Below are 114,652 nucleotides of genomic sequence, written 5' to 3' on the forward strand. Positions count from 1 at the left end.
CAGCTTGAGATGACCGCGGGCTATACCATCAGCTTTTTTTCGTTTTCACCACGTTTCAAAGGTGCGGTGTCGCTTGCGGCCGAGGCGGGTGTCACGCAGGAGCAGGTTGATGCGATTTGGGAGGAGGTTGGTGACGATATTGAACTGATCAATAATATCGTCCACTTGAAGATTCTCACCCTGCCCTATGTGCCGCCGCACCGATCGCTCACCAATCGTCAGCGCGAGGCATTGCAATGGGTTGGCGATGGCAAAACCACCCAGGATATTGCTACGATCATGGGGCTTACCACCGCTACGATTGAAAAGCATTTGCGACTCGCCCGTGAGGCGTTGGCGGTCGACACATCCGCGCAGGCCGTCCTAAAAGCCGCGCTGCACAATCAAATCTACCAAATTGAAGGCTAAAGCCGCCTCGTAATGTATTGAAAAATATGACAAATAACCCATGATTAACTATCTGGCAAGTTTTTGCTAAAGGTATGGAAAACACTACTACAGAGTGCCGTGATATAGTAACATACTATACATGTTCCGTGAGTGGTGGCTTTAGCCAAGGAGCGTCAGGCAACACCCCTGTTATTTCTGGGCCCTGTTGCTTGTCTGGTTGTGGGTGCTTATTGGTCTGTGTTCATGCCAGAACTTATGAGGGGCCCCATCCATCCCCATCAATGGGGTCCCTCTTTTTATGTCCCAATACATCATCGCAAATCACCAACTGATATCTGTGGCGATCTATTTGAACAGCATCGCCATAGCGGTGATATAACGCCCGTATCGTGGGCAATAAAGAACCGGAGTGCTTGGGGGCACCCCGGCTCTTAATTGCTTTGTGAAGCAGCGCTTAGCCGCCCTGAGCTGCTTTTGCAACTTCTGCAGCAAAGTCTTCTTTTTCGACTTCGATGCCTTCACCAACTTCGAGGCGAACAAAACCAGTGATGGTTGCGCCTGCTTCTTTGGCAGCTGCTTCTACGGTCAGATCAGGGTTCACAACAAAAGACTGGTTCAGCAGAGTGGCTTCTGCAACGAACTTCTTCATGCGACCTACGATCATCTTCTCGATGACCTGCTCAGGCTTGCCGGACTCGCGTGCGATGTCCATCTGAACCTGCTTCTCTTTTTCTACAACCGATGCGTCCAGATCTGCTTCAGACAGAGCAGCAGGGTTAACAGCGGCGATATGCATTGCGATCTGCTTGCCGATGGTTTCGTCACCACCGTTCATTGCAACCAGAACACCAATTTTGCCCATACCAGCGGTTGCCGCATTGTGGACGTATGCCACAACGGTTTCACCTTCGACCGACGCCATGCGACGCAGGTTCATGTTTTCGCCGATGGTGGCAATCTTGTCGGTGATCAGCTCGGAAACAGGCTTGCCTGCAACTTCAGCTGCGTTCAGGCCGTCAACATCCGCAACGCCCAGAGCGGCGGTTGCAATGCCAGAAACCATTTCCTGGAACTCAGCGTTTTTCGCAACAAAGTCGGTTTCGGCGTTCACTTCAACCGCAACACCTTTGCCACCTTCAACAACCACGGCGACCAGACCTTCAGCGGCGGTACGACCGGATTTCTTTGCAGCTTTGGCCAGACCTTTGGTGCGCAGCCAATCGATTGCCGCTTCCATGTCACCATTGGTTTCGGTCAGCGCTTTTTTGGCGTCCATCATGCCGGCGCCGGTGTTGTCGCGCAGTTCTTTCACGAGTGCTGCTGTGATTGCCATCTTTTGGCTCTCCTCAATATCAAAGGGATTTGGGGCAGGTCATACCCTGCCCCGCATGTCAATCATGTGACACGGGTGAAGATCAGGCTTGAACTTCTTCCGCAACAACTTCTTCAACTGGTGCTTCTTCGAATTCGCCCAGGTCAACGCCTGCTGCGCCCAGCTGTGCGGTCATGCCGTCCAGCGCTGCGCGCGCGGCCAGATCGCAATACAACGAGATCGCACGGGATGCGTCGTCGTTGCCTGGGATTACATAGTCAACGCCATCGGGGGAGCAGTTGGTGTCAACAATAGCAACAACAGGGATACCCAGTTTGTTTGCTTCTGCGATCGCCAGTGCTTCTTTTTTCACGTCGATGACGAAAAGAAGATCAGGAACACCGCCCATTTCGCGGATACCACCAAGAGATGCGTTCAGCTTCTCTTGATCACGCTCCATGCCCAGACGCTCTTTCTTGGTCAGGCCTTCGGCGCCGGTCGCCATGCGCTCGTCGATTTCTTTCAGGCGGTTGATCGACTGGGAAACGGTTTTCCAGTTGGTCAAGGTGCCGCCGAGCCAGCGGTGGTTCATGTAATACTGAGCTGATTTTTCAGCTGCTTCAGCAATCGGGCCTGCTGCCTGACGCTTGGTACCAACGAACAGAACGCGGCCGCCTTTGGCAACGGTGTCACGAACAGCCTGCAGAGCCTGGTCCAGCAGAGGAACAGTCTGGGTGAGGTCCATGATGTGGATGCCATTGCGCGAACCGTAGATATACGGACCCATGCGCGGGTTCCAGCGTTGTGTCTGGTGACCAAAGTGTACGCCAGCTTCGAGCAGCTGACGCATGGAGAACTCAGGAAGAGCCATGCTTTTTATTCCTTTTCCGGTTTCAGTCCTCGGCGGGGGTCTCAGAGCGGATGCTCCAACCGGCGGTACGTCAGGGATGTCTCCCCTGATCACACCAAACCCCGCCTGCGGGTTCGAATGTCGCGCGTTTAGTCCAGATTATAGGGTTTGACAAGGGCTTTGGACATGAAACGCGCAAGAAAGTGCAATTGCTAGGCCCTCACGCCGCGCCAAGCGTTTTTTGCGCCTCAAATCCATCGCGCACGGCCTTTTCACACGCTGCGGTCAGCGCCTTGCGATCGGCAAAATCTGCGGCCAAAAGCGGCGGATGAAGCAGCACTTCAATTGTGCCTTGCTTCGGCTGTGACAGGATCTTCAGCATGTTTTCGCCAAAATCCATATCACCCCACCAGCCATAAAACCGATCCGGCTCGCCTTTGGGCGCATGATAGATCACCGACATCGGTTGAATATAAAGATGGTCGCGCAGTTCATCGCGCATAAAGGGCGCAAACAGGCTTGATTTGAACTTCAGCACCCGGCAGCCATCGGTTGAGGTGCCTTCGGGGAAAAACATCAATTTATGGCCGGAAATCAGGTGCTTTTCAAAAAGCACTGCCTGATCACGCGCCTGAGCCCGTTCGCGTTCAATAAAGATGGTGCCCGAGGCTTTGGCCAGCGCGCCAATGCCCGCCCATCCGGCCACTTCGGCCTTGGAGACAAAGAACACCCGCTTGGCAGCATTGACCACAAAAATATCGAGCCAGGAGGAGTGATTGGCCACCACCGCTCCGGGGTTGCGCATTGCCACGCCGCTGACTTTGTACTGGAAGCCCATGAGCCGCAGCACCACACGGCTTGCAAATTGGGGAACCCGAGAACTGAGGGGGCGTCTGGTGCCGCTAAAGATGCTCTCAACTGGTCGGATCGCAACCATCAAAAGGAAGGTGAACACCAATACCGGTATAACGGCACCGCCGCGCAACCCGATCAATACCCAACCTTTAAGGGACACGTGCACCGGGTCCGGTGCACTCTCGCTTTGCCAGCTCATCGACATGGGTTATCTTTCACTTGTGTAAATTTTGCGCTGGCGCTCATTCATGCGGGCGGTGTCAAGGATCAGGCACACATCGGTGGTATTAAAGGCGTGGTCAACATAGGCACCATCACCAATAAAGCCTCCAAGTCGCAGATAGGCCTTGATCAAGGCAGGAATTTTCAGCATTGCCGCGCGTCTGTCCAGCTGATCTGGGGCAATCAAATCCATGTTTTGATAGGATTTTGCCCGCACGCGCAGATCTTCGGGGGCAAGGTGGTTGTGGTACAGCATCGACAGTGGCGCTGCCAGCGCCTCAAGGTCGGTGCCGTGAAAGCTCGCGGTGCCAAACAGCACTTCAATTTCGCGCGACAGCACATATTGCGACAGACCATTCCACAGGTGATACATCGCCATGCCACCACGGTAGTCTTTGTGCAGGCATGACCGCCCCAGCTCAAGCACCTTGCGGTCTGCGGTCTGCAGAACGCTCAGATCATATTCATCATCGGAGTAAAACTGTCCGATCTCAGCCGCTTTTTCCCCGGTCAGCAGACGGTAAACGCCGATTACAGCACCGGTCTGGCAGTCCTTGGCGATCATATGGTCAAAATAGGGATCAAACCGGTCGCGCTCGAGCCCCGCGTCATGATCGACCATGTCGCCATCACCGCCAAGCTCACGTACAAACACCTCATAGCGCAGCGCTTGCGCCGCCCGCAGTTCGTCTTCGGTCTCGGCGAGTTTTACTTCAAAGTCTTGTTTTGGCGCAGCCATAGGTCTTCCGGATTGTTCACTCTTGCGCGCAGATAGCGCATAAGGCACAGATTGAGCAAGTTTAAGTCAAATCGAACGGGTGTAGTTAACGGTTCGTAAACCGTTTTCACAGATCAAAAACAGGGATCAAACCAATACGGGCGCCATCAAACACCAGTTTTCCCTGATCCGGGAAATTTACGGTGATTTTGCCCGCTGCATTGGATTGAACCTGCCCGATCCCCCATTCTGGGTGGTCTGGATGTTTGACAAACATGCCCGGGGCAAGAATTGCATTGAGGTCATTCATAAAAGTGGCCCAAGTCGGAGGAAGAATATGGCTGTTGATAACGTTAATCTGGCCACTTTGATAGGGTCTCGTATCTGTCATGACCTGATCAGCCCGGTTGGGGCGATCAACAACGGGCTAGAGTTGTTGGGCATGGCGGGTGCGGTAGATGGGCCCGAGCTTGAGCTGATCTCTGACAGTGTGGGCAATGCTAATGCGCGGATCCGGTTTTTCCGCATCGCCTTTGGGGCTGCTGGTGAGCAGAGCCTTGGCAAGGCCGAAGTGGTTTCTGTGCTTGATGATCTGAGCAAAGGCGGGCGATTGAAATACCACTGGCAGGTTGAAGACGCGGTGAGCCGCGTTGAGGTGCGTTTGGTGTTTCTGGCCGCGCTCTGCCTGGAAAGCGCCCTGCCCTATGGCGGCGAAGTGACCATGCAGAAATCTGGTGACAGCTGGCGTGTGTCCGGCACCGGGCGTAAGATCAATGTGGATGCGGATCTGTGGACCTGGCTGTCTGCGGATGAGGCTGTGGCAAAAATCACGCCAGCCTTTGTGCAGTTTGCGCTTTTGCCAGAGCTTGCCAAAGAAACTGGTCGAAGCGTTGCGTTTTCTCAAAGCGAAACAGATGTTTCCATCACGCTTTGAGCGGACCTAAGGCTCAGATTAAACGGAAAAAAGCGCCGGTTTCCCGGCGCTTTTGTTTTAAGTACAGTATTTTTAGGATCGTGTGGTGCCGTTGCCGCGTACCAGATATTTGAAACTGGTGAGCTGCGCCGCACCAACCGGGCCACGCGCATGCATCTTACCGGTGGCAATGCCAATCTCTGCACCCATGCCAAATTCACCACCATCGGCAAATTGGGTTGAGGCATTGTGCATCAGGATGGCGCTGTCGAGCTCGCTGAAAAACTGCTGAACCGCGGCATCATCTTCGGTGATGATACAGTCGGTATGCTGGGAATGGTGATCACGGATAAAGGCAATCGCCTCATCGATGCTATCAACCGCCCGCGCGGCAATGATTGCATCGAGATATTCTTTACCCCAATCCTCATCCGTTGCGGCGGTCATGCCCTCGGGCCCTGTCAGATCCTCGGCTGCGTGGATTTCAACACCTGCGGCCGCCAGTGCCGTTAGGATCTCAGCGCCCAGCCCCGCCACAACATCGCGGTGGATCAACAGGCATTCCGCTGCGCCACAGATGCCGGTGCGGCGGGTTTTGGCGTTCAGTACCACATCCAGCGCCTTTTGCGGATCGGCTGCTTTGTCGACATAGATGTGCACAATGCCTTCTAGGTGGGCAAAAACCGGCACGCGGGCCTCGCGCTGCACCAGCCCCACAAGGCCCTTACCACCGCGTGGCACAATCACATCAACATAATCTGTCATGGTCAGCAGCTGCTGCACCGCTGCGCGGTCGCGCGTGGGCACCAGCTGCACCGCATCTTCGGGCAGATCCGCAGCTTTGAGCCCTTCGGCAAGGCATGCATGAATGGCCTGCGAGGAATGAAAACTTTCCGAGCCGCCACGCAGGATCACCGCATTGCCGGATTTCAGACACAGCGCGCCTGCATCGGCAGTCACATTGGGGCGGCTTTCATAGATCACCCCAATCACGCCAAGCGGTGTGCGCACGCGTTGAATGTTCAGGCCGGAAGGCTGATCCCACTCGGTCAGCACTTCGCCAACCGGGTCAGTTTGGCCGGCAATGGCGCGCAACCCATCGACGATGCCTTGAATGCGGCTCTCATTCAGCAACAGGCGATCCATCATTGCGTCGCTCAAACCTTTGGAGCGGCCAAATTCCAGGTCTTTGGCATTGGCGGCAATTATGTCAGCGCGTTTGGACCAGACGATATCAGCGGCTGCGTTCAGGGCCTGTGCTTTGCGTTCTGCAGGGGCTGTTGCCAGTTTTGCAGCAGCTGCCTTTGCACGTTTGCCCAGGTCTTGCATCAGGGCGGGAATATTTTCCAAATCTTTCATATCTCAGATGCCTTTATATGTGGCAGGCCGAAGGATGCCTCCGGCGGGAGTATTTTTGAAAAGATGAAGGCTAAAGCGCCATATCATCGCGGTGGATCAAAGCAGCGCGGGCAGGATAGCCCAGAATGTCTTCGATCTCAGCAGATTTGTGGCCCTGGATGGCTTTGGCCTCATGCGAGGTATAGCGCGCCAGCCCCTGGCCCAATTTGTGGCCTTCTGGGCTGCGGATGGTCAGCGGCTCACCGCGACCAAAGTCACCCTCCACATGACGGACGCCTGCGGGCAGCAGGCTTTTTCCAGAGCTGAGCGCGCGCGCGGCGCCTTCGTCCACGGTGATCTCACCGCGGGGTTTCATCGTGGCAATCCAGCGTTTGCGTGCAGTATGCGGATCGCCCTGGGCCGTAAACCAGGTTGAGTTGGCACCGTTTTCCAGCGCTTTCAGCGGGTTCAGAGCAGAGCCTTCGGTGATCGCCATAGCGCAGCCCTCGGCGGTGGCCATTTTGGCGGCCAGCAGTTTGGTGATCATACCACCCTTTGAAAGGCCAGAGATGCCATCCCCTGCCATCGCTTCGATTTCGGGCGTGATGCGATCAATGCGTTCAAACCGTTTGGCGCTGGGATCGAGGCCGGGATTTGCGCTGTAAAACCCATCCACATCCGAGAGCAGCACCAAGCAATCGGCACCGGTGGTGACGGCAATCTGCGCCGCCAGGCGATCGTTGTCGCCATAGCGGATTTCATCTGTTGCGATGGTGTCGTTTTCATTGACGATCGGCACGGTGCCCAGGGTCAAAAGCGTGCGCAGCGTGGAACGTGAATTCAGATAGCGTCGCCGGTTGGCACTGTCTTCCAGCGTCACCAGCACCTGCGCAGTGGTGATCTCATGCGGTGCAAGCGCCTCTTCATAAGCGCGCGCGAGCTGGATCTGGCCCACGGCAGCAGCTGCCTGTGAGTGTTCCAGCGCGAGATCTTGCGCCGCAGGCAGGCCCAGAACGCCACGCCCCAGCGCAATAGAGCCCGATGACACCAGGATCACATCCTTACCCTGGCCTTTGAGCCAGGCCACATCCGCGGCCAGAGTCGCCAGCCAGTCTGATTTCAAACGCCCATTGTCCCGGTCCACCAAAAGGGCCGAGCCGATTTTGACAACAATGCGTTTGGCGTCAGTTAAGGCTGCCAAGGCTCAGATTCCTCTGCGGGTTTTTGACGAATACGATCATCGTTGATTTCTTGGCGCACTGCACGCAGCACTTCATTCAACCCTTCACCGCTGACACCAGACATCAGCATAACCGGCCCACCAACTTCGGCTTCCAGGGCGGCGCGGGCCTCTTCGCGTTCTTCGTCGTCAAGCGCGTCGATTTTGTTGAGCGCGGTGATGCGCGGCTTTTCAGCCAGCTCGCCACCATAGGCTTCAAGCTCGTTGATAATGGTGCGGTAGTCTTGGGCCACGGTTTCAGAGGTGCCGTCGATCAGATGCAACAGCACTGCGCAGCGTTCCACATGCCCAAGGAACAGATCGCCAAGACCACGCCCTTCGTGCGCGCCTTCGATCAGGCCGGGGATATCGGCCATTACAAATTCCGCATTATCAATGCCAACAACACCCAGGTTTGGGTGTAAGGTGGTAAAGGGGTAATCTGCAATCTTGGGGCGCGCGTTTGATGTGGCCGCAAGGAAGGTGGATTTGCCGGCATTCGGCAGCCCCAACAGACCCGCGTCCGCAATCAGTTTCAGCCGGAGCCAAATGGTGCGATCAATGCCCTCCTGGCCGGGGTTTGCGCGCCGGGGTGCCTGATTGGTAGAAGATTTAAAGTGCAGGTTGCCAAAGCCACCGTTGCCGCCTTTTGCAAGCAGCACGCGTTCGCCCACTTCGGTCAGGTCGCAGAGCACGGTTTCTTCGTCCTCATCGAGGATCTCGGTTCCAACCGGCACCCGAAGGATGATGTCATCGCCGTCGCGCCCGGTGCGCTGGCGGCCCATGCCGGATTGACCGTTCTGCGCAAAGAAATGCTGCTGATAGCGGAAGTCGATCAGCGTATTCAGCCCCTCAACCGCTTCGGCATAGACCGAGCCACCCTTGCCGCCGTCACCGCCGTCGGGTCCGCCATATTCGATGTATTTTTCACGGCGAAAGCTGACGCAGCCGTTTCCGCCGCCGCCAGATCGAATATAAACCTTTGTCAGGTCGAGGAATTTCATTTCGACTCCTTGTTGTGGCCCGCCTTTGGGGCGCACAAACGTCACAATGGGCAGGTGGCTGAACCCCTGCCCTGTTGATGTGTTTTGCCTGCTTTAACGTAAACGCGCCCGAGGGCCAATCACAGTTTTCGGCTGTAGGTCCAGGTTGGTACATTGGCATCGCGCGCCACCGAGAAGGTTTCCGCGTCACCAAGGTATTCAAACCCGCATTGGGTCAGCACCCGTGCTGAGGCCGGATTGTCCTGAAACACGCTGGCAAAGATCGCGCTGTCACCAAAAGGATTGGCCTCAATCAATGCGCGCACCGATGCCGAGGCAATACCTGTGTTCCAAAATACCGGCGCAATCCAGAATCCGATTTCCGACTGGCTGCGATCCATGCGTTTGAGCGACACCACACCTTTGAGTTCAGGTCCGCCATCTGCGGTGCCATCGACGGCCCAGACATATTCATTGCCTTCATTGGCCATAGAGCGGGTTACAAAGGCTTCGGTTGCGCCGGGGGGCAGCGGATGTGGAATGGTGCTGGTCATGCCGGCCACGCGCAGATCGCTGGCGTAATGTTCGATCAGCCCCGCGTCAGATTTGCGAAGGGGGCGCAGGGTGAAATGCTCTGTGTTGATCGTTGGCTGCATGACTGCCTGGTCCAAACTCATATATTCGATCCTCCTTCGAACGCGCGTGCCGCGCTAGGCCTATTGACGCTGTATCGCCCGTGCCTGCTGTTGAGATAGGAAGCGGCGTACCGCTGCGCAATAGACCCCCAATGCATCCACCGCATCAAATAGGATGTGATGCATTTCTCTCCCTTTGGGGGAAAATCATTTCCAATTTGTAACCCAAGCATGTGCATAACGTCAAAAATGAAAGAGGACCGGCCTTGGGGCCGATCCTCCTGAACTTTTACAAACCTTTCAGGTTTCGGCTTACTCAGCGGCCTCCGCCACCGGGAGAACCGAAATAAAGGTGCGGCCTTTCAGGCCCTTCTGGAAGTTTACAGCGCCGTCAACAGTCGCAAAGATTGTGTGATCTTTGCCGATGCCAACGCCTTCGCCGGGCCAGAATTTGGTGCCGCGCTGACGCACGATGATGTTGCCTGCGATTGCAGCCTGACCACCATAGAGTTTTACGCCAAGACGACGACCGGCAGAGTCGCGACCGTTACGGGATGAGCCGCCAGCTTTCTTATGTGCCATAAGTGTCTCTCCTTAGCCTCAGGCCAGTTCTTTGGCCTGTTCCACCCATTCGGGCTTCACTTTGATGATGTCGATAGCAGCAATTGCGTCTTCGGACAAGGCTGCGATCTGAGCGAATGTGGACAGGCCAGCTTCTACCAGTTTCTTGGCAGCAGCAGGACCAACACCATTCAGTTGGGTCAGATCATCACCTTCTGCAGCAGCGGCTTTAGGAGCAGCTTTTGCAGCAGGAGCAGCGGAAGTTTCGCCTTTGCCGGTTGCAACTTTTACACCGGATTTGTCTGCGCCAGACGCCAGGATCTCAGTGATCTTGACCAGGGTCAGCTTTTGACGGTGACCTTTGGTGCGCTTGGAGCTGTGCTTACGACGACGTTTGACAAAGTTGATTACCTTGTCGCCTTTGATCTGGTCGATCACTTCCGCCTGAACGGCTGCGCCGTCAACCAGAGGTGCACCAACAACCGGTGCGTCACCGCCCAGCATCAGGATGTCGTTGAATTGAACAGTTTCGCCAGCGTCAGCAGCCAGTTTTTCGACACGCAGGATATCACCTGCCTGTACTTTATACTGCTTACCGCCGGTCTTGAGGACCGCGAACATTGCGTTTTCCTTTTGTTACCCGCGTCCTACGGCCCCCATAAGGGCGTTCAGGAAGGCTTACACCTCCGCCTCGAACAGCGCGTCCGATTTCGGACGTATGAATAGAAACATCCCGGCGCAGAACAGAATCCAAGCCGGGATGGCGCCTTTTGCCGACAGATGGGCCAAAAGTCAAATGTTTTATCGCTGGATCTGAGCCCTAGATATCCTGCCCTGCCCCGATACGGCCCAACCGATAGGCCATTTCCTCATAGCGTGAGGCGGTGATCTCATATTGGATCGCATTGAGCAGGCTATACACTTCCTGCATTTCCGGGGTCTCCAGCGCCGTGATGTAGTTTTCAAGCTCGGCATTGTCAAAGCCCTGATAGGTATAGGCAGACGCCGCAAGGCCGCTTGTTTGCATCGACAGGCGCATTTCATCAGATTGTTCAGCCAAAAGCGCCTTCAGCGCCTCAGTATCGAGCTGCAGCTCGATCAGCCCAGACGCATCTGCCGCGATCAGCAGGCGCAGCTGCACCTCCTGCACCGCATGCACCGCGCTGTCATCCGCATCCACCGCGCGCCCCATCCGTTTGAGGATTTCAATTCGCTCATCACCCTGTTTTAGCAGGTCGGAAATGATCCGCTCTCCTGCGATGCGTTTGATATCATCATCTTCGATCATATGAGAGGCGTTTTCCGCCTTTACCAGCCGCTGTCCAAGTGCGCTGTCATAAAAATCCTGCGCATGCTGCAGCGCCTTGTCGCTCAACGTTTCTTCGAGGTAGTCCACCGCCTGACCGCGCATGTCTTTGTGGTCAAACACATCTTTTGAAATACGCTCAAATTCGGTGCCAAACACGTCTGGTTCAAGCCCAATCATTGCAGGCACGCTTTCAGCTGAGAGCGCAATACTGTCGAGCGCCACATCAAAGCCCGTAACATTGAGGAAGGTTTCCACATGGTTGCGATCAGCTGCGCGCGCCAGTTGCGCAAAGGTCAGTGCACAAACCATCACGGCAAAAGCGGGCAGCAGGCGGAGGGGGGAATATCTCTGGGTCATGCAGTGAACAGTAAGACAAACTGAAAGGCGAACAAGGAAAATCACTGTGATGTTGAAAAAGTTGGAATTTTCTCTTGCACCCCTAGCCTGTGCACATTAAACGCCCCCTCACACTCCCCGCGGAGAGGTGCCGGAGTGGTCGAACGGGGCGGTCTCGAAAACCGTTGTCCCTTCACGGGGACCCAGGGTTCGAATCCCTGTCTCTCCGCCATTTATTCTCGCGATCGTGACATTCCAGTGTGACACTACAGAATGAGCGATGCGTAGCTGTGTCGGCGTCTCACATTCGGGTGTTCCATTCATTGATCAACAGATGGTCTGTTTCCAGATGAATCAAAATAGTTTTAGCGTTTTCTTCAAATAGAATTGCATATGCCTACTCACGCCTTCCCAAAGCTACCGTTCGCCCCATAAACGGAGGGAAGAATTGTGACATGGTGACCTTGGATTAAATGTTAGCTTGCCGAAATGAGCTTAAAACAACCAAATTCGATAGATCCCAGAACCCGATTGCGCAGTTGGGTTGGGTGGCTTGTGGCTGTGGCCTTAGGAGTTATTGCCTTGGCTGTTGTTCAGGTGAACTTACAATTCAAGGAGCTGGAGAACGAAAGCGGGGAGCTTCATCGGCTGGCGTCGTTGCGTGCTGGCCAACATGATGCCCATTTGACGGCACTGTCCGCCATTGCTGTTGCCGGTGCAGGTCAGCGCTCTGATCTGTTTCTTGATGTTGCTGCAACCATATCGAGATTTTATCCGAGAATAGACGAGGTACAATTGGTGCCGCTTGATCCTGCGGGCGAAACCGTCGGGTCCAAGCCGATATCCTCGGGCGTCGAGGCAATGATCCGTTCTGCAGCCAAACGATCTACCGGGTTGCCAGAGCTTTTGCCCCACCCCCTGGGACAAGAACACTACTTTCTGGTGAAGCGCAGCCCCAATTCTGACAATGCGATTTACGCCTTAGCCCTCGGAATTGATGCAGCGCAGCTGGTGGGTAGTGATGCAGATTTCTGGTCAAAGAACACCGTGCAAATAGGTCTTTCGCTGCCCGGCGGGGGCAATCTTCTCCTTCGGTCCCCTGCCCCCAATCCTCGTTTTGCGCGGCCCCTGGAAAGCGGCTCCCAACCCTTGTTGCTGGAAACATCAAGAAGCACCAAACTCGCACATTTGCTGCCACCTCTCCAAGTTGCCATCGTCCTTGCGCTGGTCAGCCTGATCTATTTTTCCGCCCTAGCGTTCGTTCATCAGCGCATACGGGTGCGGGCGGCCGAACGAGACGCGGAAATGCGGCGGATGGAAGCGCAGTTGACACATGCCTCGCGTGTGAATGCGATGGGAGAAATGGCCAGCGGAATGGCCCATGAGCTAACCCAGCCCCTGACCGCTATCCTGGCTCAGGCGCAAGCCGGGCGGCGGCTGTTGGCGCGCGGCAAAGCAGAAGCGGTTGATCCAGCGCTGTCCGACATCGCGTCGCAAGCTAAGCGCGCTTCGGCAATTCTGGAACAGTTGCGAAACTGGTCTCGCCCTCACCGGGGGCCGATTCAATCCATTGATTTGCGAAGAGTGTTGACCAATATTGAGGCCCTTCTTCGGCCCGAAGCAGACAAGCGTGGGGTGGATTTGGGATTCAATATGCCCAGCGACCCTACAATAGTTCGGGCAGATCAAGTCGAGATGGAACAGGTATTACACAACCTTATCCGAAATGCATTTGAGGCACTGGAGCCTCAAACAGGAGGCGAGATCCGCGTTCACTTGGGGATCTCTGAAGACAACATTTTCCTTGATGTGATCGACAATGGCCCAGGGGTAGATAACGATCTGAAATCACGCCTGTTCACGCCTTTTGTGACGACACGCGAGAACGGCACTGGCCTTGGGTTGGCGCTTTGCCAAAGGCTGGTCGAACGTGCAGGTGGTGAGATCACCCACCGGCCTGCCGATGTTGGTGCCAGTTTTCACATCAGTTTACCCATCAGCGCACAACGAGAGGAGGCAGCACTATGAACCATCCTGTCTATCTTGTTGATGATGACGAAGCCGTTCGCCGGGCGTTGCAGTTGCTTCTTTCGACGGTTGATATTGACGTCACCACCTTTGCAGATCCCCAATCATTTCTGGCGCGGCTTGATAGGCTGCACCCCGGCTGTCTGATCCTCGATATCCGAATGCCGCTAATTTCAGGCCTGAAGCTTCAAGAAAGACTTGCTGAAAAAGGAGTGGACTGGCCGACAGTGGTTATTTCCGGTCATGGTGACATCGAGGCCTGCCGCCGCGCGTTTCGCAATGGCGCTGTCGATTTCTTGTCGAAACCGGTAGACGAACAGGATTTGATCGAAGCGATTCAGAAAGGCAATGATACTCTGGAGGCGCGGTTGCAGACGGATCAGGAGCTGGCTGAGTTGCGCACGCTTTTGTCCTCTCTGACCCCACGCGAGAGTGAAGTGCTTCAACAGATTGCTCAGGGGTTCACAACCAAGCAGATTGCCGAAGGGCTTGGCCTGTCACCCCGCACCGTGGAGAGCCACCGGGCCGCAATTGGGGCCAAGCTGGGAACCACCTCACAAGCAGAAATGACGCGTGCCTGGATCGAGGGCGGAGTATCTCCGTAGGACTACGGAGATGACCGGGAAGTCTACGAATTTCCCGGACGACTCATTGTTCATAAAACCTCTTCATTGCATATGAGGAGACATAACATGATCCGCAAACTGGCCCTTGCCGCCTTTCTGGCTCCGGTATCTGTAGCCGCCCAAGACCTGCCCACCGCCCCCTACTTGCCGTTGGAACTTGCCGCCAAAGCTGCCCAAACAGCTCTCGAAGCCTGTGCCGCTGATGGATACAATGTCAGCGTTGCCATCGTCGCTCGTGATGGTGCCACAAAGGTGCATCTCAAGGCCGACGGTTCTGGTCCGCACACTGTGGGCAGCGCCCAGGGCAAGGCCTTTACCTCGGCCTCGATGGGGCGTGATACCGCTGGTCTGGCGAATTTCATTGGAGAGAACCCACAACATGACGGTCTGCGTTACATGGATGGCCGCATGGTTATTCAGGGTGGTGGATTGCCGATCAAGATCGGAGGCGCACTGGTGGGCGGCATTGGTGTTGGCGGCGCACCTGGCGGTCATCTTGATGAAGCCTGCGCGCGTGTTGGACTGGATGCTATCAGCGCTCAATGATCGGATCGCAGCCCGCCCCTACAAGGCGGGCTGCATTTTAGATGACGGAGGTTGATATGAAAAAGCTTCTTCTGGTGGCGCTTATGAGCGCCTTCGCCAACTTTGCTCAGGCACAGACAGCCCCGTCGAAAGGTGAAGTCGCCAGCTATCAGGGGCTGCATCGCGCCGCTCATACCGGGGATCTCGAAGGCATTGCACGTCTTGTCTCTGCTGGCGTCGAGCTCAACAGCCGAGACGCGCGCGGGCGCACCCCTGCTCATGTCGCTGCATATGCTTCACAGGATGGGGCACTGCGCGTTCTCGCACAGGCCGGGGCCGATATGAATGCACTGGAAAATCAGGCCTATGATGTGGTGACCATTGCCGCAGTCGCGAATGACCCAGATCTGATGTCGCTCGCTATCAAGTTGGGCAATGATCCCAGTTTGATCACCAGCCCCTATGACGGAACCGCGCTGATCGCCGCTGCCCATCTGGGGCACGTCGAGGTGGTTCGCCGACTGATTGAAGCAGGCGCACCACTTGATCACGTCAACAATCTGGACTGGACTGCCCTGATCGAGGCTGTGGTTCTGGGTGACGGAGGACCGGATCATCAGGAGGTCGTCCGACTACTTGTGCAGGCCGGCGCTGATCAGACCATAGGCGACCGTGACGGCATCACACCGCTGGAACATGCCAGAGCGCGGGGTTTTGAGCAGATCACCTCGACGTTGTTGCGCTTCGACTGATATTGTGGCTCCTCATCACCTGTTCATTTAGCCAAGGCGAGGCCGGGCAAAAAAGGGTCTTGCGGCAACATTGAACGCTCATTGGCACTCAAAGTAGGCCGAGAGTCGGGTCCAATATCACACCATGATCGGATATTATCTGCGCCGAAGATCTGGAGTTCGTTTCTTGTCTTGCGCCGTGCTTCTTTTGTTTTTGACACCAAAGCAGCACAGCCCACATGCACGCATGACACTTTTCTATGACACCCCTGACCGCCTTCTGTGCCGATTTTGCGTTGTTCACCGTTAGAATGTCCGAATTTTTTTCGGTGCATCCCTTTGGAAATAGACTCAAAAACGGTCACGGAAATCGTTGTCCCTTCACGCCGAGCCCCAGGATTCGAAACTCTGTCTCTTCGCCATTACTCCCCTTCGCTTTTAGCAAGATGTGCCTTGTATCAAGGCCTGCTGCTTTTGGGGCCTTGGGTAGAAAGACTGTTGTTAGCTGATGGTTGGGAACACCGATGTCTTTTTGACGGTCCCATAAACAAAGCTTGTATCAATTGAAGCAATGCCGCCGATCCGGTGGATGCGGTTGCGGATAAATTCTTCGTATGCGTCAAGATCAGAGACTACGACCCGCAGTTGATAATCCGACGCGCCCGTCAGCACGTGGCATTCGAGCACCTCATCGATCGACATGATCTGGTTTTCAAAGCGTTTCACATCTTCTTCGTTGTGGCGTTCCAGCCGAATACGAACAAAGACCGTGATCGGAAGCCCATAGGCTTTGGCGTCAACTTCGGCGCTGTAGCCCTGGATGGCACCGCTCTCTTCAAGCAGGCGCAGACGGCGCAGGCAGGGGGATGGTGACAGGTTGACCTGCTCGGCAAGGTCCTGATTTGTCATGCGCCCATTGGCCTGAAGGGTGCGAATGATTTGGCGGTCTTTACTATCCATTTGGCCCTCATTGGCAGATGTTGCCAATATAGTGGTCAATCCAAGCATAATTCGCAACTAAATGCCTTTGTTTCGAGCTCAAACTGTTCTTAACGCTGAACAGAGAGGTTGCCATGAACTCGAAATCCGGTTTTGCCACACGTGCTATTCACCATGCTTATGATCCGTTGCAAAACGAGGGCGCGTTGAACCCGCCGTTGCATCTGACCTCGACCTTTGTGTTTGAAAACGCCGAGGCAGGCGGCGAGATGTTTGCCGGAGAACGCGAAGGCCATATCTACAGCCGTATTTCCAACCCCACCTGCGATCTGTTGGAGCAGCGCATTGCAACGCTCGAAGGGGCCGAGGCCGCGCTTGCGCTGTCGTCTGGTATGGGGGCGATTACTGCCGCGCTCTGGACCCTCCTCAGCCCTGGTGATGAGCTGATCGTGGATGAAACGCTCTATGGCTGCACCTTTGCCTATATGCGCCACGGGCTTGATAAATGGGGCGTGACCATCACCCATGTGGATATGACAGACCCGGAAAACCTGCGCGCAGCCATCAGTGATAAAACCCGGGTGGTCTATTTCGAAACCCCTGCAAACCCCAATATGCGTCTGGTTGATATTGCCGCGGTTTCACAGATAGCCCATGCGGTTGGGGCAACAGTGATCGTCGATAATACCTATGCCACCCCCTATCTGACCCGCCCGATTGAACTGGGTGCGGATCTGGTGGTGCATTCGGCCACCAAATACCTTGGAGGTCACGGCGATGTGGTGGCTGGTCTTGCAGCGGGCAGTGCCGACATGATCCGCGATATTCGTTTGATTGGCATGAAGGATATGACCGGTGCGGTGATGGCGCCGTTCAATGCCATGATGATCCTGCGCGGGCTGAAAACCCTTGCGCTGCGGCTCGATCGTCATTGTGCGTCGGCTCAAACCGTCGCGGAATGGCTTGAGGCGCATCCGGCCGTCGAAACCGTACATTTCCCTGGGCTTCCCTCGTTCCCACAGCATGAACTGGCGCGCCGTCAGATGGAGCAGCCCGGCGCAATGATTGCCTTTGAGCTCAAAGGCGGCATGGCAGCTGGTATCGCGCTGATGAACCGTTTGAATATGATCCAGCGCGCGGTGTCTTTGGGCGATGCGGAGAGCCTCATTCAGCACCCGGCTTCAATGACCCATTCACCCTATACGCCGGAAGAACGCACCGCACATGGTATTTGTGATGGGTTGGTGCGCCTGTCTGTTGGGCTCGAAGAAGTCGAAGACATTCTGGCCGATCTTGATCAGGCCCTGCCCGCTGCGGACCGTTCGGCTGTAGGTCAGGCTGCAGAATAACTCAGGCTGCAGAATAAATCAGGCCACACAGATCAGGGAGCCCAAGGTCATGACAGCCGATATTCAACATCTAAAAACCATTGAACAGCGGCTGTTGTGGCTGTCTCATTGGATGATCCACCACGCCAATCACATCCGCCCCAAGGTGGATGGGATCAAAACCGGCGGCCATCAGGCCTCATCGGCATCGATGGTATCGATCATGACCGCGCTCTATTTTTCTGCGCTGAAGCCCGAAGATCGGGTTGCGGTTAAACCCCATGCATCGCCGGTTTTTCATGCGATGCAATATCTGATGGGCAATCAAAGCCGCGAAAAAATGGAGAACTTTCGCGGCTTTGGCGGGGTGCAAAGCTACCCCAGCCGCACCAAGGACGTAGATGATGTGGATTTCTCAACCGGATCGGTTGGTCTGGGTGTGGCGATCACCTCATTTGCTGCGCTCATTCAGGATTATATCCGCGCCAAAAGCTGGGGGGCTGATGCTCCAATGGGCCGGATGGTGGCGCTGGTTGGCGATGCCGAACTTGACGAGGGCAATGTCTATGAGGCGCTGCAGGAGGGGTGGAAAAACGATCTGCGCAACACATGGTGGATCATTGATTACAACCGTCAGTCGCTGGATGGGATTGTGCGCGAGGGTCTGTTTGAACGCGTCGAAAAGATCTTTGATGCCTTTGGCTGGGATGTGGTGCGGATCAAACATGGGGTGTTGCAGCGCAAAGCTTTTGACGAGCCAGGTGGTGACAGGCTGCGCGATTGGATCGACAGCTGCCCCAATCAGGATTATTCGGCCCTGACATTCATGGGCGGCGCGATCTGGCGCAAACGCCTGATGGAGGATCTAGGCGATCAGGGTAATGTCAGCGCGCTGATTGATCGGCGCAGTGATGAAGAACTTGCGGCACTGATGGAAAACCTTGGTGGAAACTGCGTCGAAACCATGGCTGAGACTTTTGACGCCATTGATCACGACCGCCCCACCTGTTTCCTGGCCTACACCATCAAGGGCTGGGGCACGCCGATTGCCGGGCACAAAGACAACCACGGTGGGTTGATGAACAACAGCCAGTTTGAGGACTGGCAGCGCCATATGGGGGTCGCCAAGGGCGAGGAGTGGGAGCCGCTGGCGACCGTGGCAGACACAGGGGCGCTGGGCGATTTCTTGTCAAAGGTTCCGTTTTTTGCCAAAGGTCCGCGGCGCTACGTCGATCAAAAACTCCCAGTGCCAACAATTGCAAGTGAGAGCTCGCGCGAAATCTCGACCCAGATGGCTTTTGGCAAAATCCTTGATGACCTCTCCAAAGGCGACAGTGATCTGGCGGCGCGTATTGTCACCACGTCTCCTGATGTTACCGGGACCACAAATCTTGGCCCCTGGGTCAATCGCCGCAAACTGTTTGCGCGTACCGCGCAGGCCGATGCCTTTATCGAAAACCGCATCCCTTCTACCGCCAAATGGGAGTTCACGCCGGAAGGCCAGCATATTGAACTTGGCATTGCCGAGATGAACCTGATGCTGCTTTTGGCGGCGGCGGGATTGTCGCATTCCTTGTTTGGCAAGCGGCTGATCCCAATTGGCACGGTCTATGATCCGTTTGTGGCACGCGGGCTCGATGCGTTGAACTACGCCTGTTATCAGGACGCGCGGTTTATACTGGTTGGCACGCCGTCTGGGGTAACGCTTGCCCCAGAAGGTGGCGCGCATCAGTCGGTTGGCTCTCCGTTGATTGGAATGAGCCAGGACGGGCTGGCCAGTTTTGAACCCGCCTTTGCCGATGAGCTTTCGGTGATCATGGGCTGGGCGTTTGATTATGTGCAGCGCGACGGCGAAGGTGATCCCTGTGAACGCACCTGGCTGCGCGACGAAACCGGTGGCTCGGTCTATCTGCGCCTGACCACCAACCCGATAGAACAGCCCGGCAAACGTAATGATGATGCCTTCCGTCAGGGGGCGATTGATGGTGCTTATTGGTTGCGCCAGCCCGGCCCCAATTGCGAGGTGGTGATTGCCTATCAGGGTGCAGTCGCCCCCGAAGCGATTAAAGCCGCGGGGATGATTGGCGAAACTCGGCGTGAAGTTGGGGTGCTGGCGGTCACGTCGGCAGACCGTCTGAATGCGGGCTGGACGGCAGCGCAACGGGCGCGTTCCCGCGGAAACCCGGCAGCAATCTCACATATCGAAACCCTGATGGCGGAACTGCCGCCCCATTGTAAAATCATCACAGTTATAGATGGGCATCCGGCAACACTGTCGTGGCTTGGCAGTGTACAGGGCCATCAGACCATCCCGCTAGGTGTTGAGCATTTTGGCCAGACCGGAACCATCGCCGATCTGTATCGCCACCACGGCATTGATGCTGCGGCAATTGTCGAAAAGGTGAACGGGCTAACAGATGGGCGGGCTATGCGGCGGCGTCTTTCAGCGCATCAAATGTAGCCTTTAGGGGCGATCTTGCAGCTGATCTGCGCCCTAGTTGCGTGGGTCAGACTGCTGCGTGATCCTTTGGCATTTAATCCGTCGTCACGTCACCTGAGCTGGATCGCCGCATGTGCCGGTGGACAGAGATCTGGTGATATGTGAGGGTGCCCTAGATGGTGTTCGGCTTTATCGGCCGACTGAAAAGGGAATGTGGTGCGGGTTTCTGCCCTATGCCACAACTGCCCCCGCAACTGTAAGCGGTGAGTGACCCCGAAAAACCACTGGTGTGCTAGCAAGACACGCCGGGAAGGACGGGAAAGCGATGATCCGCAAGTCAGGAGACCTGCCATCTCCGGCGCATCTGTGCCGCAGTCACCTTAACTTGGGCGGGGCGCCCTTGGCAGGAGCGACAAGAGATGGACGGCACAGACCGAAACAACAGATCAATCCCCCACAAACACATGCGCGGGGCGATCACCTTGGAACTGACGATTTCACAACTTGATACTGGCTACATGCCGCCTGAACGCGCGCAAGAGGTTGGGCAGCTCGGCTATATGCAATGGCTGGGTGTGCAGCCCGGCGCGGCAAACTATCTGACCCTAGCACAACAAGCGCTGGATAAGGCGCGGCCCTTTGCGGAAAATTCACCGGCTGTTGCGGTATTTTGTGATCTGCTGAAAGCCTCGCTGAAAAGGCCGCTCAAACCGCTGGTTCTGGCCTTGCCGGTTAAGCAGCGGCGCGGTGGTGCCCGCGCCCGTCGCGCGGCCCTGTGATCTGATATTTTCCAAGCGCACGCAGTGTCTGCCTGACCGATGCTGCGGTTTAAGCGCTGCACCGGCTGGCAGACGAGCGATCGTATTGTTGCCGCTGGTTTGGTTGCGTTCAGCCAAATCGCGGATCATTGGGGTGTTTTATATTACCCACATTCATAATCTTTTCTCATAACTATCATTTCACCTCATAATTCGGGAGCGTTATACAGTCGGCCTAAACAGCCGATTGGATCATACGCTTATGCTTGACTTCTCCCTGCCCGATTCACCCGCCACAGTGGCGCTCCGCGAAATAGCGGCGCAGCGCATCCTGATATTGGATGGGGCTATGGGGACAATGATCCAGACGCTGAATATGACCGAAGAGGATTTCTCGGCCAAAGGTCATATCCACGGCCCCGGCTGTCGTCATCATTATCATCCTGAGCATCCGCAGCAGGGCAACAATGACCTGCTGGTGCTGACCCAGCCCAAAGCCGTTGAAGACATCCAGTTCGATTTTGCGATGGCGGGTGCGGATATCCTTGAAACCAATACGTTTTCTTCCACCACCATCGCGCAGGCTGACTATGGGCTTGAGGCTGCGGTGCATGATCTCAATGTGGCTGGTGCCCAGGTTGCACGCCGCGCCGCAGATCGCGCCCAGGCAGCAGATGGCAAGCCACGCTTTGTTGCGGGCGCTGTTGGGCCCACCAACCGCACCGCATCAATCAGCCCGGATGTGAACGATCCCGGATACCGCGCCGTGACCTTTGATGATCTGCGCAAAGCCTATGGTGAACAGATCGACGGGTTGATCGAAGGCGGCTCTGACCTGATTCTGATTGAGACGATCTTTGACACGCTGAATGCAAAAGCTGCGATTTTTGCAGCCTTTGAAAGCTTTGCCAAAGTGGGCCGCCGCCTGCCCCTGATGATTTCGGGCACCATTACCGACGCGTCAGGACGCACGCTGTCGGGGCAGACTCCCACCGCATTCTGGCATTCGGTGGCGCATGCGCGACCGTTTACTGTTGGGCTTAACTGTGCGCTGGGCGCGGAATCCATGCGTCCGCATATGGCTGAAATCTCTGGTGTCGCCAAAGCGCTGACCTGCGCCTATCCCAATGCGGGCCTGCCCAATGAGTTTGGCCAATATGATGAAACGCCCGATCAAACAGCGGCTCAGGTCGAAGAATTTGTACGCGATGGTATCTTGAACGTGGTTGGCGGCTGCTGCGGCACCACTCCCGATCACATCCGCGCAATTGCAGAAACAGCAGCGGGTTATAGCCCGCGAAAGGTGCCAGCATGACCCGCTATCTTCGTCTTTCCGGTCTGGAACCTTTTGTTCTGACGCCTGATATTCCCTTTGTGAATGTGGGGGAACGCACCAATGTCACAGGCTCGGCCCGTTTTCGCAAACTAATCGTCAACCGCGACTTCGCTACGGCGCTGGATGTGGCGCGGGATCAGGTTGAAAACGGCGCGCAGATCATCGACATCAATATGGATGAAGGCCTGATCGACAGTAAGCAGGCAATGGTTGAATACCTCAATCTGATTGCCTCAGAGCCTGATATCGCCCGCGTGCCGATCATGATCGACAGCTCCAAATGGGAGGTGATCGAGGCCGGTCTACAATGTGTGCAGGGCAAACCGGTGGTGAACTCAATCAGCCTGAAGGAAGGCGAAGACGCGTTTCGCCATCACGCCGGGCTGTGTCTGGCCTATGGTGCAGCTGTTGTCGTTATGGCCTTTGATGAGACCGGTCAGGCGGATACTTTTGAGCGCAAGACAGAGATCTGCGCCCGCGCCTATCGCATTCTGGTGGATGAGATGGGCTTCCCGCCGGAAGATATCATCTTTGACCCAAACGTCTTTGCCGTTGCCACCGGTATTGAAGAACACGACAACTACGGCGTGGATTTCATTGAGGCCACGCGCTGGATCCGTAAAAACTTGCCCCATGCGCATATCTCTGGTGGGGTGTCGAACCTTTCATTCAGTTTCCGTGGCAATGAACCCGTGCGCGAAGCGATGCACGCGGTGTTTCTGTATCATGCCATTCAGGCGGGTATGGATATGGGGATCGTCAATGCGGGGCAGCTGGCGGTCTATGATCAGATCGATCCCGACCTGCGCGAGGCCTGCGAAGATGTGGTGCTGAACCGCACACCAAAATCCGGCGGCACCGCAACGGAAAACCTGCTGGACGTTGCCGAACGCTTCCGTGGTGGCAAACGCGAAGAAAAAGTGCGCGATCTGGCCTGGCGCGAGTGGTCGGTTGAAAAACGTCTCGAACATGCGCTGGTCAATGGTATCACCGAGTTTATCGAAGAAGATACCGAAGCGGCCCGGCTTGCGGCAGAGCGCCCCCTGCATGTGATTGAGGGGCCGCTGATGGCCGGTATGAACGTTGTGGGTGATCTCTTTGGCGCGGGCAAAATGTTCCTGCCACAGGTGGTGAAATCTGCGCGGGTGATGAAACAGGCTGTCGCGGTTCTGTTGCCCTATATGGAAGAAGAAAAGCGCCAAAATGGTGGCGAAGGCCGCCAGTCCGCGGGCAAGGTCCTGATGGCCACTGTCAAAGGCGACGTACACGATATTGGCAAAAACATCGTGGGTGTAGTGCTGGCCTGTAACAACTATGAGATTGTTGATCTTGGCGTGATGGTGCCACCGCAAAAGATCCTTGAGGTCGCGCGTGAGGAAAAGGTCGACATTATTGGCCTTTCCGGTCTGATCACACCCTCGTTGGATGAGATGGTGCATCTGGCTTCGGAAATGGAGCGTGAAAACTTTGACATCCCGCTACTGATTGGCGGGGCAACGACATCCCGGGTACATACGGCGGTGAAGATCGCGCCGCGTTACAATCGCGGTCAGGCAGTATATGTGACCGACGCCAGCCGTGCAGTGGGTGTGGTGGGTGCACTTTTGAGCCCCACGCAAAAGCCCGACTATGTTGCAGGCATTCAGGCCGAATACGCCGATGTTGCCGAAAATCATGAACGCAGCGAACGGGCCAAGAACCGCCTGCCGCTTGCCAAGGCGCGCTCTAACGCGTTGCAGCTGGATTGGGGCGCCTATTCACCGGTTGCGCCCGCATTCACCGGCACCCGCGTGATTGAAGACTGGGATCTGGCGGAAATCGCCCGCTATATCGATTGGACGCCGTTTTTCCACACATGGGAGATGCGTGGCACCTATCCCAAGATCCTTGAGGATGAGAAAAAAGGCGAAGCCGCCCGCGCGCTGTTTGCGGATGCGCAGGAGATGCTTGAAAAGATCATCTCCGAGCGTTGGTTCAACCCACGCGCGGTTGTGGGGTTTTGGCCCGCCAATGCCACTGGTGATGATATCACGCTTTATACTGGCGAAGATCGTTCAACCGAGCTTGCGATGCTGCATACATTGCGCCAGCAGACCTCAAAACGCGGTGATCGCCGTAATGTAGCGCTGTCTGATTTTGTGGCCCCCGAAGGTAAAGGCGCGGATCATGTCGGTGGTTTTGTGGTCACCGCAGGCCCCGAAGAGATCGAAATCGCAGAGCGTATGGATAAGGCCAATGACAACTACGGCGCAATCCTGGTAAAAGCGCTGGCGGATCGCTTTGCCGAAGCCATGGCAGAGATGCTGCATGAACGCACCCGGCGTGAGTTCTGGGGATACGCAAAGGATGAAACCTTTGATCCCCAAGAACTGATCAGCGAGCCTTATGCGGGCATCCGTCCTGCCCCCGGTTATCCGGCGCAGCCCGATCACACTGAAAAGCGAACGCTGTTCGAACTGCTGGATGCCGAAGCTGCGGCTGGGGTGCAGTTGACCGAAAGCATGGCGATGTGGCCCGGCTCTTCTGTGTCTGGGCTCTATATTGCCCACCCAGAGAGCTATTACTTTGGCGTGGGCCGCGTAGAGGAAGATCAGGTTGCAGATTATGCCGCGCGCAAGGGTATGGATGTAGAAGAAGCCGAGCGCTGGCTGGCCCCTGTTTTGAACTACATTCCAAGTGCAAACAAAAAGAAACAAGCTGCGGCGTGAGCCCGGCTTTCTAAATCATATCCTCCGGAAACGCAGTCTTTTTCGCAGCACTGTTTCCGGGGGATATGGCATCTAAGATCGCTACAGCATTATGCGCGGTTCTTTTTAAGACCTAGCGTTTGTCGGCCTTATGGGCCACGCGCAGCAATTTACGAAACTTTGGACATTCAAGTTGGTGCTCAGCCGGGCAGTCGGCGACATGGCGCATCATCTTGGTCAACGCCTGCAGGCGCAGGATCTCTGCATCCAGCGCATCTGCACGGGCGTGGACCTTGTGGCGGGGGATGTCGAATTTGCCATTCAGGCCAAAGATCTCGGAAATCTCATCCAGCGAAAACCCGGCGGCCTTGCCCAATGAAATCACCGCAAGCCGTTCCAGCACCCCATGATCATACTGGCGGCGCAGCCCATTGCGGGCGCAGGATTCAATCAGCCCCAGTTTCTCATAGTAACGCAGCGCGGATGCTGTGATGCCTGCGCGTTCCGTGACCTCGCCGATATCAAGCATTTGCCCTATCCTTTGGTCTTGACCTAAAGCTGGCTTCAAGTCGTAGCCTGCCCTCTCTTTCAGGTCAATCCACAGGAAAACGCCATGTCTACGTCATCTCATGCACTCAGGCTTTTGGGGCCCTGTTTGTCTATTGTTCTGGGCTCCATGGGGATCAGCATCGCAGCAGTGGCACTGCCCACGCTGGAACAACATTTTCAGAATGCGGCCTGGGACAGCAGCTTGGTTGTTTCGGCCTATATATTGACCATCACCGCAGCGATCGTGCCAGTGGGCCGTGCCGGAGATGTCTATGGCAAACGCCTGGTTTTGCTATTGGGGGTGTTGATCTTTGCCACTGGGGCCTTGTTTGCAGGCTCAGCAAGCACCCTGCCCGGTGTGATCCTTGCACGTGCGGGCCAAGGGCTTGGCGCGGCGGCGATGCTTTCGATGCCAGTGGCACAGGTACGCGATGTAATCGGCGATGAAGGGGTTGGCCGTTGGATGGGTACAATGGGATCCATGTCGGCCATTGGCACCGCGCTGGGCCCCACATTGGGGGGCGCGCTGCTTGCACAATTTGGCTGGCAGATGGTGTTTTTGCTACAATTGCCGCTGGCTGCACTTACGGCAGTGTTGATTGCGCTCTGGACGCCCAAATCCGCGGGTCACACAAACAAAAGCGGTTTTGACATACAAGGCGCATTGGTCTTGGCGCTGCTGATGGTCAGTCTGGTCCTGCTAGTGAGCGATGTTGGTGAAACTTTGGCAGAGCTTAAGCTTGCGCTGCTTGGGCTGCCATTGCTGTTGTGCGCTGTATTTGTGCATATTGAACGGCGCAGTGTCGATCCGGTGATTGATCTCATCTGGTTCAAATCGCGGCGTGTTTCCGCCAGTCTGATGATGAACGCGCTGGTGTCGATGATCATGATTGGCATGTTGGTGGTTGGGCCGTTTTTTCTGACGCTTGGATATGGTCTCAGCACGGCTGAAATGGGCGCGGTCATGGCGGTTGGGCCAGTGTCTTCTGCTGTGTATGGCCGTGTTGCAGGCCAATTGACCGACTATCTCTCGCCAGAACGCTCGCTTCTGTTGGGGTGTTTTGGCATGGTTTTGGGGGCTGCGCTGATGGCGGCCTTGCCGATCATTTTGGGGGTCTGGGGCTTTGTGATCGCTTTTCTGGTGCTTGCGCCGGGCTATCAACAGTTTCTGGCCGGGGTGAATACCGCCGTTATGCAGCTGGTCCCGGCGCAAGATCGCGGCCGCGCCTCGGGGCTTTTGAACCTTGCGCGCAATCTGGGCTTTATGCTGGGTGGTGCTTTAATGGGGGCAGCCTTTCGCGCGTCGCTGGGCCAGCGCGATCTGGCAGCGGCTTCGCCTGCTATTGTACAGCAGGGCTATATGCTGACCTTTGTGTTGGCTGCGGTGCTGGCAATCCTTGCCCTGATCCTTGGGCGCTGGGCTTTTCACAGGCCAGAGCCAAGAACTTCAGGTATATGATTTTACAAAATCTCCACCCGCGCTGTGGCGGGTGGAAGCAAAATCAATAAACGTCACGCCGATAGTGGCGGTTGTTGCGTTGATTGCTGAGATAGGATGCCGCCTCTGCTTTGTCAGCAAGGGTTTTAACGCCTCTATCAGCGCCACCTGCATTTCCTTGGCTGCTTTACACTCGTCCAAGCGGTGCCGGATCTGGTGTTTTTAGAGGTGAATTTGTGTTTAAGGCTTGGGTAATCCGACAATACTGCAAATCAAACCCGCAGTTCTGCTCTGTTGGTTTGCGGGTAAACCCTATGGCGTTAACCATGTTTTCCAATCAGATTGCCTGTAATCGTCGCGCGCGTTAAGCTCAGGTTAAGGAAGTGATCTGGTTTTGCGCGCTAAGCATGCGTTTTGCACATGTGCAGGTATGCGCTTGGCTTATCGCCTTTGCAGCTGCATTTATGTCGAAGCGCGCCAGGTTTCGCCGCGAAAAGTAAGATTTGAGCTTAATCTTGTTGCTCTGCACGACAGATCAAGCCCTGCGCTAGCGCAAAGTGATTTGAATTTTTGGCGTGACATTCTGCCGAAAACGCAAAACGACGCGCGTTTTGCACAAATGCAGCGATCAATTTGCAAAAATGTTGGAGTGGAGCCGCTGTTAACCCGCAGCCGAGTGTTGAGGCGATGCTGAAACCGGAGCGGGCCTTAACGAATGCAAAAGCGCAAAGGGTGTTTTGCGCTTTTGCTTTGCATAAATGCTTAGAAGAACGCCTGCAGGCCAGTTTGGGCCCGGCCCAAAATCAAAGCATGCACGTCATGGGTGCCTTCATAGGTGTTCACGGTCTCAAGGTTGACCATGTGGCGGATGACGCCAAACTCAAGGCTGATGCCGTTGCCGCCGTGCATATCGCGGGCCAGACGGGCAATTTCGAGCGCTTTGCCGCAGTTGTTGCGCTTCACGATCGAAACCATCTCAGGTGCCGCTTTGGCTTCATCCATCAGACGGCCCACGCGCAAGGAAGCCTGCAGCCCCAGTGCGATTTCGGTCTGCATGTTTGCAAGCTTCAGCTGGAACAGCTGGGTATTGGCCAGCGGACGACCAAACTGGATGCGATCAAGACCATACTGACGCGCGGAATGCCAGCAGGCTTCGGCCGCGCCCATGGTGCCCCAGCTGATGCCGTAACGCGCACGGTTCAGACAGCCAAACGGACCTTTCAGACCTTCGACATTTGGCAGCAGCGCATCTTCGCCCACTTCCACATTGTCGAGCACGATTTCACCAGTGATCGAGGCGCGCAGCGAGGCTTTATTGGCAATCTTCGGCGCGCTCAGCCCTTTGGTGCCTTTGTCCAGCACAAAGCCCCGGATCTTGCCACCGTGGGCTTCGGATTTTGCCCAGACTACAAACACATCTGCGATCGGCGCGTTGGAGATCCACATCTTGGAGCCGGTCAGACGGTAGCCGCCATCGATTTTTTCGGCGCGGGTCTTCATGGAAGAAGGGTCAGAGCCTGCGTCTGGCTCGGTCAGACCAAAGCAGCCGATCCATTCGCCGCTTGCCAGTTTGGGCAGGTACTTTTGGCGCTGCTCTTCGCTGCCATAGGCGTAGATCGGGTAGATCACCAGCGAGCTTTGTACTGACATCATGGAGCGATAGCCGCTGTCAACGCGTTCAATCTCACGCGCAACCAGACCATAGGTCACGTAACCTGCACCCAGGCCACCGTATTCTTCGGGCAATGTGGTACCAAGCAGACCCATTTCGCCCATCTCAGCAAAAATCGCCGGGTCGGTGGTTTCGTTTTCATAAGCCTCAAGCACGCGCGGGGCCAGTTTGTCTTGGGCGTAGGCACGCGCGGATTCCGCAACCATACGCTCATCTTCTTCCAGCTGGTCGTTCATCAGGAAGGGGTCTTCCCAGGTGAAACGGCCCAGATCCGGGGCATCTTTGGCGCGCAGCGTGGGCAGTTGTCCATCAGGCATTGTGGCTCTCCTTCGAGGAAATTGCATTTGGGGGCAAGTTAATCGGAGATGAATGCAAATAAAAACAAGACTTTTGCAAGTTTGTATGAGTAAAAGGAATACATGGTAGCCCCAAGACGATATTTCCCCTCCATTGCGGCATTGCGCGCATTGGAAGCGCTTGACCGGCTTGGCAGCGCATCCGAGGCCGCGGCTGACCTTGATCTCACCCAAAGCGCCGTGAGCAGGCAGCTGCAGGCCCTTGAGCAACAGCTGGGGGTGACCCTCGTGGAACGCAGCCATAAACAGCTTGCCCTGACCGAGGCTGCGCAAGAATATGCGGCTGAAATTCGGCGCGCGCTGACACGGATTGCCCAGGCCACGCATAGGGTGCAGGAAATGCCAGTGGGTGGCACGCTTAATCTGGCAATCCTTCCCGCGTTTGGTATGCGGTGGCTGATGCCAAAACTGCCTGATTTTGCGCGACTTAATCCCGATATAACCATCAATATGACCACACGTTTGCAACGGGTGGATTTTTCGCGCGACACCGTGGATGCCGCCCTTCAATACGGGCGCAAAGAGGACTGGCCTGAGACTGAGCAGCTCATGTTAAAGCATGAGCAGCTGTTGCCAGTCTGTGCGCCGGGATTTTTGGAGGGGCGCCAGATTGAGACCCCTAAGGATCTGCTGTCCTGCTCGCTCTTGCATATTCAAACCCGTCCGCAGGCCTGGCGGGATTGGTTTCGCGCGAATGGAGTGGATGCACAGACGGCCAGCAGTGGCGCGCAGTATGATCAATTCGCAACCATCACCCAGGCGGCCCAGCATGGGTTGGGGGTGGCATTGATGCCGGATTATCTGGTGGAGCAGGATCTGGCGCAGGGGCGTCTGGTTGCCCTGTTTGATCAACCGATGCAGACAGACAGCGCCTATTATCTGGTCTGGCCCGAAGCACGCGCAAAGGACAAAGATCTGAAGCTGTTTCGGGAATGGCTTGCCCCGCAGGCACAAGCAGAAGATCCCCTGCCCCGTTAAGGGACAGAGGTAAAAGACTTAACCCAATGCATATCCTGCACCGCGCACTGTGCGCACGGGATCTTCGCCACCATGTTGCGTTAGCGCTTTGCGCAGGCGGCCGATGTGGACGTCAACGGTGCGGGTATCAACATAGATGTCGCGGCCCCAGACCCGATCGAGCAGCTGCTCACGGCTCCAGACCCGGCCGGGTTTTTCCATAAAGGTCGACAGCAGACGGAATTCGGTCGGGCCCAGTTTCAGCGGCTGTTCACTGCGGCTGACCTTGTGGGTTTCTGAATCCAAAATGATGTCTTCGAACTCAAGCCGCATGCCAACAGTGGCCGGGCGGACCCGGCGCAGCTGCGTGCGCACGCGCGCCATCAGCTCGATCACGGAATAGGGTTTCACCACATAGTCATCTGCGCCGGTTTCAAGGCCACGGACCTTGTCGACCTCTTCGGAGCGCGCAGACAGCATGATGATCGGAATGGACCGTGTATCGGGCCGCGATTTCAGGCGGCGGCAGACTTCGATCCCGCTGAGATTGGGCATCATCCAATCCAGCACAATGATGTCGGGGGTGTCTTCGTCCACGAGCAGCAAGGCTTCTTCGCCGTGCTCGGCTTTGATCACCCGGAAGCCATCAGCTTCCAGGTTGTAGGCAAGCACTTCTCGCTGGGCGAGCTCATCCTCAACGATCAGAACGGTGGGCTGATCGGCAGACATGGTTTATCCCTCCTGCGGTGCGGTCGAAGTGGTGTCACCCTTTTCCCGCTCTTCTGATGGGGTTGCACCTGCGACCACATAGACCACCTGTTCAGCAATCGCTGTAACATGGTCGCCCATGCGTTCGATGTTCTTGGCGATGAAATGCAGATGCATGCAGGGTGTGATATTGTGCGCGTTTTCCATCATATAGGTGAGGAATTCGCGGAACATCGCATTGTACATCTGATCCACATCGAGATCGCGTGCGATCACGTCTTGGGCCAGTTCTGCATCGCGCTGCACATGGGCGTCCAGCGCGTCTTTCAGCATCAGCTCAACTTCGCGCGCCATACGGCGCAGCGCCGGGCCACTATCAAGGATATGGCCAGTCTGCGCCAGAACACCGGTGCGTTTGGCGATGTTTTTGGCATAATCCCCAATGCGTTCCAAGTTGCCTGCAATTTTCATCACAGACAGGATCAAGCGCAGATCCACCGCAGTCGGGGACCGCAGCGCAATCACGCGCGCGGCTTCTGCATCGATGATCTCTTCGAGACCATCGATCGCAATGTCGTTTTCCAGCACATGCTGTGCCAGCTCTTCGTCACGCGCTTCAAGCGCATGTGCCGCGTCCGAGATTGCGGCCTCAACCAGGCCGCCCATCTTCATGATCTGCGCCTGCATCGCCTCAAGGTCGCGATCAAATGCAGATGCGATATGTTGTTCATCCATAACGGAACCTCTTACTCGAATTAACCGATGCGGCCGGTGATATAGCTTTCGGTACGCGGATCTTCCGGGTTGGTGAAAATCTGGCCGGTGGGGCCAAATTCAACCAATGTACCAAGGTGGAAGAAGGCGGTCTTTTGGCTGACACGCGCGGCCTGCTGCATGGAGTGGGTCACGATCACAACCGAATAGCGTGCGCGCAGCTCGTCGATCAGTTCTTCGACCTGTGCGGTTGCAATTGGGTCAAGCGCAGAACAGGGCTCATCCATCAGCAGCACTTCGGGCTCGGTAGCAACCGCGCGCGCAATACATAGACGCTGTTGCTGACCACCGGAAAGCCCGGTGCCGGGTTTGTCCAGACGGTCTTTGACCTCATCCCAGATTGCGCCGCGACGCAGGGCTTTTTCTACGATTTCGTCCAGCTCGGCCTTATTCTTGGCCAGGCCGTGGATGCGCGGGCCATAGGCCACATTGTCGTAGATCGACTTGGGAAACGGGTTTGGCTTTTGGAACACCATGCCCACTTTGGCGCGCAGCTGCACCGGGTCGACGCGTTTGTCGTAGATGTCTTCGCCATCAAGCAAAATGTCACCGGTGACTTTGCAAACGTCGATGGTGTCATTCATGCGGTTGAGACACCGCAGGAAGGTGGATTTGCCGCAACCTGAGGGGCCAATAAAGGCGGTGACGGTCTTGTCCTCGATCTCGACGTTGACATCCTTGATAGCGTGCGCATCGCCGTAATGGACGTTGACACCCTGGGCTGCGATCTTGGTTTCTTTTTGGTCCACGGTTCTGTCCGTAAATTGCATATCGTTCATGGCTGTGTCCTCCAGTTACCAGCGGCGCTCAAAGCGACGACGCAGGATGACGGCGAGAGTGTTCATTGTGACAAGGAACACGAGCAGGATGATAATGCCACCCCAGGCGCGTTCATAAAACGCAGGGTCGGCGCGTTTGGCCCACTCGTAGATTTGCGCAGGCATTGCGGAGTTCGGGGCCAGGAGGCCATCGACAAGCGTTTCCGGCGGGTTGGAAGCGATAAAGCCAACCATACCAATCAGCAACAGCGGAGCGGTTTCACCAAGCGCCTGTGCCAGACCAATGATGGTGCCGGTCAGGATGCCGGGCGCGGCCAGTGGCAGCACGTGGTGGAACACCGCCTGCATCTTGGATGCCCCGACCCCCAGTGCCGCATCCCGGATCGACGGTGGAACCGCCTTTAGGGCTGCGCGAGTAGAGATGATGATTGTTGGCAAGGTCATCAGCGTCAGAACCAGACCACCAACCAATGGTGCGGATGTGGGCAGGTGCAGATAGTTGATGAAAACCGCAAGGCCCAGAATACCAAACACAATTGATGGAACCGCGGCGAGGTTGGAAATGTTGACCTCAATAATGTCGGTCAGACGGTTCTTTGGCGCGAACTCTTCGAGGTAGATCGATGCAGCCACACCGATGGGCAGCGCCAGCGCCAGAACCACAAGCATCATGAACAGGGAACCGAGCATTGCGACACCGATACCGGCCGCCTCGGGACGTTGGTCAGAGGCATCTGCACCAAGGATGAAATCCATGTTGAAGGTTTTTTCGACTACGCCTGCTGCAACCAGCGCATCCACCAGATCAAGCTGCGCGGGGCTGATTGCCTTGTCGTTGGCGATGCTTTCGCGTGTGACGCGGCCTTTCAGATAACCATCTACGCGGCTTTGTGCGAGGAAGCGGAATTCAACCGTTTTCCCAATTTGATCCGGGTTGTTGATCACATATTCGCGCAGCTGACCAACGGCCCCTTTTGAGAGGATGCCCGCCAGATCTTTGGCTTTGAGCGAAGTTTCAATGCCCAGCTCTTCAACTTTGGCTTGCACGGCACCGCGAATGAGCGGGTTGTAGCCAAAGGTTGTGACCTTTTTGATGTCTTCCAGATTGCGGTTGCCCTTTTTGTCGAGCTTGCTTTCAAGAAGTTCCACATCAACGGTGACAAAGGTCTGTTGGAACGCGCCTGTACCGCGGCCGATGATATTGGTGACAAGGATCACCAGCATCAAAAGACCAATTGCAATTGCGGCAATGCCAAAGGCCTGGAAGCGTCTTTCGGCAGCATTGCGCTTTTTTGTGCGTGGCGACAGCGCCAGCAGGGAGGTTTTTGATGTATCGGACATTATTCGTACTGCTCCCGGTATTTGCGCACGATGTATAGCGCCAGAACGTTCAGGCCAAGCGTGAGGACAAAGAGTGTCAGCCCCAGTGCAAAGGCCACCAGCGTTTCAGGTGAGGCAAAATCAGTGTCGCCGGTCAGCTGGCTGACGATACGGGTGGTGATGGTGGTCATGCTTTCGAGCGGGTTGGCGGAGAACTTGGCAATCGCCCCTGCCCCCATCACCACGATCATGGTTTCCCCAATCGCGCGAGAAGCAGCAAGAAGCACCGCGCCAACGATACCCGGAAGCGCCGCAGGCATAACCACCTGGCGGATGGTTTCAGATTTTGTCGCACCAAGACCAAGCGAGCCATCGCGCATGGCCTGTGGTACCGCGTTGATGATGTCATCAGACAGCGAAGACACAAAAGGGATCAGCATAATGCCCATCACCACACCCGCGGTCAGAACCGAGGTGGCACCCGCCATCCATTCAACACCCATTGTGCCGCCTTTGCCGAAGAAGTTCACCAGCATTGGGCCAACGGTCAACAGCGCAAACAGGCCGTAAACGATTGTTGGGATACCTGCGAGAATTTCCAGCAAAGGTTTGGCAAAGGAACGCACGGCTTTGTTAGCGTATTCAGACAGGTAGATTGCTGCAAACAGGCCAATCGGCACCGCCACCAACAGCGCGATGACTGAGATGTAAAGCGTGCCCCACAACAGCGGCAGGATCGACAGTTCCGAGTCTCCGCGGAAGTTCGGCGCCCAGGTGGAGCCAAAGAAGAAATCACGCGCTTCATGCAGTTTGAAAAAATTGATGGTCTCAAAGAACATCGACAGCACAATGCCAATGGTGGTGAGGATCGCCAGCGATGCCGCCAGGATCAGCAGGGTCATGACACCCTTTTCAACCACATTGCGGGCGCGGAAATCCTTATGCGATTTCATGTAGGATGTGGCAAAACCAAACAGCGCAATCAACGCAACCACAATGGTCATGGCGCGTCTGCCTGTTGTGGTCATAACCCGAAATTTTTGCGCGGCAGCCAGAACCTCTGGTCGCACTTCAGATCCAAGGGCCACGCCCACTTCACCAAGACGTGCGCGCACATCGGTGGTTTCGGCATCAAGTGCAACAGATTGTTCGGCGCTCATCGCGCCACGCTCAACGGCGATATCCAGCCCTTCTGCCACCCGACGCACATCGCTCATCACCAGACCAAGCGTTTGATCATCTGCTGCGATGGTATCGGGGATCAGGTTGGAAACCCGGGATTCAATAAAAACCGGCTGCGCTAGCAGCCAGATTGCCAAAGCACCCAATGCAGGTACAAGCGTCGTGAAGGCAACGTTATGGCCGTAATATGATGGAAGCGAATGCAATTCTTTTGCATTTCCTCCTGCGGTGGCGATTGCACGTTGGCGTCCAATGACAAAACCAACGAGGGCGAGCGCAAGGAGGGTCGCAACAAGCCAGAAAGTGGGCATCTTTTGCTCCGGTTCGGGTGCGCAACTATGAGCGAGGGTTTCGGTATGAAAGTGGCCGGGGCAGGTTATCCCCACCCCGGCCACCTATTTAAGTGTGCGGGGGGCGATTAAGAATTGCCGCCCATTACTGCTTCAGCAGCAACTGCTTCCTGAGTTTTTACCAGCTCAGGGTCAGCAACCAGACCGTACTCGGACAGAGGACCGTCGGAACCTGCTACTTCGTCAGATACGAAGAACTCAGCATATTCTTTCAGGCCAGGGATCACACCGATGTGTGCTTTCTTCACGTAGAAGAACAGCGGGCGAGATACAGGGTATTCGCCGGTTGCGATGGATTCGGTCGAAGGAACGATGCCGGACATGGTTGCAACTTGCAGCTTGTCGGTGTTGTTCTCGTAGAACGCCAGACCAAAGACGCCGATGCCGTCTTTGTTGCTCTCAATACGTGCCAGGGTCTCGGTGTAGTCGCCGTCGATGTCAACGGAAACGCCATCGGTACGCAGAGCGATACAGGCTTTTTCAGCTGCTTTTTTCTTGGCTTTGTCGCTGTCACCGTCAACGGTGTGCAGGATTGCTTCGAATGCGCCGGTGGCTTCACAGCCTGCCAGGATCACTTTGTCTTCAAACACTTCACGGGTGCCGTGCTTGGTGCCTGGGATGAAGGCCTGGATGTCTTGCGCAGGGAACGCTGCGTTTACGTCGGCCCAGGTTTTGTTCGGGTTTGCAACCAGCTTGCCGTCAACCAGAACTTTGTCTGACAGAGCCAGGAACCAATCGGTTGGGGTGAAGGCAAAATCGTTGCCTTTGATGTCGGATGCGAACACGATGCCATCATAACCGATGCGTACTTCGATGATGTCTTTAACACCAGCTTCGGCACAGGCTTTGATTTCTTTGTCTTTGATTTTGCGCGATGCGTTTGCAACGTCGATGGTGTTTTCGCCAACGCCTTCGCAGAAGCGCTTCAGGCCAGCAGAAGAACCACCGGACTCAACAACAGGTGTTGGGAAGTCGAAGTTTTCGCCAAATGCTTCAGCAACGATAGACGCGTAAGGCAGAACGGTGGACGAACCAGCAACCTGAACTTGGTCACGTGCCGAAGCAGCTGTTGCGGATACGGCTGCGATGGCCAGGGCGGATGCGGTCAGTTTCACAAAGGACATATCTGTCTCCATGAGTAAGAAGTTTATTCGATCACCCCCACGATGATCTGACGCAGGTGGTAAGCACGTCGCATGAGCCTTTTGTGACAGGTATGTAACAGCAGTATGACAATGGGCCATTAACGAATAAAAAAAGTAACCTTCGCCACTGTTTGTCTTTTTATTCTGGTGTCATGCGGTGCTTTAATCTGGGTAAAACACTCAGGAACAAGGCAAAATAACGGTAAACACCGAACCTTTGCCCACATCGCTTTCGACCCGCATGCGGCCGCGGTGCCGGTTAACGATGTGTTTTACAATTGCCAGTCCAAGCCCGGTGCCGCCCATTTCGCGGGATCTGTGACTGTCAGCACGGTAAAACCGCTCTGTCAGCCGTGGCAAATGCACCGGATCTATGCCCTGACCATTATCAATGACCTGAATGCGCGCAGCAGGACCGCGCACGGCCCGGTCACGTTCGCTGGCATGCAGGCGCAGCTCAACCCGGTCGCCGCCGTATTTGATCGCGTTTTCAACCAGATTGGTGAACACCTGCTGCAACTGGTCCGGATCGCCAAGCACTTCAATCGGCTCTTCGGGCACATAGAGTTCCAATGTGGTGTCCTGTGCCCGCGCCAGTGGCTCAAGCGTTTTGATGGTCGAGGCCAGATGCCCGTTGAGATCCATCACTTCCTTGGGGCGAACACGTTCCTCGCTTTCAACGCGGTTGAGCGACAAGAGATCGCCAACAAGACGGTTCATCCTGCTGGCCTCACCTTCCATGATGTCAAGAAAACGCGTCCGCGCTTCGGGATCATCACGGGCCGGGCCGCGCAGGGTTTCGATAAACCCCATCAACGCCGTCAAAGGCGTGCGCAGCTCATGGCTGACATTGGCGACAAAATCGCGCCGCATCTGGCTGGCCTGTTCACGTTCGGTAATGTCCATAAATGACAAAAGCGCCGCCCCGCCAGAAACCGCGCCAATACCGGGCACATAGCGCAGGGTGACTTCGAAACAGGTGTCTTGCGCCCCATCGTTGGACAGGTGGCGCGCGGTTTTGGGCGCGCGTTCATGCAGGCAGGTTTCGATTGCAGAAATCACCTGTGGCTGGCGCAGGATGGTGGCGAAGTGACGTCCAACAATGGTATTGCCCAACAGCGCAACCGCCGCCGAGTTTGCCCCAATCAAGCGTTCGCTTTGATCAACAAGAAGTGCAGGCTGAGGAATAGCATCCAAAAAGCCGCGAATGAGGTCCTGATTTTCCTGGGGCATTCGTTATTGTCCTAAATTTGGTGCAGCTTGCTACCCCACCATTGTAAACTGCACATGGCACAAGCTGAAAAACACCACAAAAGCGCCTGCTACCTTATATGGCGCGGCCCGGCGTTGCAGCCCTGAGAGGTTACAACGCGCGCAGGTTCTCGCGGAAATGGCGCATATTGCGCTGATAGCCCAAGGCGCTCTGGTGTAGTTTTTCCTCGGCTGCAGCATCCAGCGTGCGGATGATTTTGCCGGGAGCCCCCATGACCAGAGAATTGTCTGGGATTTCCTTACCTTCGGTGATCAGCGCCCCTGCCCCAATCAGGCAGTTGCGGCCGATCTTTGCGCCATTCAGCACAGTTGCCCCCATGCCAATCAGGGAGTTTTCGCCAATGGTGCAGCCATGCAGCATCGCCTTATGGCCAATGGTGCAGTTTTTACCGATGGTCAGCGGAAAACCCGCATCCACATGCATCACCACGTTTTCCTGCACATTGGATCCGGCACCGACGCGGATTTCCTCATGGTCGGCACGAATGGTGGAGCAAAACCAGACCGAAGCGCCCTCTTCGATCACCACCTGCCCGATCAGGTTGGCATCGGGTGCAATCCAGCTGTCCTGTGCAATTGTAGGCTCAAACTCACCAAGCGCGTAGATCGTCATGACATTTCCTCAAACTCGCTTTGCAGCGCGCGCACATGATCGAGCAGCTGTGGCTGTTGAATGCGGCGCAGGCGGGTGGCCGTAATGATGGTTTTCAGCGCGGCCTCGGTGGCATCGAGATCATCGTTGACCAGAACATGGTCGTAAGATCCCCAATGGCTGATTTCATCCCAGCTTTTCTGCATCCGGCGTTTGATGGTTTCCGCATCATCTTGACCACGGCTTTCCAGACGGCGGCGCAGCTCAGTGATTGAGGGCGGCAACAGGAAGATCGATAGCGTGTGCTGACCAAGGTCAGAATTGCGGATCTGCTGCGCACCCTGCCAGTCGATATCAAACAAGACGTCCTGTCCGGTATCAATTGCGTTTTTCACCGGGCCCTTGGGAGAGCCGTAGAAATTACCAAAGACAAACGCGTGCTCCAGCATATCGCCATTGGCAACAGCGCTTTTGAAATTATCAACGGTGGAGAAATGATAATCCTGACCATCCTCTTCGCCGGGGCGCGGCTGGCGGGTGGTGGCAGACACCGAAAACCGAATGCTGTCATCCCAGGCCCGCAGCCGTTTGGCCAGGGTCGATTTACCCGCACCCGAAGGTGAGCTTAGAATGATCAAAAGGCCGCGACGATCGTCCATGGCAGCTGCTCCTTATCTTTAGTGTTATTCGATGTTCTGGACCTGCTCGCGCATTTGGTCAATCACCGCTTTCATTTCTAGCCCCACCGCGGTCAGTTCACTGTGCTGCGCCTTGGAGCAGAGCGTGTTTGCCTCGCGGTTAAATTCCTGCATCAGGAAATCAAGTCTGCGCCCTACGGCACCACCACCAGCAATCAAATCACGAGCGGCCGTAATATGGGCATGCAGCCGGTCGATTTCTTCGGTGACATCCGCCTTAACTGACAAAAGCGCCAACTCCTGCGCCACGCGGTCTTGATCAAGCCCGTCAACATTTTCCACCACGCGGGCGAGATTGGCGCGCAAGGTCTCTTTGGCGGCGGCTTTGCGATCATCGGCGCAGGCAATGGCGCGGGCGCGCAGATCCGACATCTGTTTGAGTTGGCCCAGTAGAATTTCTTCAAGCGCGCTGCCCTCTTGGTCACGCATTTGAACGAATTCTGCCAAAAGGGTTTCGAAATCCTTTTTAAGCGCGGCCACGATCGGGGCTGGATCCGTTTCGCTTTGATCCTGTTCCAGAATGCCACGGATCGACAACAGATCCGCCACGCTGGATTGCGAAAGTGTCACCCCGGCGGCCTCTGCTGCGCTTTGGGCTTGGCCCATTGCCGAAAGGATAGATCCCAGCGCCTGCGGGTTCAGGCGGTAGCTTTGACCATCCTCATCTTCGCGGCTGATCCGCAACGAGAAGGAGATATTCCCACGGGCCAAGGACTTACTCAAGGTAGAACGCAGGTGTTGTTCCAGCCCTTCGAGCCAGTCGGGTATACGCAAGCGTAGGTCTAATCCTTTTGCGTTCACAGAGCGGATTTCCCAGCTCCAGGCGTGGGATTGGGCGCTGCCCTGTGAGGAAGCGAACCCGGTCATGGAGCGAATGGTCATAAGAGAACTCCGTCATAAAACAAAGGAATAGCCCAGTCTTACCTGCTGCTAAGGGCGTAGGACAAGAGCACAAGAATATGCGACTATACGAAAGCGTTAACCATTGCTTAAAGAAGTCGTCCAAAATTGATTCATATTATGGCATGTTAACTTCAAGGTAACCAAAAGAGGACTAAGCCAGAGTACACGATGGGGTGTCATCTTGGCGGATAGTCCAAAGCGGATGCATAAGGATAACGACAATGTTTTTTGGCGGTCGCAAAGGATCTAAACAAGGGTCGGAGCAGGACAAAGTGGTATCCATTGGGCGTTTTCGCAACAAGGTATCAGTGTCTCCTATGCGTCAGGCCGAAGCTTATTGGCAGGCGCTGCGTCAGGGCGATGATGTGCCGAACCGGTCGCAGGTTGATCCGCGCGGGCTGGAAAACATCCTGAGCCAGACCTTTATTGTTGAACGGATTGCACCGGGTATTGCGCGGTTCCGTCTGGCCGGTCAAAAGGTCAATGAGATGGCCGGAATGGAAGTGCGTGGCATGCCGCTGAGCGCGTTTTTCACACCGGATGCGCGCAAACAGCTTGGCGCCGCGATGGAGCATATGTTTGAAACGCCCGCCATCGTAGAGCTGAGCCTGCTGACCGAAAGCACCCGCAGCCATGGCCCGCGTGAAGCACATATTCTGCTGCTGCCACTGCGCAGCGATCTTGGCGATATCAGCCGCGCCTTGGGTGTATTTGTCTCAGAAGGTAACCCAAACGGCCTGTCGCAGCGGTTCTCGATCGAAGATATCGATATGCGTACCATTGCAGCGGCTCCGCTGGCTTCGGCAACCTCAGATGCGGCGAAAGACACCAAAGACGTCGAAAAAGCGGCTGAGAAAAATACCGTGAACCCCGGTTTTGCCGAAACTCAGACGCGGTTCAAAGCTGAGCCCAGCATTATGGACGAAGCCCGTGAGCTGCTGAAACGCCGTAAACTGAATGAGGCTGCGCGTCAGGACACTGAAAGTAAACAGGGTGAAACCAGCCAAGACGAGGCTAATCCGGTTCAGCCCAAAGCGGCCCGTGGGACGCATCTGCGTCTGGTGTCCAGCCGGGATTAACCTCCCCGATAGTGAAAATTTATCCTGCTTTTAGAATGAATTGGTCGTCATCCTGAAAGCAACAGCGCCTCGTGACAGAATGTCCGGGGCGTTTCCCATTTTGGCAGGTGTAACCCTGCCTCGTTGCGACCCATAAAAAAAGGCGCGCTTGCGCACGCCTTTTTCAAAGTGTTTTGAGGGCAGTTTAAACTGCTACATCCTGAGCTGTGTCAGCGCGCTGTTTGACCAGCTCTTCTGCCACGAGGAAGGCCAGTTCCAATGATTGGCTGGCATTGAGGCGCGGGTCACAGGCTGTGTGATAGCGTGCTGACAGATCTTCTTCGGTCACCGCGTGAACACCGCCGGTGCATTCGGTGACATCCTGACCGGTCATTTCAAAATGAACGCCGCCTGGAATGGTGCCTTCGGCCTTGTGCACGCCGAAGAAGTCACGCACTTCGCCCAGAACCCGTTCAAACGGGCGGGTTTTATAACCGGTTGCCGATTTGATGGTGTTGCCATGCATCGGATCACAGACCCAGGTGACATTTGCACCCTCTTCCTGAACCGCTTTGATCAGGCGCGGCAGGTGATCACCTACATTGCCTGCGCCAAAGCGCGCGATCAATGTCAGGCGGCCTTCTTCGTTTTCGGGGTTTAGCTTCTGCATCAGCACTTTCAGATCTTCAGCGCTGGTGGATGGGCCACATTTCAGGCCAATCGGGTTCAACACCCCACGGCAGAATTCAACATGGGCGCCATCAGGCTGGCGGGTGCGATCGCCGATCCAGATCATATGGCCAGACCCTGCAAGCCATTTGCCCGAGGTCGAATCAAGACGGGTTAACGCCTCTTCGTATTCCAGCAGCAGGCTTTCGTGGCTGGTGTAGAATTCTACAGATTGCAGCTGGTGCGAAACATCATTGTTGATGCCTGCGGCCTTCATGAAATCAAGCGTATCGGTCAGGCGGCTGGCCATTGCGCGGTAGGTTTCGGCTTTTTCGGTCTCGGTAAAGCCAAGCGTCCAGGCGTGAACCTGGTTGAGATCCGCGTAACCACCGGTGGAAAAGGCGCGCAGCAGGTTCAGCGTTGCCGCCGCCTGGGTGTAGGCCTGCAGCATCTTTTGCGGGTTGGGGATGCGCGAGTCAGAGGTAAAAGCCAGCTCGTTGATGATGTCGCCGCGGTAGCTGGGCAGTTCCACGCCATCTACGGTTTCGGTTGGTGCCGAGCGCGGTTTGGCGAATTGGCCTGCCATACGGCCCACTTTGACCACGGGTACTTTGGCGGCATAGGTCAAAACCAGCGCCATTTGTAGCATGACCTTAAATGTGTCGCGAATGGCATCGGCGCTGAATTGATCAAAGCTCTCGGCGCAGTCGCCGCCTTGCAGCAAAAACGCCTCACCCCGGCCAGCGGCACCTAGGTGTTGTTTCAGACGGCGCGCTTCGCCTGCAAACACCAGCGGAGGGTATTTGCCGAGCTGCGTTTCCACCGCATTCAGAGCGTTTTGGTCTGTATAGTCCGGCATCTGTACCCGGGGCTTATTGCGCCAGGTGGTTTTTTGCCACTCACTCATCGGTTGGTCTCCGGGATCACGATCCATTATAATTGCTGGCTAGCTATACAAAAACCTACGGCTTGTGGCCAGTTCCGATTTACGAAGGCTTGACCAAATAGGCATCCTATGGGCAGGGTTAGTATCCAAGAAGTGAAATGGGCCTCACTCGCCCTTCGTACCCACATTGTCTGCAGGTGTATAACATGAACGCTCAGCCAGCGGCGCCGCCTAAGCGGTTTGTTTTTGTGTTGTTGGAAAACTTTACCTTGCTGCCGTTTGCGTCAGCTTTGGATAGTTTACGTTTAGCCAACAAAATGAGTGGTGAAACTCTGTTTGAGTGGATCATGCTGGGCGAGAACGGCCAGGAAGTGCGCTGTTCTGCCGGTCCTTCGTTCCTGCTGGACGATGGGTTTATCGAGCTGCGCCGCGACGACGTGGTGCTGGTTTGTGGTGGCGTGCATGTGGCCGAATCTACCACCGCCAAACTGCTGGGGTGGTTGCGGCGCGAGACCCGTAAAGGTGTATCCATCGGCGGTATTTGCACCGGGTCATATGCGTTGGCCAAAGCCGGGCTGTTGGACGGCAAACGCGCAACCATCCACTGGGAAAATATTGACGGTTTCACAGAAGAGTTCCTGGATGTGGATCTGACCAAATCGGTCTATGTGGTGGATGGTAAGCGAATCTCTGCCGCTGGTGGCACCGCATCCATTGATCTGATGCTCAATCTGATTGCTGGCAGCCACGGTGAAGATTTGGCCAACGCGGTGGCGGATCAGATGATCTATTCCAGTATTCGCACAGAAAGCGACAGCCAACGTTTGTCAGTGCCAACCCGCATTGGCGTGCGCCATCCAAAGCTCTCGCAGGTGATCCAGAAGATGGAAATCAACATTGAAGAGCCGATCAGCCCTTCGATACTGGCGCAAGAGGTTGGCATGTCGACGCGCCAGCTGGAGCGTCTGTTCCGGCGCTACCTCAATCGTTCGCCCAAACGCTACTACATGGAGCTCAGGCTGCAAAAAGCGCGCAATCTTTTGATGCAGACCGACCTCAGCGTGATCAATGTGGCGCTTGCCTGTGGTTTTGCATCGCCGTCGCATTTCTCCAAATGCTATCGATCACATTATAACACCACGCCGTACCGGGAGCGCGGTACGCGCGGTGCCGGAGAAGAGAACACAGCCTAATTCGCCGGGCTTATCCGAAACAGCGCCCCTTCGGATTGAGAGGCAAACCAGATGCTGCCATCGGGCGCTTCGCGAATGTCGCGGATGCGCCCGGTGCGGTCATGGCGAATTTGTTCGCGTTCTTGCATTGGGGCGCCATCAAGCCGGGCGATATAGTCAAATTTCAAAGACCCAACAAAGAAATCACCCTTCCATTCAGGCCAGAGCGTGCCGGAATAGATCATCAAGCCCGAGGGCGCGATTGAGGGATCCCAATAAAACGCTGGCTGCTCCATCCCATCTTTGGCCTGACCTTCGCCGATTTGTGCCCCCGAATAGTGTCGCCCATAGGCGATCACCGGCCAGCCATAGTTTGCACCTTTGTGGATGCGGTTGATTTCATCACCACCACGCGCGCCATGTTCCACTGCCCAGAGCCTGCCCTGTGCATCCAGTGCAAGGCCCTGCGGATTGCGATGACCAAACGACCAGATTTCATCACGTGCGTCTGGCATATTTGCAAAAGGCGCTGATCTATGCGGGCTGCCGTCGCGATGGATCCGCAAAATGGTGCCTTGCAGGTTACGATTGTTCTGTGCGCTCGGGCGATCGCCGCGTTCGCCTGAGGTCACAAAAAGCGATCCATCCTTGGCCTCAACAATGCGGGAGCCAAAATGGCGACCGCCTTTTGCGCCCCGCACCTGCAACAGCAGCTGGGCGCTTTCAATTGTGCTGAAATCTGCGCTCAGCTTTGCGGCAACCACTGCAGTACCTGCGCCGCCTTTTGTAGCGCGCGAAAGCGTCAGCAGGATTTCGCGCTGCGTGGCAAAATCGCGGGGCACCAAGATATCCAGCAGCCCGCCCTGCCCGACCTCGGCCACTTTGGGCACGCCCTTGATTTTGGAAAGCTTCTGATCCTTCAGGTGATACAGGCGACCGCCCCGGTCAGTGATCAGCACGCTTTGATCTGGCAGAAAGTCAAACCCCCAGGGCACATCCAACCCTTCAGCCATTTTTGTCAGCTCGACCGGCCCGGCACTGGTTTGCAGCGTTTCGGCACCGGCCAAGGTCGCAAATCCTGCCAAAGCAGCAGCAAATATGGATCCGTAAACTCTGCGAAACATGGCGTGCCTCCGTTGGTTTGGCATCACTATAGCCCGCCGAGAGCGCCCGGCGAGCCCGGCAAAAGATCACATATCTGTCAGCGCCCTTTGAACAAGCCGCCCAGAATGCCGCGCACAATGCGACGACCGGTGGTGCCTTTGAGCTCTTTGATCACCGCATCTGACATTGCTGAGGCAAAGGTATCTTTCTTGCGATAGCTGCGCGCGCTGGACCGACCAACCCGGCTGCCTGAAAACCTGCGCGCGGCGCTGAACTCGCGCTCCATCGGTGGGGCCTCTTCGGCGACCTTTTCCGCTTTTGCGGCTTCTGCCGCGGCCGTATCCGCGCGTGCCTTGAGGATTTCATAGGCGGATTTACGATCCACCGCCTGATTGTATTTCAACCCCAAGGCCGAAGATGACAGGATCGCCTCACGGTCGGCATCAGCAAGCGGGCCAAGTTGTGAACTTGGCGGGCGGATCAAGGTGCGCTCTACAACGCCAGGCACACCTTTTTTCTGCAAAAACGAGGTCACGGCCTCACCCACGCCAACCTCGCGAATGGCGTCCTCGGTCGAAAACGCGGGGTTGTCGCGATAGGTTTCTGCCGCCAGTTTTAGGTTGCGACGATCCCGCGCGGTAAAGGCGCGCAGCGCGTGCTGGATACGATTGCCAAGCTGGCCAAGGATATCTTCGGGCACGTCAGCGGGCGATTGGGTGATGAAATAGACACCAACCCCTTTTGAACGGATCAGGCGTGCAACCTGTTCAACCTTATCGATCAAAACCTTAGGCGCGTCATCAAACAGCAGATGCGCCTCATCGAAAAAGAACACAAGGCGCGGTTTTTCGGGGTCGCCCACCTCAGGCAGTTCTTCGAACAGCTCGCTCAACAGCCACAAAAGAAAGGTTGAGTAGAGCCGCGGTGACGACATCAGCTGATCGGCGGCCAAAATATTGACCATGCCGCGCCCATCGGTGGATTGGCGCATGAGATCCGAGAGCTCCAGCGCAGGTTCGCCAAAGAACGCATTGCCGCCCTGGTTTTCCAGCACCAGCAAACGGCGCTGAATGGCTCCGATTGAAGCGGTGGAAACATTGCCATAGCGCAGAGAGAGTTCCTTGCGATTTTCGCCCACCCAGACCAGCAGCGCCTGCAGGTCTTTTAGATCCAACAGTGGCAGACCGTCTTCGTCGGCCAGACGGAACGCAATGTTCAGGATCCCTTCTTGGGTTTCGCTGAGTTCAAGCAGCCGTGACAACAGCAAAGGCCCCATTTCGGCCACGGTTGTGCGCACGGGATGGCCCTGTTTTCCAAAGAGATCCCAAAATGTGACGGGTACATTTTGATAGCCATACCCTTCAAATCCGATCTGGCGCGCGCGCGATTGAAACGCTTCGTGCAGCTTATGTTCCGCGCTGCCCGCTTTGGCGAGGCCAGAGAGGTCGCCTTTGATGTCGGTCAGAATCACAGGCACCCCACGCGCCGAGAAACTTTCAGCCAAGATTTGCAACGTTACAGTTTTACCTGTTCCTGTTGCACCTGCGATCAGTCCGTGACGGTTAGCATACTTACAGTCAAGGAATTGTTTTACCTGATAGTTTTCACCACCGCCGCCGATAAAAACAGGATTTGTCATGGGGTCTCCATAAGTGGAATTGCATTCAATTTGGCAACCGATGGTTAACGAATACAGCGTATGGTAGAAACTGACCAACGGAACATATGCGGATGTATCGGTGGTCATTTCCTCCCTGTCAGACTGGCCGTGCTTCGCGCACGGCCTTTTTTTGCGCATCCTCATCAGTCGTTTTGGTCATGTAACGGTGCAAAAGCGACATTGTCAGCAGGAATACGCGAATTTACCCATGTTTGAGGGCCATTTAGGGAAAAGTGTCATTTTTTCGTCATTGGCTGTTGACCGATGTGCCCCCCTTACGTAACCTTCCTCTCAAATAACTAAGTCGGCCAGTCCGATGGGGAGAAATATCGAAAAGGAAACCTTCGGGTTTCCTTTTTGACTCTGTATGTTTCGGCAGTTTTCCGTGATCGTTTTACATCACCACGTCACCGGTAAAAGACCGCTGCTTTTGTCGATATTTCGCTGACACCTCGCACTTGCCGTGTTAGAGAACGTGTTGCAAAGACCTTCATAAATCCAAGAGGCATTCATGTTTAAGTCGCTGACGCCAATCACTTTTGCTGTCGCTATGGCACTGACCACTTCTGTCGCAGCCCAGGATGCGGAAACGCAAACACCTGATGCAACCGCAGGAGAGGCACCGGCCGCTCAACCCGAACAGCAAGGTCAATCCGAGCAGGGCGCAGGCTCCAACGGTCCTGCACTTGATCTGGGCCAAGAAGTCCAAAACGGCCCGCGCCTTGGTGAGCGCTATTCCAAGGAAAAGCACGGCGATTGGGATCTGGCCTGTGTAAAAACCGAAGCCGAACAGGACCCCTGCTCGCTGTTGCAGATTGTGCTCGACAGCAATGGCAACCCGTTGGCGGAAATTTCCATGTTCCGCATCGAAAGCGCAAACAGCCCGGCCGTTGCTGGTGCTACGGTGATTGTGCCGCTTGAAACCCTGTTGACCGCAGGTCTGACCATTGCAATCGATGGTGCTCCGGCTAAACGCTATGGGTTCTCTTTCTGTAACTCACTTGGCTGCGTTGCCCAAATCGGCCTGACCCAAGAAGATATTGACGCCTATAAGCGTGGCAATGCTGCGGTTATGTCGCTGCGTCCGGCGCAGGCCCCTGATCAGGTGATCGATATGAATGTATCGCTGAGCGGCTTTACCGCAGGCTACAAAGTTGTGGACCTGGTAAAGCAGTAAGCGCTTCTTTCTGAATAATAAAAAGGCCGCACGAACATAGGTTCACGCGGCCTTTTTGTTGTGATTTCCGATGTTAAACGGCGCGCAGTGCCAGCACTGCGTTCAGGCCACCAAAGGCAAAAGCGTTGCTCAGCACCACATTGACCTTGGCATCGCGCGCTTCATTGGGCACCACGTCCAAAGCACATTCGGGATCGTGCTCTTCATATCCAATTGTGGGGGCAATAACGCCGTCGCGCAGCGCCATGATACAGGCCAAAAGCTCAACCCCGCCGGTGCCGCCAATCAAATGACCGTGCATCGACTTTGTTGATGAAATCATCAGATTGTCGGCATGCGGACCAAAGACATCGGCAACGGCAGCGCATTCGGTTTTGTCGTTTGCAGCGGTTCCGGTGCCATGGGCGTTGATATAGCCCACGTCAGATGGGTCAACGCGGGCATCTTTCAGCGCCCCGGAAATTGCACGTGCAGCACCTTGTTTGCTTGGCATCACGATATCGGCAGCATCCGATGACATTGCACTGCCGATAACCTCGCAGAGGATTTCAGCTCCGCGTGCCTTGGCGTGTTCATATTCTTCAAACACAAACACCCCAGCGCCTTCGCCCTGTACCATGCCATTGCGGTTGGCGCTAAAGGGGCGGCAGGCGTCTTTTGACATCACCCGCAGACCTTCCCAGGCCTTTACCCCACCAAAGCAGAGCATGGATTCGGATCCACCCGTGACCATTGCGGGTGCCATGCCGGAACGGACCATCTGAAACGCCTGTGACATGGCGTGGTTTGACGACGCGCAGGCAGTGGAAACCGTAAAGCTCGGTCCTTTGAGGTTATACTCAATCGAGACATGGCTTGCGGCGGCATTGTTCATCAGCTTGGGCACAACAAACGGGTGCACGCGGTTTTTACCGTCCTCATAGACTGATCGGTAATTGGCATCCCAGGTGGATACGCCTCCGCCCGCGGTTCCCAGAACCACACCGGAACGTGCAGCAAGATCGCCGGTAAATTCCAGCCCGGATTGGGTGATGGCTTCTTTGGTGGCGATCAAAGTGAACTGGGTAAAGCGATCATAAAGCGCCATTTGCTGGCGGTTGAAGCGGCCTTCGGCCTCAAAGCCGCGTACCTGGCCGCCAATTTTGATCGACAGGCGATCCACATCCTGAAAGTCCAGCTGACCAATGCCACACCGGCCTTCGCGCATGGCGTCCAGCGTGTCGGGCACCGAATGGCCCAGTGCATTGATTGTTCCGGCCCCGGTAATAACTACGCGTTTCATACTATTGATCTAAATAACTTATTTTTCAGCGATGAGTTTTTCAATGCCCGCGACAATAGCGGCAACATTGGAGATATCAAAATCGCTTTGTTCTGGTTCATTCGCATTGAACGGCACAGAGATGTCAAAAGCTTCCTCAATCGCGAAGATGCTTTCAACCAACCCAAGGCTGTCGATGCCCAGATCTTCGAGTGTGCTGTCAAGCTTCACATCGGACGGCTCAAGTACTGCCTGTTCGGCAATGATTTCGATGACCTTATCTTGAGTGCTCATTGCGCCTCTCCAATCCTTGGTGCTTGAGGTGATGTAGCGGCAGATTGCCTATTTGAAAACAGCCTTTTTCAGCGCATCGATATCGCGCATCAGCCGTGGCAGTCGCCGTTGTGCCTTATACATCTCCGTATGTGTCTCCATTTTGACAGCCGGGTAGCCTAGGATCACCCGACCAGCCGGAACATTGGACAAAATGATCGAGCTGCCACCAGCAATCACCCCGTCGCCGATAAAGATATTGTCACTGACGCCAACTTTACCACCCAGCACCACGTTATTTCCGATCTCAACTGAACCGGAAACGCCAGCCTGACCACACAGCAGGCAGTCACGCCCGACGCGGGTGTTGTGGCCGATATGAACCTGATTATCGAGCTTGGAACCGTCGCCAACCACAGTGTCGCGGATGGTGCCATTGTCGATGGTAACATTTGAGCCAAGCTCCACATTGTCACCAATGGTGACAGCCCCGAGCGAATGGATGCGTTCCCAGGCCTGTGCTTTGACGTCGCCCTGATCACCAAGGGTTTCACGCGCCTTTTCAACACCGGATACTTCGGGGGTCACATAAGAAAAGCCGTCGCCGCCAACCCGCGCTCCGGGCTGGGCGCGGAAGTTTACGCCAATGGTGGTGCGTGCGCCGATGGTTACCGCTTCGCGCAGCGCTGCGCCCGCGCCCATGGTGACGTCTGCGCCAATAAAACACTGCGGCCCAATACAAGAGCCTGCGCCGATCTTTGCGCGTGGTCCAACCACCGCCAGCGGGCCAACATTTACATCATCCGCAAGCTCGGCAGAGGGATCGATCACCGCACTTGGGTGGATGCCTTCGCCAAAATGCTGACCGGGATCGAGCTGGGCGGTGACGCCCGCCATAGCCATGCGTGGACGGGTGGCAAAGATCGCAGCCTTCAGGCCAAAGCTTTCCCAATCCGCGCCGTCCCACAGGATGGCTGCTTCGGCCGCGCCCGCCTCAAGTTTGTCGGCGTATTTAGGATCCATTGCCATGGCAAGCTGGCCTGCCCCCGCATCCTGAGGTTCGGCCGCGCCGGTGATGGTCAGGTCAAGATCTCCGGCAGCTTGCGCTCCCAGGGCCTCAGCAATCTCGCGAACAGTGAACATCGGGGCCTCTTCCTCAGCAGTTGGATAGGCCCCGATCTTTACCCTTGAACGCTGGGCAGCGCCACCCCTGCCCGTTCCAATGCGGCCCAAACTTTTGCATCACGCCCGTAAACATCACGGCGGAATTCTGCGGGGCCTTTGTTGGGCACAAATGCGGTGCGATAGATGATGTGTACCGGCACATGTTCTTTCAGGTTGACCTTTGTCTCCTGGCCCGATTTCAGAATGCGCTGGAAGAACGCTTCTGGATCTTCGGTCTGCTTGGCCAGCAATGCATACGCAAATTCAAAGGGTTGCGCCAGACGGATGCAGCCGTGGGAATAGGCCCGCACTTCGCGCGAGAACAGGTGTTTTTGCGGCGTGTCGTGCAGGTAGATATTGTATTTGTTCGGGAACATGAACTTTACCAAACCCAGCGCATTGCTCGTGCTGGGGGGCTGTTTCATCGCATAAGGGAAGGTTCTTGCCGTGTATTTAGAGAAATCGACTGAGCCGCGTTTCACCACCCGGCCGCGATTGTCTGTGACCTGCAGATGCGAAACCGCGTTGGGATTTGCACGCAATTTGGGCAGATATTCCTTGGTGATGATCGAGCGCGGCACATACCAGCTCGGATTGATCACCATATGCTCCATAACATCGGAAAATTCAGGCGAACGGCGATCGCTGGTGTTTTTGCCAATAACCGAGCGGGTCTGGAAAGTGATTTCGCCGTTGTCGACAATTGTCGCGCTGAAATCGGTTTGATTGACCAGAACGTGACGGTTGCCGCGTTCCGGGGCAAGCCAGCGCTCACGCTCCATCGCAACAATGATGGATTTCAGACGATCCCGCGCTGCCACATTGATTTCATTGATGGTGCCTTCACCGGCAACGCCATCCTGCTCAAGCCCATGTGCGCCCTGAAATTCAAGAATTGCATTGGCGAGCGCTGCATCAAATTCCGCCGATGCGCTGCGATCAAGGTAGCCCATGGCGATCAAACGGTTGCGCAGCGCAACAACACCCGCGCCGGTATCTCCGGGTTCGTATTTGCCTTTTGGAGCTGGTTTCCCCCAGCCACCCTTGGCCACAACCCGCTCCAGCCGGATCTTCTCCCGCATCAGGGCGCGGTACTGTGCAGAGGTCGGAACCAACTGGCGCATAAAGGCAGCAGGCTGGCTTTGGGACAGTCCTTCCAGCAGCGCGCCGCCATCCAATTTTGTCTTTTTGCGCACCATGCCTTCGTCAATGCGCGACGGCACCAGAAGGCCGGTTTTCATATCTTGGGCATAGTCGATGAACGCTTTGCTCATCGCGGCCTCAACCCGGCCCAGATCCCGTGTGGTTTGCACCCCTTTGAGCTGCGCAGTCAGGTTGGCAATAGTGACGGACTGATCCGGAAGCCCATGTGCATTTGCATCTTCAAGCGCGCGAAACAGCGCCTGGCGGCGCAGGCGTGAAGCATCGTCAGATCCGGTCCACAGGCCGTTGAAATCGTTTTTCCGGTAAAATGACGCAACCGAGGAATTGTCGGACGCGGCTTCAGCCACCGCTTGTTTGAATGCTGTGACCTGTGCCTGCGCAGATGGGCTTGTGAGCATCAAACCTCCAAGCGCCAGGGCAAAAAGCCCTGCTCTTAGCCAGGGTGCGCGGGACGACTGATCAACGTTCGGCATTCTCTAGATCCTTGACAAAAAAGGTATGAATCGCGGCAATTCGAAATGGTTAACGACGGTTTTTCGGCAAAAACCATCTGAGGTCCATTCACATTTTGTAATTTAGGGCGATTAAGTTAGCAGGTGGTGCACCAACACCGCAAGTCCGCATAAACAGTGACTTCTTTAGGGGGAAATCCTGAGTAACACTCCCCTCCTGCGCAAATTTTCGCCTAAAAATCGGCAGAATGTCCATTCTTGGTAAACAAATCTTGGCAGATTATTCCTACTGTGTAATAGATTTCACATCGCTAGGTACTCACAAACGGTCCGTAACATCGGGCCAGAGGCAGGACAATAACTCGCGTACGGGACGGCGCAGTAAACTATGGCAGAAACCAAACAGGACCGGTTTAGCCGGCGAGCAATCTTGGGTGCATTTGCGGCAACAGCGGTTGCAGCGGCTCCAACTTTTTCTAACGCAGCGGGTTTTCTGCGCGGTGCCGGTGATATCCGACGCATCCGCATGTACTCAGGCCGCACCGGCGAGCGCCTCGATATGATCTATTGGATCGAAGGCGAATACATCAAAGACGCCCTGAAAGAAGTGAATCACTTCATGCGTGACTGGCGCACCGATCAGGTTATATCGGTGGATCTGCGCACGATCGATATCATGACAGCCTCCCACAACCTTTTGGATGTGAGCGAACCCTACTTGCTATTGTCGGGCTATCGCAGCCCTCAGACCAACGCAATGTTGCGCCGCCGGTCCCGCGGTGTGGCGAAGAACTCTTTGCACATGCAGGGTAAAGCTGCGGATCTGCGTCTGGCGACACGTTCGGTTTCCCAAATGGCGGCAGCTGCACAATCTTGCCGTGCCGGTGGCGTTGGCAGATACCATGGCTCCAACTTTGTGCATATGGATTGTGGTGTGGTGCGTAGCTGGCGCGGTTGATCCAGACAGAAATTTGCCAAGACCCCGTGATCCGGTCCCGGGGTTTATTTTTGCGCATGAGCCCAGTTGTATCAAGCGTAGCACTCTTTGCAGAAACACGCATTTTCCCGTTGCAGTGACAGGCAGGCAAAGCTATACCGCGCAGACAGGCACCCGTAGCTCAGCTGGATAGAGCGCTGCCCTCCGAAGGCAGAGGCCAGAGGTTCGAATCCTCTCGGGTGCGCCATAAAATCAATCACTTATGAAAACGCCGACCCGCATGTATATGGTACATGTAACAGGTGCTGTTTGTGGTGAATAGATATAACGCCAGCTTGAACGATAAAAGCCAGGCTAAGGGGGCCTTGTCGGCCGCCGCCTGGCTTGATTTCATCGCGTTTATAGAGGTTTAGGAATTGGCTTCATGATAAGCGCGTACAAGGCGCGGGAAATACAGCAGCTCTGAGATTTCTTGTGCTTTGTCTTCACCGGACACTTTTTCCAGCAGTTTGAACGCGGCTGCACAGCTCACCATAGGGCCATTGCTGGTGATCACGTTCTTGTCGACCACAACCGTTTCATTAATGTCGATGTTGATCGATGGGTGGTTCAGTTTCAGCCAGATTTCACCGCCGGGATAAGTGGTCGCGCGCACGCCTTTCAGAAACCCCGCGTCATCCGCCAGCACGCTGTCCATATCGTAGCTGCTGCCCACCAGAATGGCTTCAAGCTCAGGCGCGTTGTCGACACTATATTCGGCTGCAATCATCAGGCCTTCGTGGGTTTTAATCAGGCCTGCTTTGGTCGCGATGGTGACGATTTCCACATCTTCAATCACCTCATTGGTGATTGCTGCGCCAAAAACCTCAAGCGGAGCGGTCACGTCACTGGTGAGGTTGCTGTCAAACAGCATGACGCCAATGCGGAAGGTGTCATCTTCGTCGGCCTGGGCTGATGTGCCCATCAGCGTCGTCAAACCCGCCATCACAAAAGCCATGGTTTTTGCAAGCGACAGCAGCGAACCTGCACCAAATACATTACGGGAGGTTTGGTCTGGAATGTTCATAATATGCTCCAAAGTTTTTTGCCTTCTTGGGGAGCATTCCCCGAAGGTATCACAATGGATGAGACCAAAAACCGTATATGTATAGGTCGCTGGAAGTCACGAGAGAGTGACGAATTTCGGGCCGGAAAATTCGATTTTGGCAAAAGTAACCAAAGGTTTTTTTCGCAAGCTCACCGTTTCAAGGGGTTGCCAGCTGTAACGGTAACCGTGAAAGCGTCGTTTGTTGGCGGATCTTTACAAATTCACAGCTCAAATCGCGGTGCGCAGTTTCTGTGTTTGCACGCGCAACTGGATATCAGAGTGGCATCACGATCTTCCGTGATGGTTTGGACCTTTTGATGGCACTCTCAAAGGTTGGATTTGAATGGAAAATAAAAGAGATGCCGACTGCGAAAGAGATTCGGCGCTGCGCAGGCCCCTGCCCGCGCAGCATTTAAGCTCAGCTGAGCAGCTCTTGCGCGAGCTCCAGCGCATCCACCAAAGTGTCGATTTCTTCCTTGGTGTTATATAGGCCAAAGGACGCGCGACAGGTTGCCGATACACCCAGGTGGTCCATCAATGGCCCGGCACAGTGGTGACCTGCCCGCACGGCAACACCGCGGCGGTCCAGAATGGTGGAAATGTCATGGGCATGCGCTGCACCATTCAGGGTGAAGCTGAAAATAGCCGCCTTACCCGGTGCGTGCCCTTGAATATTCAGCCAGTTCAGCCCGGCAAATCGCGATTGTGCATAGTCGCGCAGGCTGGCTTCATGGGCGGCGATATTGTCCATCCCCAGCTCCATCATATAATCGAGCGCAACGCCAAGACCGATGGTCTGTACAATGCCAGGGGTGCCCGCCTCAAACTTCATCGGTGGATCATTGTAGATCACCGCGTCTTTGCTGACCTCCTTGATCATATCACCGCCGCCGATAAAGGGTCGCATCTCGGCCATACGTTCCGGACGGATGTAGATCGCACCAGAGCTGGATGGACCATAGAGTTTGTGCCCGGTGATCGCGTAGAAATCACACCCGATGTCTTGTACATCCACGGGCATATGCACCGCGCCCTGTGAGCCATCCACCAACACTGGAACCCCAAGGGCCTGTGCGCCAGCGGTGATGGATTTTACATCAACAACCGTTCCCAACACATTGGAACATTGAGTAATTGCCACGAGTTTTGTCTTTGGAGTGATCGCGTCGAGCACCTTTTGCGGATCAAGGCTGCCATCCGCATCCACATCCACCCATTTCAGCACGACCCCTTTGCGTTCGCGCAGGAAATGCCAGGGCACGATATTGGCGTGGTGCTCCATGACGGACAAAAGGATTTCATCGCCTGCTTCAAGACGTGGCATCGCCCAGCCGTAAGCCACCAAATTGATGCCTTCGGTGGTGCCGGAGTTCAGAACGATATGATCTTCGTGAGCGGCGTTCAAAAACCGCGCGATAGTGCCACGGACGCTTTCATATTTCTCGGTTGCGAGATTAGAAAGATAGTGCAAGCCACGGTGAACATTGGAATATTCCTCTGCATACGCCGTGGTGGTTGCATCAATCACCGCCTTGGGTTTTTGTGCCGAGGCCCCGTTATCAAGATAGGTCAGGGGTTTGCCGTTTACTTCGCGCGACAGGATCGGGAAGTCGGAGCGGATTTTTTCAATATCATACATGGATTTACCCCAGAGTATTCGGCATAAACGACTGCCCAAAAATCGAAATGGCAACGATGATCGCAAGCGCACTCAGCACCATCACTCCCAATGCGCGCCACAATGATCCCAGCTTATGTGCTGCGTTGATAAAATGCAGCGATACAAACAGCGCATAAAGCGACACGCCAATGCCAAGCGTGCCCGAAAGAGCTGGAGACACCAGAGAGACCACGATCAATGCCGCCAAAGCGAAGACCTGAACAAAGTTCACCCATGTCAGGCAAGCGAGCACTGTTGAGAAGGTTCCGATGCCGTTGAGGAAACGGCCGCAAATCGTTGCTGCGCAAGCAAAAACCAATATGATAAGCGTGTTGGCGACAAGGTGGTTGACCGGTGTCACATTCACCGTAAGAAACTGCATCTGTTGCGGGAACAGCAAAGATTGCAGCGCAAACAGCGCGGTTCCCAACACCTGAACCAAGGCAAAGCCCGTCCACAGGACTTCGCGGTTTGGCTGAATGGCAGAAATTTCAGCTGCTGCCTCAGCGGGATTGAGAACGGTTTTCCAAATCAAATCGCCCCAGGGTTTCATGATTTATTGCTCCAATAGCAGACCTTTAGACCTGTCATCAGAAACCACAAAACCGCAGCCAACCACAATGCTCCGACTAGATTTAGTGCGGTCCCTGCGCCAATAAACCCTGCTACTAGCCCATGCAGCAGCATCAACGGAGTGCTGGCCATCATCGCCCAGAACAGCGCAATGCGGGCACGGTAACCGTGACCTTGGCCACCAAACGCGCGCGCCAAAAGGTGGAACACAAAGGCGAGGCTGTACAGCAGCAACGGCAAAATGAACATCAACGCCATCAGGGATCCGCCCATGAGCGAAGAAAGTTCCTGATCGTTGATATGGGCAATGCGCGCAAGCTTGGGCATCTGCGCGATAAACATAATGGCGCAACTGCCCATGGCCAGTGCCACCAGGCGATCTTCACGCGGACCCGCTGCAAGCAGCCGCGCGATGACTTTGCGCGGCTGCCTGTAGGTGGCAAGGATTTCGGTCGTAATAGCCATCAGCGACGACGCGACAACCAGCTTTGCAGGCGGTCAACCAGCGTTTCGCCAATCTCTTCGTTCTCGATCTCTTCAATTGCTTCTGCAAGGAAGGCGAGCGTCAAAAGATCGGTTGCTTCAGCCGCTGGCACACCGCGCGAGCGCAGGTAAAACAGCCCCTCTTCGTCGATCGCACCAGAGGTGGACCCATGCGAACAGGCCACGTCATCGGCGTAGATTTCTAGCTCAGGCTTGGCAAGAAACTGACTGTCGTCATCCAGCAGCAGAGACTGAGAAATCTGATATCCATCAGTCTTTTGCGCGCCTTCCTTAACTAGGATCTTACCTTGGAATACGCCGGTTGCACCGTTGCGCAGAACCTTTTTGAAAACCTGACGGCTTTCACAGTTGACCGCATCATGGGTGATAAACACCGTGTCGTCGTGGAGGAAATCACCATCACCAACACAGGCGCCCGCCACATGGGCCGCAGCGTCATCGCCGGTCAGTTCAACCACATGTTCATTGCGGGTGAGCACGCCGTTCACTGTCAGGGTAAAGGTCTTATAAACAGACTCGGTGCCAAGACGCGCAAACATATGGGTCGAGGCGCGGCGTTCATGATCGCGCCCCTGCGCCCGAACGTGATGCAGCGTGCCTTTGTCGGCAATCTCCACCTCGGTCACGTTGTTGAAACGTGAGGCTGCAGGCCCGTTTTCCAGAATGGTCGCCTCGGCATCGCTGTCTACACGGATCACATGGTGCAGATAGGCGTCCGAGGTTTCGCTTTCATGGCGATAGACCAGGTTGATCGGCTTCGACGGCTTGCCAGTGACGTGGATCACCACGCCATCGGCGGCATAGGCCGTGTTCAGCGCTGCAAGCGGGCGTTCAACCGGGGTCTGGCCCCGCGCTTCGAGCACACCATAAAGATCTTTTGACCAGTGGATGTCTTTTTGCGCAACATCTACCAGACGCTCGATGGTGACACCGTCCAGCGCAAGATCATCAGAGGCTTCCGCATCAAATACGCCATCGACAAAGACAATTTTAACACTGTCGAAATGGTCAAACAGCGGCGCTTCGCCAGAGACAAACACCTCTGCCTTGGGCGCTTCGGCCTCCACCAGCGATGTTGGCGTCGTGTATTTCCAGTATTCGTCACGGCGATGCGGCAGGCCCATAGTCTGAACCCGCGCAACGGCTGCGGCACGGGCGGATTGCAGCAGCCCACCCTCTGGCATGGTCAGCGCGTCAAGACGCGCTTCCGTTGCTGATTGCTTCAACTTTGGCAGGGCCATTATGCGTTCTCCGCGAGGATGTCGGCATAGCCGTTGTTTTCAACTTCAAGCGCCAGCTCGGGGCCGCCGGTTTTGATGATACGGCCATCCGCCATGATGTGCACAACGTCTGGTTTGATGTGGTCAAGCAGACGCTGATAGTGGGTGATCACCAGGAAGCCACGGCCTTCGTCGCGCAGTGCGTTGACACCTTCGGACACTAGTTTCATCGCGTCAACGTCAAGACCGGAGTCGGTCTCGTCCAGGATGCACATCTTTGGCTCAAGCATGGCCATCTGCAGGATTTCGTTACGCTTTTTCTCACCGCCGGAAAAGCCAACATTGACCGGACGCTTCAGCATGTCGGCGTCGATTTTCAGCGTTTTGGCTTTTTCGCGCACAACTTTCAGGAAGTCACCAGCAGAGAGCTCTTCTTCACCGCGCGCTTTGCGCTGAGCGTTTACAGCGGTGCGCAGGAAGGTCATGTTGCCAACGCCGGGGATTTCAACCGGGTATTGGAACGCAAGGAACAGGCCCAGTGCGGCGCGCTCTTCGGCTTCCAGCTCCAGCAGTTCTTCGCCGCCAAGGGTTGCTTCACCTTCGGTGACTTCATAGCCGTCACGGCCAGAAAGCACATAAGACAGCGTGGATTTGCCTGAGCCGTTCGGGCCCATGATCGCGTGGACCTTGCCCGCTTCTACGGTCAGGTTCACACCTTTGAGGATCTGCTTGTCCTCTTCTTCAAGTTTGACGTGCAGGTTTTTGATTTCGAGCATTTTTAAACCTCGTATTTTGACTGTTTGGGCTGTGTCGTTTGCGACAGCAGCGGCATGGCTAAACGCACGATTTGACGTGCAAAAAGAATTCCGGCAGCTCTGAGCGGGCGGAAGGTTTCGGTGTCTGAGTGAAGATCAGATTGGGGGCTGCACATCGCAAGCGCAGCTTCATCTGTCCCGCGCGCTGCGCAGGACAGCTGTGGGAGCGGCAGTTTACGCTGCCCCTGCCCGGTCCGTTGAGGAAACTCAGTTTCGGTAAACAACCTTTGGGGTGACAAAGCTGGCAGGATCATAATCTGAATGCTCCGTGCTCCAGCGGATATATCGCACCCCGACAAAGATTGATTTTTGCTCTGCATTCAGCTGCTGATGGCGCACCCAATCGCCCGACAATGCGACCGACATCTGATGCGGTGCCCAGAACGCAAGATTGTGTATCCCAAGGGCAAGTATCAATATGCCGAACTGCTGAGAGATCACGTTGGACAGATTGTGCACATCGTTGAGTTTGTTCCAGACCCAGCTGCACAACACCGCAGCGGCGATGTCGAGAAAGAACAGCAGTTCGCTTCCCTCTAGCGTCAGCCCGAGGGCTTGGACGCGCAGGGCTTTGATACAGAACAGGAACAACAGGCCGCTGATCAGGCCAAACGTAACGTCGAGCACACGCAGGAACAGGCTGCGTTTCTTGACGATAGGTTCGGGATTGGCCTGGTAGGTTTGAAGCGGATTTTCTTTTGCAATGCGGTTGAGACGCCGCTGAAAGGCGTCGTTGGATTCGGAGGTCATTAAAATTGCCCATATAAAAATACTCGAACAATTTTAACGTGTGATTGATTCCATCAGTAATCACAAGGCGTGTTTCCCCGCCTTGTGCATAGTGCTGCATAAAATCAACCGAACCCAGCATCATTGTTTATCCCAGAACCACGGCGGTGCCGCTTGCTGATACCATCAGCATGGATTGCCCAACCACTTCATAGTCGAGATCAACACCAACCACCGCATTGGCCCCTTTGGTGCGCGCACGCTCTTCCAGTTCCGCCAGTGCGGTTTCGCGTGCGTCCTGTAGCTTGCTTTCATATGCGCCGGAGCGGCCGCCGACGATGTCGGTGATGGAGGCAAAGACATCGCGCACCACATTGGCCCCCATGATCGCTTCACCGACCACGATGCCTTTGTATTCAGAAATTTGATAGCCTTCGACGGAGTTTGTAGTCGTGACAATCATCGTGCAAATCTCTCGTTGCTTGACATGTTTGGCCTGTGCTGGCGCTGCATGACAGAGTTGGTTTCAGTTGCGGTAGACGACCTGAGGTACAGTTTGCTCAGGTGTCACGGGTTTTTTAGGCCCGATTTCAACATATTGGACCATGATCCAAATTGAGTTCGGAACGGTGTCCTGTTGCTGCTGGAATACCCATGCTGGTGAAAACGCCGCCGACATCATCCGGGGTGCCCAGAAAGCCAGATTGTGCATCATCATCACCATCAGGAATACACCAACCCCCTGTGCCGCCTTGAATTCAGCATCGTGGAGCTTGAAGATTTCCTTGATCGCCAAACAGGCCACGATGGCAATTCCCGCGTCCATCAGGAATGCAACCGGCCCGCCTATCTCACCTTCGCCGGTAAGATGAAACCGCACGTATCGCACCAAGGCCACGGTAAGGATCCCAGACAGCAGTGCTCCAATCAGACTAAGTGCATAAAGCCCACGTGAGCCTTTGCTCAAAGCGCCTGATTTCGGCCGCTTGGCCTGCCGCATCTCCTGATCCGCCTCGTGACGGGTGGAGATACGGCTCAGCCGGTTCTGGAAATCCTCATTTGGCATGGGTTAGCCGACGGATCCTTCCAGTGAAATGGCGACAAGCGCTTGTGCTTCCATGGCAAATTCCATCGGCAGCGCCTGCAGGACTTCTTTACAGAAGCCATTCACAACCAGTGCAACCGCCTCTTCTTCGTCCATGCCGCGTTGACGGCAATAAAACAGCTGATCGTCATCCACCTTGGAGGTTGTTGCCTCATGCTCCACGCGGGAAGAGTTGTTCTTCACCTCGATATACGGAACCGTATGGGCACCACATTTATCACCAATCAACAGACTGTCGCATTGGGTGTAATTGCGGCTTTCCTTGGCCTTTTGGTGCATCGACACCAGACCACGGTAGGTGTTTTGTGCCTTGCCAGCGGAAATACCTTTGGAAACGATCCGCGACTTGGTGTTTTTGCCCAGGTGAACCATCTTGGTGCCGGTGTCGGCCTGCTGATAGTTGTTGGTGATCGCAATGGAGTAGAACTCACCCTGGCTGTCATCACCACGCAGGATGCAGGACGGGTATTTCCAGGTCACAGCAGAGCCGGTTTCAACCTGCGTCCACATGATCTTAGAGCGGTCACCACGGCAATCTGCGCGTTTGGTCACAAAGTTGTAGATGCCACCCTTACCGTTTTCGTCGCCAGGGAACCAGTTCTGCACGGTGGAGTATTTTACTTCCGCATCTTCTTCGATGATGATTTCGACAATCGCCGCGTGCAGCTGTGCGGTGTCGCGCTGGGGTGCGGTGCAGCCTTCCAGATAAGACACATAGCTGCCTTTGTCGGCGATGATCAGCGTGCGTTCAAACTGGCCGGTGTTTTCCGCATTGATGCGGAAATAGGTCGACAATTCCATCGGGCAGCGTACCCCGGGCGGGATGTAAACGAACGAACCATCCGAGAACACGGCCGAGTTCAGCGTTGCGTAGAAATTGTCGGTCACCGGAACCACGGTGCCGAGGTATTTTTTCACCAGTTCAGGATGTTCACGGATCGCTTCAGAGATCGAGCAGAAGATAACCCCTACTTTTTTCAGCTCATCCTGGAAGGTTGTGCCAACAGAAACCGAGTCAAACACCGCGTCTACCGCAACTTTGCGGCCTTCGGCGGGCATATCCTCAGCGCCTTCGACGCCTGCCAAAATCATCTGCTCTTTCAACGGGATGCCGAGCTTTTCGTAAGTGGCAAGCAGCTTGGGGTCCACCTCATCCAGCGATTTCGGCTTTTCTTCCATCGATTTGGGACGCGCATAGTAATACTGTTCCTGGAAATCGATTTCCGGATAGTTGACCATGGCCCAATCGGGCTCTTCCATCTTTTCCCAACGCTCAAAAGCCTGCAGACGCCATTCGGTCATCCATTCGGGCTCTTGGTTCTTTTCCGAAATCAGGCGAACGATGTCAGGGTTGACGCCTTTGGGCGCATATTCCATCTCGATCTCGGTTTCCCAGCCATATTTATATGTGCTGATCTCCCGGACCGCGTCGACGGTTTCCTGATCGACGCCTTCTTTGGCTTCAATTGGGTCCAATGCGGCCATGCTTCCTAGTCTCCTGCAGTCACGCCGATCGGGCGTGGTGTTTCTTCTGTTTGTCGAGCCAGACCTGCGCAAAACGCATCACTTGCTCTTCTGTTGTATCTGGGCCCAACGACACGCGAATGGCGCATTGAGCAACTTCGGGCGAATAACCCATCGCCGTCAAAACCGTGCTTGCCCGAACTTTGCCACTGGAACAGGCGCTGCCCGCGCTGATGGCAAAACCCGCAAGATCCATCTGCATTACCTGGGTTTCACCTTTCCACCCCGGTGTTGCGATGCACAAAGTATTAGGTAAACGGCGTATATCTTTTCCGATAAAAATAGACTGTCTTGCGCTATCCACAAGGGTGTTTTCTAGAATATTTCTAAATTGGGAGATTTCCTCCCAAACGCCGTTGTTGAGATCGCGCGCAGCCGCTTCAGCTGCGGCCCCGAAGCCCGCGATTCCAATCACATTTTCCGTACCAGAGCGCCGCCCCATCTCTTGGCCGCCGCCGGTAATTTGCGCCTTAAGATCGGTGCCGCGTTTCAAAATGACCGCGCCGATCCCTTTGGGGCCGCCAAATTTATGCGCTGAAATCAGCGCCATGGTTGCGCCCAGCCAATTGAACGCAATCGGGAGCTTGCCAAAAGCCTGGGTCGCATCGGTGACGGCAAGACCTTGGGGGATGTCTTGCAAGATCCCGGTTTCGGAATTGGCAAACTGCAGCGTTGATTGTTCGGGCGCTTCAATGGTCACAGCCCCGGTTTCAGAAACAGGTAGATCTTCGCGAATCCAAGATCTTACCGCATCATGTTCCAGTGGGCTTCCGTGGAGGTTGCGCCCGGCCAATGCCAGCGATGCGCCCTCGGTTGAACCTGAAGTAAAGACGATATCGGCCCCATCCGCACCAAAAGCCGCAGCGATTTGACCGCGCGCTTTTTCGATGATGGATTTGGCTGCACGTCCTTCGGCATGAACAGAGGAAGGGTTGCCGCAGGCATCCATTGCTTCAATCATCGCCGCGCGCGCTTCTGGGCGCAGGGATGTTGTTGCATTGTGATCAAGGTAGGTGCGGCGCATGGTCGATGCTTTCGAAAACACTTATTTACAAACGGCTAGAGCAAAAAGTTCAAGCAGCTCATTTTTCATCCACAACCGCAAACAGGTTGGGAACGGCCGGACATGGGGCGAGATCATTTTCGATAATGTCTGAAAGGCGGGTTTGGTGCAAAAACACATATACATGTGCGCTTAGGCCTTCCCACAGACGGTTGGTCAGCGATTGCGCGCGGCTGCCCGACAGACCACCAGACGCGCCCGCGCCTTTGTGCATCGCGTCCAGCGTTTCTTCGACGGCAGAAAGAATGTCAATCACCCGGATCTCGGCTGGTGGGCGCGCAAGACGGTACCCGCCACCGGGGCCACGCACCGACGTCACCAAATTGGCGCGGCGCAGCTTCACAAACAGCTGCTCAAGATACGGCAAAGAAATGTCCTGGCGTTTGGAAATATCACCCAATGCGACCAGATTGTCTTTGGGCTGCAATGCAATATCGGTGAGCGCAACCATCGCATAGCGGCCTTTGGTCGAAAGCTTCATCGTTTTTTACCCCTCATTAGCACGAGAAATCGCGAAAACATTGACGTTTCGGACGACTATGCGTATCTCATCGGGACGATGTTTGGGCAAGCCCAACATTCGCCATTTAGAACCGTTCTAAACTGCCTGATGGATTTCGTCAAGAATGTCTATTGGAACAGTGAGCGCAAAACGAGAGTAGGATCGAAACCGCCCATGCCTGAGGTCATTTTTCCCGGACCCGAAGGCCGCCTGGAAGGCCGCTATCACCCGCAAAAAGAACGTGACGCACCGATTGCCATCGTCTTGCACCCACACCCGCAGTTTGGCGGGACCATGAACAACAAGGTTGTCTACAACCTGCATTACGCGTTCTACAACATGGGCTTTACCGTGCTGCGGTTTAACTTCCGCGGTGTTGGACGCAGCCAAGGTGAATACGATCAGGGTGTTGGTGAACTCTCTGATGCGGCTTCAGCGCTGGATTACCTGCAGTCGATGAACAACAATTCCAAGCATTGCTGGGTTGCGGGTTTCTCCTTTGGGGCCTGGATCGGCATGCAGCTGTTGATGCGTCGCCCTGAAATCACCGGTTTCATCTCGGTTGCGCCGCCTGCCAATATGTATGATTTCTCCTTCCTAGCGCCCTGCCCCTCGTCTGGTTTGATCATCAACGGCACCGCCGACCGCGTGGCACCGCCCGCTGATACGGTGAACCTGGTGAACAAGCTCCACGAGCAAAAAGGCATCACCATCACCCACACTGAGGTGGAAGGTGCGGATCACTTCTTCCAGGAAGAGCATATGGACACAATGGTCGGCAATGTGAGCGACTATGTGAAACGCCGCCTGACGGAAAACACCCGCTAATGTCCACGACGCTGGACACTCTGGCGCAGAAACTGGCGCAAGATACGCTCAAGGTGCAAGACGCCTTGGGCGACGAGCGTCTTTATGTAGAGGTGGCCCAGGTTCTTGCGGCCGCCTCACAATCGATGGAAGAGGCCTTTTTGACCGAGGTGCGGGTGCGTCTCGCGGAACAAAAAGCCCGAAGCTTTCTCAATCAGAAAATTACGGCAGCCCAGGCTGCGCTCAACGACAAGGATTAGGCGTGCGCACCGATATATCGCAGCGATTTGAGTTCTTGAAAGAAATAGACAAGCTGCGGGGGGTGAACAGGCACAATGTGTTGATTGATGGCTCGCGGGTTGAAAACTCCGCCGAGCACAGCTGGCATCTGGCGCTTTATGCGCTGATCTTGCAAGAGCACGCGCCAGCGGGCGTTGAGATCCTGCGGGTCATTCAGATGCTGATGATCCATGATATTGTTGAAATCGACGTGGGTGATCATCCGATCCATCTTTCAACGGATTGGCAGGATGTTGCAGCCGCCGAAGGGGCCGCTGCAGACCGTATCTTTGGACTTTTACCGGTTGAGCAACGGGATACGCTGATTGCGCTGTGGCGGGAATTTGAAGCCGACACGAGCAAAGATGCGCAATTTGCCAAAACGCTTGATCGGTTGCAGCCGCTGTTTCAGACCCTTTTGGGCCATGCGCCCGACTATCATCGCGATATCTGCCGTGAAAACATCTATTTCGGCCGAGCCCTATCGGTGAAAGAACGTTTTGCTGAGGTGTATGACTATCTCACCGTGCTGCTCGACCAGCCTGACGCTCAGGCGAAAGACGCGACGCTTGCCGCTCAGATTGCGTTTCTGAAAGAGGCGGATCAGCTCAAATCTGTGCTGCGCGCGTCCCGCCTTGGAGATGGCAGCCGTCGCGAGAACTCGGCTGAGCACAGCTGGCACATCCTGCTGTTTGCGCTGATCCTTGAGCCGCATGCAAATGCGCAGGTGGATGTGCTTGAAGTGCTCACCATGTTGTTGCTGCATGATCTGGTAGAAATTGATGCAGGTGACGCGCCTATTCATGGCGTGGTCAGCGCCGAGGCGCTTGCTGCATTGGCGGATGCGGAAACCGCCGCCGCAGACCGTATCTTTGGCCTGCTGCCCACCGCGCAGGGCACTGCCTTAAAACAGATCTGGCAGCGCTTTGAGGCTGCTGAAACCAATGAGGCGCGGTTTGCCAAATCCATCGACCGCGTGCAGCCGGTGATCTTGAACCTGCTCAACGGTGGCGGCAGCTGGCCAGAATACAACGTCACCCTTGATCAAATCGACAGCCGTGTCGGCCAAAAGGTCAAACGTGGCGCGCCCGAGCTGTGGGATTTTGTGCAGCCACAGGTGGCCGCATGGTTTGCGGGCCAGACCAAAAATGGCTAGCGCTTAGAACGTACGATTTAGCATTGCGCGCCTGCCTGATTTTTGAACATCTGTGCAAGACAGTTCAACAGGGACGCGCACAATGCCCAAAGCCTACGTTATCCTGCTTTTTGCGGTGGTTGCTGAAACCATTGCCACCAGCGCATTGCAGGCCAGCCATCAGTTCACCCGGCTGATCCCGTCGATCATTGTGGTGATTGGCTATGGTGTTTCCTTCTTCCTGATGGGGCAGACCTTGGCCCTGATGCCCGTGGGTATTGTCTATGCAATCTGGTCCGGGCTTGGCATCGTGCTGATTGCGGTGATTGGGTATTTTGCCTTTGGTCAATCGCTCGATCTGCCTGCGGTGCTCGGTATGGGGCTGATCCTTGGGGGTATTTTGGTGATCCATTTGTTCTCGGGCACGGCTGGTCACTAGGCGCAGACCGGGTTCAGCGGCAATGATACCAGTATTCCACCTCTTTTTGCTGGCCTTTACCCTTTGATCACGCTATGGGCGGCGCAACCTCCCTTAGAAGGCAGATATCATGGACCTGCGCAATATTGCGATCATCGCCCACGTTGACCACGGGAAAACCACCCTGGTTGATGAGCTATTGAAACAATCCGGCGCGTTCCGCGAGAACCAGGCCGTGGCTGAACGGGCCATGGACAGCAACGATCTGGAGCGGGAACGCGGCATTACCATTCTCGCCAAGGCGACTTCGGTTGAATGGAACGATACCCGTATCAACATCGTTGACACCCCCGGCCACGCCGATTTCGGCGGCGAAGTTGAACGCATCCTGTCGATGGTGGATGGTGTGGTTCTGCTGGTGGACGCAGCCGAAGGCCCGATGCCACAGACCAAATTTGTGACCTCCAAGGCACTGGCGCTTGGCCTGCGCCCTATTGTTGTTGTGAACAAAGTCGACAAACCCGACGGTGAGCCTGACCGCGCGCTGGATGAATGTTTCGACCTTTTTGCCAACCTCGGCGCCAATGATGAGCAGTTGGACTTCCCGTCCATGTATGCGTCTGGTCGTTCCGGCTGGGCTGATATGACCCTTGATGGCCCGCGCAAAGATCTCTCGGCGCTGTTTGATCTGATCGTGGATCACGTCCCTGCCCCCAAGCAGATCGAAAAGAAGGGTGAACCCTTCCGCATGCTCGCAACCACCTTGGGTTCTGACCCATTCATCGGTCGAATCCTGACCGGTCGCGTTGAAAGCGGCACATTGAAAGCCGGTGACAGCCTCAAAGCGCTGAGCCGCGAAGGTGAACTGATCGAAAACTTCCGCTGCACCAAGGTTCTGGCGTTCCGTGGTCTGGCGCAGCAGCCGATTGATGTGGCCGAAGCAGGTGATATTGTATCCGTTGCAGGTATGGCCGAAGCCACTGTCGCAGACTCGCTGGTGGACACTTCTGTCAATGAGCCCCTGCCTGCGCAGCCGATTGACCCGCCCACCATCACCGTGACCTTTGGCATCAACGACAGCCCCCTGGCGGGCCGCGATGGTAAAAAGGTTCAGTCGCGCGTTATCCGTGACCGCCTGATGAAGGAAGCGGAATCCAACGTGGCAATCCAGATCAGCGACACCCCCGGTGGTGAAGCCTTTGAAGTTGCCGGTCGTGGCGAACTTCAGATGGGTGTTTTGATCGAAAACATGCGCCGCGAAGGGTTCGAGCTGTCGATTTCTCGCCCGCAGGTTCTGTTCAAAGAAGAAGACGGCGTACGGATGGAGCCGGTTGAAGAAGCCACCATCGACGTGGATGATGAATACTCTGGCGTGGTCATCGAAAAACTCACTGGCCACCGCAAAGGTGAACTGGTTGAGATGAAACCCGCTGGTGCTGGTAAAACTCGCATCATCGCGCATGTCCCTTCGCGCGGTCTGATTGGCTATCACGGCGAATTCCTGACCGATACCCGCGGCACCGGTGTTTTGAACCGGGTATTCCACGGCTGGACTGCGCATAAAGGCGCCATCCCAGGCCGTCGCGCTGGTGTTCTGATCTCAATGGAAAACGGCACATCGGTGGCCTATGCGCTGTGGAACCTGGAAGAGCGCGGCAAGATGATGATCGGTGCGCAGGCCGACGTGTATCAGGGCATGATCATTGGTGAACACTCCCGCGACAACGATCTGGAGGTAAACCCGCTGAAAGGGAAGAAACTCACCAACGTGCGTGCGTCCGGTTCCGATGATGCGGTGCGTCTGACCACGCCGATGACACTGTCGCTGGAAGAAGCGATTGCCTACATCGATGATGATGAGCTGGTGGAAGTGACACCAAACAATGTGCGTCTGCGCAAGCGCTACCTAGACCCGCATGAGCGTAAGCGTATGGCAAAAGCCAACCAGTAAAACTGGTGTCGTTCTGAATAGGGAAAGGCCGCTGTTACAGCGGCCTTTTTTCTTGCGCGGTGGGAGTTTGGTGGGAACTTGGGGATTGCGCAACTGTTGTTTTGTCAAATTCAAGCGGAGCGCCCATTCCGGCCTGCCCCGCTGTGCAAAATTAAACGCGGATATCGACAATAGACTCCGCGGGATCATGACCCGCAGCTTCTAGTTGGGTGTTTAGCTCAGCGCGAAAATCAGCTGAGGAGGTATTCTGCTGAACGTCTTCAAGAATTTTCACCGCATCTGCATTAACGCCTGATGTCCCGTTTCCCTGCGGTGTCTGGTTCAGCTGCGGCTGCAGATCTGCACCACGGCCATTGTCGCTATCTGGTACGGGTTGAACAACTTTTGAAGCTTCTGCACTGCTGGGCGTTTGCGATGCGGGTTGGGCGGAAACCGCCGCCGCTGATGTATCGACAGGCTTGGGGGCCTGTGTCTGTTGTGGGGTATGTGCGTGTGATGCTGCGGCGCCTAGGTGACCAATCATGATGTCATTCCGTTTTGTTTAGAGTAAGCAACGTCATGTTGCACCTGTAACCTACAAAGCATCTGTTTGTAGGTTGTTACCGCAAAGCTGAAATCACCGCTCGCAAAGTGTTGAGTTTTGAAAACTTGAATATATTGCAGTTGGAATTTGTACGCTGAACCCGCGTAGAGATTACATAGAAAAACCCACCCGGCAAAATGCCGAATGGGTCTCATTTACACAAAATTAAGCACGGTGATTTCGCGCTTAATCCTCGTTGATTTCAATCACCATCAGTTCCCGTTCCGAGGCATCTTTGGCAAAGGCCAGCGCAGCCTGATACTCATCGCTGTGATAGCAAGCCTCAGCGGCTTCGAGGCTTTCAAATCGGGCCACTACATTGCGGGGCCGGTCTTTGCCTTCCAGCTGAACATAGCGCGTCGCGCGGGCAAGAAACTTCCCCTGATGCTTGGCAATCGCCGGGCCTGCGAGCTCGGCGTATTTTGCATAAGCTTCCGCATCGGTTACCGTGACATGTGCGATCCAAAGAGCTGGCATTTTATCCCTCCAACAGCTGTTCTGCGGCTTTGATTGCGTCCTGTGCGCCCGCGAAATCCTTGCCGCCGCCCTGCGCCATATCCGGACGTCCACCGCCGCCTTTGCCGCCGACAGCGGGCACAGCCGCTTTTAGCACATCCACGGCAGAAATGTCGCCGGTCAGATCATCGGTGACGCCTGCCGCAACCGCAACCTTCCCTTCGTCTTCGGCGATCAAAAGGATCACGCCAGAGCCAAGGTTTTGTTTATGTGCGTCAATCAGGCCGCGCAGATCTTTGCCGGACACGCCTTGCAGGGCTTGTGCCAGGAATTTCTTGCCGCCGATTTCTTTGGCTTCAACCCCGCCACCAGAGCCGCCGCCCATGGCAACCTGTTGTTTCAGGTTGGAGATTTCGTTTTGCAGCGCCTTGCGTTCATCCATCAATGCTTTCAGACGGTCAAGAACATCCGCGGGCTGCGCCTTAAGCGCTGCGGCAACATCGGCCATCCGGCCTGCCTCAGTGCCCAGATGTTCCAGCGCGGCCGCGCCAGTCAGCGCCTCAATCCGGCGCACACCCGCAGAGGATGCGCTATCGCCGAGAATAACAAAGGTGCCGATGTCGCCGGTCTGTTTGACATGGGTGCCACCGCACAGTTCCAGCGAATATGTTTCGCCATCCGCGCCCTTGCCAGTTGGAGCGCGGCCCATAGACACCACGCGCACCTCTTCGCCGTATTTCTCACCAAAAAGCGCCTGCGCACCAATTGCGCGGGCATCATCCGGGGTCATAATGCGGGTGGTAACAGCACTGTTTTGGCGAATGAAATCATTCACTTCTGCACCGACCTTCACAAGCTCCGCTTCGCTCAGACCTTTGTTGTGGCTGAAGTCAAACCGCAGACGATCCGCCGCGTTGAGCGAGCCTTTCTGCGCCACGTGATCACCCAGCGCATTGCGCAGCGCCTCATGCAACAGGTGGGTTGCAGAGTGGTTTGCGCGGATCTGGCTGCGGCGCGCATTGTCCACCGCCAGTTCAGCACCCGCATCAACCGCGATCTCACCTTCGGTGATTTCCGCGATATGCAGGAACAGGCCTTCGACCTTTTTGGTGTCGCTGATCTTGGCCGCGCCGCCTTCAACGGTCAGCACACCGGTGTCACCCACTTGGCCGCCGCTTTCGCCGTAAAACGGCGTCTGGTTCAGGATGATCTGAACATTGTCGCCGATGCTGGCTTTTTCGATCTGCTTGCCGTCTTTGACGATGGCCACGATCTGGCCTTCTGCCTTTTCGGTCTCATAGCCGAGGAACTCGGTTGAACCCTTGGCATCCAGAATGTCGAAATAGACTTTGACGTCAGCCGCCTCGCCAAGGCCAATGCCGCCAGCGCGCGATTTCTCTTTTTGCGCTTTCATTGCGGCGTCAAAACCGTCGATGTCGACCTCGATCTCTTTGGCGCGCAGCGCGTCTTGGGTCAGGTCAAGCGGGAAGCCATAGGTGTCATAGAGCTTAAACGCGGTTTCACCCGGAAGCGTGTCGCCTGTGCTAAGGTCTGTGGAGGCTTCGTCCAGCAGTTTAAGTCCGCGATCCAAGGTCTTGAGAAAGCGCGTTTCTTCCTGCTCAAATGTCTCTTCGATAAGCGCCTGGCCCTGGCCTAGTTCAGGATAGGCCGCACCCATTTGCTGTACCAGTGCAGGCACCAGTTTGTGCATTACCGGATCTTTTGCCCCGAGCAGCGATGCCTGACGCATGGCGCGGCGCATAATGCGGCGCAGAACATAGCCGCGTCCTTCGTTAGAAGGCAGCACACCTTCGGCAATCAGGAACGAGCAGGAACGCAGATGGTCTGCAATCACCCGGTGGTGCACGTTTTGATCACCAAAGGGTTCCGAGTTGGTGGCATTGGCCGAGGCTTCGATCAATGCTTTGAACAGATCGGTTTCATAGTTGTCATGGGTGCCCTGCAGCAGCGCCGCGATGCGCTCCAGGCCCATGCCGGTGTCGATCGACTGCATGTCGAGGTCAACCATGGAGCCATCGGCAAAGCGCTCGTTCTGCATGAAAACGAGGTTCCAGATTTCGATGAACCGGTCGCCGTCTTCTTCGGGGGAGCCGGGAGGGCCACCCCAGATGTGATCGCCGTGATCGTAAAAGATCTCGGTGCAGGGACCACAGGGACCAGTATCGCCCATCTGCCAGAAATTGTCTGACGTTGCGATGCGGATGATACGGTCCTCTGGAACGCCGACTTTCTTCCAGATTTCAAAGGCTTCATCGTCTGTGTGATAAACGGTGGTATAGAGCTTTTCCTTAGGAATATCGAATTCCTTGGTGATCAGCTCCCAGGCAAAGGGGATCGCCTGATGTTTGAAATAATCGCCAAAGGAGAAGTTGCCAAGCATCTCGAAAAACGTGTGGTGGCGCGCGGTATAGCCCACATTGTCGAGGTCATTGTGTTTGCCGCCTGCGCGCACACATTTCTGCGCGGTGGTGGCACGCACATAGTCGCGCTTTTCCACTCCGGTGAAGCAGTTTTTGAACTGCACCATACCAGAGTTAGTGAACATCAGGGTCGGGTCATTGCGTGGCACCAGTGGGCTGGAGTCAACGATCGTATGTCCCTGTTTTTCGAAATAGTTCAGAAATGTGGAACGGATTTCATTAAGGCTTGGCATCTTCCGTCTCTCTTTTTCAGAGGCTTACACAGCATAGTCGACCCGGTTTATCCGCCCGCTGCGGTGGTGTCCACAAAATGTGCCGGATTGATATGAAAAACCGATAGAAAAAAGGGCGCAACCAGTGGTGCGCCCTCGTTTGAAACTGTGATGTCAGGCCGAATTACGCCTCAAGGATGTCATCATCGCCGCCTTCGGGGCGGTCAAACTCCAACCCGTGTGAGGCGCGGATCTTATCCTCAATATCAAAGGCAATTTCAGGATGTTCGCGCAGAAAGTTCTTGGCGTTTTCACGCCCCTGCCCGATGCGTTCATCCCCATATGAGAACCAGGCACCGGATTTCTGCACCACGCTGGCTGCAACACCCAGATCCAGCAGTTCACCCATCTTAGAGATGCCTTCGCCATACATGATGTCGAACTCAACCTGTTTGAACGGCGGGGCCACTTTGTTTTTCACCACTTTCACGCGTGTGGAGTTGCCCACAACCTCATCGCGGTCCTTGATCGCGCCGATGCGGCGGATGTCGAGGCGGACAGAGGAGTAGAACTTTAGCGCGTTACCACCGGTTGTGGTTTCCGGTGAGCCAAACATAACCCCGATTTTCATCCGGATCTGGTTGATGAAGATCACCATACAGTTGGAGCGGCTGATGGAGCCGGTGAGCTTGCGCATCGCCTGAGACATCAGGCGGGCCTGCACGCCCACATTGCTGTCGCCCATGTCCCCTTCGAGTTCCGATTTGGGGGTCAGCGCCGCAACCGAGTCGACAATAACCATATTCACCGCACCCGAACGCACCAGCGTATCGGTGATTTCCAACGCCTGTTCGCCGGTGTCGGGCTGCGAAATCAGCAGCTCATCCAGATCAACGCCCAGCTTGGCCGCATATTGCGGATCCAGCGCGTGTTCCGCATCAACAAAGGCACAAACGCCGCCTTTTTTCTGTTGTTCAGCAATGCAATGCAGTGTCAGCGTGGTTTTACCCGAGCTTTCCGGTCCATAGATTTCGACGATCCGCCCCATGGGCAGGCCACCAATGCCAAGCGCGATATCCAAGCCCAATGAGCCGGTCGAGGAGGCTTCGATTTCAGCGAGCGCATTATCATCGCCCAGCTTCATGATCGAGCCCTTGCCAAATTGACGTTCGATTTGCGCCAATGCGCTGTCGAGCGCCTTTTGCTTGTCGTCGCCTACTTTATTCTTTTTCATGGTCAAAAGATCCGCCATAGTCCCTTGTCCCTCTCTATGTGTCATACCTGCAGGGTGCCGGCAATCACTGCTTTGTTCGCCTCTTGTTCCTTTTGCGATCAAAAGGAGAACATTGCAAGAAAAAACTTCTGATATTCAGAGAAGGGCGAGAATGTTAAGGAGTGGTTTATAGCCACAATTGTGCCCGAAGATTTACTGAAAGCTTTACGAAATGCTGGTCTTTTTAAAGGAAAACCTGGTTTTGCTCTCGGTGCCTAAAACTGGCACCACCGCCTATATGGATGCGCTGAAAGACCATGCGGATATTGTTGTGGCCAACCCGCCCGAGCTGAAACATGCGCCTGTGTTCAGATATAATCGCTGGTTTCGACCGATGTTTGACAAGATTTTTGACAAGCAACCCGAACTGGTGGCGGTGATGCGTGAACCTGTCAGCTGGCTTGGCAGTTGGTACAGATACCGTCAGCGCCCCTATCTGGATGGCAAACCCACCTCGACCAAAGACATTAGCTTTGACGACTTTGTGCGCGACTATTGCCGTGGCAAACAGCCACCCTATGCAAATGTGGGCAGTCAGGCGAAATTTCTGGAGCCGCAGCCAAATGGCTGCAAAGTCAGCCACCTGTTTCGCTATGAGGCGCTGGAAGACTACCGCCTGTTCCTGCAAGAGCGGCTGAAGGTCGCGCTGCAACCGGAGCAAAAAAACGTCAGCCAAAGCGCAGATCTGACACTGAGTGCGGATGTTGAGGCGGTGCTCAGACGCAAATATGCGCCCGAGTTTGACCTTTATAACAGCATCAAATGACGCTTAACTGTCTTTGATTTCCATCTGCGCATGCACCGTCTCGGTCAATTGGTTGAGCGAGAAAGGTTTGGGCAGGAAGATGGAGTTGGGGATCTCTGGTTCTGCGTCGTCAAAGGCGCCTTCGGCGTAGCCAGACACAAATACCACCCGCGTATCAGGCCGTGTGGTGCGCGCCTTGCGCACCCAGGTTGGGCCATCCATGCCGGGCATCACCACATCGGTGACAAAGACATCCACATGCAGCTCTTCTTCTTCGAGCACATGCAGCGCTTCTTCGGCGGATTCAGCTTCGAGCACGGTGTAGCCACGCATCCGCAGCGCGCGCGAGGCAAAGGCACGCACTGGTGCTTCATCCTCAACCAATAGCACAACCCCTTCGCCGTGGCTTGGCGCGGCTTTTTCGGCCTTGGCTTCCACCTGCTCGAGCACTGCGGTTTTGCTTTGCACATGGATCGGGAAATAGAGAGAGAACTGCGTGCCCTGCCCTTTGACCGAGTCCACAAAGATAAAGCCACCGGTCTGTTTGATGATGCCATAAGCGGTTGAAAGCCCGAGCCCCGTGCCTTCGCCGGTGCGTTTGGTGGTGTAAAACGGCTCAAACACTTTTTGCAGCCGGTCGGGATCAATACCGATGCCTTCGTCTGCAACGCGGATCGTGACCCAATCGCCTGCGGGCACGGTCGCGCGGTTGCGCTCCAGCGGTTTTTCCAGGTGCACCACTTCGGTTTCAATGCGAATCTCACCGCCCTGTGGCATCGCATCACGTGCGTTTACCACCAGGTTCATCAGTACCTGTTCCAGCTGGCGTTTGTCGGCCCAGATCGATTTCATAATCGGATCATGGCTAAGCGTGAGCGTCACCCGTTCACCAACCAGCCGGTTGAGCAGATGGGTCAGATCGGACAGCGTATTGCGCACATCCAGAACTTCAGGCTGCAGGGTCTGTTTGCGCGAGAACGCCAGAAGCTGGCTCACCAGCGCTGCGGCGCGGTTGGCGTTTTCATGGATCTGGATCAGATCACCATAGTCCTGATCGCCCTGATCGTGACGCAGCAGCAATAGATCGCAGTGGCCGGAAATCGCCGTCAGAAGGTTGTTGAAATCATGCGCAACACCACCCGCAAGCTGGCCAATCGCCTGCATCTTCTGGCTTTGCACAAACTGTGCCTCAAGGGTTTTCAGCTCGGTTGCGTCATTTAAAACCGCAATCAGAACCGGCTCCCCCTCTTCCATCACCCGCGTCAGGGTGACCTGCACAAACACTTCACGGTCGCGCCGCGAGATACGCAGGAATTCGGATTTATTCGGAGCAATGCCTTTGATGGTATCCGCAAGCCAATCCGCCATTGGGCGGCCCAGACCCTCCATCAGCTGCCCGAGCTTCATATTGTTGCAGCTGGACACACCAAGAAGGTTCAGCGCCATCCGATTCAGTGACAGGATTTCACCATCTGGTGCTACTTTGATAAAAGGCACCGGCAGCGTGTCAAAATCGGCTTTGCCGCTGCTTGCCTGACTTGCATCCATTTCCACAAAATAGAGCTCACGGCGGCCCTGATTGCGCGTGTGTTCATGCACAGCAGCAAGTTTCAGCCCGGCTTTGGTCGAAATGGTCTGTACGATACCGGGTTCAAGTGCGTCGCCCTGAACCACAGTATCCAGCGATTTCACCCGTTCGCCAAAGAAGCTGCGCGCAGCTTCATTCATATAGATCACCGCATCATTACGACCAAGCGTCAGCATGGGAAACGGAGTGGTTTCGCGGTTGCGGGAGGACTGCGGGTGTTCCGCGATGTCTTCAATGCGCCACAAAAAGCTCTGCGATGCCATCTTGTGCACTGCCAGCCGCACGTGGCCGCGCCGGGTTGCGATGTCTTCGCGCGCGGCACCATCTTTTTGCGCAGCACTTTTGAGACGGAACAATACGGCCGAGGGATTGGCAAGGATTGAACGCAGATTGGCGCCAAGGGTTTGCTGAGCCACGCCCTGAAAGGCCGTCATAGCCGCCTGATTGCAGGCATGCACCATGCCTTCATCGTCGGTCACAAAACTGGGGGTGGCATCGCGGTCAATAAAACCGGTCAGCAGTTCAGTGGCCATTTTCTGCGCGCGGATCTGCAACTTGGTCTGCACCGCAATAAAGGCTGAGACACAGCAAAGCGTCAGGCCGATGGCGCTGATACCACGGGACACCCACAGCGGCAGGCCGAGAAACAGCGGCACAACCAGCAAGAGGACAGAAACAAGTACGGCCGCGGCCAAACGGGAATACTCTGGCATAAATACGCGCAGTTCTGGCACGTAAGACTTATCGCGACCGATCATTCCGGCTCCGTAGAGGTTCGCTTAACAACAGTTGATCAATGAATAATCAGAGTTAAATTTAAGTTAACGCTGTTTAAGTTTGAGCGACCCTATCAACCTGCGACTTCGCGCGTCAACACCGCAACAAAGAAACCATCCGTTCCATTGTGAACCCGCCAGCTGTGGCTGGATTGCATCCGCCATTCAGGGCGTTCCTGGATGAATGCGGCGACCTGATCTTGGTTTTCGCTGTTCAGCATTGAGCAAGTCGCATAGGCCAAGGTGCCACCTGGAGCGATCAGGTCTGCGGTTTGACGCAGGATTTCGGCCTGAATATCTTGGGTTTTGGCCAATTTTTCCGCGGTCAGCGCCCATTTGCCTTCGGGCGCACGCCGCCAGCTGCCGCTGCCGGAACAGGGCACATCGCACAGCACCAGATCAAATGGGGCATGTTTGGCGATGTCACCCGTTTCAAGCTGCTGAACTTTGCTGCCCGCCCGTTTGGCCCGTTCGGGCAGATCTTTCATGCGGGCAAAATTGGCATCATGGGCAAAAAGTTCGATCTTTGCCCGCGCAGCCATGGCAAGGCTTTTGCCGCCGCCGCCCGCGCAATAATCCAGCACCCGCATACCATCGCGCAAAGGAAGCGCTTCAACCACGGCTTGGCTTGCCGCATCTTGCAGCTCTACCAGTCCATTTTGATAGGCTTTGGAGTTGCGCAGCTTACGTGCGCCCTCGGTGATTTCCAACGCGGTTTCAGCTGCCGCATGCGGTTGGGTTTCAATCCCCTCCGCCGCCAATTCTTTTTGCATTTTTGCAAGGCTAGCACGTTGTACGTTTACACGTAGGTGCACCGGCGCACGATGACGCAGGGCTTGGGCTGCTTGTTCTACATCATCGCCAAGGCTTTGTTCAAATGCGGGCCAGATCCAATCAGGCAGGTCTAAACGCACGGCCCTGCTCAGTACCGGGGTGGTGCCATTGCGTTCCTGATCGTTCAGCGGCTGGGGCGCGTGGCCTTCGCCGTTAAACAGAGTGTCAGGATCTATACCCGCATCGCGCAGGCCACCTAAAATCAACCCCCGACCGGTTTCACTACCACCAAGCGCTTGATGTGAGCGCCAGCAGCGCAGCGCGCTAAACACATGGTCACGCACCGCAGCGCGGTCTTTTGAACCTGCAAACCGGCTTTTGCGGCTCCAGGTGGTCAATGCTTTTTCCGCAGGCATGCCTGCGATGATCTGATCCAGGACTTCAATGGCCGCCTGTAGCCGTGCGCCAGGTGTCATCGGGCAACACGCATGTCGTGCACAGTGAAACAAGCGGCCAAAGTCATCATCTATCAGCCCACACGGTAGTTTGGTGCTTCGCGGGTGATCTGCACGTCATGGACGTGGCTTTCTTTCAGACCCGCGCCAGTGATGCGCACAAAGTTGCAGTTCTTGCGCATTTCCGCGACGGTTGCACAACCGGTGTAGCCCATTGCGGCACGCAGGCCGCCAACCAGCTGATGCACCACAGTGTTTGCCGGACCTTTGTAAGGCACCTGACCTTCGATCCCTTCGGGCACAAGCTTGTCGCTTGCTGCGTCTTTTTGGAAATAACGATCAGCAGAGCCACGCGCCATTGCGCCCAGCGAGCCCATGCCACGATAGGATTTGAACGAACGGCCCTGATAAAGGATCACCTCTCCCGGGCTTTCATCGGTGCCCGCAATCATAGAGCCAACCATGGCGCAGGATGCACCTGCTGCGATTGCTTTGGCAAAATCGCCAGAGAATTTAATGCCGCCATCCGCAATCACCGGCACGTCGCCGGCGGCTGTGGCACAATCGTTGATCGCGGTCAGCTGCGGTACGCCAACACCTGCAACCATACGGGTGGTGCAGATCGAGCCCGGGCCAATGCCCACTTTTACCGCATCCGCACCCGCGTCGATCAACGCTTTGGTTGCCTCAGCTGTGGCCACGTTGCCTGCGATGATCTGAATGTCGCTGGTTGCGGCTTTTACGCGTTTTACCGCATCAATCACACCCTGCGAATGGCCGTGGGCGGTGTCGATCACCACCACATCAACACCCGCATCAATCAGCGCCATCGAACGCTCAAAACCGCTGTCCCCTACAGAACTGGCTGCCGCAACACGCAGGCGACCCAGATCGTCTTTACAGGCAGTTGGGTTCAGCACCGCTTGTTTTGAATCTTTCAGGGTCAGAAGACCGGTCAGCTTCTGGGTGTCATCCACCACCAGCAGCTTTTCGATGCGGCGGGATTTCATCAGCGATTTGGCTTCTTCCAGATCGGCAGGTTCTTGCAGCATTGCCAGATCTTTGGATGTCATCATGACAGACACCGGTGTGTTGTCGTCAGACGCAAAACGCATATCGCGGTTGGTCACAATGCCCAGCACATGACCCTCTTCATCCACCACCGGGAACCCGGACACACGGTAGCGTTCCTGCAGCTCCTTTGCATCGGCAAGCGTCTGGTCTGGGGTCAGCGTGATTGGGTTGTAAACGATGCCAGAGACAAAGCGTTTGACCCGGCGCACCTGGCGCGCCTGCTCTTCGATGTCCAGGTTTTTGTGGATTACACCCATGCCGCCGGCCTGTGCCATGGCGATGGCCATGCGCGCCTCGGTAACTGTGTCCATTGCTGAGCTAAGCAGCGGGATGTTCAGCGCAATTGAGCGCGTCACCTGGGTGCGTGTGTCAGCCGTGCTTGGCAGCACATTTGATGCACCCGGCACCAGTAGAACATCATCAAAAGTGAGTGCCTCACGAATCTGCATTTTCGACCCCTATGCATAACCCCGTTTGGCGGTCACCCTATGGCACGATTGTTATGGAGTGAAAAGGGCTGATCGTCGCCAAGCGTGCAGATAATCAACAAGATAGGATGTTTATTGCACAAAACACGGTGCTTGATCTGACGCAAAGTCATTTTCGCCCCTATGCGCGATACCCCAAGCCGCAGCGATCTGATCGCAAGATAACGGAGAAAAGGAAAAAATCAGACGGGGCTTTCTTTCACAAAACGGTAATCAAAGCGGGTATACTAGAAAATGCCAGGCTAATTTACCGCGCAAATCCATCTATTTACATCGCAACCTTACATGATGTGGCGTGTCAAAGTGACCTGAAATCACATGGGGTCAGATGCGCGCTGAACAGGCAGAACCATAAGAGGACAGAACGATGTCACAACCGCTCAAAGGCACAGTGATTCTGGATCTTACACATGTTTTGGCAGGGCCCTACGCTTCGATGATTTTGGCAGATCTTGGTGCCAAGGTGATTAAGGTAGAACGCCCTGAAATCGGTGATGACACCCGCGCTTTCCCGCCGTTCAAAGGTGATGACAGCGCCTATTTCGCCACCATCAACCACGGCAAAGAAAGCATCGCACTGGACCTCAAACAACAAGAGGATCGTGAGCTGTTTGAACGCTTGCTCGCACAGGCAGATGTTTTGCTGGAAAACTATCGCCCTGGCGTGATGGATCGGTTGGGTTATGGCTGGGCCACTTTGCATGCAAAACATCCCAAACTGATCTACGGTGCTGTATCCGGGTTTGGCCATAGCGGGCCGGATGCCATGAAACCGGCCTATGATATGGTTGTTCAGGCGCGCGGCGGGGTGATGTCGATCACCGGTGAACGTGACCGCGAACCGGTGCGTGTTGGGGCCTCCATTGGAGATATTGCGGCTGGTATGTTTCTGGCCCATGGCATTCTGGCCGCGCTTTTGCAGGTGCAAAAAGGCGGCGATGGTCAGATGGTGGATGTGGCCATGCTCGACAGTCAGCTGGCGCTTTTGGAACATGCGGTGGCGATCACCTCAACCACCGGCGAAGCGCCTCGCCCCAATGGTGCCCGCCACCCCTCGATTACCCCATTTGAAACCTTCCATGCGGAAGATGGGCTGTTTGTCATTGCGGCGGGCAATGATGTATTGTTTCAGCGTTTGTGCAAAGCGCTTGCGCTCCCGATCGCGGACGACGTGCGTTTTTCCACCAACCAGTCCCGATGTGAGAACGCGCGTTTGCTCAAACGTCTGATTGAAGCGGTGACCATTGATCGCCCTGCCGCCCATTGGATTGCTGAGCTGGAAGCCGCGGGCATTCCCACCGGCCCAATTCAAAACGTGGCGCAGGCGATGGAAGACCCACAGATGCTCGCGCGCAATATGGTTGTTTCGGTGCTCGATAAGGCCGGAACACCCGCCTATGTCGCAGCGGGCAACCCGATCAAAATGTCCGCAATGGAAGACCCCAAGACCCGTGCACCCGCGCCCAGCCTTGATGGTGACCGGGACGGCATAGTTGCGTGGCTCGAGACAAAAGAGGCCGGTTCGACTTAAACCGTTCAAATTAAGGGTTGAAAAGCCGCGTGAGTGGGGCAAATGGGTCGCATATGAACAAGCGGCCCTATTTGCGACGGGGCAATCTGCATATGTTTCATAAAAAAACGTGCACAAAATAGGCCCGATTATGACTTCCGACCCACTTGTTGTGTTTACTCCTTCCGGCAAACGCGGAAATTTCCCACATGGGACACCGCTTCTGGCTGCTGCGCGGCAATTGGGGGTCGATCTAGACTCGACCTGTGGCGGGCGTGGGATCTGCGCTAAATGCCAGATTACCCCCTCAATTGGTGAGTTTTCCAAACATGGGGTGACCTCACGCGAAGAGGCGCTCAGCGAGTGGAACGCGGTTGAACAACGCTATAAAGACAAGCGCGGTTTAATAGATGGTCGCCGCCTGGGCTGCCAGGCCACGGTACAGGGCGATGTGGTCATTGACGTGCCGCCCGAAAGCCAGGTGCACAAACAAGTGGTGCGCAAGCGCGCCGAAGCCCGCGACATCACCATGAATCCCTCTACCCGGCTGTTCTACGTTGAGGTGGAAGAGCCCGACATGCACAAACCTTCGGGTGATATGGAGCGGTTGATTGCGGCGCTGGATGAGCAATGGCAGCTGAAGGATGTAAAAACCGACCTCCATATTCTGCAGCAACTGCAGCCGGTTCTGCGCAAATGCAACTGGAAGGTAACCGTGGCGGTGCATCTGGGCGATGACATCCAGCCGCCAAAAATCATGCACATCTGGCCCGGCTATTATGAAGGCACCATGTACGGTCTGGCGGTTGATCTGGGCTCCACCACCATTGCCGCGCATTTGTGCGATCTCAAAAGCGGCGAAGTGGTGGCCTCTTCTGGGGTGATGAACCCGCAGATCCGCTTTGGCGAAGATCTGATGAGCCGGGTCTCTTACGCGATGATGAACAAGGGTGGCGATCAGGAAATGACCCACGCGGTGCGTGAGGGCATGAATGCGCTGTTCACCCAGATCGCGGCAGAAGCCGAAATCGACAAGGCGCTGATTGTGGATGCGGTGTTTGTCTGTAACCCGGTGATGCACCATCTGTTTTTGGGTATCGATCCGTTTGAATTGGGTCAGGCCCCCTTTGCGCTGGCGACATCAGATTCGCTGTCACTGCGCGCCAATGAGCTTGATCTGAATATCCATCCGGCGGCGCGGGTCTATCTGCTGCCCTGTATTGCGGGCCACGTCGGCGCCGATGCCGCAGCTGTTGCCCTATCGGAAGCGCCGGATAAATCAGAAGACCTGGTACTGGTGGTGGATGTGGGCACCAATGCCGAAATTCTTCTCGGCAACAAGGAAAAGGTGCTGGCCTGTTCGTCACCCACTGGCCCGGCCTTTGAAGGCGCGCAGATCTCCAGCGGCCAACGCGCTGCCCCCGGTGCAATTGAGCGGGTTGAAATCGACCCCATCACCAAAGAGCCACGTTTCCAGGTGATCGGCTCAGACCTTTGGTCCGACGAGGAAGGGTTTGATCTTTCAATTGCCACCACGGGTATCACCGGCATCTGCGGCTCTGGCATTATTGAAGCGCTTGCAGAAATGCGTCTGGCTGGGGTGTTGGATGCCTCGGGCCTGATCGGTTCAGCCGAACAGGTGGGCACGGCGCGCTGCGTTGCGGATGGGCGCACAAATTCGTATCTTTTGTGGGATGGATCCGCCGATGGCGGCCCAACCATCACAGTAACCAATAGCGATGTGCGTGCGATCCAGATGGCCAAGGCCGCGCTGTATTCCGGTGCGCGCCTGTTGATGGATAAACTGGATGTGGAAAGCGTTGATCGTGTGGTGCTTGCGGGTGCGTTTGGCGCGCATATCTCGGTCAAACACGCAATGGTTTTGGGGATGATCCCCGATTGTGAATTCGACAAGGTGACCAGCGCGGGCAATGCTGCAGGCACCGGTGCCCGTATTGCACTATTGAACACTGATGCGCGCAAAGAGATCGAGCAGACCGTGCGCGCCATCGAAAAAGTGGAAACCGCCGTTGAACCCCGCTTTCAGGAGCATTTTGTCAACGCATCGGCCATGCCCAATGCGGTGGATCCTTTCCCTATCCTCAACAGTCGCGTCACCCTGCCCGATGTGAGCTTTAATGCGGGTGAAGAAACCGGTGGCCGCCGTCGTCGTCGCCGCCGCAGCTAAACCGTGCAAATAGGCGCAAAATCTCGCGTCCCTACCCTTGACCTTCCGCGCGCTGCCGCCTAATTCTGAGCACCGGCGCGCGGGTATGGTGAAAAGGTATCACGGCAGCTTCCCAAGCTTTAGTTACGGGTTCGATTCCCGTTACCCGCTCCATCCAGTCGGGATCTTCACTCAGCCACCCCTGCCCCAGGGAATTTGAAGCCCCCATAGATTTTGTAGTTTGGTGATGCGTGTTTGAGTGTCTCAATGATCAACGCACGCGAAAAATCAATTTCTTAAGAAAATGTGATTTGCGTTGCCGTATCGTATAGAGTTTATCGCATTCTATGCAGGTATTAACTTCCTGACCGGGCGCCTTGTCTGAATTGCAAATCAGTCCTGATCTTTGCTTTGTCACGCTAATATCTCAGATGTGGGCTTATGCAATCGCCCGTTGATTGCATTTAGCTGCTTATGGCCGAGGTCTTATTTGGAGCCGCGCCCGATCAATACCTTCATTCCCCCGCATATGCCTGCCGCCCGGTCCGCCGAATACCGTATGCGTTTTGAGTATAGGAAAAATCCACAACTTGTACTTAAAATACTTACTGTGTTTTCGCGGAATATGAGGTGTAAAACGTGTTGGAAGAACTCGAAGACGACATTGATGCGGTTTCTGCGCGGCTGAAGCGCGCGCGACTCATCTTAGGATTCGAAAAAAAGACGGATTTTGCTGACTACGTCGGAATCTCAAAACAAGCCTACGGCGCTTTTGAGAACGGCAACCGGGATTTGACGCTGCACGCTGCCAAAAAGCTGCGCAAGAAATTTGGGCTCACCCTCGAATTTCTTTACTTCGGTCGGACAGATGATTTGCCCAGCAGAATTGCGCGCGAGCTCAGCCCTCGGAACGTTCCTGAATAAAGTCAGAAACTTCTTCAGCTCTGGCGGCCACCACTTTGACAATCTCAAGCGGGAGGTCACGGGTCAGATCTTCCCAGAAGTCCAAACTCAGGTTTGAACAGCTCCGAGCGTGTTTCAGGAGCTTCAGACGCTCTGCATCCTGGGTTTCGTCAATTGGGCGGTCCAACGTCAATGCCTCGAAAAATACAATAAAACAGTTCTCCCTATGATTGTCGGTCTTGACGTGTCCAAGTGTCAACAATTATGTAATAAATGTCCAAATGGACATTTGGAGGGAAGCTGTGTCCGCAAGAAATGATCAGATCATCGAACGCATTGTGGCAGCCACCCAATTTACCGGCATAAACCTCAGCCAGGCCTGTAAACGTGCCGGAGTTTCTTATCAGCCGACGTCAAAACAGATCCGCGAAGGCAGAACGATACCTGCTGAAACCATCTGGTCGTTGAGCAAGGCGTTCGGGCTTCCGCTTGCATTTTTTATGCCGCCCAATCCTACTGAATCCGGGGCGGATATCTCTTCGAAACTGGCAGCGGACGCGAACCGGGAACGGACCAAGCTCACCCGGGCGGGGTTTGAAATCATGACGGATCATATTCTGGATTGGTATCGCGAGACCGGCGGGGTTTTGAAAAATCATCACTGGTTTGCAGATCAGCTTGATCTGTATGAACCCGTTGATGAAGAGGACAAAATCATGCATCCAATCTCATTTGGTGAAAACAGCATCACGACTGAGCGGCTTATGCTGTCGGGAAAGAAGGACTTCTACAACACTGTAGGTTCACTGGGCGATGCACGGATCCATCGGGCGATGGAATCGCACCGTCTGGTGCGATCCCGTGGTTTTGTTGTCACCGATGAAGTTATCGATGAAGAGGTGAAAGGTCAGCGCCTGAAAGGCGGCTGGCGCAAGATCACCATGCGGCTGACGACCGAGGACGGCTCACCCGTGACAGCGGTTGTCTCCAAGCTCACCTGGATTGGCAAATAGTCTCGCTTCGACCATTTGTCGCCGGGATGCCAGATAGACCTGATCATTGCTCAGACCCTCTGGAACCGGATCTACCCAGGATACAGCGTCATCAAAGATCTCTTCGAACCCATAAATCCGAGAGAGCGCGCGGTGTTTGCGATTGATGATGGTGTAAAGCCAGTCAAACGCCCAGCGGTCATAGGCCACACATCTGGCAAAGTCGCAAAACAGCTTCAGCCGTGCGATATTGCCCTGCCATCCTTCCGCAACCTGCACGCCGCCGAAATAGACCAGACAGCCATCAAGCGTTGTATTCAGTTGATCTGAGACCTGATCCACCAGATGGGTGCGCTCTGGGTATTTGCTTTGGCAATGGTTGGTCCAGAACTCGCCGAAACTGCGGTCATGCAGGTGTTCAACCCGCGCGGAAATGCAGGTCACAAATTCACCTTCATGCTGCATGGCAAGCCAGAACCCCTCCCCGCGTTTGAGTTGATCGAGGTGCAATTCCGAAACCGGATGGGTTTCTGTTTTGCCAATATCGTTGAACATTTGACCAAGACATTGTTCGTCCTGGACCAGCCTAAGTTCAAATCCGCGTTGCGACAGCTTCTCTTTCAATTGCTCCGATTTGCGCTGAACAAGTGCGTTTTTCATCCTGTTTCCCTTTCAAGGAAGTTGCTTCGAACAGGTGAAAAATGTCGCCCGGATGGGCCTTGCTCTATGATTATGGCTTGGTGAGATGGGGCTCAGAGGGCGCGTTAGGCGCCTGGAGTATTCGTGTTGAATACGGTTTCTTTTTTGGTATTCGTGATGAATACTAATTGGGCGCGGCGTGGCTTTGTTATCGCTATCGTATAGTTGGGGCTAAGGTTGATTTAAACGTGCCGAGGCCCGGTTCAGTCTGGGCTTAACAGGTGGTTTTGCTGCTTTCAGGCACTGTCATCGTTTGCCCAGCTTGCGACGGGGCGTTTTGGTGCTGCGGCCATGGGCGGGCGCTTACGGCGCGTGGTTCAGAGGTTGTGAATGGTTGTCGCGACGTCACAAAACTCGATGCTTGGAAAGCAAAAGCGAGGTGATTAGGACGAGGTATGGAGTTACGTTTTCACACCCCGCTCAGCGCGGAAGAGCAGTTGGCCCACGGGATTTCAGAACCGCAGGCGATGGCAATGGCGGACCGAGTGCGCTTTGCCGAAGTGGACATGCTGCGGCATGTGAACAACAAAGCCTATCTTGAGTGGTTTGAAACCTCACGAGTGGTGCATTTCAATTACCTGTGCATGCCACACTTTAAGGATATGCCCGAGCCACGCACGGTGCTGCGCAATGCAAATGTGCATTACATTCAGGAAATGAAACTGAATGAGCCATATATTGCCACAACAACCATCAAACGGTTCCGGCGCACCTCATATGTGCAGGAACAGCAGATCTGGTCCGGCGGGGTGTTGCGCTGTCGTATGGAGGGGGTGATGGTGCTGCGCACGCCTGATGGCAGCGAAGGCTACCCGTTGCCGGAGAGCCTGAAAGAGTATTGGCGCGATGGCGAAGGTGCCGTGCCCGAGGTATGAACGCCCGTGAAAGGCGCGCTGTTAAGAGCGCGCCCGCACGTAGTTGATCAAAGCCGCGGTTGAACCGTCTTTTCCCTCAGGCGGTTGGTCACCTGAGACCATAGGTTCCAGCGATTTCGCCAGCTCTTTGCCCAGTTCCACACCCCATTGATCATATGAGTTGATCCCAAGGATCACCCCTTCAACAAACACCCGGTGTTCATAAAGCGCAACGATCTGCCCCAATACAAAGGGGGTCAGCTTGGTGTAAATCAATGTGGTTGAAGGGCGGTTGCCCGGGAACACCCGGTGGCGCGCCTGACGTTCAAGTTCGTCACCTTCAAACCCTTTGGCAACCATCAGCGCCCGTGCTTCTTCAAGGGAGCGCCCACGCATCAGCGCCTCAGACTGGGCCAGGCAATTGGCAACCAGCAGCTGGTGGTGATGGGCCAGATCGGGTTCATGCCCCTGTGCCGCCACCATAAATTCGCACGGCACCACACCGGTGCCCTGATGGATCAGCTGATAAAACGCGTGCTGGCCATTGGTGCCCGGCTCGCCCCAGACCACCGGGCCAGAAACGTATTCGAGGCTCGTGCCATCCATAGCAACGGATTTGCCGTTGGATTCCATCTCAAGCTGCTGAAAATATGCAGGAAGTCGTGCAAGCCGTTGATCATATGGCAAAACCGCACGGGTGGGATAGTCACACCCCTGGTGGTGCCAGATCCCCACCAGCGCCAGCATCAGCGCCATATTGTCTGTGCCTTCTGCTGTCAGGAAATGATCGTCCATCGCCTTACCACCCGCAAGGAAGCCATCAAAATCATCTGTACCAATGGCAAGCATCAAGCTAAAGCCGATCGGCCCCCACATGGAATAGCGCCCGCCAACCCAGTCTTCAAAGCCAAAGACATGCTGCGCCGGAATGCCAAAGGTGGCCGTGTGATCCATTGCGGTGGAGACGGCCATAAACTGCGCTGATGCATCGCCGCCGCCAGCTGTCATCCAGTCGCGCGCTGTGCGGGCGTTGGTCATGGTCTCAATTGTGGTGAAGGTTTTGGAGGCCACAACAACCAGCGTTGTTTTCGGGTCCAAGCCCTGCAGCACATCATGGATATGGGCACCATCCACGTTGGACACAAAATGGCATTTGGGGCCATCATGATAGGGCGCCAGCGCCAGTGCGGCCATCGCAGGGCCAAGATCCGAGCCACCAATGCCAATGTTCACCACATCGGTAAACGCGCCGCCTGCGCCGGTCAGCGCGCCGTTGCGCACGTCATTTGCGGTTTTGCGCATGCGATCAAGGGTTTCACGCAGTGGCGGGCGAATATCTGCACCATCCACAACAAGCGGTGCGCCGTCCGGGTCGCGCAGCGCTGTGTGTAGCACCGCGCGCCCTTCGGTGGTGTTGATCTTTTCGCCGGAAAACATCGCCTTGGCACGCCCTGCGACATCGCGATCAGTGGCAAGCTGCAGCAATGCCGCCAGAACCTCGGCATCGATCTGTGTTTTTGAATAGTCAAACAGCAGATCCCCAAGAGAGGTGCTGAAAGCGTCAGCCCGCGCCGAGCTGGTCTGAAAGAGATCCGCAATAGGACGATCAGCGCGCGCCGCATGAAGGACTTTTAGGTTTTCAAACATGGTTTTTCCAAACTCGTCACTTGGCCCAATGGACCTTTAGGTTGGGCAGTACTGCGGAAATGGGGGCTTTTTCAGGGGAAATCGTGGCGGCACGTTGCAGGGCGTCCCGTTTGCCCTCGCCAAAGATGGCCAGATGTTTTGCACCAGCCGCATTGATCAGCCGTGCAGACAGGCTGATGCGAGCCTCGGGCTGGCTGTCCGGGCGCATTACCACACAGGCGGGCGCATCAGCTGCAAGCCCCGCTTCCAGCCCCTCGGTTGCCGGAAACAGGGAGGCCGTGTGCATGTCTTCGCCCATGCCCAGCAATATCACCGAAGGGCCATTTTGCAGCCGTGCTGACAGATGTGCCGCGCCCTGCTCCGGCGTCAGCCCTTCTTGGTAAAATGGAATGAACCCGGCGTTTGCCGCGGGCCCTTGCAAAAGGTGGGCGCGGATCAGCTTGGCATTGGAACGCTCGTTGCCCGTTGGCACCCAGCGTTCATCACTGGCCATAACCTCAACGTTGGCCCAGTCCAGCTGTTCTTGCGACAATAGATCAAAGATCGGCGCAGGTGTGGTTCCCCCTGCGACCGCCAGGGTTGATCGCCCTGTTGTGTTCAGATCTTGTGTCAACGCGGCTGCCAATGCGGCGCTTACGCCCTCTGCCAAAGCGGTGCGGGTAGAATATTCAATGATCTCCAAAGCCTGACCTCCCATCGTCAGTTCTTTTCAGCGCTGGTTTAACCTGTTTAGATCTCAGGCTCAAACCGGGTTTCTGCATTTGCAGGAAAGAAATTTCAGCGCTGTGTAGCGGCAATTCTTAAAAAATGGTACCGCTAACGGATATTTTGTCAAAATTAGTTTGCAGGTCTGTTTTCTTGCGTATTTCTCAAATTGTGGCGCAAAAGCGCGTTGAATTTCATGCTTTGACGTTCACAACCTTGTTAAGGCCCGCGCAAATGCTTTCCTTCTCAAGGCCATAGTCATAGCTAATGGCGTAACCAAAACGCGCAGGAGCTGATCATATGAAAGACCTCTCCATACCTGAAGCGAATGTAGGCAAGTTCCAAGACAAGCTTGTAACAGCCAAGGGGGACACACGTGCCTCTGTTTCGCTGACCAATCCGGAGAGCCTGTGGTTCAACACAGGAACGCTGTGTAATATTCAGTGTCACAACTGCTATATTTTCAGCTCGCCCCAAAATGATGCGCTGGTCTATCTCACCCGTGATGAGGTTGCGCAGTATCTCGACCAGATCGAAGAGCGCAAATGGCCGGTAAAAGAAATTGGCTTCACCGGTGGTGAGCCGTTCATGAACCCGCAGATGGTCGATATGGCGCGTGCTTGTCTTGAGCGCGGCTATGAGGTGCTGATCCTGACCAATGCGATGCGCCCAATGATGCGCAAAAAGGTGCAGGATGGTATTCTTGAGCTTGGTCGCGCGTTCGGCGACAAGCTGAATTTCCGCATTTCGCTCGATCATCACAGCGCTGAATTGCACAACCAGGTGCGCGGAAAACGCAGCTTTGAGCTCTCGATTGAGGGCATGAAGTGGCTGCATGAAAACGGGTTCAAAATGGCCGTTGCGGGCCGTGCCCTTTGGGAAGAAAGCGACACTGAGGCGCGCGCTGGCTTTGCGGCGCTGTTTGCGGAGCATGGTTTCAATATCGACCCAAACAACCCGGCCGAAACCGTGCTGTTTCCCGAAATGGATGTGAATGTGGAAGTGCCGGAAATCACCACGGACTGCTGGGGTATTTTGAACAAATCCCCCGATGCGATCATGTGTTCATCATCGCGTATGGTGGTCAAACGCAAAGGCGCAGAAACCCCAACCGTGCTTGCCTGTACGCTTTTGCCCTATGAAAGCGAATTTGAACTTGGCCGCACGCTGGAAGAGGCCGAGCAAGACGTCTATCTGAACCACCCCCATTGCGCCAAATTCTGCGTACTTGGCGGGGCGAGCTGTTCGGGCTGATTTTAATGCAGGCGAAACTCACCCACGACATTGCGCCATTCACCGGCTGAAATTTCACGACGATGAGAAAACCGGACCGAATGCAGAGGTCCATCGATTTCACGCTGCCAGAATTCAATGAATTTGAACAGCCGCGGGTGGTCCGGTGCCAGATCGTAATCTTGCCAGATGAACACGTTCAAAACATGGGCGTGATCGGGCATGTGATAGGTGAACTCTGCTGTGGTTAAACCGTAACCTGCAAGCATGCGTTCGGTCTCGCTGAGCGCCATGGGCTCCTCCCTTTTAGTATGCGGCTTATGCGCCGGGGGAGCCATGCTATCACAAAAAGTAAATTTGTCGAAATTCGTCAGCTATTTACCCTATCTGATACGCAATGATCACTCGGCTGTGATCCTGTTGCTTGCGCATGATATGCTGCGTCTGTTAAGGTAAAGACACAAAATATAGACCCATAAGAAAGAGCGGGCACAGCACGTGAGCGATACGCCGGAAACTCCTGAAAACATGGACGAAAACCTGCCGGAGCGCCCGGCATACGACGGGCCCACCGTCTCCATCGAGTCTGAGATGAGCAATTCTTATCTCGACTATGCGATGTCGGTGATCGTCAGCCGCGCCATTCCCGACCTACGCGATGGTCTGAAACCGGTGCATCGGCGCATTTTGTACGCCATGCATGAAACCGGCAACAGCCACGACAAATCCTACCGCAAATCAGCGCGACCCGTTGGTGATGTGATGGGTAAATACCACCCGCATGGTGACAGCGCGATTTATGATGCGCTTGTGCGGATGGCGCAGGATTTCTCTATGTCGCTGCCGCTTCTGGATGGTCAGGGTAACTTTGGCTCGATGGATGGCGATAACCCGGCTGCGATGCGTTACACCGAAGTGCGTATGGATAAGCCAGCGGCGTTTATGCTTGCGGATATCGATAAAGAGACGGTCGATTTTCAGGACAACTACGACGGCAAAGACCAAGAGCCTACCGTGCTCCCTGCCCGCTTCCCCAATATGCTGGTCAATGGGGCCGGCGGTATTGCGGTGGGCATGGCCACAAATATTCCGCCACACAATCTGGGCGAAGTGGTGGATGCGACCCTTGCCCTTATTGATGAGCCGGATCTGACATCCGAACAGCTGATTGAATACGTTCCCGGTCCTGATTTCCCCACTGGTGGTGTGATGCTTGGCCGCTCTGGCGCGCGCAAGGCCTACCTTGAGGGACGCGGCAGCGTCATCATCCGTGCCAAAACCCGCGTTGAGGAAATCCGCAAGGACCGCTACGCCATTATCGTGGATGAGATCCCCTATCAGGTCAACAAAGCCTCGATGATCGAAAAGATCGCCGAACAGGTGCGCGAAAAACGCATCGAAGGCGTCGCGCATGTTCAGGATGAATCTGACCGCAACGGTGTGCGGGTTGTTGTTGAACTGAAACGCGACGCAACACCTGAGGTAGTTCTGAACCAGCTTTATCGCTTCTCGCCGATGCAGACCTCTTTTGGCTGCAACATGCTGGCGCTGAATGGTGGTCGCCCGGAGCAGCTGACACTGCGACGCTTCCTGACATCTTTCATCGACTTCCGCGAAGATGTGGTGGCGCGCCGCACCGCGCACATGCTGCGCAAAGCCCGCGAACGCAGTCATATTCTGTGTGGTCTGGCTGTGGCTGTGTCCAATGTGGATGAAATTGTTGCCACCATCCGCTCTTCTGCGGATGCGGCTGAGGCGCGCGCGAAACTTATGACGCGCTGCTGGCCTGCGGCGGATATCGCAGACTACATTCAGCTGATCGATGATCCGACCCACAAGATGAATGATGATGGCACCTATAACTTGTCGGAAACACAGGCCCGTGCCATTCTTGAACTGCGTCTGCAGCGTCTCACCCAGATTGGTGTCAAAGAAGTCACCGATGAGCTGGAAGAGCTGGCGCTGAAGATCAAGGAATACCTTGAAATCCTGTCGTCGCGCGAACGCATCATGGGCATTATCGCTGATGAATTGCGCGAAGTGAAAGAGGGCTTTGCTGTTCCCCGTCGCACCGAGATCGTTGACTGGTCCGGCGACATGGAAGACGAAGATCTGATTGAGCGTGAGGATATGGTCGTGACCGTCACCTCGGGCGGCTATATCAAACGCACCCCGCTGGCAGATTTCCGTGCACAAAAACGTGGCGGCAAAGGCATCAGCGGTATGCAGACCAAAGAAGAGGATGTGGTCACCACTCTCTTTGTGGCCAATACCCACACGCAGCTTCTGTTCTTCACCACCGATGGCATGGTCTACAAACTGAAGACCTGGCGCCTGCCCCAATCGAGCCGCACCGGCAAAGGCAAGGCGATCGTCAATATTCTGCCGATCCCGCCAGGTGTTTCGATCGCGGCCATCATGCCGGTGGATCGCGACGAAAAAGAATGGGCCGATCTGCAGATCATGTTTGCCACCTCGGCAGGTACTGTGCGTCGCAACCGTCTGTCTGACTTCACCAATGTGATGCGCAACGGCAAAATCGCGATGAAGTTCGAAGATGAACACGCCGGAACCAAGCTGATCAATGCGCGCATCTGCTCTGAGGACGATGATGTGATGCTGGTCACCAACACCGGCCGCGCCATCCGCTTCTTGTCGACGGATGTGCGGGTGTTCAATTCGCGTAACTCGGTTGGTGTACGTGGCATCAAACTGGGTGACGGCGATGAGGTTGTGTCGATGTCGGTCATCCGTCACTTCAACGCCAGCTCGGATGAGCGCACCGCCTATCTCAAGATGCGCCGCGCAATGGCGGGTCTAAGCGATGAATCTGAAGGCAGCGTCAGCGACGAAGAGGTGAACGTCAACGCCACCATCAGCCAGGAACGTTATGCGGAAATGTCCGCGGTGGAAAATCTGATCCTGACAATCACCGCTGGTGGTCAGGGTAAGCTTTCCTCAAGCCATGATTACCCTGTTCGTGGCCGTGGCGGCATGGGGGTCACTGCCATCGATAAGGGCATGCGCGGCGGCCAGCTTGTTGCCTCCTTCCCGGTTGATATGGGCGATCAGATTATGCTGGCTACGTCTAAGGGGCAATCGATCCGGGTGCCGGTGGATGGCATTTCCTTCCGCTCCCGTTCCGCAGGTGGCGTGCGGGTGTTTAACACCGGCGCTGGCGAAGAGGTGGTTTCGGTCGCCTGGATTGCAGAGCAGAACGAAGATGAGGATGGCGCCGAGGGTACCTCTTCTGAGGAATAAACCTCAGGTGTCAGAAATTGAAAAAGCCGCCCGGAAACTGGGCGGCTTTTTTGTGGATACGTGTCAACACTGAAGCGGAACAGCTGTGCGCCCTTCGCTTGGCAGCAATCGATTGTCAGCCACTGGAGCTGCTGTGATACGGCAGCCCGTCACGGATTGAACCGCCGGAATGACCTCTTTGTTGATGGAGAGCAGATCAGCGATGCTGACAGGGCCGACATAGGTCAGATAGGCAATAGTTGGGGTTTGCGCCGGGTCATATTGCACCCTCAGATGGGTGTTTCGAACAGGGACATGCAGGTTTTTTGCCGTTGCTGAGCGTTGCTCAACGGGCTGGCCAATTGGGGCGGTGCTGTTGCAGGCCGTCAGGGACAGAATAGCGAGGCATAAGAAAATTGATTTCATGATGTAGGTCCTGAAAATGCATCAATACGAGATCAACAAAACATCTCAAAGCGGCATTCTTAGGGCTAAATAATCCTCAAAATTGCAAAACAAGCCGTCGCAAGCCCTACAATAGAACATTAAACGACTTCTGTTTTTCGAAGGTTTTACGCGGCTGATCCTTTAAAAAGGATTTGGTACCCAAGGTCGGACTCGAACCGACACGCCCGTTAAGGCGGGGGATTTTGAATCCCCTGCGTCTACCATTCCGCCACTTGGGCCGCGTGTGGGATGTCTTAGCCAAGTCTTTGACAAAGGACAAGAGCAGATCGTGATCTTATTTGCGATTATTTCCAATGCTGTAGTGTCGATCTGTCTCACGTTCTATGCGCCGGTATTGCAGGTCTACTCCACCGTCGGCTGAATCGGGATCAAAACGCAATTGCTTGGTCGTTGTGCTGGCGTCATTGGTGGCGATTTGCTACCTGATGGCGCAATTGGTTGAGTTTTTACGCTTTGAGGGTCGCACAATGACAGCAACGGTATCTCAGGACGCGATGTCCCAGGACGTGGCGATTTCAGATCGCCTGCACCGCCTGAGTATGGATGCGGGTGATGGTGATGTGTCGCTGAACTGGATCCTTGCGCAGCTGCATGAACGTGCGTTTGGATTGTTTCTGCTGATCCTGGCACTGCCCTGCTGTATTCCGTTTCTTTATGGGATCCCACAGATCGTGGCGCTGCCTTTGATGTTTGTATCGGTGCAGATCCTGCTGGGGCGGCGGGTTCCGTGGTTGCCCGGAAAACTCGGAGAGCGCAGCGTTTCTGCGGACAGTCTGAAAAATCTGTCCAACCGTGCAGGCCCTTGGCTGCGCCGTATCGAAAGCCTGAGCCGCCCGCGGTTGAGCCTGCTGACAAATCCGCCGCTTGATCGCGTGCTGGGCGCGGCTCTGGTGCTGTTCAGCGCGTCGATCCTGGTGCCGCTGCCGGGAACAAACACAGTGCCGGGCTTTGCGGTGGTGATTGTGGCAATGGGCCTGCTGCAACGTGATGGAATTTTGGTGATTGTTGGGGCGGTTATCGGCTCCAGCTGGATCGCATCTTTGATTTTTGCAGGTGCCACATTGGCCAGCCTGATCAAAGGCTGGATCGGTCTTTGACTTCTGACATGGGGCCTGCAAAGTTCCCAAACTGACAAAACAATGAGGATAACGTGAGCAGGATTTTGATTACGATCGCAGCATGCGGTTCTGCGGCGCTGTTGCTGGCGGCGCTTGGCTTTCAGCATCTTGGGGGCCTTGCGCCCTGTAAGCTTTGTTTCTGGCAACGCTATCCACACGCGGCCGCCATTGTGATTGGTGTCATTGCGGTGTTTGTACCGGTGTCTGCATTGATGTGGCTTGGCTGGCTTGCGGTTGTTGCAGCGGGTGGAGTTGGCGTGTTCCATGTGGGCGTTGAACAGGGCTGGTGGGAAGGACCAACCACCTGCACCTCTGCTCCGGTAACAAACCTTTCACCTGAACAGCTGATGGAGCAAATCATGAGCGCACCTTTGGTACGCTGCGATGAAATTGCCTGGGAGCTGTTCGGCATCTCGATGGCGGGCTGGAATGTGATCTTGTCCTTTACGCTTGCGCTGCTGTGGTTTGCAGCCGCGCGCCACAATCGATAACCATCTGTTGGGCGCGCAATGCGCGCTCAGCTGTCTTTCTTGGTCGCCAACAGCAGGTTGGTCTCGCTGCTGACAATGCCTTCAAACAGCCGGATCTTTGCCAGCGCACCGTCGAAGTCTTCTAACGTTTCGGTCCCCAGCTCCACAATCAGATCCCAGCGTCCATTGGTGGTGTGGATCGCGCGCACCTCTGACAGGCCCTGCAGCTGGCGCACAATCCGATTGGTGCCGCGCCCCTCAATTCCGATGAGCATAAGCCCCCGCACCGGATCACGCAGAACATCCTCTTTTAGCACCACGGTAAACCCCAGGATATCGCCGCGGGATTGAAGCCGCTCAATCCGGCTGCGCACTGTGGTGCGCGACAGGTTCAGCTGTGCCGCCAGATCCGACAGGGAGGACCGCGCATCATGGCGCAGCGCTGAAATCAGACGTTCGTCCACTTTGTCCATAACTGTATCCGTTTTGATTCTTCGGCATCCGTTATGATCAATTTGATGACTTTTCTCCACCCTTTTTGTTTGAATACTTTTGATAAGTCAGAAAATGAGGTCGGATTATATGACACAGAATTGCATTTTGCTGGGAGCGCCACTGGACAGCGGTAAGCGGCGCGAAGGCTGTCTGATGGGTCCAGATGCCTATCGCACCGCGGGGCTTGCAGATGCGCTGCGCGATCTGGGTCATAATGTGGAAGATCGCGGCAATGTCTCACCCGGTGACTATGCGCCTGAGGATCCAAAAGAACATCTTTATGCGCTTAACCAGACTGTTGCCTGGACCAAGGCGCTGAACCGTGCAGCCCAGGATGCCATGACGGATGGTCTGCCGATTTTCCTTGGCGGCGATCACGCGCTGGCCATGGGCACAGTCACGGGTGTTGCCGCACATGCGGCCAAAATCAACCGTCCGCAATTTGTGCTCTGGCTTGATGCCCATAGTGATTTTCACAACCTTGCATCAACCGGCAGCGGCAATCTGCATGGCACCCCCGCTGGCTATTTCGCCGGGCGCGAGGGCTTTGCCCCCTTCCCGCCCGTGCCCCATCCGGTGCCGCGCGAAAATATCTGCATGATGGGTCTGCGCTCGGTTGATCCGGCGGAACGCGAAGCGATGCAGGGCACCGGTATTCGTCTGCATGACATGCGCGATATTGATGAAAACGGGGTGGTGAAACCACTGCAGTCTTTCCTTGAGCAGGTCTCGGCGGCGAACGGCATGTTGCATGTGTCGCTTGATGTGGATTTTCTTGACCCCTCCGTTGCCCCCGCGGTTGGCACCACGGTGCCCGGCGGCGCAACCGTGCGCGAGGCCCATCTTGTGTGTGAAATCCTCCATGACAGCGGTTTGATGACCTCGATGGATCTGGTCGAACTCAATCCTTTCCTTGATGAGCGCGGACGCACTGCGCATCTGATGGTGGATCTCTGTGCCTCTGCCTTTGGTCGCCAAGTCTTTGATCGTCCAACGCGGAGCTTCCTGTGACCTCACAACAAGCTCCTGGCGCATTGGTGATGGTGCGCCCGCATCATTTCTGTTCGAATCCCGAAACCATTGGCGACAACGCGTTTCAAAGCCACAGCGAGCTGGAACAAGACGCCGTCTCTGCCCGCGCCCGCGCGGAATTTGATCAGGCCGTGGCCCAGCTGCGCGCAGCCGGCGTCATCGTGCATGTGTTTGATGACACGTCAAAAGCCACCCCCGACAGCGTGTTTCCCAACAATTGGTTTTCGACCCATGCCGGTGGCCATATTGCGCTTTATCCCATGTTTACTGCCAACCGGCGCAAGGAGCGACGCTGGGATATCATTGAGCAGCTGAAACGCGACTATCGGGTGCAGGATGTGATCGACTATTCCGGGTTGGAACAGGACGGTCTCAGCCTCGAAGGCACCGGCGCCATGGTGCTCGATCACATTGGCCGCATTGCTTATGTGGCGCGCTCAAATCGCGCGGATCCGGTGCTTTTGGAGCGGTTTTGCACCCATTTCAATTTTGAACCGATGGCCTTTGACGCCCGTGATGATCAGGGCACCGAGGTCTACCATACCAATGTGATGATGGGCATTGGCACCCATTTCGCGCTGATCTGCCTGTCGATGATCACCGATGGTGCCCGCCGTGCTGAGGTTGCTGCCCGCCTTGCCGAAAGCGGCCGTGATGTAATTGATCTTAGCCTTGATCAGATCCGCGCCTTTGCGGGCAATGCGCTGGAGCTTTCGACCGCTGATGGGCTGCGACTGGCGCTGTCTATGACCGCTGCGGCCGCACTCACTGATGATCAGATCACCCGAATTGAACAAACAGCGCCACTTCTGCCGCTGTCTGTTCCCACACTTGAAACTGCCGGCGGATCGGTGCGTTGCATGATGGCGGGTATCCACCTTAGCCCACGCGCATCCCGCTAAGACCACAGGAGATTTCCATGACCCAACCTTCTGATAAAGCCCTTGTTCCTTTTGTCAGTGTCGACAATATGATGCAGCTGATCCACCACATCGGGGTGGAAGAGGTGCTCAAAGGACTTGCCGGCTATATTGAGGATGATTTCAAACGCTGGGAACAGTTTGATAAAACCCCGCGGGTGGCGAGCCACTCGGACGTGGGTGTGATTGAACTGATGCCAACCTCCGACGGTGAGGCCTATGGCTTTAAATATGTGAACGGCCACCCGAAAAACACCTCTGAAGGCCTGCAAACTGTCACAGCCTTTGGTCTGCTGGCAGATGTCTACACCGGCTATCCCGTGCTTTTGACCGAAATGACAATCCTCACCGCGCTGCGTACGGCGGCAACATCGGCGATGGTGGCGAAATATCTCGCCCCAAAAGACGCAACCACCATGGCAATGATCGGCAATGGCGCGCAGTCCGAATTCCAGACCCTGGCGATGAAGGCAATCTGTGGGCTGAAATCCGTGCGCCTTTATGACACGGATTCCAAAGCCACTGAAAAATGCGCCAAAAACCTTGCGGGCCTTGGCCTTGAGGTGGTGCCTTGCGCAACTCCCGAAGACGCAATCCAAGGCGCGCAGATCCTCACCACCTGCACTGCTGACAAACAAAACGCCACCATTCTGACCGACAATATGGTTGGCGTGGGCGTGCACATCAATGCAATCGGCGGCGACTGTCCTGGCAAAACCGAATTGGCTGCTGCGATCCTCAACCGGTCTGATGTGTTTGTGGAATACCCGCCGCAAACCCGCATCGAAGGTGAGATCCAGCAGATGGATCCTGATTTTGCGGTGACAGAGTTCTGGCAGGTGGTCACCGGCCAGAAAGAAGGGCGTCGCGATCCGCGCCAGATTACCCTGTTTGACAGTGTTGGCTTTGCAATCGAGGATTTTTCTGCCCTGCGCTACATTCGCGATCACATCAAAGGCACGGATTTCTTTGATGATCTGGATATGCTGGCAGATCCCGATGATCCACGCGATCTCTTTGGCATGTTGGGGCGCGCCAAAGCCTGAGTTGCTGCTTTGGAGCCGTCCTCGCAGGTCCAATAGGGCAGAAGGTTCAGGAGTAGAGCGCAAGGAAAATTGACGAGGCTCCGCGACGCGGATACGTCCATTTTCCTTGAGCGAGGCTCCGCTTCTGCCAGATTGCGACCAAGAGGAGGGATCCGAAGTTGCTGCTTAGGTGAGCTCCGAGCGCTACCCTTCCCGCTTGTAAACTAGCTATATCAGCGCTTTCTCACGCGTCGAGTTCGGTGTCCCAATAGAGGAAATCCATCCAGCTTTCATGCAGATGGTTTGGCGGGAACTTGCGGCCCACATCGCGCAGCTCTTCTGAATTTGGCCTGCGCGGGGGTTTCAGCAGCGACATTCCGGTGCGATGCAACGGTTTTGAGCCTTTTTTCAGATTGCAGCTGGAACAGGCCGCCACCACATTTTCCCAGCTGGTGACACCTCCGGCCGCACGCGGTACCACGTGATCAAAGGTCAGATCACCCTTGGCACCGCAGTACTGACAGCGAAATTCATCGCGCAAAAATAAATTAAAGCGCGTGAAAGCCACGCGCTTTTGCAGTTTTACATAGTCTTTCAGTACAACAACCGAAGGTATTCGGATCTGGGTGCTTGGACTGCGCACATACTCATCATATTCGGCAACAATATCAACACGATCAAGCCAGGCCGCCTTGATCGCATCCTGCCAGGGCCACAGTGACAGCGGGTAATAAGACAGCGGTCGATAATCCGCGTTCAGCACCAGCGCCGGATGATGTTTCAACGCGCCGGGTTTTCGTACAAAATCAGTCCTGAAGTCTCCGTCCATGGGTAACGTCTTCCTCGCCCTGCAGCCTCATATGGCACCAGAGCGGGGAACCCGCCCCAGCTACTAAAACTATATATCGTGGTTGAGATGTGGCAAGCCCCTTCTGCCCACAATATGTCGCAGGATATAAGCGCCTTTGGTGACGGTGCCATGACAGTTATCCACAGGATGTGATAGGGACGCAGCTCTTGCATGCGGTGGCAGCTGCGCCTAAAGCCATCGGTCATGGCCCGTCTTATCCGCTTTAACAAACCCTTTGATGTCTTGCCCCAGTTCACCGATGGCTCTGATAGCCCACGGCCGACCTTAAGCAATTATATCGACTGCCCTGGTGTGTATCCTGCTGGGCGGCTTGATCGTGACAGCGAAGGTTTGATGCTGCTGACAGACAATGGTCGACTGCAGGCCTGGGTGTCCGATCCTAAACATAAAATGCCCAAAACCTATTGGGTGCAGGTCGAAGGCATTCCCGATGATGCGGCGCTTGAGGCGCTGCGCAAAGGGGTGACGCTGAAAGATGGGCTGACCCGCCCCGCCAAGGCGCGACGGATGGATGTGCCCAAAAACCTTTGGGCGCGCAATCCACCTATTCGTGAACGAAAATCCGTGCCCGATTGCTGGCTTGAGCTTACCATCAGCGAAGGTAAAAACCGTCAGGTTCGGCGGATGACAGCAGCAGTGGGCCATCCCACATTGCGGCTCATTCGCTATAGTATCGGCAATTGGACGCTGGATGATCTGGGACAGGGCAAATGGCAGGATCTGGCGGTGCCCCATGTGCCGGGCCCGCCAAAACCTTCAGCCAAACCACCCCGGCGCAAACAGAACACCCGGGTGAAAAAGCCGCGCAGTTCCCCGCGCGGCTGATAACTTACAGGCTCAGCACATCGCGCATAAACGCAAGCGCGACACCCAGCCCATCAGGATCAATCCCATGGGCGGTGCCCTTCATCACATGGGCATAGACATCTTTGAACTCCGCGCCCTGCAGGGCTTCGGCGGCCTCAGGCATGGATTGGATCGGCACCACATCATCCTGGTCGCCATGCACCAGCAGCACTGGCATGCGTGATACGGTTTCATCTTGCAAAAGATCCGGGCGCAGCAAACGACCAGAGAAGCCAACAACACCCGCAACCGCATCTTCGCGGCGTGGCGCCACATGCAGGCTCATCATGGTGCCCTGGCTGAAACCAAACAGCACCACCTGTTCGGGCAGCACATCTTCATCCACCATCAGCGCGTCCAAAAACGCGTTGAGGTCTTCCACCGCAGCCATCATGCCGCGCTCGGCCTCTTCCTCGGATGATCCATCAATCCACGGGATCGGGAACCATTGATAGCCCATCGGCGCACCGTCGCAGTCTTCTGGCGCATCGGGTGCAACAAACAATGTGTCCGGCAGATGCTCGGCCAGCGGATCAGCCAAGCCCAGAAGATCCGCACCATTGGCGCCATAGCCGTGCAAAAACACCACAATAGAGCGGGTATCCCCCGACAAAGGTGCCTTGCGGCCTGCGTTTAATACTCGAGTCATCGGATCCCTTCCCTGTCCTTTGCCACATGGTAATAGGCCCAGAGCACGCGCGCTGCAACCGAGCGCCACGGCGACCAGTCTTTTGCCATCTCACGCAGGGCGCGCTCTTTGGGGCGCGCGTCCAGATCAAACAGCATTCGCGCCGCTTCCTGCAGCGCCAGATCACCGGGCGCAAACACATCGGCACGCCCCAGCGAAAACATCGCGTAGATCTCAGCCGTCCAGATGCCAATGCCCGACACCTCTGTGAGGGTGTTGATCACCTCATCGGTGGGAGCGTCGCGCAGGGCTTTATAGTTGATGCGCGCCTCAGCAAGCGCGCGGGCATAGCGGATTTTCTGCCGGCTGAGCCCGGCTGCGCGCAGCTCGTCGTCAGTGGCCCAGATGATTTTGCGCGGCCCCGTCAGGCGCGCGTCTTTCAACCGTGTCCAGATCGCACCCGCTGCGGCAACGCTGACCTGCTGGCTAACAATCGCGCTAAGAAGTTCAGCAAATCCATCAGGTTTGCGTCTAAGCGGCAGATCCCCCGTCAAACTAAGCGCATGAGCAAAGCGCGGATCGTGATCGGCCAGCCAGCGCGCGCCCTCAGCCACACAATCGGGGCCGTGTATGATGCGCCCAGTTGCCACAGTTTCAATCAGCTCAGCCACGCGGCCTGCCCCTTCACATTCCAAAATTACCGATTATCAATTGTACCAACGGGTGCGATTCACTTGTTAATCCACCACAGCAAGAGTAGGCAAACCCTATGACAATGACCATGCCCGCATCCGATGATCGCACCGCCAAACGAAATGTGGCGATACTGGTAATTGCCCAGGCCGTTCTGGGCGCGCAGATGCCGATGATTTTTACCATCGGGGGTCTGGCTGGCCAGTCGCTTGCCTCAAATGCCTGTTTTGCCACCTTGCCGATTTCGCTGATTGTGGCGGGATCCATGCTGTCGGCGACGCCGCTTTCGGCGATCATGCAACGTTGGGGCCGGCGCGCCGGGTTTTTCATCGGGGCGTTTGCGGGCGCGCTTGGTGCGGCTATTGGGGCCTATGGTCTCTATCTTGGCTCGTTCCCGATCTTCCTGCTCGGCAGCCTGCTGACCGGCGTTTACATGAGCGCGCAGGGATTTTACCGCTTTGCCGCAGCTGATACCGCGAGTGATGAATTTCGCGCCAAGGCGATTTCTTATGTGATGGCGGGTGGTCTTTTGTCGGCGGTGATTGGCAAAACGCTGGTGGTGGAAACCTCGGACGCCTTTGTTGTGCCGTTCATGGGCACCTATATGTCGATCATTTTGCTTAATATCATTGGCTCAATGGTGTTTTTCTTCCTGCGTATTCCCGCGCCTGAACCGCTTGCAGCAGATGCGCCCAAGGGCCGGTCCCGTATGGAGCTTTTGCGTGACCCGGTGATTTCTACTGCGGTGATCTGCGCGGTTGTGTCTTATGCGCTGATGAATTTGGTGATGACCTCAACGCCCTTGGCGGTTGTTGGCTGCGGCTTTGAACAAGATGACGCCGCAAGCGTTGTCATGGCGCATGTTCTGGCGATGTTTGTGCCCTCGTTCTTCACCGGTCAGCTGATCAACCGTTTTGGCGTCGAACGCATTGTGGCGCTGGGATTGGTGATCCTTGCAGCCGCTGGTGTTGTAGCGCTCAACGGGGTTCAGCTGGAGAACTTTTACCTAGCGCTGATCCTATTGGGTATTGGCTGGAACTTTGGCTTTATTGGTGCAACCACCATGTTGGCCGGAGCGCATGAGGGCCACGAAAAGGGCCGCATGCAGGGGCTGAATGATCTGCTGGTGTTTGGTGGCGTCACATTGGCGTCATTGTCATCGGGTGGATTGATGAACTGTTCTGGCGGCAGCCCGGTTGAAGGCTGGACCGCGGTGAACCTGGCGATGGTGCCGTTTCTGGTGCTTGCAGGTGGCGCGCTGATCCGTCTGGCGATGAAGCCGCGCGCGATTTAAGCGCCGCGCTTCACCATCGCCCGGTGGTGGAGCGCCACAAAAGACCAAAACGTTTGCTAAACTCGCTCAGCACCAGCTCACCCTCAGCAACACGTTGAGGTTCGCGGTAGACCTGCTCCAAGATCCCTTGCGCCTGCCAGGCGGCCATCAGTGCGGGCCGTGCATCTGTGCTGATCTTGTTGCGCTTTTTGCGTGCCTGCGACAACCGATCCAGACCCCGCGCTGCCAGCGCCTGCACCCCGTCCAACGTTCCATCCAAAAGCGGCACACGGCGGGCTTTTTCCAGCGCAGGAATAGCGCGCATCCAATTGGAAAGCCCATGCGCATAGCCAATGGCGCGCACCGTGTCCTCATCGGCTGCGCCTAGGCTGCGCGCAGACAGCCACATCACAGAGCCCGCCGTTTTGTCCATATAGTGGTCAAATCCGGCTTCATCGGCAAAAGGATCGCGGTAAATATCCCAACGCCGCGCCTCGGCCATTGCATCAACCTCGGCCGCCAGTTCCGCAGATAGAATGCGCGCCAGCGGCGTTGCCACATAGTGACGTTTCGGCGCACGACCCTGGGCAATATCGTCGCCAATATCGCGCCACCATTGCACCCGCATTTCAGCGATCATGCTTTCCTGACTGGCCCAGGGCGCGCGCGACAGCTCACCGTAAAACGCATAAATCACAAAAAGCTTCAGCCGCGCCTCAATCGGCGCAGCCATGGCAGCCTGAAACCGTTCCGGATCCACGCGTTCCACAAATTCCGCGCAGGCCCGGATATCGTCGTCAAACTGCAGTTCTGTCAAAGCTTACTCCACCCCGCTGGAACGCATAAGCTTCCAGCGGATCGCATCCACCAGCGCCTCAAAGGACGCATCGATTATATTGGCGCTGACCCCAACAGTAGACCAGCGATACCCGGCGCCATCTTCGCTGTCGATGATAACGCGGGTAACAGCCTCGGTGCCGCCCTGGGTGATACGCACCTTAAAGTCGACCAGACGCATATCATCAAGCTGCGCTGAATAGCGCCCCAGATCCTTGCGCAGCGCCTGCGCCAGCGCATTCACCGGGCCGCGATCACTGCCGCTTTCATCCAGGCTTTCACTGACGGAAAGGCGCTTTTCACCGTCCACCAGAACAACAACAACAGCCTCAGACAGGCTTAGTTGCTCTTTGGTTCGTTCCACGGTGACCTTGTAGCGCTGCACATCAAAAAACGAGGGGCTGGAATCCAGTTCTTCGCGGGCAAGCAGTTCAAACGACGCCTGGGCAGTGTCATAAGAATAGCCATCTGCCTCGCGGCGTTTCACCCGTTCGAGAATGCGCACAAGCGCCGGATCCCCTTTGGCCACCTCAAGCCCTGCATCCGACAGACGCTTGCGCAGATTGGACTGGCCCGCCTGATTTGACATCGGAATAATGCGCGCATTGCCCACCACGGCGGGATCAATGTGTTCATAGGTGCTGGGATCTTTTAGGATCGCGCTGGCATGCAGCCCCGCCTTATGGGCAAAGGCCGACGCCCCCACAAAGGCCGCCTGTTTATTTGGCACCCGGTTGAGGATCTCATCCAGCATCCGGCTGATCCGGGTAATATCAATCAACCCATCCGCGCTGACGCCGGTTTCAAACTGCGACTTATAGGGTTCTTTCAGCGCAAGCGTAGGAATAAGCGTGGTCAGATTGGCATTGCCGCAGCGTTCGCCCAACCCGTTCAGCGTGCCCTGAACCTGGCGCACACCCGCCTCAACCGCTGCCAGCGAACAGGCTACGGCCTGCTCTGTATCATTATGGGTGTGAATGCCCAGATGATCCCCCGGCAGACCAGCTTTGATCACCGCGCGCACCACCCGTGCAACTTCCGAGGGCTGACTGCCCCCATTGGTATCACACAGCACAATCCAACGCGCCCCAGCCTCAAGCGCCGCACGGCAACAGGCCAGCGCATAATCAGCGTTGTCGCGGTAGCCATCAAAGAAATGCTCGGCATCAAACAGCGCCTCGCGCCCTTCGGCCACAATATGGGCAATGGACGCGCGGATGTTTTCGAGGTTGTCCTCAAGGCTGATCCCAAGCGCTTCACGCACGTGGTAGTCGTGGCTTTTTCCCACCAGACAGACCGCACTTGTGCCCGCGTTCAAAACGGCCGCCAAAACATCATCATTGGCGGCCGAGCGCCCCGCGCGTTTGGTCATGCCAAAGGCAGCCATGGTGGCGCGGGTTTTGGGGGCTTCGTCAAAAAAAGCGCTGTCGGTGGGGTTGGCACCGGGCCATCCCCCTTCGATGTAGTCAATACCTAGGTGATCAAGTGCCTGGGCAATTTGCTTTTTTTCGGCAGTGGAAAACTGCACCCCTTGTGTTTGCTGCCCATCCCGAAGGGTGGTGTCGTACAAAAACAGTCGTTCTTTTTGTGTCATCCCACACCTTCAAGCTTAGCCGCGTCAAACGCTGGGCCTGGCACCAGTTCCACTCCGGATTTTGACATCCGCACCTCAAGACCCGCCGCAATATAGGCCGCTTTAAGGCGATCAACCTCGGAGAAGTCCTTGCTCTCCATTGCGGCTTTTCGAGCATCGTCGATTTTCCGAGCGAATAAGCTGAGATCCCCAGTCCAAGTCAGGAAAGACGCACCTTCTGGACGTGACAAAAATTCGATGTCGGTATCAGGGTTAAGCAACCCCAGTAGAGACATTGAGCCAACAAGAAGCGTGCCGGATCTTTCGTCCTTAGACGAGAGTAGTTCATGAAGCCTCGAAATGGCTTTAGGTGTGTTAAGATCATCCGCCACAGCATCGAGGACTACCTGATCGACAGGGTACACGCTTGGGTCTGAAAATTGCTGACGTGCCGCTACGCTCATTTTAGGCGAAATAATAGAAGCGATATGCCTATAAAATTTCTGGAGCGATTTCCTAGCGTCCTGGGCCTTCTTCTCGGTCCAATCCATCGGCTTGCGGTAATGGGTCTGCAAAAACACAAACCGGATCACTTCGCCGGGAATGCCCTGATCCAGCAGGTCTTTCACAGTGAAGAAATTGCCCAGTGATTTGGACATTTTCTTGCCTTCCACCTGCAACATTTCATTGTGCAGCCAATAGCGGGCAAACTCCCCATCGGGATTGGCGCAGCAGCTTTGGGCGATTTCATTTTCATGATGCGGGAACATCAGATCATTGCCGCCACCGTGAATATCAAAGCTTGGCCCCAGCAGATCACGGCTCATGGCCGAGCATTCAATATGCCACCCCGGACGCCCATAGCCCCAGGGGCTGTCCCAACCGGGCTGATCACCGGTGGAGGGTTTCCACAGCACAAAATCCATCGGGTTTTTCTTATAGGGGGCCACTTCCACGCGGGCACCTGCGATCATATCATCAACCGAGCGGCCCGACAGTTTGCCATAGCCCTCTTTCCAGCTGTCCACCGCAAACAGCGCATGACCTTCGGCAGCATAGGCATGGCCGCGCGCAATAAGATCCTCGATCATGTCGATCATCTCTTGGATATAGGCGGTGGCGCGTGGCATGTGGTTGGGCTCCAGCGCGCCAAGTGCACCCATATCGTCCAGAAACCACTGGGTTGTTTCTGCGGTAATGTCGCCAATGGCGCGGCCGCTTTCGGCTGCACGCGCATTGATTTTATCATCCACGTCGGTGAAATTGCGCGCATAGGTCACGTGATCTGCCCCGTAGGTCAGACGCAACAGGCGATAAAGAACGTCAAACACCACCACCGGGCGGGCATTGCCCAGATGGGCGCGATCATAGACTGTGGGGCCACAGACATACATCCGCACGTTTTCAGCATCGATTGGGGTAAACACCTCTTTGCTGCGCGATTTGGTATTGTGCAGTTTGATTGTCGTCATGACAGCTCCTTGGGCACGCACTCTATCAGCGTATGCGCAAAACAATAGATTTCGCGCAGCGCGGGCTTAGCAATTTGTCAGGAAAAAGAAAACGACAGATACCGCCCGGCTGTGCAATTCAGCAGGTAATGCAAATACAACAGATGCGGATATTTGTTTTCATGGTGTTCAGATACCACGCTGTTTTGGCCACGCCAAGCCAAATCATAGCTGAGCTTAACGTCAAACCAGTCTCAAAACCGAAATGCCGCAGTCACTGACCATACGTGTGAGCTGTCTTTGCTATTGTCCGCCTGAGATTGCTGCACTTCGCCAAGCAGCTGCACATTCGGGTTCAGCGGCAGCGCAAGTCCAACCCCCACTTCGCGTTCGCGCAGCAGCGCGCTTTGCTGCGCTTCGCCAGACAGGGTGACAAACCCCTGCACCGCGCCAAAATCATAGCCCGCACGCAGCTGCAATGCGCCACTGCTAAACGAGGGGCGATCATCCGAATGCGCCTGTGCAAGATGCGTGCCCATATCCTGCGCCTGTATCTGCAAAGGATCATCCGCGCCCTGCCCCGAGGCCAGATTTACACGCTGCAAATGGCCGCCACCGGGCCAGCCTGCACCAAGATAAAACCCATTGGTGGATTCTTCTGCCTGGGGTGTGCCAGCCAGCACGGCGCAGACACAGGCAAAACCACAGGCATCAACCCAACGCCGCTTTGCTAAATGTCCAATTCCCATCATGGCCAGACCCAGATCGCAGAGAGCACAAGCCAGGGCTTGCACGAGGTACAGTTCGTATGAATTCACGGGGTTGCAGCGGAGGATGGCGGGCCATCCAGATACCCTTGGATTAAGTTTTGCAGAAATTGCTTAACCCAAAGTTTCCAAAATGGAGTTGGAGTTTACGTTAGTTTTCCGGTCACGCATATGTGATGCCAAAAAAATAAAGACCTCCTCTTAAAACAAGAGGAGGTCAGTTTCGTCCCTCAGACTCAGCTTATTTATACCGCCCGTTGGTTCTTGCCTGTGGTCTGAACGACGCTGAGGGCGAGCGCACCCGCCCCAGGATTTGAATGTCGTGACCCCCGTTTTCAGCCCGGGGGCCATAGGCCGCAGCGCTTACGCGTCTGCCTTTAACTGCAGCCAGATGTTGAGCCGCAGGTGTTACATTTCATGCAGGTGCCGTTGCGCACCAAAGTGTAGTTGCCGCATTCGCCACAGGGATCACCCTCATAGCCCTGCATCCGTGCCTTAGTGCGCGCATCCATCCCGCTTGCGGCAGGTAGGCTGGTTTCAGGCACCAGCTTTTGCAACGCGGTCACGGGATCACTCAACTCGCTGATTTCGCTTGGGGTGTCACGTCCGCCGCGCAGCGCCACCAGATCCTGCGGCAGACGTTTGCGCAGATAACCTGTTGATGAAATCTGCTTCAGCACCTCAAGCGATTTGCTCGCTGCGCTTTCACTGATTTCCGACACGTTGGAAACGCCCTCTTCCTTTTCGCCGCGCCCCAGATCATCAAAGCTCGCGCCTTCTGGCTTTACGTGCGCCAGATCGGTGCGATCCAGATAAGAGACCGCAAGTTCGCGGAAGATATAATCAAGGATCGAGGTTGCGTTTTTGATTGAATCATTGCCCTGCACCATGCCCGCGGGCTCAAACTTGGTGAAGGTAAACGCATCGACAAATTCTTCCAGCGGCACACCATATTGCAGACCAACCGACACGGCGATGGCGAAGTTGTTCATCATCGCCCTAAAGCCCGCGCCTTCCTTGTGCATGTCGATAAAGATCTCACCGAGAGAACCGTCTGAGTATTCCCCGGTGCGCAGATAGACCTTATGCCCACCCACAACCGCCTTTTGGGTGTAGCCTTTGCGCCGCTCTGGCATCTTGGTGCGATGGGATTTCATCACCTCTTTGATGACAACTTTTTCGACGATCTTTTCGGCCAGCACCACCGCTTTTTCCTGCGGCTTGCCGGTTTCCAGCACTTCGGCCGCTTCATCATCATCTTCGACCAGTGCCGCGGCCAGCGGCTGGCTGAGTTTTGATCCATCACGATAAAGCGCATTGGCCTTCACCCCCAAAGACCAGCTCAGCTCATAGGCGCTCTGGCAGTCTTCGATAGTGGCGGTATTGGCCATATTGATGGTCTTGGAAATCGCGCCGGAAATGAACGACTGCGCTGCCGCCATCATGCGGATATGGCTTTCAACGCTCAGATAACGCTCACCTTTTTTGCCACATGGATTGGCGCAATCAAAGATGGCGTAATGTTCGGGGCGCAGATGCGGCGCGCCTTCCAATGTCATGGTGCCGCAGACGTGGTCATTGGCGGCGTCAATGTCGCTTTTGTTGAAACCAAGGTGTTTTAGCAGATCAAAGGTTGGATCGCTCAGCTTGGGGGTTGGGATGCCCAGAACCCCGGTGCAGAAATCTTCGCCCAGCGTCCACTGGTTAAAGACAAAGCGCACGTCAAAGGCGCTTTCAAGGGCTGCATCAATTTTTGCAAGCTCTTCGGGTCCAAACCCATGGCCCGTCAGGGATGTGTGGTTGATCGACGGCGCATTGCCAATAGTGCCATGGCCCACCGCATAAGACACGATCTCTTCGATTTGCGAAGATGTGTAGCCCAGCCCATCAAGCGCGGCGGGAACCGAACGGTTGATGATCTTGAAATAGCCGCCGCCCGCAAGTTTTTTGAACTTCACCAGGGCAAAATCAGGCTCAATGCCCGTGGTGTCGCAATCCATCACCAGGCCAATGGTGCCGGTGGGCGCAATCACTGTGGTCTGCGCGTTGCGATAGCCGTGGCGTTCACCAAGTTCCAGCGCCTCATCCCAGGCGCTCATGGCAAATTCCACCAGCCGCGCATCCGGGCAGTTTTCCAGATCGAGCGGCACGGGTTTGACCGACAGCCCTTCATAGCCGCTGGCCATGCCCCGCGCTGCATTGCGGTGGTTGCGGATCACCTTGAGCATATGTTTCGCGTTGCGCTCATATCCTGCGAAGGCGCCCAGCTCACCGGCGATTTCCGCGGATGTGGCGTAGGAAACGCCCGTCATCAGCGCGGTCAGCGTACCACAAAGGGAGCGACCCTCGTCTGAATCATAGCCGTAACCCATATTCATCAACAGGCCGCCGATATTGGCATAGCCCAGACCCAGGGTGCGGAAATCATAAGACCGCTGCGCAATCTCTTTTGATGGGAACTGCGCCATGGTCACCGAGATTTCCAGCGTCAGCGTCCACAGGCGGCAGGCATGCATGAAATCTTCTGCCTGAAACTTACCGCCCTTAAGAAAGGTCAGCAGGTTCATCGAGGCCAGATTACAGGCGGTGTCATCCAGGAACATATATTCCGAACACGGGTTTGAACCGCGGATTTCACCATCTTCCGGGCAGGTGTGCCACTCATTCACGGTGTCATGGAACTGAATGCCGGGATCGGCGCAGGCCCAAGCCGCATGACCCACCTTTTCCCACAGGTCGCGCGCCTTGACGGTTTTGGCAACTGTGCCATCCACACGGTTGATCAGCTCCCAGTCCGCGTCTTTTTCAACTGCGGTCAAAAATGCATTGGTGACGCGGATTGAGTTGTTGGAGTTTTGCCCCGAAACCGAACTATAGGCTTCGCTGTCCCAATCGGTGTCATAGGTCGGGAACTCAATGCTGGTGTAGCCTTGTTTGGCGTAATCCAGCACGCGTTTGACGTAGGTCTCTGGGATTGCAACCTTTTTGGCCTCACGCACGGCCTTTTTCAGCCCGTCGTTTTTGGCCGGATCAGTGGCATCTGCCTCCGCCCCGTCCCAGTTGCGGATCGCCTGGAAAATGCCGTTGAGCATTTTCTCATGCATCTTTGAGCCCGCAACAATAGAGGCAACTTTCTGCTCCTCCAGCACCTTCCACTGGATGAAGTCTTCAATATCCGGGTGATCGGCATCCACGATCACCATCTTTGCTGCCCGACGGGTTGTGCCGCCTGATTTGATCGCGCCAGCCGCGCGGTCACCGATTTTCAAGAACCCCATGAGGCCCGAAGATTTGCCGCCGCCCGAAAGGCTTTCGCCCTCGCCGCGCAGATGGCTGAAATTGGTGCCGGTGCCAGAGCCATATTTGAACAGGCGCGCCTCGCGCACCCATAGATCCATAATACCGCCCTCATTCACCAGATCATCCGTCACTGACTGGATGAAACAGGCGTGGGGTTGCGGGTGTTCATAGGCGCTGTTGGATTTGACCAGCTTGCCCGTTTTGAAATCCACATAATGATGGCCCTGCGCAGGCCCATCAATGCCATAAGCCCAATTCAGACCGGTGTTGAACCACTGCGGTGAATTGGGGGCGGCGCGCTGGGTCGCCAGCATATGGCGCATTTCGTCGTAATAGGCGCGCGCATCGGTGTCCGAGCTGAAATAGCCACCCTTCCAGCCCCAATAGGCCCAGGCGCCAGCCAGACGATCAAATACCTGTTTCGATGAGGTCTCGCCGCCCATTTCGTCGCTGGCCGGTACTGAGCGCCACAGAAATTCGGGCACGTCCTTTTCGCGGACTTTCTTGGTTTCAACCGGGACACCTGCTTTGCGAAAGTACTTCTGCGCGATCACATCGCTTGCGACCTGCGACCAGCTTGCAGGCACTTCAATGTCATCAAGGCGGAACACGATCGTCCCATCGGGATTTCGAATTTCGGAAGCTGTTGTTGTGAAATCCAAACCAGCGTAGGCGTCTTGTCCTTCGGTGGTAAACTTCCGCTCGATCTTCATGTGCTCTGCCTCTGTCCTGCAGTTTTATCCATAAACAACCCGGCTGGATACGACGTGACAAAACCACCTTCGTGATGCGAAGGCGCACCCCGTTCCCAGGCAAGGGAAAAACATCAATGTTTTGAGCGGTCTAGTGAGTACCATTTAGTGATCTACTACATCTGGTAGCGCCACATCCAGTACACACAATTTGACGTATTTGAACACAATTGGTCAACGCCAAATTTACCACGATCTGCCCCTCTTTGCTCTTGACGGCTTCTTTGCTGATTGCGGCTGTTAATCTCTTGATTCACAGGATGCGCCGGCAGCACAGATGGGCGTTTGTCGTGAAAAATTCACTTGGAAATTTTCTGCTCTATAAAACAGGGCATTATCGTTTTCGAGTGGTTTCTTGTCGCAAATGCATCGTCAATTACTATGCGCGTGATCGCGCAGATGCAGCATTTTTACCCGTGAATCTTTACCAATGTTAACGCCTGTATTTTCTGTGATCTTACGATGACATTGCGCAATCAACGGGCGTTTTCACTCAAGCGACTGCACGCGGGAGTAACGGGTGCGTAAAAAATCGACAGGAAGATGATGGAGGGTTTTTGAAGAACCTCACAATATATTGTGTTCTGCCTTACGGCGAGAAACACAATATATCAGAGATATGGTCGGGGCGGCGAGATTCGAACTCACGACCCCCTGTACCCAAAACAGGTGCGCTACCAGACTGCGCCACGCCCCGGACCGTGCGCTGTTCCTATAGTTACCTTTCTGATTTGAAAACCCCTAACATGGCCAAATTGGAGAATTTTTTGAAAAAACTTTGTGCCGGACCTGATCACCCACAGAAATACCGTATCTTGAGGCCAATCCCGCGTTGATTTCCAAGACTGCAAATACAGTATCGCCGCCCGGAATCGCGGTGAGGTCACCGGGAATCGCATTCTTATGTATATGAGAGATCTGCCCATCCGCTTCGATGAACACCATATCCAGCGGTAGCAGTGTGTTTTTCATCCAGAAGGCAACCCGCTGCGGGTGCTCATAGACAAAGAGCATTCCAGACCCGCGCGCCATGGTTTCGCGAAACATCAACCCGCGCGAACGCTCTTCTGCTGTGTCGGCCAGTTCAATCTGAAAAGAAAGCTGGCCCCAATCACCGCGCAGATCCACGCGGTCGTCTTTACATTGCGCCCAAGCGGCGCTTCCGAGGCCAGACAGCACAACAGCAATCCCCATCGCTTGCTGCCATCTGGCCAGGGTGTTGTTAGATCGCGGCTTCCCAGGCGAGAACTTCAACCGCCATGCGGCCGCGCTTACCTTCGATGACGCGCATCGCGAGCGCTTCGCCCGGTTGCAGGTCGGCAAGACCCGATTGACGCAGAACTTCCACATGCAGGAAGACATCTTCTGTGCGTCCAAAAATATTGGCAAACCCAAAGCCTTTTCCCTTATCAAACCATTTGACCCTTGCGGCCTCCAACGGTTGGGCGCTGACCTCGCTCATGTCAAGATCGGCAAAATCGCTGAGCACCGGGACATCCTCACGCTTGGGAGGTTCGATTTCCAGCACCTCCACTGCCTGCACGCCGCGGTTCGTGTGATGCGCCACCAGCTGCACCACAGCCCCATCGGCGATTGAGCTTTGCCCGAAGTTGCGCAACACATTTATATGTAAAAGAATGTCAGGCCCGCCTTCATCGGATACAATGAAGCCATATCCTTTGGTGGGGTCGAACCATTTCACGACCCCCTGCACGGTCTGCATACTGCTTAGGTTAACGTCTTCTGCCACTGGAATTCCTACTGAATATTCTATGAGTGATTTAAGCGATTTTCTGATGCTTCATCTGGTCGAGTATTTGCAAGTACAAATTTCTCGCAAATGTCGCAAAATGGAAAAACCACCCAAACATCAAGGTGACAATCGCGTGATATCCCAGGGCTGCTCAAGCGTTGATCGGCGCCAGACAAAACGATCGTGTAGGCGGAACTCTCCATCGGCCCAGAATTCGATTTCCAGCGGAGAGATTCGAAAACCGCCCCAAAATGGTGGGCGTTTCGGCATCGGGCCTTTGGTGGCGGTCACCTTGGCCACCTCTGCCATCAGCGCACCCCGGCTGGAAAGGGGTTGTGATTGCTGCGATGCCCAGGCGCCCAGCCTGCTTTTGAGCGAGCGGGAATTATAATAAGCATCCGCTTGCGGCCCTTCTTCACGTTCGACCAGACCGCGCACACGAATTTGGCGACGTAGGGATTTCCAATGCATGACAAAGGCCGCTTTGCCGCTGGCGTCGAGCTCCTGCGCCTTGGCGCTGCCGTAATTGGTGTAAAACACAAAACCCGCGTCTTCGATTTCTTTCAACAACACCATGCGCACATTGGGCAGCCCGTCGCTGTCAACTGTTGATAGGGCGATGGCATCCGGGTCGTTGATCTCGCTTGATTTGGCCTCTTCAAGCCAGCGGCGCGCAATCTGGATTGGGTCATCGCCTGCAAATAGTTCACTGCGGTCAGACATATGTACCTCTTATCTGGGCTTTACGGTGGTTACACCCAACCTAAGCGCCCAAAGATGCGGGTCAAGAGGCGCTCTTGTGTTCTCTCCCCTTGAAGCAGGCGCAATGTCATAATAAACACCAAGCAATCACGTGATCACAGGCGGAGAACCTGCATGTCTAGTCAACTCATGACTGGCAAACGCGGCCTAATTATGGGCCTTGCCAATGACAAATCAATTGCTTGGGGCATCGCCAAGGCCTGCGCCGACGCGGGCGCAGAGCTGGCATTTTCCTACCAGGGCGACGCCCTGAAAAAACGAGTCGGCCCACTGGCGGCACAACTCGGTAGTGAAATTGTGTTGCCCTGTGATGTCTCGGATGAGGCATCAATCGATGCGCTTTTTGCATCCCTGGAAGAGAAATGGGGTAAGTTGGACTTTATTGTCCACGCCATTGGTTTTTCTGACAAAAACGAGCTGCGTGGTCGCTATGTCGACACCAGCCGTGACAATTTCACCATGACAATGGACATTTCCGTCTATTCTTTCACTGCCGTGATGAAACGTGCAGAAAAGATGATGAACGAAGGTGGCAGCGCGCTGACCCTCACCTACTACGGTGCAGAGCAGGTTATGCCCCATTACAACGTCATGGGTGTGGCCAAGGCTGCACTGGAAGCCTCGGTAAAATACCTTGCCGAAGACCTCGGCAAAGATGGCATTCGCGTCAATGCTATCTCGGCTGGTCCGATCAAAACGCTTGCTGCGTCGGGCATTGGT

General features: G+C 55.5%; 108 protein-coding genes, 5 tRNA genes and 1 riboswitch (2 of these 114 running past the window's edge). Of the genes, 41 read left to right on the forward strand and 72 right to left on the reverse strand.

Translation table 11 applies throughout. The annotated features are described in order from the left end of the window. Nucleotides 1-408, forward strand: partial view of a LuxR family transcriptional regulator gene (locus GG681_RS02170; protein WP_153544599.1) — the 3' portion only. It extends 348 nt beyond the left edge of the window; the window shows 408 of its 756 coding nt (coding positions 349-756); its start codon lies beyond the left edge, outside the window; it ends in the stop codon at nt 406-408. Between the two features lie 436 nt (nt 409-844). On the opposite strand, the gene tsf is transcribed toward GG681_RS02170, so the two are convergent. The 5 genes from tsf to GG681_RS02195 all read right to left on the reverse strand — a co-directional run bounded on the left by tsf (nt 845) and on the right by GG681_RS02195 (nt 4,657). Then, a complete protein-coding gene (gene tsf, locus GG681_RS02175; protein WP_153544601.1) occupies nt 845-1,723 on the reverse strand; it encodes a translation elongation factor Ts in 879 nt (292 codons plus the stop codon). 82 nt (nt 1,724-1,805) lie between these two features. Continuing rightward, on the reverse strand, nt 1,806-2,573 hold the full coding sequence (rpsB, locus tag GG681_RS02180; RefSeq protein ID WP_153544603.1) for a 30S ribosomal protein S2: 768 nt from the start codon (nt 2,571-2,573) through the stop codon (nt 1,806-1,808). Between the two features lie 199 nt (nt 2,574-2,772). Next, nucleotides 2,773-3,612, reverse strand: coding sequence for a lysophospholipid acyltransferase family protein (locus GG681_RS02185; RefSeq protein WP_153544605.1), 840 nt, complete (start codon nt 3,610-3,612; stop codon nt 2,773-2,775). Nucleotides 3,613-3,615: 3 nt separating this feature from the next. Further along, on the reverse strand, nt 3,616-4,368 hold the full coding sequence (locus GG681_RS02190) for a GNAT family N-acetyltransferase (RefSeq protein ID WP_153544607.1): 753 nt from the start codon (nt 4,366-4,368) through the stop codon (nt 3,616-3,618). A 106-nt stretch (nt 4,369-4,474) separates the two neighbouring features. Then, nucleotides 4,475-4,657, reverse strand: coding sequence for a DUF3553 domain-containing protein (locus GG681_RS02195; RefSeq protein WP_153544609.1), 183 nt, complete (start codon nt 4,655-4,657; stop codon nt 4,475-4,477). 27 nt (nt 4,658-4,684) lie between these two features. Between GG681_RS02195 and GG681_RS02200 the strand changes: the two genes are divergently transcribed. Beyond that, on the forward strand, nt 4,685-5,281 hold the full coding sequence (locus tag GG681_RS02200; RefSeq protein WP_153544611.1) for a histidine phosphotransferase family protein: 597 nt from the start codon (nt 4,685-4,687) through the stop codon (nt 5,279-5,281). Between the two features lie 72 nt (nt 5,282-5,353). On the opposite strand, the gene GG681_RS02205 is transcribed toward GG681_RS02200, so the two are convergent. The 7 genes from GG681_RS02205 to GG681_RS02235 all read right to left on the reverse strand — a co-directional run bounded on the left by GG681_RS02205 (nt 5,354) and on the right by GG681_RS02235 (nt 11,662). Continuing rightward, nucleotides 5,354-6,619, reverse strand: a complete 1,266-nt coding sequence (locus GG681_RS02205; protein ID WP_153544613.1) for a glutamate-5-semialdehyde dehydrogenase — start codon at nt 6,617-6,619, stop codon at nt 5,354-5,356. A gap of 70 nt (nt 6,620-6,689) precedes the next feature. Then, a complete protein-coding gene (gene proB, locus GG681_RS02210; RefSeq protein WP_153544615.1) occupies nt 6,690-7,799 on the reverse strand; it encodes a glutamate 5-kinase in 1,110 nt (369 codons plus the stop codon). Continuing rightward, nucleotides 7,787-8,821 (reverse strand): GTPase ObgE, encoded by a 1,035-nt coding sequence (gene obgE / locus GG681_RS02215; RefSeq protein ID WP_153544617.1) that lies wholly within the window; start codon nt 8,819-8,821, stop codon nt 7,787-7,789. Before obgE ends, proB begins: the two co-directional genes overlap by 13 nt. A 119-nt stretch (nt 8,822-8,940) precedes the next feature. Continuing rightward, nucleotides 8,941-9,477 carry a GNAT family N-acetyltransferase gene (locus tag GG681_RS02220; protein WP_153544619.1) on the reverse strand — a complete coding sequence of 179 codons (537 nt, stop codon included), beginning with the start codon at nt 9,475-9,477 and terminating at the stop codon, nt 8,941-8,943. Between the two features lie 270 nt (nt 9,478-9,747). Beyond that, nucleotides 9,748-10,017 (reverse strand): 50S ribosomal protein L27, encoded by a 270-nt coding sequence (gene rpmA / locus GG681_RS02225; protein WP_153544621.1) that lies wholly within the window; start codon nt 10,015-10,017, stop codon nt 9,748-9,750. Between the two features lie 18 nt (nt 10,018-10,035). After that, nucleotides 10,036-10,617, reverse strand: coding sequence for a 50S ribosomal protein L21 (locus tag GG681_RS02230; protein WP_153544623.1), 582 nt, complete (start codon nt 10,615-10,617; stop codon nt 10,036-10,038). A 199-nt stretch (nt 10,618-10,816) separates the two neighbouring features. Continuing rightward, the gene (locus tag GG681_RS02235) at nt 10,817-11,662 is read right to left on the reverse strand and encodes a DUF2059 domain-containing protein (protein ID WP_153544624.1); all 846 of its coding nucleotides are present in this window, start codon (nt 11,660-11,662) and stop codon (nt 10,817-10,819) included. A 121-nt stretch (nt 11,663-11,783) separates the two neighbouring features. On the opposite strand from GG681_RS02235, the gene GG681_RS02240 reads away from it, so the two are divergent. From GG681_RS02240 to GG681_RS02260, 5 genes are all read left to right on the forward strand, one after another. Then, nucleotides 11,784-11,873 (forward strand) — tRNA-Ser (locus GG681_RS02240). 350 nt (nt 11,874-12,223) lie between these two features. Then, nucleotides 12,224-13,669: a sensor histidine kinase gene (locus GG681_RS02245; protein ID WP_235899697.1), complete on the forward strand. Its 1,446-nt coding sequence runs from the start codon at nt 12,224-12,226 to the stop codon at nt 13,667-13,669. Then, nucleotides 13,666-14,274 (forward strand): response regulator transcription factor, encoded by a 609-nt coding sequence (locus GG681_RS02250; protein WP_153544628.1) that lies wholly within the window; start codon nt 13,666-13,668, stop codon nt 14,272-14,274. Before GG681_RS02245 ends, GG681_RS02250 begins: the two co-directional genes overlap by 4 nt. 87 nt (nt 14,275-14,361) lie before the next feature. Further along, on the forward strand, nt 14,362-14,841 hold the full coding sequence (locus tag GG681_RS02255) for a GlcG/HbpS family heme-binding protein (protein ID WP_153544630.1): 480 nt from the start codon (nt 14,362-14,364) through the stop codon (nt 14,839-14,841). Between the two features lie 56 nt (nt 14,842-14,897). Further along, complete coding sequence (locus GG681_RS02260; protein ID WP_153544632.1) at nt 14,898-15,572, forward strand: ankyrin repeat domain-containing protein; 675 nt, start codon at nt 14,898-14,900, stop codon at nt 15,570-15,572. Nucleotides 15,573-16,052: 480 nt separating this feature from the next. On the opposite strand, the gene GG681_RS02265 is transcribed toward GG681_RS02260, so the two are convergent. Beyond that, complete coding sequence (locus GG681_RS02265; protein WP_153544634.1) at nt 16,053-16,511, reverse strand: Lrp/AsnC family transcriptional regulator; 459 nt, start codon at nt 16,509-16,511, stop codon at nt 16,053-16,055. A gap of 113 nt (nt 16,512-16,624) precedes the next feature. On the opposite strand from GG681_RS02265, the gene GG681_RS02270 reads away from it, so the two are divergent. The 5 genes from GG681_RS02270 to metH all read left to right on the forward strand — a co-directional run bounded on the left by GG681_RS02270 (nt 16,625) and on the right by metH (nt 25,060). Continuing rightward, a complete protein-coding gene (locus GG681_RS02270; protein ID WP_153544636.1) occupies nt 16,625-17,839 on the forward strand; it encodes a methionine gamma-lyase in 1,215 nt (404 codons plus the stop codon). Between the two features lie 49 nt (nt 17,840-17,888). Beyond that, on the forward strand, nt 17,889-20,279 hold the full coding sequence (locus tag GG681_RS02275) for a 1-deoxy-D-xylulose-5-phosphate synthase N-terminal domain-containing protein (protein WP_153544638.1): 2,391 nt from the start codon (nt 17,889-17,891) through the stop codon (nt 20,277-20,279). Between the two features lie 139 nt (nt 20,280-20,418). After that, nucleotides 20,419-20,626, forward strand: a riboswitch (cobalamin riboswitch). A 51-nt stretch (nt 20,627-20,677) separates the two neighbouring features. Next, on the forward strand, nt 20,678-21,037 hold the full coding sequence (locus tag GG681_RS02280) for a hypothetical protein (protein ID WP_153544640.1): 360 nt from the start codon (nt 20,678-20,680) through the stop codon (nt 21,035-21,037). Between the two features lie 241 nt (nt 21,038-21,278). Then, entirely contained in the window at nt 21,279-22,331 is a 1,053-nt protein-coding gene (locus GG681_RS02285; RefSeq protein WP_153544642.1) for a homocysteine S-methyltransferase family protein, read from the forward strand. Then, nucleotides 22,328-25,060 carry a methionine synthase gene (gene metH, locus GG681_RS02290; protein WP_153544644.1) on the forward strand — a complete coding sequence of 911 codons (2,733 nt, stop codon included), beginning with the start codon at nt 22,328-22,330 and terminating at the stop codon, nt 25,058-25,060. Before GG681_RS02285 ends, metH begins: the two co-directional genes overlap by 4 nt. A gap of 112 nt (nt 25,061-25,172) precedes the next feature. Here the strand turns inward: metH and GG681_RS02295 are convergent, their stop codons facing one another. Continuing rightward, a complete protein-coding gene (locus GG681_RS02295; protein ID WP_153544646.1) occupies nt 25,173-25,568 on the reverse strand; it encodes a helix-turn-helix domain-containing protein in 396 nt (131 codons plus the stop codon). A gap of 84 nt (nt 25,569-25,652) precedes the next feature. Between GG681_RS02295 and GG681_RS02300 the strand changes: the two genes are divergently transcribed. Beyond that, entirely contained in the window at nt 25,653-27,047 is a 1,395-nt protein-coding gene (locus tag GG681_RS02300) for an MFS transporter (RefSeq protein WP_153544648.1), read from the forward strand. On the opposite strand, the gene GG681_RS02305 is transcribed toward GG681_RS02300, so the two are convergent. Both GG681_RS02305 and GG681_RS02310 read right to left on the reverse strand, forming a co-directional pair. Next, on the reverse strand, nt 27,036-27,194 hold the full coding sequence (locus tag GG681_RS02305) for a hypothetical protein (protein ID WP_153544650.1): 159 nt from the start codon (nt 27,192-27,194) through the stop codon (nt 27,036-27,038). The two genes, GG681_RS02300 and GG681_RS02305, sit on opposite strands and share 12 nt — an antisense overlap. A 594-nt stretch (nt 27,195-27,788) precedes the next feature. Next, nucleotides 27,789-29,015, reverse strand: a complete 1,227-nt coding sequence (locus GG681_RS02310; RefSeq protein WP_153544652.1) for an acyl-CoA dehydrogenase — start codon at nt 29,013-29,015, stop codon at nt 27,789-27,791. 102 nt (nt 29,016-29,117) lie between these two features. On the opposite strand from GG681_RS02310, the gene GG681_RS02315 reads away from it, so the two are divergent. Then, on the forward strand, nt 29,118-30,032 hold the full coding sequence (locus GG681_RS02315; RefSeq protein WP_153544654.1) for a LysR family transcriptional regulator: 915 nt from the start codon (nt 29,118-29,120) through the stop codon (nt 30,030-30,032). Nucleotides 30,033-30,050: 18 nt separating this feature from the next. Here GG681_RS02315 and phoB read toward each other — a convergent pair whose 3' ends face one another. The 10 genes from phoB to GG681_RS02365 all read right to left on the reverse strand — a co-directional run bounded on the left by phoB (nt 30,051) and on the right by GG681_RS02365 (nt 39,713). Beyond that, a complete protein-coding gene (gene phoB, locus GG681_RS02320) occupies nt 30,051-30,740 on the reverse strand; it encodes a phosphate regulon transcriptional regulator PhoB (RefSeq protein WP_153544656.1) in 690 nt (229 codons plus the stop codon). A gap of 3 nt (nt 30,741-30,743) precedes the next feature. Continuing rightward, on the reverse strand, nt 30,744-31,454 hold the full coding sequence (gene phoU / locus GG681_RS02325; protein ID WP_153544658.1) for a phosphate signaling complex protein PhoU: 711 nt from the start codon (nt 31,452-31,454) through the stop codon (nt 30,744-30,746). A 20-nt stretch (nt 31,455-31,474) separates the two neighbouring features. Beyond that, nucleotides 31,475-32,272 carry a phosphate ABC transporter ATP-binding protein PstB gene (gene pstB, locus GG681_RS02330; protein ID WP_153544660.1) on the reverse strand — a complete coding sequence of 266 codons (798 nt, stop codon included), beginning with the start codon at nt 32,270-32,272 and terminating at the stop codon, nt 31,475-31,477. Nucleotides 32,273-32,287: 15 nt separating this feature from the next. Then, nucleotides 32,288-33,613, reverse strand: coding sequence for a phosphate ABC transporter permease PstA (gene pstA / locus GG681_RS02335; protein WP_153544662.1), 1,326 nt, complete (start codon nt 33,611-33,613; stop codon nt 32,288-32,290). Beyond that, nucleotides 33,613-35,085 (reverse strand): phosphate ABC transporter permease subunit PstC, encoded by a 1,473-nt coding sequence (gene pstC / locus GG681_RS02340; protein WP_153544664.1) that lies wholly within the window; start codon nt 35,083-35,085, stop codon nt 33,613-33,615. Before pstC ends, pstA begins: the two co-directional genes overlap by 1 nt. A gap of 107 nt (nt 35,086-35,192) precedes the next feature. After that, nucleotides 35,193-36,248, reverse strand: a complete 1,056-nt coding sequence (locus GG681_RS02345; protein WP_153544666.1) for a substrate-binding domain-containing protein — start codon at nt 36,246-36,248, stop codon at nt 35,193-35,195. Between the two features lie 201 nt (nt 36,249-36,449). Beyond that, complete coding sequence (locus GG681_RS02350) at nt 36,450-37,502, reverse strand: sensor histidine kinase (RefSeq protein WP_153544668.1); 1,053 nt, start codon at nt 37,500-37,502, stop codon at nt 36,450-36,452. Nucleotides 37,503-37,632: 130 nt separating this feature from the next. Beyond that, entirely contained in the window at nt 37,633-38,154 is a 522-nt protein-coding gene (locus GG681_RS02355) for a gamma carbonic anhydrase family protein (RefSeq protein ID WP_153544670.1), read from the reverse strand. Continuing rightward, entirely contained in the window at nt 38,151-38,792 is a 642-nt protein-coding gene (gmk, locus tag GG681_RS02360) for a guanylate kinase (RefSeq protein ID WP_153544672.1), read from the reverse strand. Before gmk ends, GG681_RS02355 begins: the two co-directional genes overlap by 4 nt. Before the next feature lie 24 nt (nt 38,793-38,816). Next, nucleotides 38,817-39,713, reverse strand: coding sequence for a YicC/YloC family endoribonuclease (locus GG681_RS02365; protein WP_153544675.1), 897 nt, complete (start codon nt 39,711-39,713; stop codon nt 38,817-38,819). Between the two features lie 242 nt (nt 39,714-39,955). Between GG681_RS02365 and GG681_RS02370 the strand changes: the two genes are divergently transcribed. Continuing rightward, nucleotides 39,956-40,813 (forward strand): PAS domain-containing protein, encoded by an 858-nt coding sequence (locus GG681_RS02370; protein ID WP_153544677.1) that lies wholly within the window; start codon nt 39,956-39,958, stop codon nt 40,811-40,813. A 184-nt stretch (nt 40,814-40,997) separates the two neighbouring features. Here GG681_RS02370 and GG681_RS02375 read toward each other — a convergent pair whose 3' ends face one another. Next, nucleotides 40,998-42,368 (reverse strand): class II 3-deoxy-7-phosphoheptulonate synthase, encoded by a 1,371-nt coding sequence (locus GG681_RS02375; RefSeq protein WP_153544679.1) that lies wholly within the window; start codon nt 42,366-42,368, stop codon nt 40,998-41,000. Nucleotides 42,369-42,553: 185 nt separating this feature from the next. Here GG681_RS02375 and GG681_RS02380 point away from each other — a divergent pair, with 185 nt between their 5' ends. Then, nucleotides 42,554-43,540: a GlxA family transcriptional regulator gene (locus GG681_RS02380; protein WP_153544681.1), complete on the forward strand. Its 987-nt coding sequence runs from the start codon at nt 42,554-42,556 to the stop codon at nt 43,538-43,540. Here the strand turns inward: GG681_RS02380 and GG681_RS02385 are convergent. Both GG681_RS02385 and GG681_RS02390 read right to left on the reverse strand, forming a co-directional pair. Then, complete coding sequence (locus GG681_RS02385; protein ID WP_153544683.1) at nt 43,537-44,643, reverse strand: PQQ-dependent sugar dehydrogenase; 1,107 nt, start codon at nt 44,641-44,643, stop codon at nt 43,537-43,539. The genes GG681_RS02380 and GG681_RS02385 overlap by 4 nt on opposite strands. 77 nt (nt 44,644-44,720) lie before the next feature. After that, nucleotides 44,721-46,262: a helicase HerA-like domain-containing protein gene (locus GG681_RS02390; RefSeq protein WP_153544685.1), complete on the reverse strand. Its 1,542-nt coding sequence runs from the start codon at nt 46,260-46,262 to the stop codon at nt 44,721-44,723. Nucleotides 46,263-46,794: 532 nt separating this feature from the next. Here GG681_RS02390 and GG681_RS02395 point away from each other — a divergent pair. After that, complete coding sequence (locus GG681_RS02395) at nt 46,795-47,460, forward strand: invasion associated locus B family protein (protein ID WP_153544687.1); 666 nt, start codon at nt 46,795-46,797, stop codon at nt 47,458-47,460. 73 nt (nt 47,461-47,533) lie between these two features. On the opposite strand, the gene GG681_RS02400 is transcribed toward GG681_RS02395, so the two are convergent. Genes GG681_RS02400 through GG681_RS02415 form a run of 4 tightly spaced genes read right to left on the reverse strand, consistent with a single transcriptional unit; the run spans nt 47,534 to nt 51,795 of the window. Beyond that, nucleotides 47,534-48,742 (reverse strand): beta-ketoacyl-[acyl-carrier-protein] synthase family protein, encoded by a 1,209-nt coding sequence (locus GG681_RS02400; protein WP_153544689.1) that lies wholly within the window; start codon nt 48,740-48,742, stop codon nt 47,534-47,536. 18 nt (nt 48,743-48,760) lie between these two features. Further along, nucleotides 48,761-49,015 carry an acyl carrier protein gene (locus tag GG681_RS02405; RefSeq protein WP_153544691.1) on the reverse strand — a complete coding sequence of 85 codons (255 nt, stop codon included), beginning with the start codon at nt 49,013-49,015 and terminating at the stop codon, nt 48,761-48,763. A gap of 48 nt (nt 49,016-49,063) precedes the next feature. Then, nucleotides 49,064-50,137, reverse strand: coding sequence for a UDP-3-O-(3-hydroxymyristoyl)glucosamine N-acyltransferase (gene lpxD, locus GG681_RS02410; protein WP_153544693.1), 1,074 nt, complete (start codon nt 50,135-50,137; stop codon nt 49,064-49,066). 38 nt (nt 50,138-50,175) lie between these two features. Beyond that, nucleotides 50,176-51,795, reverse strand: a complete 1,620-nt coding sequence (locus tag GG681_RS02415; RefSeq protein WP_153544695.1) for a L,D-transpeptidase family protein — start codon at nt 51,793-51,795, stop codon at nt 50,176-50,178. A 367-nt stretch (nt 51,796-52,162) separates the two neighbouring features. Between GG681_RS02415 and GG681_RS02420 the strand changes: the two genes are divergently transcribed. After that, complete coding sequence (locus tag GG681_RS02420) at nt 52,163-52,732, forward strand: YcbK family protein (RefSeq protein ID WP_153544697.1); 570 nt, start codon at nt 52,163-52,165, stop codon at nt 52,730-52,732. Between the two features lie 149 nt (nt 52,733-52,881). Next, nucleotides 52,882-52,958 (forward strand) — tRNA-Arg (locus tag GG681_RS02425). 162 nt (nt 52,959-53,120) lie between these two features. Here GG681_RS02425 and GG681_RS02430 read toward each other — a convergent pair. The 12 genes from GG681_RS02430 to iscR form a co-directional block, all read right to left on the reverse strand. Beyond that, complete coding sequence (locus GG681_RS02430; protein ID WP_153544699.1) at nt 53,121-53,777, reverse strand: type 1 glutamine amidotransferase family protein; 657 nt, start codon at nt 53,775-53,777, stop codon at nt 53,121-53,123. 439 nt (nt 53,778-54,216) lie between these two features. Further along, nucleotides 54,217-55,437 (reverse strand): cysteine desulfurase, encoded by a 1,221-nt coding sequence (locus GG681_RS02435; RefSeq protein WP_153544701.1) that lies wholly within the window; start codon nt 55,435-55,437, stop codon nt 54,217-54,219. 4 nt (nt 55,438-55,441) lie between these two features. After that, nucleotides 55,442-56,011 carry a YIP1 family protein gene (locus GG681_RS02440; protein ID WP_153544703.1) on the reverse strand — a complete coding sequence of 190 codons (570 nt, stop codon included), beginning with the start codon at nt 56,009-56,011 and terminating at the stop codon, nt 55,442-55,444. Further along, nucleotides 56,008-56,496 carry a YIP1 family protein gene (locus GG681_RS02445; RefSeq protein ID WP_153544705.1) on the reverse strand — a complete coding sequence of 163 codons (489 nt, stop codon included), beginning with the start codon at nt 56,494-56,496 and terminating at the stop codon, nt 56,008-56,010. The genes GG681_RS02440 and GG681_RS02445 overlap by 4 nt, the downstream gene beginning before the upstream one ends. After that, nucleotides 56,496-57,776, reverse strand: a complete 1,281-nt coding sequence (gene sufD, locus GG681_RS02450; RefSeq protein ID WP_153544707.1) for a Fe-S cluster assembly protein SufD — start codon at nt 57,774-57,776, stop codon at nt 56,496-56,498. The genes GG681_RS02445 and sufD overlap by 1 nt, the downstream gene beginning before the upstream one ends. Continuing rightward, nucleotides 57,776-58,531 (reverse strand): Fe-S cluster assembly ATPase SufC, encoded by a 756-nt coding sequence (gene sufC / locus GG681_RS02455; RefSeq protein WP_153544709.1) that lies wholly within the window; start codon nt 58,529-58,531, stop codon nt 57,776-57,778. The genes sufD and sufC overlap by 1 nt, the downstream gene beginning before the upstream one ends. A 246-nt stretch (nt 58,532-58,777) precedes the next feature. Continuing rightward, nucleotides 58,778-59,320 carry a hypothetical protein gene (locus tag GG681_RS02460; protein ID WP_153544711.1) on the reverse strand — a complete coding sequence of 181 codons (543 nt, stop codon included), beginning with the start codon at nt 59,318-59,320 and terminating at the stop codon, nt 58,778-58,780. Nucleotides 59,321-59,447: 127 nt separating this feature from the next. Further along, the gene (locus tag GG681_RS02465; protein WP_153544713.1) at nt 59,448-59,762 is read right to left on the reverse strand and encodes a YbjQ family protein; all 315 of its coding nucleotides are present in this window, start codon (nt 59,760-59,762) and stop codon (nt 59,448-59,450) included. Nucleotides 59,763-59,825: 63 nt separating this feature from the next. Beyond that, the gene (locus GG681_RS02470; RefSeq protein ID WP_153544715.1) at nt 59,826-60,299 is read right to left on the reverse strand and encodes a hypothetical protein; all 474 of its coding nucleotides are present in this window, start codon (nt 60,297-60,299) and stop codon (nt 59,826-59,828) included. A 69-nt stretch (nt 60,300-60,368) separates the two neighbouring features. Beyond that, complete coding sequence (gene sufB / locus GG681_RS02475; RefSeq protein ID WP_153544717.1) at nt 60,369-61,889, reverse strand: Fe-S cluster assembly protein SufB; 1,521 nt, start codon at nt 61,887-61,889, stop codon at nt 60,369-60,371. A gap of 19 nt (nt 61,890-61,908) precedes the next feature. Beyond that, the gene (locus GG681_RS02480) at nt 61,909-62,952 is read right to left on the reverse strand and encodes a cysteine desulfurase family protein (protein WP_153544719.1); all 1,044 of its coding nucleotides are present in this window, start codon (nt 62,950-62,952) and stop codon (nt 61,909-61,911) included. Nucleotides 62,953-63,010: 58 nt separating this feature from the next. Beyond that, the gene (gene iscR / locus GG681_RS02485; RefSeq protein ID WP_153544721.1) at nt 63,011-63,472 is read right to left on the reverse strand and encodes a Fe-S cluster assembly transcriptional regulator IscR; all 462 of its coding nucleotides are present in this window, start codon (nt 63,470-63,472) and stop codon (nt 63,011-63,013) included. A 195-nt stretch (nt 63,473-63,667) separates the two neighbouring features. On the opposite strand from iscR, the gene GG681_RS02490 reads away from it, so the two are divergent. From GG681_RS02490 to typA, 5 genes are all read left to right on the forward strand, one after another. Next, nucleotides 63,668-64,321 (forward strand): alpha/beta hydrolase, encoded by a 654-nt coding sequence (locus GG681_RS02490; RefSeq protein ID WP_153544723.1) that lies wholly within the window; start codon nt 63,668-63,670, stop codon nt 64,319-64,321. Beyond that, nucleotides 64,321-64,560, forward strand: a complete 240-nt coding sequence (locus GG681_RS02495; protein WP_153544725.1) for a hypothetical protein — start codon at nt 64,321-64,323, stop codon at nt 64,558-64,560. The genes GG681_RS02490 and GG681_RS02495 overlap by 1 nt, the downstream gene beginning before the upstream one ends. Nucleotides 64,561-64,562: 2 nt before the next feature. Beyond that, complete coding sequence (locus tag GG681_RS02500; protein ID WP_328593235.1) at nt 64,563-65,735, forward strand: HD domain-containing protein; 1,173 nt, start codon at nt 64,563-64,565, stop codon at nt 65,733-65,735. Between the two features lie 82 nt (nt 65,736-65,817). Then, nucleotides 65,818-66,153, forward strand: coding sequence for an SMR family transporter (locus tag GG681_RS02505; protein ID WP_153544727.1), 336 nt, complete (start codon nt 65,818-65,820; stop codon nt 66,151-66,153). Between the two features lie 109 nt (nt 66,154-66,262). Then, nucleotides 66,263-68,083 carry a translational GTPase TypA gene (gene typA / locus GG681_RS02510; protein WP_153544729.1) on the forward strand — a complete coding sequence of 607 codons (1,821 nt, stop codon included), beginning with the start codon at nt 66,263-66,265 and terminating at the stop codon, nt 68,081-68,083. Nucleotides 68,084-68,234: 151 nt separating this feature from the next. On the opposite strand, the gene GG681_RS02515 is transcribed toward typA, so the two are convergent. The 4 genes from GG681_RS02515 to recA all read right to left on the reverse strand — a co-directional run bounded on the left by GG681_RS02515 (nt 68,235) and on the right by recA (nt 73,027). Beyond that, nucleotides 68,235-68,606, reverse strand: a complete 372-nt coding sequence (locus GG681_RS02515; protein ID WP_153544731.1) for a hypothetical protein — start codon at nt 68,604-68,606, stop codon at nt 68,235-68,237. Nucleotides 68,607-68,852: 246 nt separating this feature from the next. Further along, nucleotides 68,853-69,143, reverse strand: coding sequence for a DUF1330 domain-containing protein (locus GG681_RS02520; RefSeq protein ID WP_153544733.1), 291 nt, complete (start codon nt 69,141-69,143; stop codon nt 68,853-68,855). Nucleotide 69,144: 1 nt separating this feature from the next. Next, on the reverse strand, nt 69,145-71,796 hold the full coding sequence (gene alaS / locus GG681_RS02525; protein ID WP_153544735.1) for an alanine--tRNA ligase: 2,652 nt from the start codon (nt 71,794-71,796) through the stop codon (nt 69,145-69,147). 163 nt (nt 71,797-71,959) lie between these two features. Continuing rightward, entirely contained in the window at nt 71,960-73,027 is a 1,068-nt protein-coding gene (gene recA / locus GG681_RS02530) for a recombinase RecA (RefSeq protein ID WP_153544737.1), read from the reverse strand. Nucleotides 73,028-73,220: 193 nt separating this feature from the next. On the opposite strand from recA, the gene GG681_RS02535 reads away from it, so the two are divergent. Next, nucleotides 73,221-73,814 (forward strand): gamma-glutamyl kinase, encoded by a 594-nt coding sequence (locus GG681_RS02535; protein WP_153544739.1) that lies wholly within the window; start codon nt 73,221-73,223, stop codon nt 73,812-73,814. 3 nt (nt 73,815-73,817) lie between these two features. Here GG681_RS02535 and GG681_RS02540 read toward each other — a convergent pair whose 3' ends face one another. The 3 genes from GG681_RS02540 to guaB all read right to left on the reverse strand — a co-directional run bounded on the left by GG681_RS02540 (nt 73,818) and on the right by guaB (nt 78,909). Continuing rightward, complete coding sequence (locus GG681_RS02540; RefSeq protein WP_153544741.1) at nt 73,818-76,139, reverse strand: PAS domain-containing hybrid sensor histidine kinase/response regulator; 2,322 nt, start codon at nt 76,137-76,139, stop codon at nt 73,818-73,820. Between the two features lie 92 nt (nt 76,140-76,231). Further along, nucleotides 76,232-77,407: an RsmB/NOP family class I SAM-dependent RNA methyltransferase gene (locus tag GG681_RS02545; protein WP_153544743.1), complete on the reverse strand. Its 1,176-nt coding sequence runs from the start codon at nt 77,405-77,407 to the stop codon at nt 76,232-76,234. Nucleotides 77,408-77,460: 53 nt separating this feature from the next. Beyond that, nucleotides 77,461-78,909: an IMP dehydrogenase gene (gene guaB / locus GG681_RS02550; RefSeq protein ID WP_153544745.1), complete on the reverse strand. Its 1,449-nt coding sequence runs from the start codon at nt 78,907-78,909 to the stop codon at nt 77,461-77,463. Between the two features lie 406 nt (nt 78,910-79,315). On the opposite strand from guaB, the gene GG681_RS02555 reads away from it, so the two are divergent. The 4 genes from GG681_RS02555 to GG681_RS02570 all read left to right on the forward strand — a co-directional run bounded on the left by GG681_RS02555 (nt 79,316) and on the right by GG681_RS02570 (nt 83,549). Further along, on the forward strand, nt 79,316-80,479 hold the full coding sequence (locus GG681_RS02555) for a CaiB/BaiF CoA transferase family protein (protein WP_153544747.1): 1,164 nt from the start codon (nt 79,316-79,318) through the stop codon (nt 80,477-80,479). A gap of 130 nt (nt 80,480-80,609) precedes the next feature. After that, entirely contained in the window at nt 80,610-82,646 is a 2,037-nt protein-coding gene (locus GG681_RS02560) for an ASKHA domain-containing protein (RefSeq protein ID WP_153544749.1), read from the forward strand. 79 nt (nt 82,647-82,725) lie between these two features. Next, nucleotides 82,726-82,799 (forward strand) — tRNA-Gly (locus GG681_RS02565). Nucleotides 82,800-83,264: 465 nt separating this feature from the next. Further along, nucleotides 83,265-83,549 carry a helix-turn-helix transcriptional regulator gene (locus GG681_RS02570; RefSeq protein WP_328593236.1) on the forward strand — a complete coding sequence of 95 codons (285 nt, stop codon included), beginning with the start codon at nt 83,265-83,267 and terminating at the stop codon, nt 83,547-83,549. Here GG681_RS02570 and GG681_RS02575 read toward each other — a convergent pair. Then, nucleotides 83,524-83,715 (reverse strand): hypothetical protein, encoded by a 192-nt coding sequence (locus tag GG681_RS02575; protein ID WP_153544751.1) that lies wholly within the window; start codon nt 83,713-83,715, stop codon nt 83,524-83,526. The genes GG681_RS02570 and GG681_RS02575 overlap by 26 nt on opposite strands. Nucleotides 83,716-83,830: 115 nt before the next feature. On the opposite strand from GG681_RS02575, the gene GG681_RS02580 reads away from it, so the two are divergent. Further along, nucleotides 83,831-84,541, forward strand: coding sequence for a helix-turn-helix domain-containing protein (locus GG681_RS02580; protein WP_153544753.1), 711 nt, complete (start codon nt 83,831-83,833; stop codon nt 84,539-84,541). On the opposite strand, the gene GG681_RS02585 is transcribed toward GG681_RS02580, so the two are convergent. Continuing rightward, on the reverse strand, nt 84,494-85,180 hold the full coding sequence (locus GG681_RS02585; RefSeq protein WP_153544755.1) for a hypothetical protein: 687 nt from the start codon (nt 85,178-85,180) through the stop codon (nt 84,494-84,496). The two genes, GG681_RS02580 and GG681_RS02585, sit on opposite strands and share 48 nt — an antisense overlap. Nucleotides 85,181-85,614: 434 nt before the next feature. Between GG681_RS02585 and GG681_RS02590 the strand changes: the two genes are divergently transcribed. Further along, entirely contained in the window at nt 85,615-86,094 is a 480-nt protein-coding gene (locus tag GG681_RS02590; protein WP_153544757.1) for an acyl-CoA thioesterase, read from the forward strand. A gap of 21 nt (nt 86,095-86,115) precedes the next feature. On the opposite strand, the gene pgi is transcribed toward GG681_RS02590, so the two are convergent. Beyond that, the gene (gene pgi, locus GG681_RS02595; protein ID WP_153544759.1) at nt 86,116-87,720 is read right to left on the reverse strand and encodes a glucose-6-phosphate isomerase; all 1,605 of its coding nucleotides are present in this window, start codon (nt 87,718-87,720) and stop codon (nt 86,116-86,118) included. Between the two features lie 16 nt (nt 87,721-87,736). Then, nucleotides 87,737-88,417, reverse strand: coding sequence for a 6-phosphogluconolactonase (pgl, locus tag GG681_RS02600; protein ID WP_153544760.1), 681 nt, complete (start codon nt 88,415-88,417; stop codon nt 87,737-87,739). 308 nt (nt 88,418-88,725) lie between these two features. On the opposite strand from pgl, the gene GG681_RS02605 reads away from it, so the two are divergent. Then, entirely contained in the window at nt 88,726-89,679 is a 954-nt protein-coding gene (locus GG681_RS02605) for a radical SAM protein (protein WP_153544762.1), read from the forward strand. Between the two features lie 2 nt (nt 89,680-89,681). On the opposite strand, the gene GG681_RS02610 is transcribed toward GG681_RS02605, so the two are convergent. Then, a complete protein-coding gene (locus GG681_RS02610; RefSeq protein ID WP_153544764.1) occupies nt 89,682-89,951 on the reverse strand; it encodes an usg protein in 270 nt (89 codons plus the stop codon). Nucleotides 89,952-90,156: 205 nt separating this feature from the next. On the opposite strand from GG681_RS02610, the gene gyrA reads away from it, so the two are divergent. Then, nucleotides 90,157-92,919 (forward strand): DNA gyrase subunit A, encoded by a 2,763-nt coding sequence (gene gyrA, locus GG681_RS02615; RefSeq protein WP_328593237.1) that lies wholly within the window; start codon nt 90,157-90,159, stop codon nt 92,917-92,919. Nucleotides 92,920-92,982: 63 nt separating this feature from the next. Here the strand turns inward: gyrA and GG681_RS02620 are convergent, their stop codons facing one another. After that, complete coding sequence (locus GG681_RS02620; RefSeq protein WP_153544766.1) at nt 92,983-93,324, reverse strand: hypothetical protein; 342 nt, start codon at nt 93,322-93,324, stop codon at nt 92,983-92,985. 174 nt (nt 93,325-93,498) lie between these two features. Beyond that, nucleotides 93,499-93,584 (reverse strand) — tRNA-Leu (locus GG681_RS02625). Nucleotides 93,585-93,833: 249 nt separating this feature from the next. On the opposite strand from GG681_RS02625, the gene GG681_RS02630 reads away from it, so the two are divergent. Both GG681_RS02630 and GG681_RS02635 read left to right on the forward strand, forming a co-directional pair. After that, nucleotides 93,834-94,463, forward strand: coding sequence for an exopolysaccharide biosynthesis protein (locus GG681_RS02630; protein ID WP_153544768.1), 630 nt, complete (start codon nt 93,834-93,836; stop codon nt 94,461-94,463). 53 nt (nt 94,464-94,516) lie between these two features. Then, the gene (locus GG681_RS02635; protein ID WP_328593238.1) at nt 94,517-94,975 is read left to right on the forward strand and encodes a disulfide bond formation protein B; all 459 of its coding nucleotides are present in this window, start codon (nt 94,517-94,519) and stop codon (nt 94,973-94,975) included. Between the two features lie 26 nt (nt 94,976-95,001). Here the strand turns inward: GG681_RS02635 and GG681_RS02640 are convergent, their stop codons facing one another. Then, a complete protein-coding gene (locus tag GG681_RS02640; RefSeq protein ID WP_153544770.1) occupies nt 95,002-95,427 on the reverse strand; it encodes an Lrp/AsnC family transcriptional regulator in 426 nt (141 codons plus the stop codon). A 109-nt stretch (nt 95,428-95,536) separates the two neighbouring features. Here GG681_RS02640 and rocF point away from each other — a divergent pair, with 109 nt between their 5' ends. From rocF to GG681_RS02655, 3 genes are read left to right on the forward strand one after another with little or no spacing between them, the layout of a single operon-like run. Continuing rightward, a complete protein-coding gene (rocF, locus tag GG681_RS02645; RefSeq protein WP_153544772.1) occupies nt 95,537-96,460 on the forward strand; it encodes an arginase in 924 nt (307 codons plus the stop codon). Beyond that, nucleotides 96,457-97,383 carry a citrulline utilization hydrolase CtlX gene (gene ctlX / locus GG681_RS02650; RefSeq protein WP_328593239.1) on the forward strand — a complete coding sequence of 309 codons (927 nt, stop codon included), beginning with the start codon at nt 96,457-96,459 and terminating at the stop codon, nt 97,381-97,383. Before rocF ends, ctlX begins: the two co-directional genes overlap by 4 nt. A 17-nt stretch (nt 97,384-97,400) precedes the next feature. Next, nucleotides 97,401-98,447, forward strand: coding sequence for an ornithine cyclodeaminase (locus tag GG681_RS02655; RefSeq protein WP_153544774.1), 1,047 nt, complete (start codon nt 97,401-97,403; stop codon nt 98,445-98,447). Between the two features lie 223 nt (nt 98,448-98,670). Here the strand turns inward: GG681_RS02655 and GG681_RS02660 are convergent, their stop codons facing one another. Further along, a complete protein-coding gene (locus GG681_RS02660; RefSeq protein WP_153544776.1) occupies nt 98,671-99,255 on the reverse strand; it encodes an HNH endonuclease in 585 nt (194 codons plus the stop codon). A gap of 225 nt (nt 99,256-99,480) precedes the next feature. Here GG681_RS02660 and GG681_RS02665 point away from each other — a divergent pair, with 225 nt between their 5' ends. Then, the gene (locus GG681_RS02665; protein WP_153544778.1) at nt 99,481-100,122 is read left to right on the forward strand and encodes an rRNA large subunit pseudouridine synthase E; all 642 of its coding nucleotides are present in this window, start codon (nt 99,481-99,483) and stop codon (nt 100,120-100,122) included. Nucleotides 100,123-100,126: 4 nt separating this feature from the next. On the opposite strand, the gene GG681_RS02670 is transcribed toward GG681_RS02665, so the two are convergent. Both GG681_RS02670 and GG681_RS02675 read right to left on the reverse strand, forming a co-directional pair. Beyond that, a complete protein-coding gene (locus GG681_RS02670; protein ID WP_153544780.1) occupies nt 100,127-100,792 on the reverse strand; it encodes an alpha/beta hydrolase in 666 nt (221 codons plus the stop codon). Further along, nucleotides 100,789-101,421, reverse strand: a complete 633-nt coding sequence (locus GG681_RS02675; protein ID WP_328593249.1) for a DNA-3-methyladenine glycosylase family protein — start codon at nt 101,419-101,421, stop codon at nt 100,789-100,791. The genes GG681_RS02670 and GG681_RS02675 overlap by 4 nt, the downstream gene beginning before the upstream one ends. Before the next feature lie 119 nt (nt 101,422-101,540). Between GG681_RS02675 and GG681_RS02680 the strand changes: the two genes are divergently transcribed. Further along, nucleotides 101,541-102,758, forward strand: a complete 1,218-nt coding sequence (locus tag GG681_RS02680) for an MFS transporter (protein ID WP_153544782.1) — start codon at nt 101,541-101,543, stop codon at nt 102,756-102,758. Nucleotides 102,759-102,768: 10 nt separating this feature from the next. On the opposite strand, the gene GG681_RS02685 is transcribed toward GG681_RS02680, so the two are convergent. The 9 genes from GG681_RS02685 to pdxH form a co-directional block, all read right to left on the reverse strand. Beyond that, nucleotides 102,769-103,545, reverse strand: a complete 777-nt coding sequence (locus GG681_RS02685) for a squalene/phytoene synthase family protein (protein ID WP_153545176.1) — start codon at nt 103,543-103,545, stop codon at nt 102,769-102,771. A 12-nt stretch (nt 103,546-103,557) separates the two neighbouring features. Beyond that, nucleotides 103,558-105,168, reverse strand: coding sequence for a citramalate synthase (cimA, locus tag GG681_RS02690; protein ID WP_153544784.1), 1,611 nt, complete (start codon nt 105,166-105,168; stop codon nt 103,558-103,560). Then, nucleotides 105,165-106,619, reverse strand: coding sequence for a cysteine--tRNA ligase (gene cysS / locus GG681_RS02695; RefSeq protein WP_153544786.1), 1,455 nt, complete (start codon nt 106,617-106,619; stop codon nt 105,165-105,167). The genes cimA and cysS overlap by 4 nt, the downstream gene beginning before the upstream one ends. 233 nt (nt 106,620-106,852) lie before the next feature. Further along, the gene (locus tag GG681_RS02700; protein ID WP_153544788.1) at nt 106,853-107,350 is read right to left on the reverse strand and encodes a hypothetical protein; all 498 of its coding nucleotides are present in this window, start codon (nt 107,348-107,350) and stop codon (nt 106,853-106,855) included. A 392-nt stretch (nt 107,351-107,742) separates the two neighbouring features. Then, nucleotides 107,743-111,378, reverse strand: coding sequence for a vitamin B12-dependent ribonucleotide reductase (locus tag GG681_RS02705; RefSeq protein WP_153544790.1), 3,636 nt, complete (start codon nt 111,376-111,378; stop codon nt 107,743-107,745). Nucleotides 111,379-112,037: 659 nt separating this feature from the next. After that, nucleotides 112,038-112,114 (reverse strand) — tRNA-Pro (locus tag GG681_RS02710). Nucleotides 112,115-112,158: 44 nt separating this feature from the next. Continuing rightward, nucleotides 112,159-112,611 (reverse strand): DUF192 domain-containing protein, encoded by a 453-nt coding sequence (locus GG681_RS02715; RefSeq protein WP_153544792.1) that lies wholly within the window; start codon nt 112,609-112,611, stop codon nt 112,159-112,161. A 28-nt stretch (nt 112,612-112,639) separates the two neighbouring features. Further along, nucleotides 112,640-113,167 carry a cold-shock protein gene (locus GG681_RS02720; RefSeq protein WP_328593240.1) on the reverse strand — a complete coding sequence of 176 codons (528 nt, stop codon included), beginning with the start codon at nt 113,165-113,167 and terminating at the stop codon, nt 112,640-112,642. Nucleotides 113,168-113,287: 120 nt separating this feature from the next. Continuing rightward, a complete protein-coding gene (gene pdxH, locus GG681_RS02725; RefSeq protein WP_153544794.1) occupies nt 113,288-113,893 on the reverse strand; it encodes a pyridoxamine 5'-phosphate oxidase in 606 nt (201 codons plus the stop codon). A 153-nt stretch (nt 113,894-114,046) separates the two neighbouring features. Here pdxH and fabI point away from each other — a divergent pair, with 153 nt between their 5' ends. Further along, on the forward strand, nt 114,047-114,652 hold the 5' portion of the coding sequence (gene fabI, locus GG681_RS02730; RefSeq protein ID WP_153544796.1) for an enoyl-ACP reductase FabI. Its footprint extends 201 nt past the window's final position; the window shows 606 of its 807 coding nt (coding positions 1-606); its start codon is at nt 114,047-114,049; the stop codon falls past the right edge of the window.

It is taken from the genome of Tritonibacter aquimaris, assembly GCF_009617595.1.
Lineage (GTDB): Bacteria > Pseudomonadota > Alphaproteobacteria > Rhodobacterales > Rhodobacteraceae > Epibacterium > Epibacterium aquimaris.

Excerpts from the sequence above, each read along its gene's own strand:
- tsf (WP_153544601.1), bottom strand. The coding sequence starts at position 1,723 with ATGGCAATCACAGCAGCACTCGTGAAAGAACTGCGCGACAACACCGGC.
- rpsB (WP_153544603.1), bottom strand. The coding sequence starts at position 2,573 with ATGGCTCTTCCTGAGTTCTCCATGCGTCAGCTGCTCGAAGCTGGCGTA.
- GG681_RS02185 (WP_153544605.1), bottom strand. The coding sequence starts at position 3,612 with ATGTCGATGAGCTGGCAAAGCGAGAGTGCACCGGACCCGGTGCACGTG.
- GG681_RS02190 (WP_153544607.1), bottom strand. The coding sequence starts at position 4,368 with ATGGCTGCGCCAAAACAAGACTTTGAAGTAAAACTCGCCGAGACCGAA.
- GG681_RS02195 (WP_153544609.1), bottom strand. The coding sequence starts at position 4,657 with ATGAATGACCTCAATGCAATTCTTGCCCCGGGCATGTTTGTCAAACAT.
- GG681_RS02200 (WP_153544611.1), top strand. The coding sequence starts at position 4,685 with ATGGCTGTTGATAACGTTAATCTGGCCACTTTGATAGGGTCTCGTATC.
- GG681_RS02205 (WP_153544613.1), bottom strand. The coding sequence starts at position 6,619 with ATGAAAGATTTGGAAAATATTCCCGCCCTGATGCAAGACCTGGGCAAA.
- obgE (WP_153544617.1), bottom strand. The coding sequence starts at position 8,821 with ATGAAATTCCTCGACCTGACAAAGGTTTATATTCGATCTGGCGGCGGC.
- GG681_RS02220 (WP_153544619.1), bottom strand. The coding sequence starts at position 9,477 with ATGAGTTTGGACCAGGCAGTCATGCAGCCAACGATCAACACAGAGCAT.
- rpmA (WP_153544621.1), bottom strand. The coding sequence starts at position 10,017 with ATGGCACATAAGAAAGCTGGCGGCTCATCCCGTAACGGTCGCGACTCT.
- GG681_RS02230 (WP_153544623.1), bottom strand. The coding sequence starts at position 10,617 with ATGTTCGCGGTCCTCAAGACCGGCGGTAAGCAGTATAAAGTACAGGCA.
- GG681_RS02235 (WP_153544624.1), bottom strand. The coding sequence starts at position 11,662 with ATGACCCAGAGATATTCCCCCCTCCGCCTGCTGCCCGCTTTTGCCGTG.
- GG681_RS02250 (WP_153544628.1), top strand. The coding sequence starts at position 13,666 with ATGAACCATCCTGTCTATCTTGTTGATGATGACGAAGCCGTTCGCCGG.
- GG681_RS02255 (WP_153544630.1), top strand. The coding sequence starts at position 14,362 with ATGATCCGCAAACTGGCCCTTGCCGCCTTTCTGGCTCCGGTATCTGTA.
- GG681_RS02260 (WP_153544632.1), top strand. The coding sequence starts at position 14,898 with ATGAAAAAGCTTCTTCTGGTGGCGCTTATGAGCGCCTTCGCCAACTTT.
- GG681_RS02265 (WP_153544634.1), bottom strand. The coding sequence starts at position 16,511 with ATGGATAGTAAAGACCGCCAAATCATTCGCACCCTTCAGGCCAATGGG.
- GG681_RS02270 (WP_153544636.1), top strand. The coding sequence starts at position 16,625 with ATGAACTCGAAATCCGGTTTTGCCACACGTGCTATTCACCATGCTTAT.
- GG681_RS02275 (WP_153544638.1), top strand. The coding sequence starts at position 17,889 with ATGACAGCCGATATTCAACATCTAAAAACCATTGAACAGCGGCTGTTG.
- GG681_RS02280 (WP_153544640.1), top strand. The coding sequence starts at position 20,678 with ATGGACGGCACAGACCGAAACAACAGATCAATCCCCCACAAACACATG.
- GG681_RS02285 (WP_153544642.1), top strand. The coding sequence starts at position 21,279 with ATGCTTGACTTCTCCCTGCCCGATTCACCCGCCACAGTGGCGCTCCGC.
- metH (WP_153544644.1), top strand. The coding sequence starts at position 22,328 with ATGACCCGCTATCTTCGTCTTTCCGGTCTGGAACCTTTTGTTCTGACG.
- GG681_RS02295 (WP_153544646.1), bottom strand. The coding sequence starts at position 25,568 with ATGCTTGATATCGGCGAGGTCACGGAACGCGCAGGCATCACAGCATCC.
- GG681_RS02300 (WP_153544648.1), top strand. The coding sequence starts at position 25,653 with ATGTCTACGTCATCTCATGCACTCAGGCTTTTGGGGCCCTGTTTGTCT.
- GG681_RS02310 (WP_153544652.1), bottom strand. The coding sequence starts at position 29,015 with ATGCCTGATGGACAACTGCCCACGCTGCGCGCCAAAGATGCCCCGGAT.
- GG681_RS02315 (WP_153544654.1), top strand. The coding sequence starts at position 29,118 with ATGGTAGCCCCAAGACGATATTTCCCCTCCATTGCGGCATTGCGCGCA.
- phoB (WP_153544656.1), bottom strand. The coding sequence starts at position 30,740 with ATGTCTGCCGATCAGCCCACCGTTCTGATCGTTGAGGATGAGCTCGCC.
- phoU (WP_153544658.1), bottom strand. The coding sequence starts at position 31,454 with ATGGATGAACAACATATCGCATCTGCATTTGATCGCGACCTTGAGGCG.
- pstB (WP_153544660.1), bottom strand. The coding sequence starts at position 32,272 with ATGAACGATATGCAATTTACGGACAGAACCGTGGACCAAAAAGAAACC.
- pstA (WP_153544662.1), bottom strand. The coding sequence starts at position 33,613 with ATGTCCGATACATCAAAAACCTCCCTGCTGGCGCTGTCGCCACGCACA.
- pstC (WP_153544664.1), bottom strand. The coding sequence starts at position 35,085 with ATGCCCACTTTCTGGCTTGTTGCGACCCTCCTTGCGCTCGCCCTCGTT.
- GG681_RS02345 (WP_153544666.1), bottom strand. The coding sequence starts at position 36,248 with ATGTCCTTTGTGAAACTGACCGCATCCGCCCTGGCCATCGCAGCCGTA.
- GG681_RS02350 (WP_153544668.1), bottom strand. The coding sequence starts at position 37,502 with ATGCCCCAGGAAAATCAGGACCTCATTCGCGGCTTTTTGGATGCTATT.
- GG681_RS02355 (WP_153544670.1), bottom strand. The coding sequence starts at position 38,154 with ATGACGATCTACGCGCTTGGTGAGTTTGAGCCTACAATTGCACAGGAC.
- gmk (WP_153544672.1), bottom strand. The coding sequence starts at position 38,792 with ATGGACGATCGTCGCGGCCTTTTGATCATTCTAAGCTCACCTTCGGGT.
- GG681_RS02365 (WP_153544675.1), bottom strand. The coding sequence starts at position 39,713 with ATGACCATTCGCTCCATGACCGGGTTCGCTTCCTCACAGGGCAGCGCC.
- GG681_RS02370 (WP_153544677.1), top strand. The coding sequence starts at position 39,956 with ATGTTTTTTGGCGGTCGCAAAGGATCTAAACAAGGGTCGGAGCAGGAC.
- GG681_RS02375 (WP_153544679.1), bottom strand. The coding sequence starts at position 42,368 with ATGAGTGAGTGGCAAAAAACCACCTGGCGCAATAAGCCCCGGGTACAG.
- GG681_RS02380 (WP_153544681.1), top strand. The coding sequence starts at position 42,554 with ATGAACGCTCAGCCAGCGGCGCCGCCTAAGCGGTTTGTTTTTGTGTTG.
- GG681_RS02385 (WP_153544683.1), bottom strand. The coding sequence starts at position 44,643 with ATGTTTCGCAGAGTTTACGGATCCATATTTGCTGCTGCTTTGGCAGGA.
- GG681_RS02390 (WP_153544685.1), bottom strand. The coding sequence starts at position 46,262 with ATGACAAATCCTGTTTTTATCGGCGGCGGTGGTGAAAACTATCAGGTA.
- GG681_RS02395 (WP_153544687.1), top strand. The coding sequence starts at position 46,795 with ATGTTTAAGTCGCTGACGCCAATCACTTTTGCTGTCGCTATGGCACTG.
- GG681_RS02400 (WP_153544689.1), bottom strand. The coding sequence starts at position 48,742 with ATGAAACGCGTAGTTATTACCGGGGCCGGAACAATCAATGCACTGGGC.
- GG681_RS02405 (WP_153544691.1), bottom strand. The coding sequence starts at position 49,015 with ATGAGCACTCAAGATAAGGTCATCGAAATCATTGCCGAACAGGCAGTA.
- lpxD (WP_153544693.1), bottom strand. The coding sequence starts at position 50,137 with ATGTTCACTGTTCGCGAGATTGCTGAGGCCCTGGGAGCGCAAGCTGCC.
- GG681_RS02415 (WP_153544695.1), bottom strand. The coding sequence starts at position 51,795 with ATGCCGAACGTTGATCAGTCGTCCCGCGCACCCTGGCTAAGAGCAGGG.
- GG681_RS02420 (WP_153544697.1), top strand. The coding sequence starts at position 52,163 with ATGGCAGAAACCAAACAGGACCGGTTTAGCCGGCGAGCAATCTTGGGT.
- GG681_RS02430 (WP_153544699.1), bottom strand. The coding sequence starts at position 53,777 with ATGAACATTCCAGACCAAACCTCCCGTAATGTATTTGGTGCAGGTTCG.
- GG681_RS02435 (WP_153544701.1), bottom strand. The coding sequence starts at position 55,437 with ATGTATGATATTGAAAAAATCCGCTCCGACTTCCCGATCCTGTCGCGC.
- GG681_RS02440 (WP_153544703.1), bottom strand. The coding sequence starts at position 56,011 with ATGAAACCCTGGGGCGATTTGATTTGGAAAACCGTTCTCAATCCCGCT.
- GG681_RS02445 (WP_153544705.1), bottom strand. The coding sequence starts at position 56,496 with ATGGCTATTACGACCGAAATCCTTGCCACCTACAGGCAGCCGCGCAAA.
- sufD (WP_153544707.1), bottom strand. The coding sequence starts at position 57,776 with ATGGCCCTGCCAAAGTTGAAGCAATCAGCAACGGAAGCGCGTCTTGAC.
- sufC (WP_153544709.1), bottom strand. The coding sequence starts at position 58,531 with ATGCTCGAAATCAAAAACCTGCACGTCAAACTTGAAGAAGAGGACAAG.
- GG681_RS02460 (WP_153544711.1), bottom strand. The coding sequence starts at position 59,320 with ATGACCTCCGAATCCAACGACGCCTTTCAGCGGCGTCTCAACCGCATT.
- GG681_RS02465 (WP_153544713.1), bottom strand. The coding sequence starts at position 59,762 with ATGATTGTCACGACTACAAACTCCGTCGAAGGCTATCAAATTTCTGAA.
- GG681_RS02470 (WP_153544715.1), bottom strand. The coding sequence starts at position 60,299 with ATGCGGCAGGCCAAGCGGCCGAAATCAGGCGCTTTGAGCAAAGGCTCA.
- sufB (WP_153544717.1), bottom strand. The coding sequence starts at position 61,889 with ATGGCCGCATTGGACCCAATTGAAGCCAAAGAAGGCGTCGATCAGGAA.
- GG681_RS02480 (WP_153544719.1), bottom strand. The coding sequence starts at position 62,952 with ATGCGCCGCACCTACCTTGATCACAATGCAACAACATCCCTGCGCCCA.
- iscR (WP_153544721.1), bottom strand. The coding sequence starts at position 63,472 with ATGAAGCTTTCGACCAAAGGCCGCTATGCGATGGTTGCGCTCACCGAT.
- GG681_RS02490 (WP_153544723.1), top strand. The coding sequence starts at position 63,668 with ATGCCTGAGGTCATTTTTCCCGGACCCGAAGGCCGCCTGGAAGGCCGC.
- GG681_RS02495 (WP_153544725.1), top strand. The coding sequence starts at position 64,321 with ATGTCCACGACGCTGGACACTCTGGCGCAGAAACTGGCGCAAGATACG.
- GG681_RS02505 (WP_153544727.1), top strand. The coding sequence starts at position 65,818 with ATGCCCAAAGCCTACGTTATCCTGCTTTTTGCGGTGGTTGCTGAAACC.
- typA (WP_153544729.1), top strand. The coding sequence starts at position 66,263 with ATGGACCTGCGCAATATTGCGATCATCGCCCACGTTGACCACGGGAAA.
- GG681_RS02515 (WP_153544731.1), bottom strand. The coding sequence starts at position 68,606 with ATGATTGGTCACCTAGGCGCCGCAGCATCACACGCACATACCCCACAA.
- GG681_RS02520 (WP_153544733.1), bottom strand. The coding sequence starts at position 69,143 with ATGCCAGCTCTTTGGATCGCACATGTCACGGTAACCGATGCGGAAGCT.
- alaS (WP_153544735.1), bottom strand. The coding sequence starts at position 71,796 with ATGCCAAGCCTTAATGAAATCCGTTCCACATTTCTGAACTATTTCGAA.
- recA (WP_153544737.1), bottom strand. The coding sequence starts at position 73,027 with ATGGCGGATCTTTTGACCATGAAAAAGAATAAAGTAGGCGACGACAAG.
- GG681_RS02535 (WP_153544739.1), top strand. The coding sequence starts at position 73,221 with ATGCTGGTCTTTTTAAAGGAAAACCTGGTTTTGCTCTCGGTGCCTAAA.
- GG681_RS02540 (WP_153544741.1), bottom strand. The coding sequence starts at position 76,139 with ATGATCGGTCGCGATAAGTCTTACGTGCCAGAACTGCGCGTATTTATG.
- GG681_RS02545 (WP_153544743.1), bottom strand. The coding sequence starts at position 77,407 with ATGACACCTGGCGCACGGCTACAGGCGGCCATTGAAGTCCTGGATCAG.
- guaB (WP_153544745.1), bottom strand. The coding sequence starts at position 78,909 with ATGCAGATTCGTGAGGCACTCACTTTTGATGATGTTCTACTGGTGCCG.
- GG681_RS02555 (WP_153544747.1), top strand. The coding sequence starts at position 79,316 with ATGTCACAACCGCTCAAAGGCACAGTGATTCTGGATCTTACACATGTT.
- GG681_RS02560 (WP_153544749.1), top strand. The coding sequence starts at position 80,610 with ATGACTTCCGACCCACTTGTTGTGTTTACTCCTTCCGGCAAACGCGGA.
- GG681_RS02585 (WP_153544755.1), bottom strand. The coding sequence starts at position 85,180 with ATGAAAAACGCACTTGTTCAGCGCAAATCGGAGCAATTGAAAGAGAAG.
- GG681_RS02590 (WP_153544757.1), top strand. The coding sequence starts at position 85,615 with ATGGAGTTACGTTTTCACACCCCGCTCAGCGCGGAAGAGCAGTTGGCC.
- pgi (WP_153544759.1), bottom strand. The coding sequence starts at position 87,720 with ATGTTTGAAAACCTAAAAGTCCTTCATGCGGCGCGCGCTGATCGTCCT.
- pgl (WP_153544760.1), bottom strand. The coding sequence starts at position 88,417 with ATGGGAGGTCAGGCTTTGGAGATCATTGAATATTCTACCCGCACCGCT.
- GG681_RS02605 (WP_153544762.1), top strand. The coding sequence starts at position 88,726 with ATGAAAGACCTCTCCATACCTGAAGCGAATGTAGGCAAGTTCCAAGAC.
- GG681_RS02610 (WP_153544764.1), bottom strand. The coding sequence starts at position 89,951 with ATGGCGCTCAGCGAGACCGAACGCATGCTTGCAGGTTACGGTTTAACC.
- GG681_RS02620 (WP_153544766.1), bottom strand. The coding sequence starts at position 93,324 with ATGAAATCAATTTTCTTATGCCTCGCTATTCTGTCCCTGACGGCCTGC.
- GG681_RS02630 (WP_153544768.1), top strand. The coding sequence starts at position 93,834 with ATGACAGCAACGGTATCTCAGGACGCGATGTCCCAGGACGTGGCGATT.
- GG681_RS02640 (WP_153544770.1), bottom strand. The coding sequence starts at position 95,427 with ATGGACAAAGTGGACGAACGTCTGATTTCAGCGCTGCGCCATGATGCG.
- rocF (WP_153544772.1), top strand. The coding sequence starts at position 95,537 with ATGACACAGAATTGCATTTTGCTGGGAGCGCCACTGGACAGCGGTAAG.
- GG681_RS02655 (WP_153544774.1), top strand. The coding sequence starts at position 97,401 with ATGACCCAACCTTCTGATAAAGCCCTTGTTCCTTTTGTCAGTGTCGAC.
- GG681_RS02660 (WP_153544776.1), bottom strand. The coding sequence starts at position 99,255 with ATGGACGGAGACTTCAGGACTGATTTTGTACGAAAACCCGGCGCGTTG.
- GG681_RS02665 (WP_153544778.1), top strand. The coding sequence starts at position 99,481 with ATGGCCCGTCTTATCCGCTTTAACAAACCCTTTGATGTCTTGCCCCAG.
- GG681_RS02670 (WP_153544780.1), bottom strand. The coding sequence starts at position 100,792 with ATGACTCGAGTATTAAACGCAGGCCGCAAGGCACCTTTGTCGGGGGAT.
- GG681_RS02680 (WP_153544782.1), top strand. The coding sequence starts at position 101,541 with ATGACAATGACCATGCCCGCATCCGATGATCGCACCGCCAAACGAAAT.
- cimA (WP_153544784.1), bottom strand. The coding sequence starts at position 105,168 with ATGACACAAAAAGAACGACTGTTTTTGTACGACACCACCCTTCGGGAT.
- cysS (WP_153544786.1), bottom strand. The coding sequence starts at position 106,619 with ATGACGACAATCAAACTGCACAATACCAAATCGCGCAGCAAAGAGGTG.
- GG681_RS02700 (WP_153544788.1), bottom strand. The coding sequence starts at position 107,350 with ATGATGGGAATTGGACATTTAGCAAAGCGGCGTTGGGTTGATGCCTGT.
- GG681_RS02705 (WP_153544790.1), bottom strand. The coding sequence starts at position 111,378 with ATGAAGATCGAGCGGAAGTTTACCACCGAAGGACAAGACGCCTACGCT.
- GG681_RS02715 (WP_153544792.1), bottom strand. The coding sequence starts at position 112,611 with ATGGGGATTGCTGTTGTGCTGTCTGGCCTCGGAAGCGCCGCTTGGGCG.
- pdxH (WP_153544794.1), bottom strand. The coding sequence starts at position 113,893 with ATGTCTGACCGCAGTGAACTATTTGCAGGCGATGACCCAATCCAGATT.